Source organism: Pandoraea terrigena (assembly GCF_902459705.1).
In the GTDB taxonomy this organism is placed as follows: Bacteria; Pseudomonadota; Gammaproteobacteria; order Burkholderiales; family Burkholderiaceae; genus Pandoraea; species Pandoraea terrigena.
Genome location: NZ_CABPRU010000013.1, coordinates 1 through 115,343 on the forward strand (window position 1 = coordinate 1; position 115,343 = coordinate 115,343).

Sequence of the window (115,343 nt, forward strand, 5' to 3'; positions counted from 1 at the left end):
TTCACGTTCGCAATGTCGACGCCACTGCCGTCGCTCTTCACGCGAACCTTTACGTTGTAATCCACTACCCGTTTGACGGGGACAAGCACCTTCATGCGGAACTCCCTTGATTCGGAAAACCCGGGCGGCGGACCACGACGACCGCTCTCGCCCCCCGGCAAACGTACGACCTTACTCGATCTCTCGCCCTTTCGTTTCAGGCAGCAGGAGGGCGGTGATCAGCACGACAAGATAGGCACCGCCGGCAAACATGCCGATGGCCGCGCCAAGCCCGCTGGACTTGGCCAGATAACCGACCAGACTCGGGAACAGGGCACCGAAACCGCGCCCGAAGTTATACGTGAAGCCTTGTCCGTTGGCACGCACCGCCGACGGAAACAGCTCGGTCAGGTAAGCGCCCATGCCACTGAAAATGCCCGACGCCGCGAACCCCAGCGGGAAGCCGAGGATCAGCATCTGGTCATTGCTCAGTTGAAGCTGCGTATAGGCATAGATGGTCACCCCCGACAGCACGGCGAAAATCAGCAGGTTGGCACGCCGTCCCAGACGGTCGGTCAGATAGGCACCAGTCAGATAGCCGATGAACGACCCCAGAATGATCACCAGCAAATAGCCACCGGTACCGATGACCGACAGGTGACGCTCCGTCTTCAGGAACGTGGGCAGCCATGTCGTCACGGCGTAGTATCCGCCCTGCACGCCGGTACACAGCAGCGCGGCAAGCGCCGTGGTCTTGATGAGCGACGGCGAGAAAATCGCCCATGGCGAGGTGCGCTTGGCCGCGGAGGCCTCCTGTTTGCGTGTGCGCTCGAACAGCGCCGGCTCCGGCACGTTCTTCCGAATGAAGAGCACGAACAGCGCCGGGATCACGCCAATCCAGAACAGCACGCGCCAGGCATAGGCCTCGGGCAGCAGCGAGAACGACGCCGTGTAGCACAGCGCCGCCACCGCCCAGCCGATGGCCCAGCCGCTTTGCACAGTGCCGACGGCGCGTCCGCGATGCTCGGTGCGGACGATCTCGCCCATGAGCACCGACCCCACCGCCCACTCGCCGCCAAAGCCCAGCCCCTGCAACGCGCGCAGCACGAAGATCTGCTCGAAGCTCTGCGCAAAGCCGATCAGGACCGTGCAGACGGAGAACCACAGAATCGTCGCTTGCAGGATGCGCACGCGCCCGAAACGGTCGGCGAGCATGCCCGCCAGCCACCCGCCGATGGCCGAAAACAACAAGGTCACAGTGGCCAGCATGCCGGCCTGTGCCTTGTCGATATTGAAAAGGGTGATCAACGTCGTGATGACGAAGGTAAACACCATGAAGTCGAGCGCGTCGAGCGCCCAGCCGCCGAACGCGGCGACAAACGTGCGCCGCTCGGTCTTGTTCATCTGCCGATACCAGTCCATCTTGTCTCCTCTAGACGTTTTGAAGTGCGTTGAAGTGTTGTTCGTGCGACGGCGCGCGATACGCCCGCCAGTGACGGCAAGGTCAGTCCATCAGGCCGTTGCCGGAAAACCGTAAAGACGCGCCGGGTTGTCCACGAGAATCCGACGACGCGTGTCGGCGTCGGGCGCCCACAGCGGCAGCAGATTGCGCAACGCACCGGTGTTCGGCATGCGCGTAAGCGACACATGCGGCCAATCGCTACCCCAGACCATGCGATCGGGAGCGTCCTCGATCAGCGCTTGCGCGAACGGCGTGACGTCGTCGAACGTCGGGTAGCGCTCGCTGATGCGATAGGCGCCCGAGAGCTTGACCCAGTACCCGTGATCGCGCACAAGCGAGCGCAGCGCGGAAAAGCCAGGGGCATCGAGCCCCGGCGCCACCGGCGTGTGCCCCATGTGATCGACGATGCCCGGCACCGGTAACTTGGTCATGCGCGGCATCAGCTCGGGCAGCGCGTTCACGTCCATGAGGAACTGCATGTGCCAGCCAAGCGCCTTGATGCGATGCGCGAGCGTCTCCATCGCCATGAAGCCGATGCCGCCGCCGAACAGCACGTTGATGCGCAACCCGCGAACGCCCGCCGCGTGCATCGCTTCGAGTTCGGCGTCGGTCACCTCCGGCGAAACCACCGCGATACCGCGCAGACGGTCGGGATTCCGGCGCAACGTCTCGAGCAGGTAGCGGTTATCCGTGCCGTAGACGCTGATTTGCACAAGCACGCCGTACGTCATGCCGGTGGCATCGAGCATCGCGAGGTACTTGTCTTCGGGCGCGGGCGGCGGCGTATAGCTACGCTCGGGCACCATCGGGTACGCATCGCTCGCCGCAATCACATGCGCGTGCGTGTCGACGGCGCCGAACGGCACCGCGAACGACGGCGGATCGATCTCTGGCAGCGGGCCGAGGCACAGCGGCGCTCCGGCCGCGGGGGTGGCAATCATATCGACTCCTCAAGGGGGCGAGGGCGACGCCCGGAACATCGGGCGCAGGCTGGGGGAACAGATCGAGCACCCGGAACGCCGGCACTCGTAGAAAGCAGGCGCTTACAGCAGCTTGCCGGGATTCATGATGCCGGCCGGATCGAACACGGCCTTGATCTCGTGCATCAACCGTAACTCGAGCGGTGACTTGTACTTCGCGAAGGACGCACGCTTGAGCTGTCCGATACCATGCTCGGCACTGATGCTGCCGCCGTAACGCGCCACTTCGTCGAGCACTTCGGCGGTGATCGCCTCGCCGTGCTTCGCCATGAAGTCCGCCGTCTCGCCAGCAGGGCGCGACAGGTTGTAATGCAGATTACCGTCGCCGAAATGCCCGAAGATGAAGGGGCGCACCTGCGGGCACACGCGCCGCACGCGCGCTTCGGCGCTCGTCATGAAATCCGGAATCGCTTCGATGGGCAGCGAGACGTCATGCTTGAGGTGCGGACCGTCCGCACGCTGAGCCTCGGAGATCTCCTCACGCAGCTTCCACATCGCCTCGACCTGCCCGAGCGTGGACGACACCACCGCGTCGGCGCACAGATCACGCTCGATGGCCGTCTCGATCACACGCTCCAGCAAGGCGGCCAGCGCTTGCTCGTCCGCCGTGTCGGCCAGTTCGACCAGCACGTAACCCGGGTGCCGTTCGCCGAATGGCGCCCGCACGTCAGGCACATGCGCCATCACCAGGTCGACGCACTCGCCCGTGAAGAACTCGAACGCCTGCATACGCGCGCCACAGGCCGCAAACAGCCACTCATACAAGGCCAGCGCCTGGCGCGGCGACGTGACCGCAGCAATCACCACCTGGCGCACGGGGGTCGGCGCGTACAGCCGCAACGCCGCTGCGGTGATCACCCCGAGCGTGCCTTCCGAGCCGATGAGCAACTGCTTGAGGTCATAACCGGTGTTGTCCTTGCGCAGCGTTCGCAGGCCATGCAGGATCTCGCCGTTAGGCAGCACGGCTTCGACGCCGAGCACCAGTTCGCGCGTCATGCCGTAGCGCACGACATTCACGCCGCCGGCGTTGGTGGCGAGATTGCCGCCAAGTTGACACGAGCCCTCGGCCGCGAGACTGAGCGGCAGCAGGCGGTTCGCGTCACGCGCGGCGCGCTGCAGGTCTTCGAGAATGCAGCCGGCCTCGGCGACCAGCGTGTTGGCGATGGTGTCCAGACCGCGCACGGCGTTCATGCGATCGAGACTGAGCACCACGTTCTGCGTGGACGCGTCAGGCGTGGCGCCACCGCACAGCCCCGTGTTGCCGCCGCGCGGCACGACCGGCGTGCGCGTGCTCTGGCACAGCGAGAGAATCTTCGCGACGTCTTCCGTCGCGCGCGGACGCACGACTGCCTGGGCATTGCCGTGATACATGCCGCGCCAGTCGGTGAGCCACGGCGCGAGGTCGTCGGGCGAGGTGAAAACACAGTCGGCGCCGACGGCGTCGACAAGGCGTTGAGCGAAGGCAGTAAGGGGCATAGGTTCGCGCGTCGGGGGTTACGGTGCGGAAGACGGCATCTGACGACGGGTCAGGGACGGGTCGGCGCGATGGCGCCGGTGATGATGTCGCGCCCGGGCAGCGTCAGGCCGAGACGCGCGGAAGCGCGCAACAGGTGCGAGAGCGACGCCGCCCGCGCCAGCAGCGGATCGCGCGCCTTGATGGCGTTGAACACCGCCACGTGCTCCTGATGCACCTGGGCGGCGAGTCCCTCGTGGCGCAGCGTGTTCGAGCGCGCCGCTTGCACCACCTGCCGCATTTGCAGGTTCAGGTACTGCAGAAGATCGGCGTAGTAACGGTTGTGCGTGGCACGCGCAATCGCGGCATGAAACGCCGTGTCGTACTCGACGCCGTTGTCGGCGTGATACAGGTTCGCCTCGAGTTTTTCCAGGATGCCGGCAAGCCGGCGAATGTCCTCGTCGGTGTGACGAACGGCGGCGAGCGCGGCGGCCGTGCTTTCCAGATCGAGACGCAGCTCGTAGACACTCGCGAGATCGGCGGCGTCTTGCCCGGCCGGCACCTGGAAGCCGCTCGACGGCGTGCGTGCCTTCACCGTCACGCCTGCGCCCTGCCGACTGTCGATCAACCCTTGCGCGCGCAGACGCTCCGTCACTTCACGAATCACGGCCGGGCTCACGCCGTAAGTCTCGGCGAGTTGCTTTCCGGTCGGCAGCTTGGCACCGATCGGGTGGACGCCCTGCCGGATCGCATCCTGCAACTGCTGCGCGACCTGCTCGGTCAAGGTCCTGGGCTTCGTCGTCATCCTGTCATGTCGTCCGATATTTTTCTGGTTTGCATGTTATCTGAAAACTTTAGATTGTTTCCACCGAGTTAACCCTAGGTTCTCGTCACCTCTCCTCGTCGCATGAAAGACAAAGGCGGTGAGGGAAACGCGTTCCCTCACCGCCTGCATTGCCACGCTTGATGCGCTTGATCCGTGTCGCCCTTAGAAGCCGATCAGTGCTTCCGTGACGTGGCCCACGTTCGGCGGTGCCGCGAAGCAGTCGCTCACCAGCGCGCGCCATTGCTGGAACGCTTCCGAGTTGCGGAAGTGGACGGTGTGGTCTTCGAGCGTTTCCCACGTCACGACGAGGCTGTAGTGCGTCGGCTGCTCGATGGACTTGAGCAGCCGCATGCCGTGGCAGCCTTTCGAACCCTTGAACAACGACGCCGCCTTGGCGACACCTTGCTCGAACGCGGCTTCGGTGCCGGGCTTCACTTCGATCTGGGCAATTTCAAAGATCATTGGATTTCCTAAGTGATTGGCGCGTGATGGCGCTTATGTCGGTGGTGTTGTCATCGCATGATGGCGTGGCCGGCGGCCCGGTATGGTCGACACCGGGGAGTCGCATGGCCCCGCGAGACCGTCAGATTCTATACCGCAGGTACATGTGACGCATCGCATGAACGGTCGCACACCCTTTCCGAGTTTTTCGGTCGGCGCGACTCACGTCGATGCACGAACTTCGCTCATCGGCTCGCCTCACGGCACCATGAGCGTGCAACCCGCGACGGCAAATTCCACATCAATAGATAAAATATTACTGAAAATCAATGATGTAGGAAATCCTGGCATCACTCTTGCTTATCATCGTTCTTCTTCATGTTTGCACCAAAAGAGCACATTCATGCCCAATTCCAATACACCCGGCGACGTGCTGTTTCTTCTGCTCGGCGCGATCCTGGTGCTTGCCATGCACGCTGGCTTTGCGTTTCTCGAACTTGGCACCGTTCGAAAGAAGAACCAGGTCAATGCCCTCGTCAAGATCCTGACTGACTTCGCGGTCTCGGGTCTCGCTTATTTCTTCATCGGGTATCCGCTCGCGTATGGCGTCGATTTCTGGTCGAGTGCCACGGTGCTCTCCGAGCACAACGGCTACGCGCTCGTTCGCTTTTTCTTCCTGCTGACGTTCGCGGCGGCAATTCCGGCCATCGTGTCCGGCGGCATTGCCGAGCGCGCCAAGTTTCATCCGCAGTCGGTGGCGACGTTCTTCCTCGTCGGCGTGATTTATCCGTTCTTCGAGGGCATCGCCTGGAACGGCCATCTGGGGGTTCAGAACTGGTTCACGCACGCGCTCGGCGCACCGTTCCACGATTTCGCGGGCTCGGTGGTCGTGCACGCCGTCGGCGGCTGGATCGGGCTGGCCGCGGTGCTGCACCTCGGCGCACGCCGGGGACGCTATAACGGCCAGGGACAAGTGGCCGCGCATCCGCCGTCGTCGATTCCGTTCCTGGCGCTTGGCGCGTGGATCCTGATTGTCGGCTGGTTCGGCTTCAACGTCATGAGTGCACAGCGCGTGGGGGGCATCTCGGGGCTGGTTGCCGTGAACTCGCTCATGGCCATGGTGGGCGGCACGCTCGTCGCGATGTGGGTTGGCAAGGACGACCCCGGCTTCATCCACAACGGTCCGCTCGCGGGGCTCGTTGCGGTGTGTGCGGGATCGGACGTGATGCATCCGCTGGGCGCGCTCGTCGTCGGCGCGGTTGCGGGGGGTCTGTTCGTGTGGCTGTTCACGGTGACGCAGAACCGTCTGCGCATCGACGACGTGCTCGGCGTGTGGCCATTGCACGGCGTGTGCGGCGTGTGGGGCGGCGTGGCCGCCGGCATATTCGGACAGACGGCGCTCGGGGGCGTCGGGGGCGTGAGCTTCCTCGCGCAGCTCGCCGGGACCGCGATGGGCGTAGTGATCGCCTTCGCCGGCGGCTATGTCGTGTATGGGGTGATCAAACGCTGCGTGGGCCTGCGGCTCGACGACGAACAGGAGTACTACGGCGCCGACCTCTCCATCCACAAGATCACCGCGACGCCGGAGCGTGAGACGAATTGGTGAGTGAAGCCTGAAGCGGGACGATAAACGGCTTACCGCGCTCGACAAAGGAGAGATTGCACACTTCCCAGAACTTCCAGGTCATCAACCATGACGAGCGCCGGGCCCGCACGATAGGTTCGCCATTTTGCAGGCCTGGCCAAACAACGACGTGTCGTGCTGGCTGAGGCTATGCCATCGTCAAGTGAATGAAGTGAACTCCGCTTCGGGACGCTTCTGTACCAGGCGCAAAATGTGCCGTCGCAAAAAAAAGTCCCTCCGAAGAGGGACCGAATCACCCGGGGTTTTGGCGTTCCCGTGGTTAAAAAACCGTGCCTGTCGATATCTCACCCTCATCGTCTGCAGGCGACGATGAGGCACGCAAGCGCTCGTCTGCGCCAATGCGCGTTAAAGCCGTCTTTCCCAACCTCGTTGTCTTGACGGCTGTTGCGCCGAGTATAGGAATGCGCAATCCCATCGTAAAATCATATTTTCAGTGACCTGATATCTGATTTTAAGATGATGAAAAACATCACAATGAAGCAGCTTCGATACTTTGTCGCCACGGTCGAGTGCGGCCAGGTATCAAAAGCGGCATCGCAAGAGCACGTGTCCCAGTCCGCCGTGACCGCTGCCATCATTGCGCTTGAGGGGGCGCTTGGGACAAAGCTCTTCGAGCGACATCCGCACGGCGTCAACGTCACCCTCGATGGCAACGATTTCTACAATCACGCTCGTCACGTTCTGGATTCGCTGGAAGATGCCGTCTACAAGTCGCGAGCCCGCTCACGCGGGGTATCCGGCGTAGTTCGCGTTGCCGCGTCGTATGCCGTCATGGGGTACTGCCTTCCAGAGGTCCTGGCTCGATTCCGTGCAAGCTACCCGGACGTGAGCTTCGTGTTGCATGACATGGACCGCGAAGTCCTCGAGAAAGCCGTTCTCGGCGGCGATGTGGACGTCGGCGTAGGATTGCTCTCCAACGTGTCGGATCTCGGGCGTTTCGCTCATCGAAGCCTCATTCGCTCGCCGCGAAAGCTATGGGTCGCGCCGACGCATCCGCTCGCCGCGCTTGAGCGGCCAACGCTACGCGACGTCGCAGAACATCCTTACGTCATGATTACGCTGGACGAAGGCGAAGCCTCGTCCATGCGCTACTGGAGCCGCGAGAAGCTGCAACCCAACGTGATATTGCGCACCGGGTCAATGGAAGCCGTTCGCGCGTTCGTATCGCATGGTTTCGGCGTGACGATTTTGTCCGACATGGTCTTCAGACCCTGGTCACTGGAGGGCAAACGGATCGAAACACGAGAGTTGAAGAACGCCATTCCGCAGTTGGAAGTCGGCGTGCTGTGGTGCAAGGACCGCGAGTGCTCCGCGGCGAGTCGGGCGTTCATTGATTTTCTGGCCGATACACGCCAATCTTGAAACGATATCGATAGTCTTGGAGACTGACCGTGTGGCAACCCGATGCAACGACGCTTCGCCTGTTCATCTCCATATGTGAATCCGGGAGCATCTCGCGAGCGAGTGTCCGCGAGGGAATGGCGGCGGCAGCCGTCAGTAAGCGAATCGCCGATATGGAGCACGCGCTCGGAGCACCGTTGCTGACGCGTCGATCGCGCGGGGTAACCGTGACGCCCGCAGGCGAAATCCTCCTGCGCCACGCGAAGCTTTTGACCTCCGGCGTCGAGAATCTCCATGCTGACTTGAGCGAGTTTGCGAGCGGTGTTCGCGGCATCGTACGCGTCGCAGCCAATGTCTCGTCCATCATTGAATTTCTACCGGAACAGATCGCCGCGTTCTTGCGGCAGAACAGCCGCATTAACGTTGTGCTCGAGGAGCGCGTCAGCACCGAAGTGGTGAGAAACGTCGTTGATGGCATCGCCGACATCGGCATTTGTCGCGATTTCGTAGGCGTCGGAGAAGTCGAAATCGTCCCATACCGTTCGGACAACTTCGCGGTGGTGGTTCATCAAAGTCACCCGCTGGCCAACAGAGATTCGCTCGCCTTCTCCGATACGCTAGAGTACGAGCAGATCGGTCTTTCGGTAAGCGCCGCAGTGAGTTCGCTGACAAAACGCATCGCCGCAGAGAGCCATCGCCAGATTCGCTATCGCGCGAACGTGTCGACGTTTGATGCGGCGTTCAGGCTGATTCAACTGAATCTCGGACTCGCCGTGCTCCCCGCCGAAGCGATCCCGCGATATCGCGACCTGTATGAACTGCGAGAAATTCCCTTGACGGATGAATGGGCACGGCGTCAATTCATCATCTGCCACCAAGCGATGGACCAGATGTCAGTCTCCGCTCGTAAGTTTCTCGACCACCTCCTCGCCTCGCCGCGCGCCTGACCCTCAGTCGATACCCTGATAGGGATTCCCCCATACCGCTTTCAGCACGGCTGGACGCGGGCAGCAAGCCATCGCACACGGCGATGGCCGCCATCGCCGGCAGCTGATTGTCCTGGCGCGCCCAGCCCGGCAAGCTTGGGGTTCGACCGAAGAAAGGAATCAGGAAACCATGCGGGAGACCCAACACGTTATCGTTCAGGAAGTCGGATTCAGAGACGGTCTACAGAGCATCTGTCGCGTCATGTGCACGGAAGCCAAGAAAAAGTGGATCGCCGCGACATATGATGCCGGTGTGCGACACATGGAAGTTACGTCCTTCGTGCCGCCCAAACGACTGCCTCAACTGGCAGACGCCACTGAAATCGTCGATTTCGCCATTCGACATCCAGACCTCACCGTCACAGCCCTTGCACCTAACCTTCGAGGCGCAGAAAACGCACTGAAAGCGGGGGTTCATCGCATCGTCGCTCCGATTTCGGTCAGCGAGAAACATAGCCTGGCGAATGTACGCAAAACGCCGGACGAGATGATCGACGAGTTCCGGCGGATGCGCGAACTTCGCGACAGCGATCCGTCCTGGTCCGGCACGCGAGTCGTCGCGGGTCTGTCCACTGTCTTCGGGTGCACGTATCAAGGCTATATCCCCGAGCGCGACGTGCGCGACATCGTCGACAAAGTCATCCAGGCCGGCGCCGACGCAATTGCGCTCGGCGACACCACCGGCCACGCCACGCCAACTCACGTTCGCCGATTGCTGGAGATGCTCCTCCCGCGCGCAGAGGACAAGGTGCCCAGCCTTCACCTTCATGACACCCGAGGGTTAGCACTGGCCAATGCCGTTGTCGCGCTAGACCACGGCATTCGAGAATTCGACGCCTCGCTCGCCGGTCTGGGTGGCTGTCCACACGCGCCCGGCGCCACTGGCAACGTCGCGACCGAAGACCTCGTGTACCTGCTCCATAGCATGGGCTTTGAAACCGGCATCGACCTCGAAGCGATGCTCCGGGCGCGCGACGTTCTCGCCGAGCACCTTCCGGGCGAGCCCCTGTACGGCTATATTTCCCGCCCTGGCGTTCTTCATGACTCGCTACTGCCTCTCCATAGTTCACGAGGGCTTCCACAATGAACGCCGGCGCACAAGACGCGAACCAGCAACACCCAAAGCTCCCGCTTGACGGCATCCGCGTCGTCGAAATGTCACACATGGTCATGGGGCCGACATGCGGCATGATTCTCGGCGACCTTGGGGCCGAAGTCATCAAGATCGAGCCGCCAAAGGGCGACGCCACGCGCCGGCTCCTCGGTGCCGGTGCCGGCTTTTTCCGCACATTCAATCGAAACAAGAAGAGTGTCGCAATCGACCTCGACACCGAGGGGGGCCGCGGTGCGCTCTTGCGCCTTCTTGACACTGCGGACGTCTTCGTCGAGAACTTTCGACCAGGACGTATGACAGCGCTTGGGATCGACTACGAATCGCTGCGCGAGCGCAATCCTCGCATCGTTTACGTATCGCACAAGGGGTTCCTCGACGGACCCTATGACAAGCGCCTGGCATTGGACGAAGTCGTCCAGATGATGGCCGGACTGGCTTACATGACAGGCCCCGTCGGCCGTCCGCTTCGAGCGGGCAGCTCGGTCAACGACATCATGGGCGGAATGTTTGGCGCGATTGGAGCACTTGCCGCACTCATCGACCGCAAGCAGTCGGGATGCGGAAAGCAGGTGCAGTCAGCCCTTTTCGAGAACTGCGTACTGCTCGCCGCCCAGCATATGCAGCAATTCGTGGTGACGGGGAGAGCGGCCGCCCCAATGCCGGAGCGCATCAACGCATGGGCCGTCTATGACGTATTCGCGCTTGCGGACTCGCATCAAATGTTCGTCGCGGCCACCGGTGACGCGCAATGGAAATCGCTGTGCGAGATCCTGAAGCTGCCCGACCTGGTATCGGACGTGCGTCTCCAATCCAATAACGATCGCGTTCTCTCGCGAGACTGGATGATTCCCATTCTGGCCGACGCGCTGAGGCAGCGAAGCGCCGAAGAACTCGCGACAGCCCTTGAACTCGGCAGCGTGCCCTTCGCGGCGATCACGCGCCCGGAGCAACTTTTCGACGACCCTCACCTGAAGGCCAGTGGCGGACTCGTCAAGCTCCGCCTTGAGGACGGCACCGAAACCGACATGCCACTCCTGCCCATTTCCATTGATGGCGCGAGATTGCAGCCTCGCCGCCATATTCCGTCGATTGGGGAGGACACCCTGTCCGTTCTCAGTACGCTGGGATACGACGCCGAACAAATTGGACAACTCGAACGCGCCGGCGTTTTGACGTCGGGCGCCAAGCCGATCGGGCGTGACTAGACGATCCTAAATCCCACGGGACGACGCGCGGGGACTCCCTTCGCACCACTTGAGAGCGCCACATGAACCTATTGAAATTGGACGACCTTTGTCCCGACATTGACGAATCCGCGTACGTCGCGATTGGGGCGACCGTCATTGGAGACGTGCGGGTCGACTGCGGGTCGACGATCTGGAGCAACGCGGTATTGCGCGGCGATAACGAATCGATTCGAGTGGGCAAGAACGTCAACATCCAGGAGGGGGCCGTTCTACACACGGACCCCGGCTATCCCATCGTGATTGACGAGGGGGTGAGCATCGGGCATCAGGCAATGCTCCATGGTTGCAGAATCGGAGCGGGCAGTCTGATTGGCATCCAGGCAATCGTGCTCAATGGCGCCGTCATTGGCGAAAACTGCCTGGTTGCCGCGGGCGCGCTCGTGACCGAAGGAAAGTCCTTTCCCGACAATGCCCTCGTTGTCGGCACGCCCGCAAAAGTTGCCAGGATGTTGACCGACACAGAAATATCAAATCTGAAGGCCAACGCGTCGGACTACGCCGCCAAAGGCGCGCGATACAAGCGCTCCCTCACACCTGCCGGTTAGATTGCGCCACCCGGGAGCATTTTGGCGAACCGAAACACGTGCCACGGGCGCCACCACACTAAAAGCAGAGCCTGAACTATTCAGGCCAGGAGACGCGAATGAAATCACCAAGCACCTTGGAACTTGCCGCCGAAACCGATGGCATCGTTAGTAGTCCTGGAATCCACCTGTCACCGACAATGGCATCCGACGGTCTTGGCGTCGCAGAAATTTCCGCACGCCTGGATCGTCTACCCGCTACCAGAACCATCTGGAAAATGGTGTTGATGCTAAGCCTTGGGTATTTCTTCGAGATCTACGACTTGATGTACACGGGCTACATCGCCCCAGGCCTGGTCAAGCAGGGAATACTTACCACGGCAACGCATGGGTTATTCGGAACCACGGGAGTTGCTAGCTTTATCGCCGCGTTGTTCTGCGGCCTCTTCGTCGGCACGATCGCCTGCGGCTTCCTTGCCGACAAGTACGGGCGGCGAGCGATATTCACGTACGCCCTGCTGGGCTACGTCGCCTCGAACGCCATCATGGCATTCCAGACGACCGCCGTCGGCCTGAACACCTGGCGGTTTCTCGCCGGCATCGGGTTGGGCGTCGAGTTGGTGACAATCGGCGCCTATATGTCGGAAATCGTGCCGAAGCACATCCGGGGTCGCGCGTTTGCCGTAGGTCAAGCTATCGGATTCAGTGCGGTTCCCATCGTGGCCTTCATTTCCTTCGTGCTGGTTCCACGCACCCTTCTCGGCCTTGAAGGCTGGCGCTGGGTCGTGTTGCTCGGCGCGCACGGCGGCATTCTTATCTGGTGGGTGCGCCTCCATCTTCCCGAGAGTCCGAGATGGTTGGCGCAAAAAGGACGCATCGAAGAGGCCAACGCCATCCTTGGCAACATTGAGCAGAAGGTTTCGCAAGAGTATCGCGCGCCATTACCGAACCCCGTGGCGTCCGATACCATCGCGCACAAGGCGAGCTTCTCGGATATGTGGCGACCGCCCTATCGTCGACGCACGTTGATGATGATGGTGTTTCACATCTTCCAGACAGTGGGCTATTACGGATTTGCAAGCTGGGTGCCAACGCTTCTGATGAAGCAAGGTGTCACCGTCACACACAGTTTGCTGTATTCGAGCCTGATCGCCATCGCCGCCCCAATAGGTCCGCTGCTCGGACTCTTGATCGCGGATAAGTTCGAACGGAAGACCGTCATCGTCGCGCTCAGCGCCGCCAATGTCGTGTGCGGACTTCTCTTCAGTCAGCTCCGCGATCCCGCGCTTCTGATCATGATGGGCGTCTGCCTGACGCTCGCTGGCAACATGATTTCCTTCACTTACCATGCGTATCAGACGGAACTATTTCCGACCAGCATACGCGTTCGAGCCGTCGGCTTCGTGTACTCGTGGAGCCGACTTTCCGCCATATTCAGCGCATTTTTTATCGCGCGGATTCTTAATCAATTTGGCGTTGTCGGGGTTTTCACATTCATCGCGGGCGCGATGGTCGTCGTTATGGTTTCCATCGGAGTATTCGGACCTCGCACGAAGAATGTCGGACTGGATGATCTCTCCCAATAGCCAGACGCGCTTGCTGGACGCCGCCCTCGGAAGCGCCTTCAGGGCTGGCAGGTGAAGCCCGCTTCCGGCCCGCGCCAGGCGCTTGAAGCGTCGTTCGCTGACGCCGGACCGGCGACGCGAATATGAATCGCAACGTCGCGCGATTGTCGAGGCACTTCGGGACTGCGCAGCGCAAAAGATGCAATGGCTTGACGAGCCGTTTACCCCGGCGCCAACCGCTCCAGCAACATCGCCACAAACGTTTGCGTGACGGGGGGCAACGTCCTCCCGCGCTTCTTGATCAACGCGATGGGTCGCACAAACGCGTCGTGATCGATGGGGCGGACCCGCAATTCCGGTTCTGCCCTGACCTCTCTGGCCGACGCCGGCAGGATCGTCACCCCGAGTCCCGCGCGGACCATCGCAACGGCCGTCATCATATACGTCGGCTCGCAGGCAATTTCCGGCGTGCAACCGCCGCTCGAAAACGCACTGTCCACCACCGCTCGCACACTGGTGCCTTGTGCCGTCAGCACCAGTGGCACGCTCGCGAGATCCGTCAGCGATACGCGCTTGCGTCGCGCAAGCGCATGCCCCGCCGGCAGCACCGCCACCAGGTGATCGGCGCCCGCATACAGTACGTCCACCTCCGCGTCGCTCAACTCGCCGCCCGTCAGGCCGATATCGACCTCTTCGTTACGCACCAGCGTCTCGACCACCCCCGCGACGGCATCTCTCACATGAAAACCCGCGCACGGTACCGTCACCTTCACCTGCTGGATCAACTCCGGCAGCACGCTCGCGGCAAACGTCGGCAAACAGGCGATGCGCACCGTGCCGCTCGAGCCGTCGCCGAGCGCGCGGGCGTCAATCAGTACATGCTCCATGTCGTGCAGCGACTTTTGCAGCAACGGCAGTAGCTCGCGGCCCGTCGCCGTCAGCGCGACATTCCGGCTGTTGCGATCGAACAGCCGCACGCCGACCGTCTCCTCCAGCCGCCGAATTTGCACGGTCAATGCCGGTTGCGACAAATGCAATCGCGCCGCCGCGCGCGTAAAGCTGCCTGTCTGCGCCACCGCGATAAATGCCCGAATGTCTCGTAGATTCAAATCCATTATGTTTCTTGATTGCTGCGATCAAATCATTTCAATTGATTTATCAACGCCTCGAACTTACGCTCGATCGCATCAAAAAACAACAAGGAGACAAGCACATGCTGCCATTACTGGGGCTGGCTACCATCGTCGTGCTGCTCGGTGCGATTCTTTCGAAACGCATGTCGCCGCTCGTGGCGCTCATCATCGTGCCGATCGTGGCATCGTTGATCGGCGGGTTCGGCTTTCATACCAGCAAGTTCGTCATCGACGGCCTCAAGAGCCTCGCGCCGGTCGTCGGCATGTTCGTCTTTGCGATTCTCTACTTCGGCACCATCACCGACGCGGGTACGCTCGACCCGATCATCGATCGCATCCTGAAAGCCGTCGGCACCCGGCCCACGCGGATCGTCATGGGCACGACGCTGCTGGCCCTGCTGATCCACCTCGACGGTTCCGGCGCCGTGTGCTTCCTGGTAACGATTCCGGCCATGCTCCCGCTCTACGACCGTCTGGGCATGGACCGCCGCGTACTCGCGGCCGCCGTGTCGATGGCCGCCGGCATCAACTTCCTGCCCTGGACCGGACCGATGATCCGGGCGTCGGCATCGCTTCACCTGCCGGTGTCGAGCCTGTTCAATCCATTGATTCCGGTGCAGGCCATCGGGCTGGTCTTCGTGTTCGGCATGGCCTACTGGCTCGGCCGCCGGGAAGAAAAGCGGCTCGGCCTGTCCGCCACGAGCGGTTCGATCCCGATGCCCAAACGCGAACTCTCGCCCGAGCAGCAGGCGCTGCGCCGTCCGAAGCTCTTCTGGTTCAACATCATCCTCACGTTGATCGTGCTCGGCACGATGGTCGTGATGGGCGAGAAGCTGCCACCGGCGATCATGTTCATGGTCGGCCTGTGCGTCGCGTTGCTGGTCAATTACCCTGACGTCGACATGCAGCGCAAGCGCATCGACGCGCATGCACGCGCGGCGTTGATGATGGCCGGCATTTTGCTCGCCGCCGGGGTCTTCACCGGGGTGATGCAGGGCAGCGGCATGCTCAAGGCGATGGCGCAAGCGGCCGTCGGCTTCGTGCCACCGGGCATGGCCAGCCACATTCCGGTCGCGCTCGGCCTGCTGTCGATGCCGCTGAGCATGTTGTTCGATCCCGACTCGTTTTACTTCGGCGTACTGCCGGTCATCGCCGAGGTGGCCGGACAACTGGGGGTGCCCGCCGTGCACGTGGGTCAAGCGGCCCTGCTCGGCCAGATGACGACGGGGTTCCCGGTCAGTCCGCTCACGCCTGCCACATTCCTGGTGGTCGGCCTGTGCGGCATCGACTTGGCCGACCATCAGAAATTCACGTTTCCGCTGCTCTTCGGCGCATCCATCGTCATGACGATGGCATGCGTCGCGCTTGGCATCTTCACGCTTTGAGTTTTACTGAACGGACCTGACCCGCATGAACGGCACGCAACCTCCCCAGTCTTCGAGACGTATCCGGATCGGCGCAGGCGCCGGGTATTCCGGCGATCGCATCGAGCCAGCCGTTGAACTCGCGCAGCAAGGCGCGCTCGACTATCTCGTCTTCGAATGCCTGGCCGAGCGCACCATTGCCATGGCGCAACAGGCGCGCCGCCAAGACCCGCAATCGGGTTACGACCCGTTGCTCGAAGCGCGCATGACGGCGGTATTGCCGTCAGCGCTGCGCAACGGGGTGCGGATCATCTCGAACATGGGCGCGGCCAACCCCGTCGCGGCCGCTCGCAAGACGGCAGAGATCGTTCGCGCACTGGGTCTGGGCGACGTCAGGATCGCCGCCGTCACTGGCGACGACGTGCTCGACGTCGTACTGCAAAGCAGCGCCCACTTCGAAGAATCGGGCGAACGCGTGGCGTCGTACGGGAATCGTATCGTGTCGGCCAACGCGTATCTGGGCGCGACCGGCATCGTCGACGCCTTGGCGGCAGGCGCGCAGATTGTGTTGACGGGCCGGGTGGCCGACCCGTCGCTGTTTGCCGCACCGCTGATCCACGAATTCGGATGGCGCATGGACGACTGGGAAACGCTGGGCCAGGCCACCGTCGTCGGACACCTGCTGGAGTGCGCGGGACAGGTCACGGGCGGCTACTTCGCCGATCCCGGCTACAAGGACGTGCCCAACCTCGCGACGCTTGGGTTCCCGATTGGCGAGGTCGCGCCGGACGGATCGGTCGTCATCACCAAGGTTCCCTGCACCGGTGGACGCGTGACGCAAGCCACGTGCAAGGAGCAGTTGTTGTACGAGATTCATGATCCCCAGCGATATCTCCAGCCCGACGTCGTCGCCGACTTCTCACAAGTCAGCGTGGCGGAAGAAGCGCCCGACCGGATCAGGGTTGCAGGTGGACGCGGCACGCCCCGCACGGACACACTGAAGGTTTCCGTCGGCTATGTCGACGGATTCATTGGCGAAGGACAGATCTCGTACGGGGGCCCGGGCGCCGTTGCACGGGCAAGGCTCGCACTCGATATCGTTCGCGAACGACTGGCGCTGACGGGCGTACCGACGAGCGAATTGCGCTGCGATCTGATCGGCGTGAATTCGCTGCACGGCGACACGGCAGGTGCGCGCCACGCTGAGCCCTGCGAAGTCCGTGTGCGCGTGGCCGGACGCACGACATCAGCCGAACAGGCGCTGCGCATCGGCAACGAAGTCGAGACGTTGTACACCAACGGACCGGCGGGTGGTGGCGGCGTGACCAAGTCCGTACGCGAGGTGCTCGCGGTCCAGTCGGTGCTGCTGCCGCGCGAGCACGTCAAACCGGCATTTACCTTCGTGGAGATTTGAGATGAAGCTGCGTGAACTCGCGCATTCGCGCACGGGCGACAAGGGCAATACGCTGAATATCTCGCTCATCTGCTACGACGCACGACATTACGAGCGCCTGCGTGCCGAGGTCACGGCCGGGCGGGTGAAGGCGTTTCTTGGGGACGTCGTACTTGGCGACGTCGTGCGTTACGAACTGCCGCGCCTGGCCGCGTTCAACTTTGTCCTGGGCAAGGCGCTCGGGGGCGGTGTGACGCGCTCCCTGGCGCTCGACGCCCATGGCAAATCGCTCAGCTCGGCCTTGCTGGATCTTGAGGTTCCGAATAGGGATTGACGCGCGTCGCCATGCCGCCCCCTCACACCCGCGTCGACTCGATATCGAGATGCACCACCCCCGAGCGCGTACGCGTCACGCCTGGCGGGACATCGGGACGGTCATGCGGCGACGACTCGGTCGCTTGCGACACCGTTGCGCTGCACGACGACACGACTCGTTCCAGTAGCGCCGCGCTCCAGTGTTGATACAGCAACAGCAAACGATACGACGTTCGTACCGGCGTTGCGCCCCCACACTGCCACGCCCCTGCCTTCCACCGCTGTCCCCACGGACTCTCGGCCGGATCCCGGCTCAGATAGTGATGGTCGTCAACGCATGACGCGTGGCACGGCACGTTGAACGCCTCGCAAGCGGCGGCAATGTCGCTTACCGTCAGCGTCTCGCTGGATGCCAGCAAGCGCTCACGTAAAGCCCCCTGCGACGCGATGGTCGCCAGCAGCGGGGTATCGCAGTGCGTCGCGAGCTGCGTCACGCGATCGACGCGAGCGAGCACCATCGCCTGATCGTCGGCAGATACGATCGCGAGCCTCCCGCAAAGCGACTCCCACCGGTGCGTCAAGTCCTTCGCGTCGACGGTAAACGCCGTAGTGCGCGCCCAGGTGCCAAGCAGACTCGTCACCGCGCGACACGAGTCGAGCATGAGACCGGCCACGCGCAAGAGCCCCCGGTAGCCATCGGTCCCGCTCGCCCCGCTCGCGAACCACGTCGGCATCCAGAGCCCCAGCCGCGCGGGCGGCACGGCCGTGTTGGCAAACGTGAAGAGCGTGGCGACGTCGCGTGAACGCGTGAGCGCCGCGAGGGTACTTCGCCACGTCGAAGGCACCGCAGATGGCGGCATCGGCGGCATCAGACACGCTTCAAGCAGACGGCATCCCGCATCCATGCGCTTGAGCACCTCGTCAACGGCGTGATGGCGAATCAGCGTCGGAGAGCCGAGCGACTGCGTCATGACGCCCTTCGCTCCCTCGAACGCCAACAGCGTCCAGTCGGCCCACGGCACCCCGAACGGCGTGTTCGCGGCTGCAGCACCGCGTCCAGCATCCGGCCCCCCGTCATCCGCGCCCGCCACGGTGGCCCCCTCCTGATAAAAGCAAGCCGCAATGATCGCGAGTAACGACAGGTTGCCCACGAGCGACAAGGCATCGCGTGCCGCACGAAAATGCCATCCCCGGTCACCCGTCGCAGCCATTGCTTCAAGCCATCGCGTAATATCGCGGCACGCGGGATCGACACCGGCGTGAGTCGCGTCGCGTGTGTCCCCACGGGAAGTGGGCGCCAACATCGCGTCTGCCTGTGTCACGGTGTGCGCGAGACGCGCATCGCGCATATGCGCCAGACCAAACTCCTTGCGGTAGAAATGCTGGCAGGGCCCGGTCGTCACCCACAATCCTGCCCATGCCCCGACAAATGCCCGCGCAAGCACAGGATCGATGCGACTTGACGCCCCGCCCACATTGCCCCGTACGTTGCCGGCCACGTTAGCAGCCTGCGTAAAGCGCGCCTCAAGACCGGCTGGCTCGGCAAGGCGTTGCGTCGTCTCCCCCCACCCGCCTGCCGGGCGGGTACCCCTTACCGTGCCCCAACCGCCGGCGCCTGCACACTGCTGGTACCCCATCGCTGCCCTCCACATGGTCGTCGCCGGGCGCACCGGCAAACTGTCGACTATAGGCAGGCGGCATCGATTCCGCGGCGCCCCGTCGAGCGGGTACGCCCGCATGCCCGGCCCCGCCGGCGTCAAAGCCGATGAACGTCGCGTCCCGTATTCCCCCAGCAAGTGCCCACTTACGCACGTTGCGCAGGACAGCGCGTCATCTCCTCTCGCCAAGTGCCGACGCGTCGCGGTAGACTTTCGGACACCTGACGTCAGCGGCCACTCGTGCGCCCTGGCGAGCCCTCACTTCGCCGAGATTGCCGCGAAACCGGTGGGCCGATGCCACACCTGCCCGCCAGGCCCGCTGACGATCCACGACATTTCGATGCTAGAACGCGAGCGCGCCCGCCGCGCACACCCTGCCCCTATGGTCAATAGCCCGTCTCAGATGCTTGCCGCGCCACTCAACGCGCTCCCCCTTGTTCCGCTCGCGCCCGACCAGATCCCGCTGGGCGAAGCCCTCCCCTGGGCGATCGTCGATCGCAACGGGGAAGCGCTGCTCGCCGAAGGCGATATCGTTCCCACCCAGGCTGGGCGCGACTGGTTGTTCGCGTCGTTCGCGCCGCATCGCGCCGCCACGCTCGGTGACGACGACACCGCACCGCCCGACGTTGCGCCGCCTTTGGCATCGTCCCCGGACAATGCCGCCTCCGGCACAACGCAACCACAGTACGCACTCACCGACCTGAATCTGCGTCCCGGCGACTGGCTGCAGATCCAGTTGCCGCCCGGCGCCGGGTCGCAGCGGGTACGCACCCGCGTGATCGGTTACGCGCCGAATCAGATGCTGTTCATCACCGCCCCGTCGGGCCGCACCGCCCCCCCTGCCCTGCAGGCCAGCGAGCGGCTCGAACTCTGGACGTTTTCCGGCGAAGACATCTATCACTTCGTCTGTACGGTCGAGCGCGTCGAGCGACTGCCGTTCGACTACGTCGTGCTGTCGTCACCCGCGCAGATCCGCCGCAAGGTGCTGCGCCGTTCGCAGCGAGTCCCCGCCAAGCTGGTGGTATCGGTCAGTGCGGGGGAGGCTCGCCACCTTGCACTGCTGCAGGACGTCAGCGCCGAAGGTGTCTCCCTGGTGGCGGACACGTCGCTCGGTGCGCCCGGCGACAGCCTGCGTCTGGCGTTTCGCGTGCGCGTCGGCGACATCGACATGCCCATCGACGCCAACGGCACGATCCGCAGCGTGCAGCAGGGCGACGACGGCAGTCATCTGCACGGCATCGAATTGCCTGTGCTCGACCCTGCGCATTACGTCGCGCTCAAGTGCTATGTCTATGAGCGCCTGCTCGCGCTCGGGGGGGCCTGATGGCAAAGCCTCCCCCTCTCGAGGCGGAGCGTCCGCGCACGCTCGCCAGCCAGACGCTGTTCCGCGGTCTCGATATCGTGGAAGCCGTCGCCGCCGGCATCGACACCGTGCCCGCGCTCTCGGCACACACCGGCATCACGCCGTCGACCACGCACCGGATTGCGTCGGCGCTCGTGCACGCGGGGTATCTGCGTTTCGAACCGCGGCGCGGCTACCGCCTGGGCAACAAGCTCATCGAACTGGGATTTCTCGCCTATCGACAGATCGACCTGCCTCGACTCGCGCGGCCGACGCTCGAATCGCTCGCGAGCGAGACGAAGGACACCGTGCACCTGGCCGTCGCCGACGGCTGGGAAGTGATGTATCTCGACAAGCTGCCCGGACAACGCGCCGTTGAAATCAGCTCGCGCATCGGCGGACGCAAGCCGATCTGCGTCACCGGGGTGGGCAAGGCGCTGTTGCTCGATCAGGACGAAGCCGCATGGAAGGCACAGCTTGCGCACTACCAGTCGCAAGCGTCCTCGGCACCGATCGACAAGGCGACGTGGCTCGCGCGCATGCACGACTACGCGCGTCTCGGTTACGCGTTCGATCTGGAAGACGACACGCCGCAGATTCGCTGCGTGGCAGCACCGGTGTATGACGCCAGCCAACGCATCGTCGCCGCCATCAGCGTGTCGAGCACGACCAAGTACATGAGCCGCGAGCGCATGCAGGAACTCGTGCCGCGCGTGAAGCACGCCGCAGCGCAGATCAGCCACCAGCTCGGCTGGTCGGGTCACGGGGGATGAGGCTCGTCGACGGCTTCTCGTCGACGAAAAAACGGCCCTTGCGTGCAAGGGCCGTTAGCGGTACGGCACGGGAGACGCCGCTACCCGCGAGATGCCTTGGGCGATGCGCGTCTTTGCACTACGCTGCGCGGCGCTTGAGCAGATCGAGCGCGACGTCGACGATCATGTCTTCCTGACCGCCCACCATGCGACGCTGCCCCAGTTCGACCAGGATGTCGACGGTCTTGAGGTCGTAGCGCGCGGCGGCAGCTTCCGCGTGACGCAGGAAGCTCGAATACACGCCCGCGTAGCCAAGCGCCAGCGTTTCTCGATCGACGCGCACGGCGCGATCCTGCAGCGGGCGCACGATGTCGTCGGCGGCGTCCATCAACGTGTACAGATCGCAGCCGTGGTGCCAGCCCAAGCGCGACGCCGCGGCAATGAACACTTCCAGCGGCGCATTGCCCGCGCCCGCGCCCATGCCCGCCAGGCTGGCGTCGATGCGATCACAGCCCTCCTCCACCGCAACGATGGAATTCGCCACGCCCAGGCTCAGGTTGTGGTGCGCATGCATGCCGGTGAGCGTCTCGGGCTTGAGCACGTCCTTGAAGGCGCGGAATCGCTCGCGCACATCATTCATGCCCAGCGCGCCGCCCGAATCCACCACATAGATACACGTCGCGCCGTACGATTCCATCAACTTCGCCTGCTCGGCAAGACGCTGCGGCGTGATCATGTGACTCATCATCAGAAAGCCCACCGTGTCCATGCCCAGCTCGCGCGCGTAGGCGATGTGCTGGCGGGAGACGTCGGCTTCGGTGCAGTGCGTTGCAATACGCACCACGCGCGCGCCGGCGTCATAGGCTTCGCGCAGGTCGTGCACGGTGCCCACGCCCGGCAGCAGCAACGTGGCGACCTTGGCGTGCGTGACCGTCTCGGCCACGGCGGCAATCCACTCGAGATCGGTATGGGCGCCGAACCCGTAATTGAAGCTGGAGCCGGCAAGGCCGTCGCCGTGCGCGACTTCGATGGAGTCGACATGCGCGGCGTCGAGCGCGGCGGCAATCGCCTTCACATTGGCAATGCTGTACTGGTGACGAATCGCGTGGCTGCCGTCGCGCAGCGTCACGTCGGAGATATAGAGCTTTTTCTGCGTCATGATGAGGTGTGTCTCCTGAGAGCGCATGCGACCGTCAGGCCGCGAGCGCCAGGCGGGTGGCGGCGATACGGTCGGCGCAAGCCAGCGCGGCGCTGGTCATGATGTCAAGATTGCCCGCGTAGGCCGGCAGATAGTGCGCGGCCCCTTCCACTTCGAGGAAGACCGAGGTCTTCAAGCCGGTGAGCTTGCCCAATCCCGGCACATTGAGCGCGCGCGCCGCGTCGAACAACTCGAACTGCACCTGTTGCTTGAGCCGATAGCCCGGCACATAGGCATGCACTTTGTCGACCATCGCCTGAATGCTGGCCTCGATGGCGGCCTGATCGCCCGGCTCGGACAGCACGAACACCGTGTCGCGCATGATGAGCGGCGGCTCCGCCGGGTTGAGCACGATGATCGCCTTGCCGCGCGAAGCGCCACCCAGCACTTCGATCGCCTTCGAGGTCGTTTCGGTGAACTCGTCGATGTTCGCGCGCGTGCCCGGGCCGGCCGACCGGCTCGAGATCGAGGCGACAATCTCCGCGTAATGCACCTTCGCCACCTGCGAGATGGCCGCGACCATGGGAATGGTCGCCTGACCACCGCACGTCACCATGTTGATGTTTCGCGCGTCCAGATGGGCGTCGAGGTTGATCGACGGAATCACGTACGGGCCGATGGCAGCAGGCGTCAGATCGATCACCTGCACTCCGCGCGCTTGCAGCAGTGCGTTGTGATGCGCGTGCGCCTTCGCCGACGTGGCATCGAATGCGATGCGGATGTCTTCAAAGCCCGGCATCGCCAGCAAACCGTCGATGCCTTCGGATGTCACCGGCACGCCCAGGCGCTGGGCACGCGCCAGTCCGTCCGAGGCCGGATCGATCCCGACCATCGCCCCCATCTCCAGATGCTCGCTGTTGCGCATCACCTTGATCATCAGGTCGGTGCCGATGTTGCCCGAGCCAATGATCGCCACTTTCTGCTTGCGTCGTTCCGTCACTGTCGTCTCCTGAACGTGTTCGTCCACTGGTATGAGGCGCATCGTAATGGCGCGACAATTAAAATGTCAATATGTAAACATTGATCTCATATATTGAGATGAAAAAATCCGCAGCTTATCCACACTTTTTGTTCACAAGCCCGTTGATAACTTGCGGAAAAGCATGGCAAGTGACTGATTCGTCAGGGAAGAATGACCGCGCGCGAAAGTTGTGCCATGCGCCGGAAAACAAGGCCTGGCGAGGGTTTTGCACAAGTTCGTTATCCACAGAATCTGTTTGCAAGCCAGTGGACAACTCGCGGATAGCTGCCTCAAGTCCTTGATCCTATGGAGGAAAAAGCTGGCGCACATTGGATGTGCCCTGTCGGGATCGTCGGGATGCCCAGCGACGCGCGGCCGGCGTTGGCGGGCGGGGCATCGTGTTATCCACAGAAAATGTTCACAACCCGGTGAATAACAGGTCGATATCCGCGATAGGTCATTGATGCAAAACGACTTCTTCGCCGAGCGACAGGTTCGGTCACCGCGAGCTTCGACCGGAGGCAGTCATGCGACGAGACGGGGCGTCGAACTTTTGCATCGGCGACGCGGTCTAGAAAGACTGGAATGCCAGTCACAGGGCGCGCCAGGGCAATGTCCCAGGTTCGCGATGCGCCATTCGCCAGCACGACGCCGGCGATCGTGATCGACACGTTTCTTGCAACACGACACACGCCACCATGAATACGAACCCCCAACACACCGGGCGGCTCGCGCCATCGATTCAACTCGCACCGCTTGCCTCGCCCTCAAGTATTTCGCCGTTCTCTGTCCGCCACACGTTGGTCGCGCTGGGTGCGGCGTTGACGTTGCTGTCGCCGCTCGCGGCCCATGCCGATGGTGCGCCAAGCGGTATCTCCACCTGGACCGGCGCCATCGTGGATGAGGTTCGTGACGTCGCAACGCAAGGCGCGAGCGACCTTTACGTACCATTGCATACGCATCACCTACGCTTCGCCTACACGAGCGAAAAGATCGCCCAATACAACGAAAACCCGTGGGGCCTGGGCTACGGACGTGTGTTGTCCGACGGCAAGAACGGCTCGCGCATGCTGTATGCCATGGCGTTCAAGGACTCGCATAACGATTGGTCGCCGATGGCCGGATACGGTCGTATCTGGAACATCGCCAACGCGGGCCCCGTGCGCTTCGGTCTCGGCTATACGGTCTTTCTGATGTCGCGCTCGGACACGCTCGGCGGCGTGCCTTTCCCCGGCGCGCTGCCCCTCGCCGAAATCGGCGTGGGGCGCGCCTCGGTCTCGACCACCTACGTGCCCGGTGGCAAGGGCAACGGCAACGTCCTGTTCATCTTCGGTCGTTATACGTTCGGCAAGCCGGGTTGATCGCCCCGCGCTGACAGGCCACTCAGCGTCGCGGATTCGGGCGCGGTGCGTGCGCACCATGCCCCGAACCCCGCGATATAGCAGTACGCCAGGGCAGGCACGAGGAACGACAGCACGATCCCGATACCATCCGCCAGCGCCCCCTGCAGATACGGCAACACGGCGCCGCCGACGATTGCCATGCAGATGAGCCCACCGCCCTCGCTCACACGCGCACCGAGCCCGCCGACCGAGAGCGAGAAGATCGTCGGAAACATGATGGCGTTGCCGAGACCGCAAGCCAGCAGCGACCACATCGCAAACGACGCTGGCAGGGCAAACGACGCGAGAATCAGCACCACGTTGTAGAGCGCGCACACGCTCAGCAGCCGCCCGGGTGACACCTTGCGCAACAGCCACGCCCCCAGGAAGCGCCCCGCCATCGCCCCACCCCAATACAGCGCCAGATATCGGCTCGCGTGCGCGTGATCGACGATGCCCGTGCCCGCTTGCGTCAGATAGACGATCAGGAAACTGCCGATACTGACTTCCGCACCAACATAAAGAAACAGCGCCACGATGCCGTAGCGCAAGGGACGGTGTGCCAACAGACTGCGAACGTTGCCGAGCACGCTCGGGGGTGACGCGCGACTCGCGCGCTGCTCTGGCAGCGTCAGCCGCCAGAGCAGCACGCCACCGACGGCCAGCACCGCCGCCAGCAGGCCGTAGGGACCGCGCACGCTGTCCGCCGCATGACCGGTAGCGATCTGCGCCTGGGGCGCAAGTATCCAGAGCGCGGCGAGCGGCGGCCCGACGGTCGTGCCGAGCGAATTGAACGCTTGCACCAGCGTGAGGCGGCTTGCCGCAGCCCCGCGCGTGCCCAACGTCTCGACGTAGGCGTTCACCGCGACTTGCAGCAACGTGATGCCGCTCGCCAGCACGAAAAGCGCGGCGAGAAAGCAGGGATAGGACATGAGCGCCGCCGCGGGGAAGAACAGCGCGCACCCGACGCCGGCCAGCCACAGCGAACTGGCCAGCGCGCGACGGTAACCGACGCGCGCGGTGTACTGCCCCGCCGGGTACGACACCACGAAATATGCCGCGAAGAAACTCGATTGAATCAAGGCCGCGTCACGAAAGGTCAGGTCGAACGCGGCCTTGAAGTGAGGCACCAGAATGTCGTTCAGCGACGTGATGAGTCCCATGGCGAAAAAGAGCGTCGCGAGCATGGCAAGCACGCGCTTCGCGGAAGGCATGGGAGACGGGGGAAACGCGTTGGGTGAGGGAATATCACGCAGGCCAGGGGCATTCGTGCGATCGACAACCATGCTTGTCTCCAGTGGGCAACGAACTGTCTTCTCGTTGAGAGAGGGGGCCGGGCATTAGCAGTCTAGAACGCGCCATCGATGTCGGGATACGGGCGAATTCTCATAATTGCGCGACACCGGGGCGGCTGGCGCTGCGCCCGCCGATGACGCGTCCGATGGCGCGCTGGTCACGGGCAGCGTCGACGACGTCGAGTCGAACATTCACACCACGGTGCAGGACACATTGTCGGGCGACCGTCTGCGGCTCGCCGGCAGCGACGGCGCGACGCACGACATCGCGGTCGACGCGAGCGGCACCACGCTGACGGATGCCGGGTGCAACGGCGACGGCCGCTGCGAAGCGTGTGAAATGCTGCGTTTTTAAGGGTTTTCGAGCGATGGGCGTCGACGACGGCACACGGCAGACGCACAACAATCGCTTCAAAACGGCTGCCGAATGTTGCGCGAAGATCGAGCGTCCTGATAGCGATCGCGAGGACGAAATGCCACCTTGCCGACAAAACGCATTGAAATGCAGCGCGATCGCCGCTCAGCCTTGTGCGGCAGGCACGCAACATAATTCGCGCACGGCTCGCACAAAGCGATTTCTTAGGTAGAATCGTCGGCGCAGCAAGACGTATCATTCGGGTGGCCGTTCTACGACGGCACTTTCTTATTCTCATCGATTGGATCGTTATGGCAACGGCAAAGAAAGCAGCAGCAAAAAAGGCCCCTGTGGCAAAAAAGGCCCCGGCCGCGAAGAAGGCACCGGTAGCGAAAAAGGCCGCGCCGAAGGCCGCTCCCAAGGCAGCCCCGAAGACAGCCCCGAAGGCAGCCGCCAGCGGCAAGGTTTCGCCGATCAAGGACACACTCAACAAGACGCAACTCGCAGCGCACCTTGCCGAGCATTCGGCCGTCGCCGTGAAGGAAGTCAAGGCAGTGCTGGCCGCGCTCGAGAACACCATCATCAGCGCGCTGCACAAGAAGGGTGCCGGCGAATTCACGCTGCATGGTCTGTTCAAGGTCACGTCGCAACAAATCGCCGCCAAGGCGAAGCGTTTCGGCAAGGATCCGTTCACGGGTCAAGAGCGTTGGTTCCCGGCCAAGCCGGCGTCGGTGCGCGTGAAGGTTCGCCCGCTGAAGAAGGTCAAGGACGCTGCCCAGTAAGTCTGGCCGTCGCGCCGCCGTGGCATCCACGGCAGCGTGATTTGCCGGAACCCGGCAGGCAATGCCCGAATACGGTGCCGAAGTTCGGCACCGTTTTTTTTTCGTCCCGATTTCCCTTCACTGGTGTCCTCGAAGACTGATTTCGTCATCCTCATCACTTTCGCGACGCGGCGATGCGTGCCCGGAACTCAGGGTTTTCGCTGGGGTTTGTGCGGAGTGGACGCGTCTGGTAGCGCCCGCTACCATCGCTCGGGTTAACCGTGAGCCAGCGGCGAGCCCGTGCGCTTCGCACCCGACGTCGGCATTCTGGCAACGCCTTCGCAGCTTCAGGAGACCCAGCATGACTCGCAAGTTATCGCGTCACCCTGTGCAAGTTCGGCATTCGCCACCACATCCCGCCAGTCGGCAAAACGTGCCGGGCACCTTCGAGATCCGTTCGCGGCGCGGCTTTCTCGCCACCCTCGGCGTGGCCGCCATGCCGGCCGGTTTCGTCGGATCGCTCGGCGGCACACTCGGTGGTCTGCTCACAAGCACGCTGACGCTGTTCGCCACGCCAGCCCACGCGCAAACCGTCGCCGACATCAAGAAGAAAGGCACGCTCAACGTTGGCATGCTCATCGACTTTCCGCCTTATGGCACGACGAACGCGCAGATGCAGCCGGATGGCTACGACGCCGATGTGGCGAAACTGCTGGCGAAAGACCTGGGCGTGAAGGTCAACATCGTGCCGGTGACGGGGCCAAACCGAATTCCGTATCTGCTTAGCGGCAAGGTGGATGTGCTGGTCGCTTCGCTCGCCATTACGCCGGAGCGTGCCAAGCAAGTGCAGTTCTCCAAACCCTACGCCGCCGCGACCATTGTGCTGCTCGGCAAGACCGGCGCGCCCATCAAGTCCGCCGCCGATCTGAAGGGCGTGCGGGTAAGCGTCGCGCGTGCAAGCACTCAGGACATGGCCGTCACGAAGACGGCCCCCGAAGGCACCGAGATCCGTCGATTCGACGATGACGCGTCCGCCATGCAGGCGCTGCTCACCGGTCAGGTCGATGCCATCGGTTGCTCGGTGACGGTCGCCAACGCGATACGTCAGCGAGCGCCGGGCCAGTTCGAGCCGAAATTCAATCTGCTGCAACAGGCCATGGGCATCGCCTTGCGTCCCAACCAGCCCGAACTGCTCGCGGCAATCAACGACTTCGTCACGCGCAATACGGCCAACGGCGCGCTGAACCAGCGCTATCGCAAGTGGCTCGGCACTGATCTGCCGCGGATGCCGTAAGCGCCACCGCCCCGACGCCGAGCGCGCCGGGGCGCGCTTCCCTAGCCGTTGTCCGGTCACCGCCGTGCCGCACCCGGTGCGGCGGCAATGTATCGAAATGCTCATTTCGATATAGCCGTTGCGCCTCGCGAGACCCTCCGGCAACACCCCGCCATCCCCCACCATCCCCCACCTCGCAATCATCCGACGTCTCCAGACGCGATCCTCACAAAAAAATTTTGCTTTCGATTTAATTTAGATATATCGTAAACATGTCTTAACTACATCAAAAAGGAGTCGCATCATGCGTGGATCACGTGGCGATTTCATGGGCCGAGGCCCGCTGGACCTGGACAGCATGGATTTTGGCGACGACCGGCGCGGTGGGCGCCATGGTCGGCTCGGCGGTGGTGAGGGGCATGGTGACGCCCGCTTCGGACGCGGCGACGAAGGGCGTGGCGAACGCGGCGGCCGAGGCGGACGCGGTGGCGGCCGCCTCTTCAGTCACGGCGGCTTGCGGCTCGTGCTGCTGCATCTGATTGCACAGCAACCTCGCCATGGTTACGAACTCATCAAAGCCATCGAAGAGAGTGTGAACGGCACGTATAGCCCGAGCGCGGGCGTGGTCTACCCGACGCTCACACTGCTCGACGAAATGGGCTACCTCCGCGTGCAGGAAAACACCGGCGACAGCCAACGAAAGTCTTACGAAATCACCGACACCGGCCGCGGGTATCTGGCCGAGAACGAAGCGGCGGTCACGGAACTGCTCGCACGGCTCGCGACGCGCCGCGAGCGTTCGGAAGACATGCCGCCGCAGGTCATGCGCGCGCTGCACAATTTCAAATACGCCGTGCATTTGCGGCTGGGCGGCGAGCCGCTGTCCACCGAACAAGCCAACGCATTCGCTGCCATTCTCGACGCGGCCGCGCAACAACTGGAGCGACTCTGATGCAAGACAATGCCGCACCGACCCGCACCCCCGATCGCACACCGCAGCGCGTGCGTCATGAACTCCGTCTGCGCCTGCTGGAAGTCCGTCATGTCGAGTCGCTTACGCCGCACATGCTGCGCGTGACGCTCGGCGGCGACGACCTTGAAGGCTTCACCAGCCCCGGCTTCGACGATCACGTCAAACTGTTCTTCCCCGACCCCGCGACCGGCGAGCTGGCGCTGCCGGCAGTCGGCGCGCAGGGGGTCGCCCAGTCGGCCGCCAGCGAAGCGCCGCGCCTGATGCGCGATTACACGCCGCGCCAGTACGATGCGGCGTCGCAAACCCTGGTGATCGATTTTGCGATGCACGACTCCGGCCCCGCCACGCAGTGGGCCCGCTCAGCGCAACCGGGCGAGCGCATCGGCGTGGGCGGCCCACGCGGGTCGTTCGTCATTCCCATGACCTTCGACGGCTATGTCCTGATCGGCGACGATACGGCGCTGCCCGCGATTTCGCGGCGTCTGGCTGAACTGCCGGCAGGCGCGCTGGCGTTCGTCTTCGCGGAAATCGACAGTCCGGCCGACCGCCTGCGCTTTGCAAGCGAAGCCGACGTCGTGGTCGAATGGATCTATCGCGAAGGCAACCCCGCCGGTCAAAGCACCGCCCTGATCGACGCGGTGGCCGCGGCCACGCTGCCCCCTGGCGACGTGCATGCCTGGGTCGCGGCCGAGGCGGGCGTGGCGAAGGCCATTCGCCGCCATCTCGTCGACGCTCGCGGGCTGAACCCGAAATGGGTGAAGGCGGCCGCCTACTGGCGACGCGGCGACGCGGCCGTACACGAGACGTTGGACGACTGAGCCGGGGGGGGGCGGCGCGTGTATGCTTTCTATCCCTCGCTGAAGAGAGAACGCTCGATACGTATGGACACGCTTCCATTGCCCGACATGAATCTGTTTGCCGGTCTGCCCTCTTCCGCCGATCCGAACGCGGTCGAGCAGTTCACGACGTTACTTGCGCGCCCCGGGATGCGTGTCGAGCGCATCGTCTCGACCGGACAGGCATCTCCGCCAGGCTTCTGGTACGACCAGGCGCAGCACGAATGGGTGGTGCTGCTCACCGGCGGTGCGCGATTGGCCTTCGCCGACATGCCCGGCCAGACACTCGTACTGACGCCCGGCGACGCGGTCTCGATTGCGGCGCACCGGCAGCATCGCGTCGAGTGGACGACGCCGGGCGAACCCACCGTCTGGCTTGCGATTCACTACGATTGACGACGTCCGCCGCGTTCCCCTTTGGAGAAATTCCCTGCCGTCTTTCGGAATTGCCTGATAGAAATACCAGGAACAAATTCCGACTATGGAAACGCGCCCCGGGGATGTCGAATCTCGGCACCCGAAGGGCGGTTCACCCACAAGGGGGTACGACGACATGGAGCAACGCAAACGACACGACGGCTTCGAGCGTTGGGCAGCGGGCGCGACGGCGCGTCTGGCGGCACGGGACGACGCTCGCTGGCGCGTGTTTCGCGCACCGGAGCAGGCCGACTTTCACGGGTTCGTCGTCTGGTGTTACACGCAGGGTGTGTTTCTCGGTCAGGAATTCGACCGCCGCACCGACACCATCACGCACTGCTATGTGCGCAACGGCGCTTGGGCGGTGCAGTTCGATTCGTATGGGGAAGCGTGTGAGCGTGCCTTCGACATTCACGCGCCCACGCTGATCCTGTACGCACCGGAACGCAACGGCAGTGTCTTCATCACCAGTACCGAGCAGTAGCCCCCGGCGCGACAGCGCCGGCGGTAAAGGCATGGCACCGGCCGGCGAATCGCCAGCCGGTGCCATTTTTTGAGTTGAGAACCGAGCGTCAAGCGCGCAGGTATGCGGCGGCTCGCGCGAATCACGCGCAGTTCAGGCGTAGTGACGGATGTCGTCGATCTCGGTCTGACCGAAATCGTCCCGCTCGATCAGCGCCAGGATGCGCTGTGCCACCGCTTCCGGCGACGAGAGCTTGCCGCTTGCCTTGAGATCCTGGAAACGTGCCAGCGCCGGAAAACTCTCCACGCTGCTGCTGCGAATCGTCTCCTGCATGCCCGTATCGACCACACCGGGCGCGAGCGACACGGCCTGGACGCCATGCTCGCGGTGCTCCGCGTTGACCACCCGCGTGTACATATCCAGCGCGGCCTTGGTGGCGCAGTACACCGCCCAGCCGGCGGTCGGATTGCGACCGGCGCCCGACGATATGTTCACGATCTGCCGCTTGGCCCCCAGGCCCTGCGTGGCCGCGAGAAAGCGGGCCGTGAGCAGCATGACGGCGGTGACGTTGAGGGTGAAGGCGGCGCCGATGGCGGCCGGATCGGTAAGGGCCGCGGCATTGGCGACCGGATTGACGGTGCCCGCGTTATTGATCAGCAGATATCGCGTGGCATCGCGCGGCAGTGCCGCGAAGATGCGTTCGGCGACCTGCGCGGCGGCATCGGCATCGGCCAGGTCGACGGCCATTTGCTCCAGTTTGACGCCGCGTGCGCTGGCCAGTGCGGCGAGGTCGTCGTCCGGGCGACGCGCCAGCGTCACGAGATGGGTGCCGGGCGCGAGCAGGCCGCGCGCGAGCGTTGCGCCGAGACCACGGGACGCGCCGGTCAGGATGGCAATCGTTTGGGACATGGGGAAATGTGCGGTCGGATGACGCCGCAGAACGAGACGAACAGGACCGACATTATCCGCGCATCGGGCCGACGCCGCTATCCAGACCGCATGTCGATTTCCCGTCTAGCGGGGCGACGCCCAGCCAGAAGGCGAAATGGGGTATTGCGGAATATAATCGCAATGAAAACACGCGGATCATTTGAGGTATAAGCGCGCACTTGGCGAGACTGGCCAGAACGCTCGGCCCGCAGGCGCAGTGCGCGAATTGCCCGCGCGTCGATGGCAGGAAGCGCCGGGCTTGTCGCGGTCAGTGCAGTGCTTTGGCTGCGCTGCACGGTACCGCCTTATGGGTATATATTCCTCCCTCATGGAAACGATACCGAGAACTATTTCGGCGCCGGGTGTTGCGCCAGCCACAAGCCAAACCGCACGCCCAGTGCCACCGCGTCCGCGCCAATACGATGCACGGCTCGCGCGTTGGATGGTCACACCGCTGGCCGACACATGGGTCACGCCGAACCACCTCACGACGCTGCGCCTGATCGTCGGCCTCGCCTGCGCCTGGGCATTCGCACAGGGCGGCTATGTCATGGCCAACCTGGGGGCCGTGCTGCTGGTGCTGTCGAACTTCATCGATCATACGGACGGCGAACTGGCGCGCATCAGCGGCAAGACGAGCCGCCTCGGTCACTTCTATGATCTCGCCTCGGATGCCTTCGTCACCGTGCTGCTGTTTGGCGGCATCGGCTTGGGCGTAGCGGCCGTGACGCCGGGTCAATATGCGGTGCCTCTGCCGCTGACTGCCTCGGCGCTCGGCTGGATTGCCGGGATTGCGGTCGCGCTGATTTTCTTCCTGCGCATGCGCATCGAGGCACGTGTCGGCAAGGCCGGCACGGCGCAGGCGCGCTTCGGCGGGTTCGAAACGGAAGACGTGCTTTACCTGATGCCGCTCGTCACACTGCTCGGCGGCACGCGCGGCTTCCTGATCGCCGCGGCCATCGGCGCGCCCCTTTTCGCGCTGCTCGTGATCGTCGACTACGTGCGCGCGATGCGCCGCCCGCTACCGCTCGAAAACTACGAGACCCGCGAGACCCGCCCGCCCGTCGCAGCCCCAGCCTCTCCCGCAGTGCCGGCGGCTTTCGTGGCAGACGCCGAAATCGAACGAACCCTGGATGCCATCGACGTCGAGGCCGTCAGGCGCGAATACAAATCGCAGGACGCTTTCGTCTATCTGGAGAAATTCCTGCCCCAGACGATCACGCAATCGTTGATCGCCGCCGCCCGCGCGGTAACGCCGAACGTGAACCGTAACTACCTGCCCGGTCACAAGCAGGGGGGCAGCGTGAGCCGCCACACGCTCGACGAGCACGCCCCGTTCGTGGCCGAGTTGTACCGCTCGCCCGCCCTGATGCGCTTCCTGGAGCGTCTGGCCGGCGAGAGGCTGCTGCCGTCGCCGCAGGACGACCCGCACGCCTATGCGCTCTACTACTACACGCGCCCCGGCGATCACATCGGCTGGCACTACGACACGTCGTACTACAAGGGCCGTCGCTACACGCTGCTGCTGGGCGTCGTGGACGAATCGAGCTGCCTGCTCGAATACCGGCTTCACACGCGCAACCCCGGCGTGCCGCAAGTCGATGGCGCCGTCGCGTATCCGCCCGGCGCGCTGGTGTTCTTCGATGGGGACAAACTGCATCACCGCATCACGCCGCTCGGCGACAACGAGGAGCGCATCTCGCTCACGTTCGAGTATGTGACCGACCCGCGCATGGGCGCGGGGCAGCGCTTCATCTCGAACATGAAGGACGCCGTCGCCTATTTCGGTTTCCGGCAAGTGTTTCGTCAGATCCTCGGACGGACGAAACGCTAAATGCGCCGGACTGCCCTTGTCTCCCTCACCCTCGGTTTCGCCCTTTTCGTCGCCCTGCTGATCTGGCAGGGCGCGGGATCGGTGATGTCCACGCTGGCCGTGGCCGGCTGGGGACTCCTGCCCATCGCCGCATTCCACCTCGTGCCGCTGGTGCTCGACGCCGCCGCCATCCAGGTGCTGGTGGCGAAGTCGTGCTCGCTGCGCCGCGCCACGCTCACGCGCTGGGTCGGCGAGTCGGTCAACAGCCTGCTGCCGGCCGGGCAGATCGGCGGGCCGATCGCGATGGTGCGCCAGATGAAGCAACGCGGGATGGCGGGACGCGAAGCCGCCGCGGCCATCACTGTGAGTACGACGCTGCAAGCCGTGGCGCAGATCGTCTTTGCCCTGCTGGGACTGGCCGTGTTCGGCATCAGCGCCGCACACCGTCCCAATGACAGCCTGTGGCTGCCGATGCTGCTCGCCACCGCGCTCATCTCCGCCCTGCTCTATGCGTTCTACGTGGCGCAGCGACGCGGCCTCTTCGGCTGGGCGTTTCGCACGCTCTCGAAGCTGTCGTCCAAGCGCGACTGGTCGTCGCTGCTCGACCGGGCCGATGCCGTCGACGAGATCGTGCAACGCATGTACGGCCAGCGCCGTCCGGTGCTCGCCAGTTTCGCGCTCAGTCTCGTGGGCTGGATCGTCGGCACCGTGGAAGTCTGGCTGATCCTGCAATGCATCGGCCACCCGGTGAGCTGGGTCGACGCGCTGCTGCTCGAAAGCCTCGGACAAGCCATTCGCGGCGCGGCGTTCTTCGTGCCGGGCTCGCTCGGCGTGCAGGAAGGCGGGTACCTGCTGCTCGCCCCGCTCGTGGGCCTGCCCGCCGACGCCGGGCTGGCCCTCTCGCTGGCCAAGCGCACGCGCGAGCTGCTGCTCGGCGTGCCGGGCCTCGTCCATCTGCATTTCTCCGAACGTGGCTGGCGCCGCCAGCGGGCCTCGCAAGACAGCGCGCCGCTGTCCGCCGCCACGGATTCTGCACCGCTTTAAAGAAGGATATCGATCATGCGGGCTATCATTCTCGCTGCAGGCATGGGCCTGCGTTTGCTCCAGCCCGAAGACGAGCCGTCGCCCAAGTGCCTGCTCGCGTTCGACGGTATCTCGCTGCTGGAGCGTCACTTGCGCATGCTGGCCGCGGCCGGCATCACCGATGTGGTGCTCGCGCTCGGCTTCCACCACGAGCAAGTCAGCGAGGCCATCGAGCGGCTGAACTGGACGCCACGTCCGCAGATCCGCCTCAATCCCGAATTCCAACTGGGCAGCGTGCTGACGCTGCACACCGCCGCCGACGCCATGACCGCGGGCGGCGACGTGCTCGTCATGGATGCCGACGTGCTCTACGACCAGCGCATCTTCAACGCCCTGGTGGCCGGCAAGACCGCAAACCGCCTGCTCATCGACCGCGACTTCGAGGCCGGTGACGAGCCGGTCAAGCTGTGCCTGCGCAACGGGGTGCCCGTCGAGTTGCGCAAGCAGGTCATGGCCGGCCTCGAATACGACACCGTCGGCGAATCGGTCGGCTTCTTCCGGTTCAACGAAGCGACGGCGACGCGCCTGGCGGAAATCACGCGCGATTACGTCGAATCGGGCCGCGCCAACCTGCCCCACGAGGAAGCCGTGCGCGATCTGCTGCTCGAGCGCGGCGCGCAATTCGAAACGGCCGACGTCACGGGCTTCCCCTGGATCGAAATCGACTACCCTGAAGATGTGAAGCGCGCCGCCGACCAGGTGCTGCCGCAACTCGAACCCCTCACGATGGTGTCCGAATGAACGCTCCCGACGCATTCTCTCCCCCGCCGGCCGCGACGCGCGCGGCGCAGCTACGCGCCCTGCTGCGCAGCCCGCAGCTCGAATTCCTGATGGAAGCCCACAACGGCCTGTCCGCGCGCATCGTACGCGAGGCCGGCTTCAAGGGCATCTGGGCGTCTGGACTCGCTATTTCGGCGCAGTTCGGCGTGCGCGACAACAACGAGGCGAGCTGGACGCAGGTGGTCGACAACCTCGAATTCATGGCCGACGCCAGCCAGTTGCCGATCCTGCTCGACGGCGATACCGGCTACGGTAACTTCAACAACATGCGCCGCCTCGTGCGCAAGCTCGAGCAGCGCGGCGTGGCGGGCGTGTGCATCGAAGACAAGGTATTCCCGAAGACCAACAGCTTCATCGGCGGCGAGCGCCAGCCGCTCGCCGATATCGACGAGTTCTGCGGCAAGATCAAGGCCGGCAAGGATTCGCAGGCCGACGACGACTTTTCCATCGTGGCGCGCGTCGAAGCGCTGATCGCCGGCTGGGGCATGGAAGAAGCGCTGCGCCGCGCCGAGGCCTATCGTCAGGCCGGGGCGGATGCCATCCTGATCCACAGCAAGCTGAGCCGCGCCGACGAGATCGTGCAGTTTGCCCGGGAGTGGGACCGCCGCTGCCCGCTGGTGATCGTGCCGACCAAGTACTACAGCACGCCGACCGATGTGTTCCGCGAGGCGGGCATCAGCGTCGCGATCTGGGCCAATCACCTGATCCGCTCCGCCACGTCGGCCATGCAGGCCGTGGCGGCCGAGATCCACCGCAGCGAGACGCTCGTCAACGTCGAAGACCGCATCGCGACCGTCGACGAGATCTTCCGCCTGCAGGACGCCGACGAATATCGCGAAGCCGAAGACCGTTACCTGTCGGCCACGAACGCGCCGCGCGCGGCCATCGTACTCGCCGCCAGCCGCGGCAAGAACCTCGAGAGCGTCACGACCGAGCGTCCGAAGGTGATGCTTCCCGTGGCGGGCAAGCCGTTGCTGCGCTGGCTGGTCGACGGCTTCAAGAAGCAGAACGTGAACGACATCACGGTCGTAGGCGGCTATCGCGCCGACGTGATCGACACGGCGGGCATCACGCTCGCGATCAACGAGCGTCACGCCGAGACCGGCGAACTCGCCTCGCTCGCATGCGTGGCCAACGCGTTCGCGCATGACACGGTCGTCTCTTACGGCGACCTGCTGTTCCGCAGCTACATCGTGCGCGATCTGGTCGAGAGCGACGCCGACTTCACGGTTGTGGTCGACTCGACAGCCACCACGACCGCCCATGGGGCCAACGCCAGCGTGCGCGACTTCGCGTACTGTTCGGCTGGCGACGATCGCGGCCTGTTTGGCCAGCGGGTGCTGCTGGAGAAGGTCAGCGGTGACGCGAACGACGCCGGACGCGCGCCCAACGGCCGCTGGATCGGCTTGCTGGGCGTGCGTGGCGACGACGCTCGCGCGCAGTTGCAACGTGTCTTCGCGGCCTTGCAGGCGCGTGCAGACTTCGACCGGCTCGGCATGCCCGACCTGATCAACGCCCTCGCCGCCGACGGCGCGAAGATCGGGGTGCAATACGTGCACGGCCACTGGCGCGGGGTGAACGACATGGACGAATTCCGCCACGCGGCCGACTTCGCGCATGGCCAGACGCCGTTCAACGGCGCCGCGACGGAGACCCGCGATGATTGAAGCCGGACAGTTCGTCGAAGCCGCTCGCCAGCACGGCTTCACGTGGTACACCGGTGTGCCGTGCTCGTTCCTCACCCCGTTCATCAACTACGTGCTGCAGGATCCGGCGCTGCGCTACCTGTCGGCGGCCAACGAAGGCGACGCCGTCGCCATCGCAGCCGGGGCGACGCTCGGCGAAGGCCGTGGCGCTCGCGCGGTCACGATGATGCAGAACTCGGGCCTTGGCAACGCCGTGAGTCCGCTGACCTCGCTCACGTGGACTTTCCGTCTGCCGCAGTTGCTGATCGTGACGTGGCGCGGTCAACCCGGCATTACCGACGAGCCGCAACACGCGCTCATGGGCCCGATCACGCCCGCCATGCTCGACCTGATGGAAGTGCCCTGGGAGTTGTTCCCGACCGAGCCCGAGGCGATTGCGCCGGCCCTGGCGCGTGCCGTGCGCCACATGGACGAAACCGGCCGCCCCTATGCGCTCGTGATGCAAAAGGGCAGCGTGGCGCCCTTCCCCCTGCACCCGGCCGAGCGTCCTGCGCGTGTCGCGCAGCCCGCCTCGGTCTCGCACATACGGGGCGTGGCGCCATCCGCGTTACCCACGCGCCGCGACGCCCTGGCGCGCATCATCGCCCGCACGCCGCTCGCAGGCACCGTCGTGCTGGCGTCGACCGGGTTCTGCGGACGCGAACTCTACGCACTCGACGACCGCGCCAACCAGCTTTACATGGTCGGTTCGATGGGATGCGTGACGACGCTGGCGCTGGGTCTCGCGCTGTCGCGTCCCGACCTGCAAGTGGTCGCGCTCGACGGCGACGGCGCCGCGCTGATGCGCATGGGCGCATTCGCGACGCTGGGGGCTTACGGCCCCTCGAATCTCGTGCATTTGCTGCTCGACAACGCGTCGCACGACTCGACCGGCGCGCAGGCAACCGTCTCGCCGACGGTGTCGTTCGCAGGCGTTGCGGCGGCCAGCGGCTACTCGCTTGCGCTGGAAGGCGATACGCTGGACGTCGTCGAGGCCTTGTTCGACGCCAGCGCCGCCAGCCCGAACGACGGCCCGCGTTTCGCATGCCTGAGCACGCGTCTGGGAACACCTGACGGCCTGCCACGGCCGAAGATTACGCCGGAAGCGGTCAAGTCGCGCCTGATGGACCACATTGCACAACGCGCGCAGGCTTTGGCCTGAGCGTCCCCCTTTCCAGAAATCTGCCGAGGAATTTTCGCCATGCTGCTACTGAATCCGGGCCCCGTGACCCTCACCGAGCGTGTCCGCCAGAGCCTGCTGCAACCCGATCTGTGCCACCGCGAGCCCGAATTCTTCGACCTGCAGGATGAAGCGCGCGCGCGCCTGGGCGCCGTGTATGGCCTCGACCCGGCCGTGTGGACACCGGTGCTGATGACCGGCTCGGGTACCGCTGCCGTCGAGAGCATGACGGCAGGCCTCGTGCCGGAAGGCGGCCGCCTGCTGATCGTCGAGAACGGTGTGTACGGCGAGCGCATCTCGCAGATCGCGAAGCAGTACCGCATCGATCACGACGTCATCCACTTCGAGTGGATGCAGGCGCCCGACCTTGTGCAGATCGTCGGCAAGCTCGATGCGGCGGGTGATCGTCCGTATACCCACGTGGCGATCATTCACCACGAGACGACAACGGGCCGTCTGAACGATCTGTCGGGTCTCGCGCGCGCGTGCCGCGAGCGCGGCATCGGCCTGCTGGTCGACGGCGTGAGCAGCTTTGCCGCGGAAGCCATCGATTTCAACGACTCGGGCATCGTGGCCGTGGCCGCCACCGCGAACAAGTGCGTGCACGGCGTGCCGGGCGTCTCGTTCGTGATGGTGCGCAAGGACGCCCTGACCAAGGCTGCAAGCCGCACGTATTACCTCGACATCGCCCGCCTGGCCAAGCTCCAGGCCGAGCGCAACACGCCGTTTACGCCGTCCGTGCATGCCTACTACGCGCTGGTCGAAGCGCTGCGCGAACTCGACGATGCCGGGGGCTGGCAAGCCCGTCACACGCATTACAGCGCGCTCGCCGAGCAGGCCCGCGCTGGTCTGGCCGCGCTGGGCATCGACGGCGCGCTGCCGCCGGGCGAGTCGTCCGTGGTGCTGCGCGCCTACAAGCTGCCCGCCGGGGTCGACTATCCGCGCCTGCACGACTGGCTCAAGGCGGACGGCTTTGTGATCTACGCCGGTCAAGGCGGCTTGTCCAAGGCACTGTTCCGCATCTCGACGATGGGCAACCTCACGGCCGCCGACATCGACCGCCTGCTGGCATCGTTCGCCAGACTGGTGAAGTGAGCGCGGGAACGAACCGTCAACCATGACCGAACTGCTCGCCCGCCTCTCCTCCCCCGCCGACCTGCGCGCGCTCTCGCGCGCCGACTTGCGTCGCGTGGCCGACGAACTGCGCGCCTGCGTGCTCGATAACGTCTCGCGCACCGGCGGCCATCTGTCGTCGAACCTGGGCACGGTCGAACTGACGATTGCGCTGCACTACGTTTTCGACACGCCCAACGACCGCGTCGTGTGGGATGTGGGACATCAGACCTATCCGCACAAGATCCTCACGGGTCGCCGTGAGGCGATGCCGACGCTGCGGCAATGGCACGGACTGTCGGGCTTTCCGAAGCGCGACGAATCGCCTTATGACACGTTTGGCACGGCACACTCGAGCACGTCGATTTCGGCCGCGCTCGGCATGGCACTGGCCAGCCAGGTCAAGGGCGAGAAGCGGCACGCCATTGCCGTGATCGGCGACGGCGCGATGACGGCGGGCGAAGCGTTCGAGGCGCTGAACAATGCGGGCGTCTACGACGACCTGCCGTTGCTCGTCGTGCTCAACGACAACGACATGTCGATCTCGCCGCCGGTGGGAGCGCTCAATCAGTACCTCACGCGACTGATGTCCGGGCAGTTCTATTCGGCCGGCAAGGAAAGCGTGCGCCAGTTGCTGCGCAACGCGCCCGCGCCGATGCGCGAGTTGGCCCACAAGCTCGAAGAGCACGCCAAGGCCCTCGTGTCGCCCACGGGCACGATGTTCGAGGAGTTCGGTTTCAACTATCTGGGCCCCATCGACGGCCACGACCTGGACGCGCTGATTCCCGCGCTCGAGAACATCAAGGCTCTCAAGGGGCCGCAGTTCCTGCACGTCGTCACACGCAAGGGACGCGGCTACAAGCTCGCCGAGGCCGATCCGGTGCTCTATCACGGCCCCGGCAAGTTCAATCCGAGCGAAGGGATCCGGCCGGCAGCACCGGGCACCGTCTCGGCCAGGACGTATACGCAGGTCTTCGGCGAATGGCTGTGCGATGCGGCCGCCGCCGACAAGCGCGTCATCGGGATCACACCGGCCATGCGCGAAGGCTCCGGCCTGGTCGCGTTCGAACAGCGCTTTCCCGAGCGGTACTACGACGTCGGTATCGCCGAGCAGCATGCCGTGACGTTTGCAGGAGGGTTGGCAACCGAGGGACTCAAGCCCGTCGTGGCCATCTACTCGACGTTCCTGCAGCGCGCGTACGACCAGGTAATCCACGATGTGGCGTTGCAGAACCTGCCGGTCATCTTCGCGATCGATCGCGGCGGCCTGGTCGGCGCCGACGGCGCCACCCATGCGGGCGCCTACGACATCGCCTTCCTGCGCTGCATCCCGAACATGGTGGTGATGGCCCCAGCGGACGAAAACGAGTGTCGTCAGATGTTGCAAACGGCGCTCGGCATCGACGGCCCCAGCGCGGTGCGTTATCCGCGCGGCACCGGCCCGGGCGTGACGACCGGGCCGGGGTTGACGACACTGCCCGTGGGCCGTGCACAGACGCGTCGTCGAAGCGCAGCCCCGGCGGGTCGTCGCGTCGCGATACTGGCGTTCGGCTCAATGGTTGCGCCGGCCGAACAGGTCGCCAACGCGTTCGACGCAAGCCTGGTCAACATGCGCTTCGTCAAGCCGCTCGACGAGGCGACGCTGCTCGACATGGCGCGCACGCACGACCTTGTCGTCACGCTCGAGGAAGGCGCGGTGATGGGCGGTGCGGGGACGGCCTGCATCGAAGCGCTCAATGCCAATGGCGTGCAAGTCCCGGTGCTGCAACTGGGCCTGCCGGACACCTACGTCCATCAGGGCACGCCCGCGCAGCAACTGGCGTCGGTCGGGCTCGACGCCCCCGGCATCGCGGCATCGATTCGCCGGGCGCTGGCCGGGCGTCTCGGTGGCAAGGTCGAAGCGGTGCCAGCGACGACTTGAGCGCAGCGTTTTACCGCGCCTGATTGGCCCCTGGATCGCCCCCTGGATCGGCCACGCCCAGAACGCAAAACGGCACCTTTCGGTGCCGTTTTGCATGGCGTCGCTGCCGTCATGCCTGGCGCGGCGGCGCCGCCGTCTTGCGCGGCTTGCCCATGAGCACCGGCTGAAAGAACACGGCGCCGATCAGCGTGCAGACGAGCGAGAGCGCCAGCAGCTTGCCCATGCTCGACGTGCCCGGATGATGCGATAGCCAGAGACTGCCGAAGGCGATACCCGTGGTCGCGGCCGACAACACGATCGCCTGCGTCAGCCCCGATGCGAGCAGCCGCGTCTGCCCGTGACGCCACGCGATCACGTAATAGATCTTGAACGCCACGCCGACCCCCAGCAGCAATGGCAGCGCGATGATGTTCGCAAAGTTCAGCGGCAGACCGATCAGCACGCTGAGTTCGAGCGTGACGCCGGCCGAGACCAGCAGCGGCACCAGCGTGCGCAGCACGTCGCCAAAGTTGCGCAGTGCCAGCCATAACAACACAGTGATCGAGAGCAACGCCAACGCGCCCGCCTCGAAGAATGCGCGGATGATCGTGTCGGCCGAGCGCAGGATCGAGATCGGCCCGCCAACGGCGTCCGGCGTCGTCGCCAGCACGGCCGCGCTGAACTTGCGCAGCATGACGTCATCGCTCGGATCGGCGCCCTTGGCCACGTGCGGCGAGATGTTCACGAGCGCGCGCCCATCGGCCGCCACCCATTGCGACGCGATGTCCTTGGGCAGCGAGTCGCGCGTCACGGCATGCGGCTGCAGCGCGTCGCGCAACTGGCCGAGCGCGAGCTTCAACGGCTCGGCTATCGCCCGATCCGCACGGTCGCGCGTCGCCGCGTCGGCCGCGGCGAGCTTGCGTAACGCGGCGGCCAGACGCTGCGCCGGCTTCGCGCCGTCGCCCGGATGATCGAGCGCCGCATCCTCCAACTGACCGGCGGCCGTCTTGAGCGCCGACACGCGCGCCGCGTCGGCCACCGGCGCGAGCGGCGTTTGCGAAAGCACCGGCAGTAGCGATTCGGCGGCCGTGCCGATCAGTGCAAGCTTGGCGGGCTGGTCTGCCGGCAGGAATGTCGTAAGCGTGACCACGCGACCAATCTCCGGCACGGCGCGCAGCTTCGCCGCGTCCGCATCGGCAGCGGCGAGCGTCGGGGCGAGCAACTGCACGTCGTTCACACCGGCCTCCGGCGAATTGGCCAGGTCCATCAGCGTCGCCATCGACTCCGTCTTCGGATCCTTCAGATGCAATGGATTGAAGTCGAAGTGCAGGTGTCCAAGCAGCGGCAGGCCCGCGACGACGAGGGCGAGCGTGCCGTACAGCAGCGGCTTGCGGTGCTTTTCGGTGAAATCGTCGACTCGACCCAGGCTGCGAAAGCCCGGCGGACTCGGTTCGCCCTTCGGCTTGAACACACTGATGAGCGCCGGCAACAACGTGATGGCCGACGGGAAGGCCACGCACAGAATGCCCACGCCCGCGATCAGCCCCAGTTCGGATACGCCGCGATAATCGGTCGGCAGGAACGAGAAGAAACTCGCTGCCGTAGCGGCGGCCGCCAGTGACAGCGGCATGGCAATCACCCTGCCCGCTCGGGTGAGCGCGCCGTGGAGCGCCTCGTCGCCCGACGCCTCGGTGTCCCGCTCCAGACGATGGCGCTCCTCGCGATAGCGCACGCCGAACTGGATGCCGAAGTCCACCCCGATGCCGACGAAGAGCACCGCGAACGCGACCGAAATCATGTTGAGCGCGCCGACCATCATCAGCCCGAGCGCAAACGTGACGACCAGCCCGGCCAGCAGCGTGATGAACACCGCAAGAATCATCTTGCCCGAGCGCACCGCCAGCCACAGCACGACCAGCACGGCCAGCAGCGTGACGACCGCGTTCGCCCCGGCGTCCTGACGCACGGAGGCGAACTCTTCATCGGACAGCGGACGTGCGCCGGTCAAACGGACCGTCGCGCCATAGCGCTCACCAAGCTTCAGCTCGGCTACCGCCGCGCGAATGCGCGTCGCGGCGTTCGCCCCCGCCTCGAGCGCCGCGTAGTCCAGCACGGGCTGCACCTGGACATAGCTGCGCGCGACGGTGTCCGGCGCGACGAGCGCACGCCACGACATGGCCGCCGGACGCCCTGCGAGCACCGCCTCGGTCGTGTCGGCCGCGTCCCCGAGCAGACGCGCCATGTCCGGCAGCTTGACCTGCCCCGTGAGGAGAGGCGTTTGCAGCGTGACCGACAGCAGGTTCGACAAGCCGGCCAGGCTCGGATCCTGCGCCAGGCGGTTGAGCAGCGGCTTGGCGTCGTCCAGCTTGCCCGTGAGCGACGTTACGTCGTCGAGCGGTGCGAAGAGCAGTGCGTTGTGGGCGAAGAACGCGCCGGCGCCCGGACGGCTCACCGCCCGGAACACATCCGTCTCGGTGGCAAGTCTCGCGGCCAGCTCGGCGGCGGCGCGGTCGGCGAACTCCGCCGCCGGGGCCTGCACCACGGCCAAGGTGAGGTCCGATTTCTGTGGGAAAGCACGCTCGATAGCGCGACCGCGCTCGGCGGCAGGCGTGTTCAGATCGATCAGGCCCGAGATATCGGTGTTGATCGCGAAGTGCTTGGCGACGTACACGCCACTCGCTATCACGAGCAGGAGCGAAGCGACGATGACCGGGTACGCGTGCTTCGCCGAAAAACGGACGATGCGCACGACGAGCGAAGTCAGCATGTAGCGGTTCCGGAAGAGAGTAGAGGTGTCCTCGCCCCGGCCGCCGCGCTCCAAGCGCTCGCGAAACGTCATGTATCAGGCGATACCGGGGAACCAATCGCGGACGACGGCCGTCGATCCATTCATGGAAGACAAGGAAACGGTGAATTTACGAAATCGCAGCAGTATACAAGGCCCGGTGCACTACACTACGGCCAACCCGATTGAAACCCACGAAGACGGTATGAACAAATTTCTGGTGACGGCGCTCTCGGCCGTCGCATTCAGCGGCATCGGCGTCGCATCCAGCGCCTGGGCACAGGCGAGCAGCAACAATCCGAATGACCTGGTGAAGACGGCGGTCGAGACGGTCGTCAAGGCGGCCAAGGCCGACGCGGCAGCCCGCGACGGCGATGTCGCCGCCACCGCCCGTGTCGTGGCCCGCGACTTCCTGCCCTATACCGATTTCCATCGGACCACGCGCTACGCCGTCGGCCCAAAGGCGTTCGACGCGGCCACCCCGGCCCAGCAGCAGCAGGTCTTCGAACAATTTCAGCAGTTGCTCGTGAACACCTTCGCGCTGCAACTCTCTCAGGTGCGCGGCACCCAGATCGCGTTCAAGTTCACGCCGGCGAAATTGACCGCGAGCAGCAGCGACGTGGTGGTGGGCGCCTCGGTCAGTGGCACAGGCGACAACCTGTCGGTAGCCTATCGACTGGTGAAGACCAACAAGGGCTGGAAGATCTACGACATCAACATGATGGGCGAGAACGTGGCGAACGCGTGGCTCATCCAGTTGTACCAGCCGCAATTCAAGGCGCGCATCGCCCAGGGCGGCATCGACGGCCTGGTGACTTACCTGCGCGACAAGAACGCACGTTTCGGCAAGTAAAATCAACGGCTTGACGACGCCCGCCGTGCCCGGCGCCGCCGGGCCGGGGGGCGTCAGCGGCAACTGGGTGGCACCTTCGGCGCAAATCCGAGCCCGATGCGCGCCGATTCGTCAACTTTCAAGCAACATGCGCTGGTCTCTCCCTACCGGGGGTGATCAGCACCATTTGGCGACGGCGGTTACAATCGTCGCTTGTCAAACGACCGGACGGCGGTCCCCCCAAGGGTGCGCGCGAATTGCCATCGACACTGGCGCCGCGTGCCCCACGAGACCATGGCGATCAAGACATGGACACTCGATCGGAACCGCCATCCCGGCCGACCTGAGCCGGAGAGCTGAATGCAAGTCTTCCTTGCCCAACCCCGCGGTTTTTGTGCGGGTGTCATACGTGCCATCGAGATCGTGGAACGCGCCCTGGAAAAATATGGCGCCCCGGTCTACGTGCGCCATGAGATCGTCCACAACAAGCACGTGGTCGATTCGCTCAAGGCCAAGGGTGCGCGCTTCATCGACGAATTGTCCGAAGCCCCGGCGGGCGCGGTCACCATTTTCAGTGCGCATGGCGTGGCACGCGTCGTCGAACAGGAAGCGCAGGCGCGCGGCCTGCGGGTACTCAATGCCACCTGCCCGCTCGTCACCAAAGTGCACCTGCAAGGCAAGAATTACGTGTCGGCCGGGCGCAACGTCATCCTGATCGGACACGCCGGCCATCCGGAAGTCGAGGGCACGATGGGCCAGATCGATGGTCCCGTGCATCTCGTCCAGACCGAGCGCGACGTCGGCGCGCTGCCGCTGGCCGTCGACACCCCGGTCTCGTACGTGACGCAGACCACGCTGTCGGTCGACGAGACTCGCGGTATCATTGCTGCGCTGCACGGTCGCTTTACCGATATCGTCGGCCCGGACACCAAGGACATCTGCTACGCCACGCAAAACCGCCAGACCGCCGTGCGCGAGCTGTGCGAGCGCGTGGACGTGCTGATCGTGGTGGGCGCGACGAACAGCTCGAACTCGAACCGCCTGCGTGAAATCGGCGCCGAAATGGGGTTGCCGAGCTATCTCGTGGCCGACGGCACCGGGGTCGATCCGGCATGGGTGCGCGGCCAGGCCCGCATTGGCATCACCGCCGGGGCGTCCGCGCCCGAGCGCATGGTCGAAGACGTGATCGACGCGCTGCGTCGCATCGACACCGTCGAAGTGACTCTCATGGACGGCATCGAGGAAACCATCCAGTTTCGCCTGCCGTCGGAACTGACCAAAGACGAGCCGGTCGCCGCGCCACAAGCGGTCGCCGGCTAACGCATTACGAACAGGAGCCGAACTTGGCCATCCCCTTCCTGCAACAGGCGTATGTTGGCGCCTACCTGATGAAACAACGCTTCAAGGGCAACAAGCGCTACCCGCTGGTGCTGATGCTCGAACCGTTGTTCCGCTGCAATCTCGCCTGCTCGGGCTGTGGCAAGATCGACTATCCGGATCCCATCCTGAACCAGCGCGTCTCGCTCAAGGACTCGCTCGATGCCGTGGACGAATGCGGTGCGCCGGTGGTCTCGATTGCCGGCGGCGAGCCGTTGCTGCACAAGGAAATGCCCGAAATCGTCAAGGGCATCATCGCGCGCAAGAAGTTCGTCTATCTGTGCACGAACGCGCTGCTGCTCGAGAAGAAGATCGACGACTACGAGCCAAGTCCGTTCTTCGTGTGGTCGATTCACCTCGACGGCGACCGTGAAATGCACGACGCCGCCGTGTCGCAAGACGGCGTGTACGAGCGTGCCGTGGCCGCCATCAAGCTGGCCAAGTCGCGCGGCTTCCGCGTGAACATCAACTGCACGCTGTTCAACAATGCCGATCCGGAAAAGGTCGCCAGGTTCTTCGATTCGACGAAGGACATGGGCCTCGACGGGATTACCGTGTCGCCGGGCTACGCCTACGAGCGCGCCCCGGACCAGCAGCACTTCCTGAACCGCTCGAAGACCAAGCAACTGTTCCGCGACATTCTCAAGCGCGGCAACGGCGGCAAGAACTGGACCTTCAGCCAGTCGAGCCTGTTCCTCGACTTCCTCGCCGGCAACCGTTCATACCACTGCACGCCGTGGGGCAACCCGACGCGCACCGTGTTCGGCTGGCAGCGTCCGTGCTACCTGCTTGGCGAAGGCTATGCCAAGACGTACACGGAACTGATGAACACCACCGACTGGGACAAGTACGGCGTGGGCAACTACGAGAAGTGTGCCGACTGCATGGTGCACAGCGGTTTCGAAGCCACGGCGGTAAACGAGACGATGTCGCATCCGCTGCGCGCGCTGGGCGTGGCCCTCAAGGGGGTGCGCACCGACGGCGCGATGGCCGACGACATCTCCTTCGCCAAGCAACGCCCGGCCGAATACGTGTTCTCCAAGCACGTCGAGATCAAGCTCGACGAACTGCGCCGGGCCAAGGCGTAAATGCCATCGCGTGTCCTGGTCACCGGCGCCTCCGGGTTTGTCGGTTCCGCCGTCGCACGCACGGCGCTCGCGCGCGGCCATGAGGTTCGCCTGCTGGTGCGCGGCACCAGTCCGCGCGCGAACCTCGCCGACCTGCCCGTCGAGGTCGTGGAAGGCGATATGCGCGACGCGGCGTCAATGCAGCGCGCACTCGCCGGCGTGGACGCGCTGCTCCACGTGGCCGCCGACTACCGTCTTTGGGCGAAAGACCCCAACGACATCATGCGGGCCAATATCGAAGGCACGCGCACGGTGATGGAAGCCGCGCTGCGCGCAGGCGTCGGGCGCGTGGTCTACACCAGCAGTGTTGCCACGCTGCGGGTGCACGACGCCGTCGGCCCGGTCGACGAAACCTCCCCCAACGACGAAGCCACGACCATCGGCGTCTACAAGCGCAGCAAGGTCGCGGCCGAGCGTCTGGTCGAGCGGATGATCGCAAACGACGGCCTGCCCGCCGTGATCGTCAATCCGTCCACGCCCATCGGGCCGCGTGACATCAAGCCCACGCCGACGGGACGCATCATCGTCGAGGCCGCGCAGGGCAAGATCCCCGCGTTCGTCGATACGGGCCTGAACCTCGTGCACGTCGACGACTGCGCCGAAGGCCATCTGCTCGCCCTTGAGCACGGCCGCATCGGCGAGCGCTACATCCTTGGCGGCGACGACGTACCGCTGCGCGACATGCTCGCCAGCATCGCGGACATGGTGGGGCGCCGCGCCCCGAAGATCGCCCTGCCGCGCTGGCCGCTCTATCCGCTCGCCATGGCGGCGCAGGGCGTCGCACGCTTCACCGGCAAAGAACCGTTCGTCACGGTCGATGGCTTGAAGATGTCGCGGTACCAGATGTACTTCTCGTCCGCGAAGGCGAAGCGCGACCTCGGCTACGCCGCCCGTCCCTACGCCACAGGCCTGCAAGACGCGCTCGCCTGGTTTGGCAATGCCGGATATCTGACATGACGGTTCTGGCCTGGATCGCCGCGCTGTCGCTGGGCATCTGGATCTACCTGCTGAGTTCCCAGGGCGGCTTCTGGCGCGCGCGCGAGCGCGACGATAGCGATGAAGACCGTCTGCCCGTGCCCGACGTCTGGCCTGCGGTGGCAGTGATCATTCCCGCGCGCAACGAGGCGGAATCGATTGGCCAGGTCGTGGCGTCGCTGTGTCGCCAGGACTATGCCGGACGGCTGCGCATCGTGGTCGTCGACGACCAGAGCAACGACGGCACGGCCGATCTCGCGCGCGAAGCGGCCACGCAGGCGGCCGCCGACGGCTTCACGCGCCGCGTGGACGTGCTCGGCGGCCAGCCCCTGCCCGCCGGCTGGACCGGCAAGCTGTGGGCGGTGCGCCAGGGGGTCGCGTTCGCGAGCGACCCCGCTACGAACGACGATGGGACCGCCCCCGATTACCTCCTGCATACCGACGCCGACATCGCGCATTCGCCGGAGAACGTGCGTCGTCTGGTCACGCGTGCCGAAGGCGATGGCCGCGTGCTCGTCTCGCTCATGGCGAAGCTGCGCTGCACCGCCTGGTTCGAGCGCACGCTGATTCCCGCGTTTGTGCTGTTCTTCCAGATGCTCTACCCGTTCGCGTGGGTCAACGATCCGAAGAAACGCATGGCGGCGGCCGCAGGCGGATGCATGCTGATCCATCGCGCGTCGCTCGAAGCCGGTGGCGGTATCGAAGCCATTCGCGACGAGATCATCGACGACTGCGCCATGGGACGCCTGCTCAAGCAGCAAGGCGCGATCTGGCTGGGGCTGACGGAGCGCGCCGTGAGCGTGCGTCCCTACGACAACCTTGGCGAGATTCGCAAGATGGTGTCGCGCACGGCCTACGCGCAGTTGCAATACTCGCCCGTGCTGCTTGCGGGCACGCTCGCCTCGCTGCTGCTCACGTTCATCGTGCCGCCCGTCATGACGATCTTCGCAACGGGCATTGCCCAGTGGCTGGGCCTGTTCGCCTGGATGGCGATGACGCTGGCCTACCTGCCGATGTTGCGCTTCTACCGTCAGCCGTCGGGCTTCGGACCGTTGCTGCCGCTCGTCGCCGCGCTCTACACCGTCTTCACATTCGACTCGGCGCTGCAGCACTGGCGCGGACGTGGCGGCATGTGGAAGGGGCGCGCCCAGGCGCGCGGGCAACAATCGTCGGACGCTTGAACCGGGATACCCACCGCAGCGGTCCGCAACAAAAAGCCAGCCCGTCGGCAACGACGCGCTGGCTTTTTGATGACCGCCGGCGGGCAGAGAATGGCGCGGAACGACGCTGTGATCAAATGCCTGCGGCCACCGCGCCAAATCCGTCGCCCAGTTCGAGGGTGACGATCCGGCGTCCGTGACGCATGGCCTGTCTGGCGCGGCTGGCGTCTTTCCCGACGCGCAACAGCGCCGGCAACTGCCGCGGATTGACGGCGAGCGAGCGCAGCACGCCGAGGATATCGGTGGAGCCATCGCTGCGAAGCCCGGCCAGCGCCGCGGGAGGGAGCGAGCGTTCTGCCGGATCGATCACCACGCGGGCGGCCACGAACGGCAGTCCATGCGCGTGTGCCACGCGTGCCACGATGTGGGACTCCATGTCGGCCGCCGCCGCCCCGCTCTCGCGCCACAGCGCGGCCTTGTCATCGGCCGTCACGACAGGTGCGGTCACACCGGCCAGATCGGCACGCAAGGCGTCGGGCATGGCGCGACGCAGTGCATTGGCCCAGGCCGCGCAGGACAGATATGCGTGCGCCTGCTGGGGCATATCGAGCACGTTGTGCGCAATCACCCACTGCCCGGGCGTCACGCCGGGCCTCAACCCGCCCGCCGTGCCGAAACTCACCAGCCCACGCGCGCCGTCAGGCGCCATCGCGGCCTCCAGGTCGGACGCAAGCGTGTGGTTCTGCGCGCAGACCACGACCACCCCGTCACCGCGCGCGATGCGGGCTTCGAAGGGCATGCCGGTCACCACGATGATGGGCGGGGTCATGGGGGACGGAGTCATGGGGGCGCGTCACATGCCGCAGGGCACTGGACAGTGGTTGCGCACCGTCAGGTTCCGGTAGCGCGCGAGTGCCCACAGCGGGAAAAACTTGCGATAACCGTGATAACGCAGATAGAACACCCGCGGGAAACCCGTCGCCGTGTAAAGGGCTTCGTCCCACAGCCCTTCTTCATTCTGCGTGTTCAGCAGATAGTCGATGCCGCGCTTGACCGCCGGGTCGTCGGCTTGACCTGCCGCCATCAGGCCGAGTAGCGCCCACGCCGTTTGCGACGACGTGCTCGGTGCCGGCGCGTAGCCCCGATAGTCGAGCTTGTAGCTCTCGCCGTCCTCGCCCCAGCCGCCGTCGGCATTCTGGATCGAGAGAAGCCACTGCGCCGCGCGCGCCATTGCCGGATGCGACGGCGACACCCCCGCCGCCTGCAAGCCGCACATCGCCGACCACGTGCCGTACACGAAATTCATGCCCCAGCGGCCGTACCAACTGCCGTCGGCTTCCTGATCGTCGAGGATGTATTTCAACGCCAGGTCGGCCGACGCCTTGCGCTGTGGCGATGGCGGCAACTGCGCGAGCATCGACAGGCATCGCGCGGAGACGTCCACCGTCGGCGGATCGAGCAAGGCCCCGTGGTCCGAGAACGGGATGCTGTTCAAATACAGATGGGTGTTTTCGGGCTCGAATGCCCCCCAGCCGCCGTTACTGCTCTGCATGCCGATGACCCACTCCGTGCCGCGATCGATGGCATGACGCATCGGCCGCGAGCTCGCGTCGACCGTGTCGCTCTCGAAAGTGCCGGCCAGCTTCTCGTAACGATCCATCGCCATGGCAACCACGGCGGTGTCGTCCACATCCGGGTAGTGCGGGTTCGCGAACTGGAAGGCCCAGCCACCCGGCCGCACGTTCGGCCGGCGCGAGATCCAGTCGCCGCGCACGTCGAGGATCTGCAGCGGAATGAGCCACTTCAGCCCCTTGCCCGCCATGTCGATGGCACGTTTGTCGCCGGTTTCCAGCAGCGCGTGAGCGGTCAGCGCGGTGTCCCACACCGGCGACAGACACGGCTGCACATAGGTCTCGTCATCGGCGGGCGTCACCAGCTTCTCGAGCGACTGACGGGCAATCGCGCGGCTCGGATGATCTTCCGGATAGCCGAGCACGTCGTACATCATGACGGCGTTGGCCATCGCGGGATAAATCGCACCGAGGCCGTCTTCGCCGTTCAGGCGTTCCTCCACGAACGCGACAGCACGCTGGATCGACGTCTCGCGCAGTTTTTTCGGAAAGAACGGATCCAGTGCCCGCAGCACATGATCGACACCCGAGAAGCACGTGAACCAGAAGCGGCTCTGGTGCGGTGCCCGCTTGGGCGGACCAACGTCCTTGGGACTGCCGATGAACAGCTCGTCGATGCCGACACCCTTGGGATTACGCGCGCGCGGACGCTTGGCCTGCAGCACGAGCAGCGGCACGATCACGGTGCGTGCCCAGTACGACACCTTCGACAGATGGAAGGGGAACCACTGCGGCAACAACATGATCTCGACGGGCATCATTGGCACGGCCTTCCATTCCAGTACGCCGTAGAGCGCCAGCAAGATCCGCGTGAAGACGTTCGACCGCTGCGCACCGCCGCGCGAGAGAATGGCTTCGCGGGCACGCACCATGTGCGGGGCATCGACGGGATCGCCGATCATCTTGAGCGCGAAGTACGCCTTCACGCTCGCGCTCATGTCGAACTTGCCCTGATGGAACAGCGGCCAGCCGCCGTGCTCGCCCTGGATGCGGCGCAGATAGACGGCGATCTTCGCTTCGAGTTCGGCGTCGACCGGCTCGGCCAGATGGTGACGCAGCAACACGTATTCGGCCGGAATCGTCGCGTCGGCTTCCAGTTCGAAGAGCCAGTGACCGTCGTCCTGTTGCAGGTCGAGCAATGCCGTGATCGAGCGGTCGATGCCCGTCTCGAGCGTCTGCGTCGCCATTGCCGTGCTCACCTTCTGGGCAAGCTCGGTATGCAGTTTGAGGTCCACGGCCGTGGCAGTGGCCGTGCGTCGCGCTTCCTTTTCAGAAGCATCGCGTATCGTGTCCATGGCGTTCTTGCCTACTCAAAGGCGTGTGATCGGCGCGGGGTGCGCACCGGTTAAACAGTGTCATTACAATGCGTGCCGGGTTCTGCCGCCCGGCGCGTGCGCGAGACGATTCGACAAGTCTCAGGCGGGGCGCAACACCTCGGCCGCCCGGTTGCCGCTGCGCAGCGCGCCTTCGATGGTCGCGGGCAGGCCGGTGGCCGTCCAGTCGCCCGCGAGCGCGAGATTGCGCCAGCGTGTGCGCGCGCCGGGGCGACGCTTGTCCTGCGCCGGCGTTGCCGCAAACGTGGCGCGCTTCTCGCGCACCAATTGCCATACCGGCATCGGCGTGGCGGGTACCTGACAGGCGTGCGCCACCTCTTCCCAGATGCGCAACGCGAGTGATTCGCGCGATTCGTCGAGCAAATGGTCGGCGCCGCTGATCGTCACCGACAACCGGCCGTCGAAAGCGAATATCCAGTCGCTCACGCCGTTCACCACGCCGATCATCGGCGGGCAGCCCGGCGGCGGCGGCACCTGGAAATGCGCGTTGACAATGGCCCGGTATTCGTCGGGCGTCGTCAGGTCCGGCACCAACGCCGCCGCCACGTTCGGCGGCACGGCCAGCACCACGGCATCGTCTGCCGCCAGCGCTTGCGGCCCGTCACCGAAATCGATCGATTCGACGCGGCTGCCGTCTGGCGCAAAGCCCAACGTCCGCACGCGGTGCTGCATCATCACACGCGCCCCCTTCGCTTCCAGGAACGCCAGCGCGGGCGTGACGAACGACGCGTCCAGACCGTCGCTCGCAATCAGCGGATGACAGGCCTTGCCGCCCGCCGCGAGCGTCTCGCGAATGACGGCGGCCGCCATCTGCGCCGAGCCTTCGGCCGGATCGGCGTTGAGCACCGCGAGGAACAGCGGGTGAATCAAACGCTGGTAGAGCGCGGGCGGGCAACGCATCGCGTCGGTCATGGTCGCGTCGGGCCCGGCGCGCAGCAACGGCGCGAGCGACAGATAGTCAGACCACTTCGTGCCCGGCACGCGGGCGTTGTGATCGAAGATCCACCACGGCAACCGCCCTTCCGAGAGGCGCACCGTCCAGCGCTCGTCACTCGCGAGATCGACGAACGCGAACTCCGCGCGATCGGGACCGGTCAGCGTGTGCTCGGCGCCGATGGCGCGCGTAAACTCGCGCATCGTCGTGTTGCCCGAGAGCACCAGGTGATTGCCGTTGTCGATCACGGCGTTCAACTGCGGGTCAAAGTAAGAGCGGCAGCGCCCGCCCGCCTGCGGTGCCGCCTCGTGCAGCACGACCGGCACGCCACGCGTCACAAGCCTGACCGAGGCCGCCAGGCCTGCCAGACCGGCGCCGATAACGTGAACCGTACCCGACATCAGAAGGCCATCTGCCGAAGCAGCATCAGGATGAGGCGCCAACGCGGCACACGCACGCGCTCGCGAGGCACGGCAAAGCCGCGCGCAATGAGCTTGTCGAGAATCGCGCCATACGCCTTGGCCATCACGGCGGGCGCAATGACCACGCGACGCGGATACGGCGCCATGATCGCGCGCGCCTTCGCGTAGTGTTCATGGGCTTGCGCCACGAGCGGCGCGCAGGCACGGTCGAGCTGGGCGGCGGCGACGCTTTGCGGCGTTGCGTCCACGACGCCCGCTTCGGCCAGCGTTTCGCGCGGCAGATAGACGCGGCCGATGCCGGCGTCCTCGTCGATGTCGCGCAGGATGTTCGTGAGTTGCAGTGCGCGGCCGAGGTGATGGGACAGCGCGATACCGTCCGCTTCGGGCATGCCGAACACCTTGACCGACAGACGGCCCACCGCGCTCGCCACGCGATCGCAATACAGATCGAGCGTGGGCAGATCGGGCGCGACGATGGGGCCGCAGGCATCCATTTCCATGCCGTCGATCACGGCGAGAAAGTCATCGTGCTTCAGGTCGAACTGCTTGACCACGCGGGCAAGGTTCGCGAGTGACGGCGCCGGGCGTCCGGCGTACAGATCGGCCAGATCGCGCCGCCACGCGGCCAGACGCGCCATGCGGCTCGCCGACGTGTCTTCGCCGTCGTCGGCAATGTCGTCAACGGCGCGGCAAAAGGCGTAGATCTCAAACATGCCTTCGCGCTGCGCAGACGGCAGAATGCGCATGGCAGCGTAAAAACTGCTGCCCGACGCCACACGTGCGCTGCTTGGCTCAGGCGACATTTCGATGGGTTCGGCGACGCTCACGAGGCTCCTCGTCGTGCAGGGGAACGGGGTGACACCACGGAAAAAACTCAGGGGATTCTTGCAAGGAGGGAAGTATACCGGGGATTGGCGCGACTTTCCCGCCAGGATTCGGAACGATAGCATAGAATCTCGGGGCCCTCAGCGCAGCCGCGCTGCCCTATTTGCCCCATCCGCCCGATGACTTCCGACGCCAAGATCGAGCATTACGAGAACTTCCCGGTCGCCAGTATCCTGCTGCCGCGCGAGATGCGCGCGCCGGTGGGCGTGATCTACAACTTCGCACGCACGGCCGACGACATTGCCGACGAGGGCGATGCCTCCGACGCCGAGCGTCACGCCGGCCTCGCGGCCTACCAGGCGGAACTCGACAAGATCGCCGCCGGCCAGCCCACCTCACCCGACAGACCGCTGTTCGCGGTCCTTGCACGTGTCATTGCCGAGCATCGGCTCGCGGTCCAGCCGTTCTCCGACCTGCTGAGCGCGTTCGATCAGGATATCGAGGTCAAGCGTTACGCGACATTCGCCGATCTGCGCGACTACACGCGCCGTTCGGCCGACCCGGTCGGGCGCATCATGCTCGGCCTGTTCAAGCTCGACACTCCCGAGAACATTGCCTGCTCGGACGACATCTGCTCGGCCCTGCAACTCATCAACTTCTGGCAGGACGTGGAAGTCGACTGGCGCAAGGCGCGCGTGTATCTGCCGCAGGACGATATGGCCCGCTTCGGGGTGAGCGATGCCGACATCGGCGCGCAGACGTTCGACGACCGCTGGCGCGCGCTCATGCGTTACGAAGTCGACTTCGCCCGGCGGATGATGCTGCGCGGTGCGCCGCTCGCCAACCGAGTGCCGGGCCGCTTCGGCCTGGAACTGTGTTGCGTGGTGCATGGCGGGCTGCGCATCCTCGACAGGATCGAAGCTGTCAACTACGACGTCTTCCGTCATCGGCCGCAGTTGGGGAAGGCCGACGGACTGCGCGTATTCCTGCGAGGCCTCGGCATGAAGCTGGGCGGCAAGCCGCCCAAAGCCCGCGCCGGCTGACGTCGGCCTACAGTCCGCTCGGTGCAAGGGCCAGCGCCTGCGGCGTCATGCCGCAGGCATCGCGTGGCATGAGCACGCTCGCGCTTGACCCATCGCAAGACCCGTTCGCGGGGCAGGTGCCAGACTGCCGTTTTCGGGTGCGCACGCCGACACACGGCGTTCTCGCCCGCGAAACCTCGACGAACGGAACTGACATGAACGAGCAATGGTTGACGCTGGCCGGCCACCGGCTGGTGCCGGTGGTCCAGGGCGGCATGGGTATCGGCATCTCTGCCCACCGGCTGGCTGGGACAGTAGCGCGGCACAATGGCATGGGGACGATCGCGAGCATCGATCTGCGCCACCATCACCCCGACCTGCTCGCCGAAGTCGACGGTGTCCGCTCGCCAGCGGGCAAGAAAGCGACCATCGAGGCGGCCAACCTGGTCGCGCTGGACCGCGAGATCCGCGCCGCCAAGGCGATTGCCGACGGCAACGGCCTCGTGGCGGTCAACGTCATGAAGGCGGTGAGCGCGCATGCGTCACTGGTACGGCAGGCGTGCGAGAGCGGCGCCGACGCCATCGTCATGGGTGCCGGACTGCCGCTCGACCTGCCGGAACTCACGGCGTCGCATCCTGGCGTGGCGCTCATCCCGATTCTGTCGGACTCGCGCGGGGTGAGTCTCGTGCTGCGCAAGTGGATGAAAAAGGGTCGCCTGCCGGACGCGATCGTCATCGAACATCCGGCACATGCGGGCGGGCATCTCGGCGCGTCGCGCATCGAGGATCTCGGCGACGCGCGCTTCTCGTTCGATCGCGTGCTCGCGGAGTGCCGCGAGATCTACGCGACGCTCGGCATCGAGTGGACCCGCGTGCCGCTGATCGTGGCCGGCGGAATCCACCGTCACGAGCAGGTTCGGCATTGGCTTGAACAAGGCGCCGCGGGCGTGCAGTTGGGCACGGCGTTTGCCGTGACCGAAGAATCGGATGCGCACCCGGCGTTCAAGGCTGTGCTGGCGAGCGCACGACCGGAAGACATTGCCGAGTTCACCAGCGTGGCGGGGCTACCTGCACGCGCGGTGCTGACCCCATGGCTGAGGAAATACCTCTCGCGTGAGACCGCCCTGCGGGCGAAGGCGAAGGTGCGGCAATGTCTGGAGGGATTCGATTGCCTGCAAGCCTGCGGGCTGCGCGACGGCGTGGCGCGCATCGGGCAGTTCTGCATCGATCTGAAACTCGCCCAGGCCGTGCGTGGCGATGTGGCGCGCGGACTCTTCTTCCGAGGGCGCGACCCGTTGCCCTTCGGTGAGCAGATTCGCCCCGTGGCCGATCTCATGCGTTACCTGCTGACGGGGGAGCGGCCAAAAGATGGCGACACGGCGACGGCCGCGTAGCCGCGATCACTTGGCCGGCGCTGCGGGTGCGGATGGCGCGCTGGCTCCATCATCCTGCGCCGCGTTCGGCGGGCTAACACCACCGGCATCGTGCCCGCTCACGGAGGCAGCACGTGCCGCAATACGCCGGTCGAAGAAAGCGGCGAGCGCCGGGTCGTTCACCTTGAGATCGAACTGACGTTCGTCGACCGCCAAGAAATAGCCGTCGCACAGATCTGCCTTCGCGCTCTCGGTCGGCTGATCGTCGATGCTGCGGGAATAGACGACGAACTGGCGCTCGACAAGCATCGGCAATTGGTTGCGCAGCAAGTCCTCGAAGCGCGCGCGGGCGTCGGGTTCGGTATAGGCGGACTGCAATTCGGCACGCACGCGTCGACCCTCGGCGAGATAGTCGCGATGCCGCGTCTGCCACGCGCGCAATGCCGCATTCCCGTGCGCTCGGGTCGCGGCGCCGTAGAGCCCGCATTTCTGCACGAGCCGCTCCAGCACCTCGCCGACACCTTCGGGCGACGCCATCGCCGCGCCCATCAACTCGGCATCGTTCTTGTATTGCGGCGGCTGCGCCAGCGCCACTGCGGCGGACAAGCCTGCCGCGCCCAGGGTCACGCGCGCGAACAGGTGTCGCCAACCATTGCCAAATGGCTTCATTGCCGGATTGTCGGGATGGCGGGCTCAGTCGGCCCCGCTCTCGGAGATATCGCATCGGCCACGACGTCGATGGTTGCATCTTAGCCGAAGTGGCGTCCCGAGGCGCCCGCCTGCGACGTCCGCCGCCAGGCTCCCCACTCGACTGGCCGCGGCGGCAGCGTCCCACCGGCGTCTGAGATCACCATGGCACCGTTCGTCCGAGATAGTCGACGTAGTGCAATCCGGCGCGCCCCTCGTGCGCCGCAATGGTATCGATCAGGTGGGGGATGCTCTCGTCGATACTCAGACGCGCATCTACCCCGCCCATGTCCGTGCGGACCCAACCGGGGGCTGTCAGCAGCAACGTGCGCGCGTCGTCGCCATGGCGCGCCGCGAAGCTGCGCATCAACATATTGAGCGCCGCCTTGCTGGCCCGGTAGACCTCATAGTTGCCGTTCGTGTTGTTCGTGACGCTGCCCTGCCCGGACGACATCACACCCAGCGTGCCGCCGGGGGGTACGAGCGGCTCGAACGTCTCGATCACGCGCATCGGACTGAGCGCGTTCGTGACCATGACGCGCACGAATTCCTCGGTCGACACGTCGGCAATCGTCTCACGGTCGTCGTTCTTTACCCCGGCGTTCACAAAGAGCAAATCAACGCGGCGCCCCCCCAATCGCGCTCGCAGTGCGGCGACTTCCGTCGGTATCGTGATATCGACCGTTTCGACCTCCAGCGCACCGTCAGCGGTCGCGCCCAGCGCGTCGAGCGCGCTCGACGATCCTTGCCGAGCCGTGGCGATGACATGCCAGCCGCGCCCGAGATACGCCTGGGCCATTGCGAAGCCCAGACCGCGCGACGCGCCGATCAGCAGGAGGGTCTTTTGCGGCGAAGCCTGGGAAATTGTGGTGTTCTGCATGCGTCATGCCTCGTGTCAAACGCCGCTCGCCCGTCGCCGGCGGAATGCCGGGAGGCGGTGGGACGCGATCCGTGAAGGACTATAGGGCGATGCAAGACGTGGCGGAAGACGCACGCGATGCACTGATAACATGCACGTAACGCCATATCTCACTCGGTCGCCCCCCATGACTGCCCCCGATCTGAACCTGCTCATTGCGCTGGACGCCCTGCTCGCCGAAGTCAGCGTGGCGCGTGCTGCACGCCGGTTGGGCCTGAGCGCGTCGGCGATGAGCCGGACGCTGAGTCGCCTGCGCGACACCACGGGCGATCCGCTGCTGGTTCGCGCCGGTCGCCGCATGGTGCTCACGCCGCACGCCGAGCAACTGCGTGCACGCAGCCAGGACGCGCTCGACGAGGCCCGCACTCTGCTCACGCCCGCCACCGCCTCACCGGACTTCGCTACGTTGCGCCGCACGTTCACACTTCGCGCCAACGATGGCTTCGTGGAGGCCTTCGGCGCGTCGTTGATTGCCGCGCTCACCCAGGTGGCCCCGTTCGCAAGCCTGCGTTTCCTGCCCAAGACGGAAAAGACGGCCGCGCCGTTGCGCAACGCTCAGGTCGATCTGGAGATCGGCGTGCTGGGAGACGTTGGAGAGGCCAGCAACATGGGTCCGGAGATTCGCGTGCAGACGTTGTTCCGCGATCGCTTCGTGGGGGCGGTACGTTCGGGCCATCCACTCGAAGCCCACGGCGCGCCGGACGCCGAGCGATACGTCGCGTTCGGGCACGTCGTGGCGTCACGGCACGGCACCGGCGAAGGGCCGATCGACGCCGCGCTTGACGCGTTGGGCCTGCGCCGCGACATCGTCGCGGTGGTGCCCAGCTTTCCGGCAGCGTTATCCGTGGCGCAGGCGTCCGATCTGATTGCGCTGGTGCCGGCGTCGCTCATGACACAACGCGCGGCACGGCGTGCCTCGACCGCATCCGCGTCGTTCCACGTGTTCGATCTGCCCGTGGCGACCGAACAGATCGCCGTATCGTTGATGTGGCATCCCCGCATGGAGGCGGACCCCGTTCATCGCTGGCTGCGGCAACACGTGCTGTCGGTGTGCCGCGCCGCCGATGCGACGTTGCGCTAATCGCCAGCGGCAGAACTGCGCTTATCGCGATGTCGCCGCCCCGCACTGCACCTGTCCCGACACCGGGTCTCGCTTGCAGGCGGTGGGACCTTGCTCGCCGAAGTAGATCGCACCCTGCGCGTTCGTGGATGCGCCCGGATAACGACCTTGTGGCGCCCGTTGCGGATCCGTCAAGGACTTCATCTGCATATCGTTCATCGCGGACGACTCACGCTGGCGTTGCGCCTGCCGCTCGCCCTGCGCCATGCCGTGCTTGAACTGCGCGCCGACGCCGCCGGCACTGTCCTGCCGAGGCGCAGTCGGCGTAAGTTCCACGCCAGGCTGACGACCCGGCCCGGCCTGACTCGATTGGCGGATGCTGTTCAGATCGCCGCTGCCCAAGTACGACTGAGCGGCCGCGCCACCGGCCATCGATATTCCGATGGTGGCCAGGCAGGCGATCAACAACGTTCTGGCTGACATGTTTCGTTTCCCCGTGAAGTGCGACATGGATCACTTTTTCGGGGCACAGTGTAGCGTCATTCTCAATCCGCTTCGTCTTCCGAAGTTCGGGAAACGAAGCGGCGCCTCACGGCATGACAGGCGGATGATAGGTCAGCGTCTGGGCAAGCAGCCACAGCATGAGGATCACCACGGGGAAGTGCACCAGCAATTGCGTAAACGTGTACCCGACGACGTCACGTGCGCGCAGACCGAGCACCCCCAGCAGCGGAAGCATCCAGAACGGATTGATCAGGTTCGGCAGCGCTTCGGCCGCGTTGTACACCGTCACCGCCCATCCCAGGTGCACATGCAGGTCATTGGCCGCCTGCATCACGTACGGGGCCTCGATGATCCACTTGCCGCCGCCCGACGGCACGAAGAAGCCCAGCACCGCCGAATACAGGCCCATCACGCCAGGGAACGACGTCTGCGACGAGATCGTCACGAAGAAGCTCGACAGATGGTGGGAGAGCGTCGCGCCATCGATACCCGGCGCCTTGGTGAGCAGGTAGGCGATGCCACCGTACAACGGGAACTGGATCAGCACGCCCGCCACCGACGGTACCGACTTCGCGATCGCATCGAGGAAGCGGCGCGGACGCCAGTTCAGCAGCATGCCCAGCATCAGGAACACGAAGTTGTATGTGTTCAGATTCGAGATCGCCAGCAACGGATCCTTCGTCGTGAACTCATGGCCGATCCAGAGCACGCCCAACGCCACGATCAGCACCGTCACGAATGGGCTGTATTCGAGCCAATCCCCGGGACGTTGCGCACGCACGTAGGGCTTCGCCGTATCGTCGAGCGACACGGCAAGGTCGGCGGCCACTATCGCGCGGTCGTCGCGCGGCGCCGAGTAGTACGCCAGCACCACCGACACCACCGTCAGCACGGCGGCAATCGCCATCGATTGCGGCAGGAAGATCGTTTCGGAAAACGGAATGACGCCCGTGATCTCCACCAGCGCCTTTGGCAAGCTCGCCGGATTGGCCTGCAACTGCGCGGCCGATGAACTCAGACCCAGCGCCCACGTCGCCCCCATGCCCAGATAGGCCGCCGCGCCCCCGGCACGGTAGTCCATCCGAATGTCGTCGCGGCGCGCAATCGCCCGCACCAGCAAGCCCGCGAACACCAGGCTGATGGCCCAGTTGAACAGCGAAAGCACAATGCTCACGAACGCCACATAGGCCACCGCGCTGCGACCGCTGCGCGGCAGGGTTGCCATCTTTCCGATGAGCATTGCGGCGGGCGGCGAGACCGCCACCACATATCCCGAAATGGCCACGATGGCCATCTGCATCGTGAACGGAATCAGGCTCCAGAAGCCATCGCCGAACGCCACCCCCACTTTGACGGCCGGCACGCCGATGGCCAGCGCTCCCCCCGCGCACACGATGACGGCGAGTGCCGCGAAAAGATAGGCGTCTGGAAACCAGCGTTCGGACCAACGCGTGACCGCGGCCGCCAGACGTTCCAGAAGACCGCCGTCTTGCGGCGCCTCCGACATGCTCGAGAGTGAAGTTCCCGGTTTCATTTCCTGTGTTCCCATAGGTGTGTAGTGATCGGCACCGCTGCACCACGCGATGCTCGCCCCGTGCCCTGCCCTGCGATGGCGACACTGCGCCACCACCGTCTTCCACCGCCCGTTGCCCCCGGTGTCGCGTCAGCCGTGCTGCGTCGCCCGCCAGACCAGCGTGGCCGCCGCAAGATCCTCCAGCGCCGTCCCCACGGCCTTAAATACCGTGCGCTCGCCATCGCCGCGGCGGCCGCCATGTCCTGCGCGACACAGGTCGGCCAGTGTGCCGCGCACGTCCCGCGCGCTGAACACGCCTCGCGACATCGGGCCAAGCAGCTCCCCGGATTTCGCCAGCGCTTCGTCGGTGTCGACGTACAACGACGCGCCCGCAAAGCAGGTATCGTCGGCCTCGCGCATCTGCGGCGTGAAGCTGCCGATCAAATCCAGATGAACGCCCGGCGCCAGCCAGTCGCCTTGCACCACAGGCTCAGTCGCCAGCGTTGCGCACGTGATGACATCCGCGCCCTCGACGGCCGCCCTGGCGGTGTCGTACACGACCGCGTCGAGACCCTGTGCGTGCAGTCGATCGACCAGACGCCCGGCCGCCTGCGCGTCGCGATCCCACACACTCACGCGCGTGATCGGGCGCACCGCGCGATACGCCAGCGGCACCAGCGAGCCCACGCGGCCCGCGCCGAGCAGCGCGAGGTGCGACGCGTCGTCGCGCGCCAGATACGATGCGGCGAGCGCCGAGGCCGCGGCCGTGCGTCGCGACGTGATCTCGTTGCCGTCCATCTGCGCGAGCGGCACGCCCGTCGCGGCGTCGTAGAGCAGATAGGTCGAATGCAGCCCCGGCACGCCGCGCCGCGCATTGGCCGGGGCGATGTTGACGGTCTTGATGCCAAGGTAACCGCCCGGCTGCCACGCCGGCATGACGAGCACGGTCATGGCGTTGTCCGAGTCCGGTTCAGGGATGACGTGCGTGTGGCGCAGCGGCACGTCGCATCCACTCACGAACAGACTGCGCAGCGCGTCGAGCAACGGGCCAAAAGCCAATGCCTCGCGAGTGGCGTCAGCGTCGATGAATTTCATGGGTACAGGTCCTCGTCGATGTGGGATTGAGACGTCAGGCGTCGATCACGATGGCTTCGCGTGGCACCGCCTGACAGGCCAGACACATGCCGGGCTCGTCGAGCGCCACCTCACCCAGATGCTCGACCTCGCCAGCCAATACGCGCACCGCGCAACTTTCGCATTGCCCGACACGGCAACCGCTCGGCATTGCCAGGCCCAGCGATTCGGCGAACGACAACAGACTGCCGTGCGAGGGCGTCCATACCGCCTCGCGGCCCGAGCGGGCAAACGTGACCGGCCACGCGGCCGCGGCATCGACGCGGGGCGCGCTCGGCGAGCGAAATGCCTCCTTGAACATGTCGAACGCGGGCACGCCGCGCGCCGTCAGCCCCGCCATCACGGCAGCCATCATGGGTGCCGGACCGCAGAGGTAGAAGCGCGCGCGGCGCTCGATCAGGTCGTCGGACACGACGCCGTCAGACAGCCGCGCCGCCGACACATAGTCGCGCCCGAGAATGTCAGCGTCGCGCGGCGCGTCGTAGTAGTTGATCACCCGCACGTTGGGCAGGCGCTGCGCGAGCGCCGCCAGACGGTCCCGAAAGGCGTGCGTGGCGCCATTGCGGTTCGCGTAATGCAGCCAGACGTCGGGCAGCGGCATGCGCGTGCCGTCCGCCGTCTCTGCCAGCGATTCCAGGTGGCAGAGAAACGGCGTGATCCCAATGCCGCCGGCGAAGCACACCACCGGCTGGCGGCTCTGCAGCGGCATGACGAAGCGCCCCGACGGTGCGCCGAGTTCGATCACGTCGCCCACGCGCGCAGCAGTGTTCAGCCAGCTCGAGACCACACCGTCACACGGCGCGCCCTCCGGGGTGCGCCCCTGCTGATGACGCACCGCAATGCGATAGCCGCGACGCGCGCGCTCGCTGGACGGCCCGGTGAGCGAGTAAGCGCGTGTCACGGGCTGGGCTTGCCCGGGAATCGATGCGCGAACGGTGACGTGCTGCCCGGGCAAATAGTCGGGCAACCCCACCTCGTCGAGCGGATCGAGCGCGATGGCACACACCCCGTCGGCCGCGGCCTCGAGTGCGGCAATGCGAAAGCGCGCCATGCCGGCCCACGGGCGGCGGACCGGATCGCTTGCCGGATCGCGCGCAATGTCGCATCGAAACGAGCGTAACGGCGACGATCCGCTGATCGGATCGATGTCCTGCGCAGTCACCAGTGCGTTGAAGTTGCTCGACGCCTCGCCCGCCGTCGCGAAACCATGACGGCCCACGCTCTCGCAAGCCTGCCACCAACCGTACTCGGCGAGCAGCACATCGGCGCCCATCCCCGTATCGAACGCCGCGCGAAAGCGCGCGACCCCGGCCGGCGTCGTCACGCGCACCCAATCGCCTTCGACGATGTGCTTTCGCGCCGCCAGCGTCGGATGCAGATGCACCACGGGATCGGGCGCGCGCATGCGCAAGCTCGCGAGGCCGCGATGCTGACTGTGGCAGTAGTAGCCGTTCTTGGCCGACCCGAGCAGCAGCGGAAAGCGCTGTGTCTCGTCGTTGGTCAAGGTGCGCGACGCCACGTGTGCCGGTACCGGCGGATAACCGTGACGCAGCAGACGCTCGGAATACAGCTCGACGCGGCGGGTTTCGGTGCCGAACCCGCATACGCCGCCGGCCTCGGCGCGAGCGTATTTACGCTCGTATTGCGGCTGTGGACGCGAAATGCCCTCGGGGTGCGCGCGCAGCGTCTGCACGTCGAGCCCGATCGGGGCCAACTGATGATTCCAGCCGGCGTCGAGACTGCCACCGAAGAAGGCGTCGCCCATGCCCAGGCGCACGGCGAGATCGAACACGATGTCGTTGTCGCTGCGCGATTCGCCGCGCGGCGATACCATGCGCTGGCGAAGTTGAATCAATGCGTCGGCGCGATCATCGATCTCGAACCCCGCGCGCAAGCCTTCACGCTCCCACGGCGTATTGACCGGCAGCACGATATCGGCGTAACGGGCCGACGGCGTCTCGAACAGATCGCAATGGACGTGAAACTCGAGCGCTTCGAGCGCCTCGCACGCCATCGCGTAATCCGCCTGCGACGCGAGCACGTTGGTGCCAAAGCAGAACAGTGCCCGCACGCGGTAAGGCGCGCCATCGAGAATCGCGCGGTAGGTATCGCGCGCCGTCACCCAGCCGAGCGCAGGCGGCCCCAGCGGACGCTCGTCGATGCCCAACGCCTTCGCCTGCTGCTCGGGACTCAACAGGTCATGCTGACTGACGGCGTTCACCGGTTGACGCGTCATCACACGATTGCCCCCACGCCTGTCGAAGCTGCCCGTCAGGGCATAGAGGACGGCGATAGCGCGCTCGATTTGCGTCGCGTTCACGTGCTGCGCTACCCCCGACCACGCGTGATAGGCAACGCGCTGCGCGCCGGTGAAGAGATCGGCGGCGGTGTCGAGCTGCGCTGGGGAAACGCCGCAGAGTGCGCTCACGGTTGCCGCATCGTAAGCGGCCAGCCCCGCGCAAAGATGATCGAACGCCGGCCGGCAGACAATTCGCGACCCCGCGCGGGTCATCACCGCAAACTCGCCGCGCAGGGCGGCATCGTTTGCCGCGTCGCGGCCCAGCGCGTAAGTCGTATCGTAAGGTTGCGGTGACGAGGCCACTTCGTTCCAGATAACGAACGCCTCGGGCGGCGCGTCGGTGGCCGCCGCAGCCAGATCGCGCACGCGCAGGAAGCGGCCGTTGTCGTTGCGCACGAGCAGCGGCGCGTTGGTCCACCGGCGCACGAACGTCTCGTCATAGCGCCCAGTGTCGATCAGACGGCGGGCGAGGCCGAGCGCCAGTGCCGCATCGGTGCCCGGACGCACGGGCAGCCAGGCATCGGCATCGGCGGCAAGTGGTGTCTTGCGCGGGTCGACAACGAGCAACTTGGCCCCTTGTGCCCGTCCCCGGCCGATGGCGTTGGCCTGACTCAACCACGTACTCGTCGGGTTGTGCCCCCAGAGCATGATGACGTCTGCCTGCGCGTAATCGGCGGTCGGCATGCCGCACCCGAACGTGAACGCGTGTGCAAAATCCTTGTGCCAGTTGCAGATTTCCGTCGCATAGACCGTGTTCGGACTGCCGAACACCCGGATGAAGCGCTCGATCCAGTCGATGCTGTCGGACAGCGGCGTGCCGCTCGGCGTGGTCACGCCAAACGCCACGGCATGTGCGCCACTCTCGCGCCGGATGTCGCCCAGGCGCGCAGCGATCTCGGTGAGCGCGTCGTCCCACGAGATGCGCTCCCAACCGGGGTCGTCCGCCCCCTTCGGGGTCGTGCGGCGCAGCGGTGTGGTCAACCGGTCGGGGTGATGCACCAGCTCCGGTGCGGCTTTTCCCTTGCGGCACATGGCGGCGCCATTCGGATGCGACGGATCCGGTTCGACCGCGATCACCGCATCGTTTTCCACTCGCGTCAGCGTGCCGCAGCGGGACCGGCACAATGTGCAGAACCCAGGCTTGACCTCCTGAACCATGTCTCGTACGTCTCTATAGGAATCGATGTTCCGATGCTATACAGCCGTCACTTTTATTACTAATATAAAAAATATAGTTTGCAATATTGATTTTTTAAATGAAACCAACCCTGCGTCAGATCGAGTATTTCGTGGCCGTGGCCGAGACGGGACAGGTGATGCGAGCGGCCGAGCGGTGCAGCGCGTCGCAGTCGTCGCTGACGATCGCGTTGCAAAATCTGGAGGTGATCGTCGGCACGCCGCTGTTCGTCCGGCATGCGAAGGGACTGCGGCCGACCGATGCTGGCGAGCGATTTCTGCGTCACGCGTACCGCATCCTGAACGCCACCGACGATGCCCTGCAGGAAGCGCGCACGCTGCCGGACGATGCGGGTGGCCGCCTGCGGCTCGCCGTTACGGAGACGATTTCGGCGTATCTGTTGCCCTCGGTGGCCAGCACACTCTCCAAGCGATTCCCGAACGTCGAACTCACGTTGATCGAGGGCGACCGTCGCGAACTGGAAGCGGCGGTACTGGCGGGCAAGGTCGACCTGGCCTTGTTGCTGGTATCGAACGTCGTGGCCGACGGACTCGTCTCGCACACATTGCTGCGCTCGACGCGCAGGCTGTGGACCAGCCCCGGGCATCCGCTGCTCGACAAACCGAGCGTTACGCTCGACGACGTGCGCGGGCAGCGTTTCTTGCTGCTCGATATGGATGAGCATGTGCAGACGGTCGAGCGCTACTGGCACGCCGCGCAGGTCGAACCGGTTGTGCATTTCCGCACGCGCTCGATCGAGGCGATTCGCAGCCTCGTGGCGCAGGGTTATGGCGTATCGATCCTCTCGGATCTCGTCTATCGCCCATGGTCGATCGATGGGGGACGCATCCTGCGACGGGATTTGAGCACAGGCGTGCCGTCAATGGATGTGGGACTCGTGTGGGCGGAGCGGCGTCCGCCGGAGGGGTTGACCGAGCGCATCGTCAGCGCGCTGCGCTCGCTCATCCGCGAAATCAATGATCGCGGACACATGGGGGTGGAGTGATCGACTGACGACGGCACGCGGCACGTCGTCATCGGCATCGCTCAGGCGCGGCGCGTGGCCAGTTCGGCCCCTTGGCGCAGCGCTTCGAGCAGGCTGCGTTCGTCGGCAATGCCCTTGCCTGCAATGTCGAACGCCGTGCCGTGATCGACCGACGTGCGCACCACCTGCAAGCCGACCGTCACGTTTACGCCCGCCTCCAGGCCCAGCACCTTGACCGGGCCGTGACCCTGGTCGTGATACATCGCGACCACGAGATCAAAGTCGCCCCGGCCCGCTCTGAAGAACAGCGTGTCAGCGGGTAACGGGCCTTCGATGTCCCACCCGCGTTCACGCAGGGTTTGCACGGCCGGCACGATTTTCTCTTCCTCTTCACCGTAGCCGAACAGGCCATTTTCCCCCGCGTGCGGGTTGATGCCGCACACGGCAATACGGGGATTGGCGATGCCCGCCTTGACCAGCGTGGCGTGACCACGCTCGATCGTACGCTGGACCAGACCCGGCTCGATCTTGCGGATCGCATCGATGATGCCGATGTGGGTCGTGACGTGAATCACGCGCAGGTTCGGCGCGACGAGCATCATCGACACTTCGTCGATACCCGTCAGGTGAGCGAGCATCTCCGTGTGACCGGGGAACTTGTGCCCCCCGGCGTGCAGCGCTTCCTTGTTCAGCGGTGCCGTGCAGATCGCGTCGATTTCCCCGGCTTCGGCCAGCTTCGCCGCGTGCGCGATGTACCGGTAGGCGGCATCGCCTGCGATCGCGGACAGTTGGCCAAACGGCAGATCTTCCGGAATCAGGCCCAGATCGATGCACTCGATCACCCCTGGCGCAAAGCTCGCTTGCGCGACGGTCTCGATGCGACGCACGCTCAGCGGTGTATTGACGAGGGCGACGGCCTGTTCGAGACGTCGCGCGTCGCCGATCACGACCGGGCGGCATTGCTGGTAGACGCTGTCGTGCGCCAGGCTCTTGACGATGATTTCCGGGCCGACGCCAGCCGCGTCCCCCATGGTGATGCCAATGACGGGGAGATAGTGATTCATGGCGTTTGCGTTGATATCCATTTCGTTGGGGGACGTCCGGAATGTCTTCCGGGCGGAGGTTCCGTTCTACTGTGCTGCTGTCGGCCAGCGTCGCCTCAACGGCGATCGCGCGCCTCGGGGGCCGCGCGCAAATACCGGTAAGCACTATGCAGGGCCGCTTCGCCACCGAACGCGCCGGCTTTCGTGACGATGCGCGTCGGCATGCCGTTGGCGGGTCGCCCGACAGCGACCCCAGGCTCGATTTCCGCGATCAATTCGAGCGCCCCGATGCCCACCGCGCTCAACATCGCGCGCGCTGTTTCGCCACCCGTGACGACCAGTCCCGACAAACGCGCGAAGTGCGGCGCGATCAGGGCCGCCAACGCGGCCGACAATTGGGCGCCCTCCGCCGGGTCAAACGCATCGTCGCGCCCGATTCGCACCAGGACGTCGTTGCCCTTCTCGATCGCACCGCCGATACACGTGCGCCAGCCCGCGATGTCGGGATGCGACGCACCGGCGCGCAGTACGGCCGGTGGCACGGTCCACTCGAGCACCGCATTCTCCGCGCACAGTCGCGCGCACTGCTGATGCGACACGGCGGACAAGCTGCCAACCAGCGTCAGCAAGGGACCGGGGGTCGCGGCGCCAGTCGTCACGTGCGCATTTTCTCGTACGTCCCGCGTATCGTCGCTCGGCGCGAACAAGGCCGATTGTTCGGCCAGCGCGCGAGCGAGACCGCCCGAGCCCACCCAGAAGATGTCCGTCAGCCCGACGCTCGCTCGCGCCAACATGATGAGATCGTCATCTGCCTGGGCATCGACAATCAGCGCCGACACGCCATCGGCGCGCGCGTGCGCAACGACGTCGTTCAACGCCGCATGCGCCGCCGCAAAATCCTTGCGCAGCAACGCCGAGGATACGGTCTGCGTCCTCAGTCCTGCCGCCGCCAACATCGGCGCGAGTCGCGCCTCCCGATCCGCATGCTCCAGTCGCCAGGTGTCGGTCTCGGCCAACGGCACGCCTCGCACGAACACTTCGCCGTCCTGCACGACGCGGCCCGTGGCAGGGAACGCCGGGGCCACGATAGCCAGGCCCGCAAGCGGTTGCAGCGCCGCAACTTCCGCGACCCAGTTGCCACGCAGCGTCGAATCGATTTTCTTGTAGAGGCGTCGTCCGGGCGCGGCAAGCCGCTGCCACGCCGCGACCGCGCGCGCGGCGGCCTCCTGCGCAGACAGACGGCGCGTGTCGGTGTCGATCGCCACCACTTGCGCGGCCGCATTGAAGCCTTCGACATCGAGCGACACGACGCTGCGACGGCCGGCATTGGTAAAGCCGATCGCACAGTCGGCCGCGCCGGACAAGTCGTCGGCGACAATGAGAATGCTCACTGCGCCGCTCCCCTGGCCGCTGCCCCCAGGCCACGCGCCGCAACACGCTTCGCAACGGCAGCCGTCAGGATCGGCGAGACGATGGCCGTCACCACCACACAGGCCGCCACCAGCAACGTCGCGCTTTTGGCCGCTGCCTCATAGACCGGGTTGGCGGCAGCGATCAGCGCCGGCACAGCGGCGGCATTACCCGCCGTGTTGGCAGCCGCCGTACCGGCCACGCCCGTCCCGCCCGTCAAGCGGTCAACGATATACAGCGGAATACCCGTCACCACAACGACCGCGAAGCCAAGCAGGATGCCCAGCAGGCCGGCCTGCCAAACCTTGTGCAGATCGAGCCCCGCGCCCAGCGCCAATGCGAAGAACGGAATCATCACCGGCACGGCGCGCCCCAGGAAATCACGCATTTCACGATCGAGGTTGCCAAGCAGCATCCCCACGGCCAGCGGCAGGATGCTGCCCACCAGCGTCGGCCACGGAAACGCGGACAACCCGGCAACGCCGAGCGTGACCATCGTCAGGAACGGCCCCGACTCCAGCGACATGATCGTGTAGGCGCCCACGTCTTCCGAGCGGCCGTACTGGCCCATCAACGCCATGTACAAGCCGCCATTGGTGTCGTTCATCGCTGCCACCACGGCCAGCGTGGAAATCCCGGCGAACATGCCCGACGCCACCGGCGCCTCGCCCAGGAAGTGCCCCAGCACGATGCCCACCACAATCGCCGCGCCGATCTTGGCGGCGAACAGCGCACCGCCCTTCTTGATCAGGTACGGCGTGGCCTTGACATCGATGCTCGCGCCCATGCAGACGTAGAACACCGCAAGGATCGGCAGCGCGCCCGTGAACAACGCGCTGGTAAACGAGCCGAAGAACTTCGGCATCCCCGGCATGAATGTGGCAACCAGGGAACCGATCAGCAGGGGAACGATCATCATCCCGCCCGGCACACGCTCGACGGCGCGCTTGATACGAATTTGAGCCATTGTTGTCTCCCGACCAATGTGAATATAAACCAATCAATCATTATTTTGATCGATTTGATCAGACGGAAGTCTAATCTCTGCCAGAAAAATGTGCAAACGTTGTGAAAACGGGGGAATCCCTAGGTAAAATCCGGTCATCAAGGGGGCAGGAGCGTCTGAATCACCCACACAATGATCGAATCAGTCATTTTGCAATGTCGATCGTGAATGGATCATGCGCAGTCGGCGCGACGTGTCGGACGCGCGCCGCCCGCGGGAAGCTACACTATGCGCGCCGCGCGGTGAACACGTCGTTCGCTTGCATCCCCCTCGTTCTGCTCAGCATCGACCCATCCATGAAAGTTGCGAACCGCCGTGAGGCGATTTTCAAAGCCGTCCTGTCAGGCATGACTGATGTCGCTGCCTTGTGCGCCCATTTCGGCATGTCGGAGGCGACGGTGCGCCGTGACCTGCGCGCCCTGGCGCAGGAGCGTCGCGTCGTGCGCACTTATGGTGGTGCGGCCGCCCCCGTGCGCATGCACGAACCCGAGGAATCGCTGGAGCTGCGTCGCGAGAGCTTCCGGGAACAGAAAGATGCCATCGCCCGCGCCGCCGTGGCACACGTCGACGACGGCGACACCGTCTTTCTCGATGGGGGGACGACAACCGAGGCGATGGCTCGCTTTCTTGCCGGACGGGAAGATGTGCACGTCGTCACGAACAATTTGCTCGTCGTCGGCGCACTGGCGGCCAACAAGGTGCCCGTGACGCTGATCGGCGGCGACGTGCGACCGTCGAGCATGAGCGTGCTCGGGCCATTGGCGCAACTGACACTCTCGCGCGTGTCGGTCGACAAGGCATTCCTGGGTGCCGACGGCGTTGTCGCTGGACGCGGTCTCTGCGAAGCCTCCGCCGAACAGGCGTGGCTCAAGGAGTGCATCATTCGTCAGTCGGCCGACGTGTATGTGCTGGTTACCGCCAACAAGCTCGACCGAGCGAGTCAGCAGCACTGGACCCCGCTCGAACGGGGCTGGACACTCATCACCGAAGCGCGTGCTGACGATGACAAGCTTGCGCAATTCCGTACGCATCCCGAGATCACGATCGAGTCCGTAGCCTGACGCACGGCTGCCTCATGGGGCAGCCGTGCCGGTTCGCGCCGTTACCCTGCGGGGTTAAGCTCGGCCCGGCTCACCTTCCAACGCCAGGTCGAACCCGTCCGGTTCACGCGGATCCTGTACGCCGTGCCGTTCGACGAGCGGTGAAAGCGCCGCTTCGTCTTGTGTCGATGGCGCGAGCACCCCTTCCCATTTGGCCACGGCCGCCGAGGCTACGGCATTGCCCAGCACATTGGTCGCCGTGCGTCCCATGTCAAGGAAGTGATCCACGCCCATCACCAGCAGCAGTCCCGCCTCCGGAATATTGAACTGGCTCAACGTCGTTGCAATCACCACCAGCGAAGCACGCGGCACCGCCGCCATGCCTTTGCTCGTCAGCATCAGAATCGCCAGCATCGACAACTGTTCGGCGAACGAGAGGGGTACGCCATACGCCTGGGCGATAAACAGCGTGGCGAACGTGCAGTACATCATCGTGCCATCGAGATTGAACGAATAACCGACCGGCAGCACGAAACTCGCGATGCGTGTCGGCACACCGAACCGCTCAAGTTGTTCGAGCGTCTTCGGATAGGCCGATTCGCTGCTCGCAGTACTGAACCCCAATAGCATCGGCACGCGCATAGCACTCACCAGCGAGAATACACGTCGACCGAACATGACACCGCCCGCCAGGACGATCATCAGCCAAAGCAGCAGCAATCCGCCATAGAACTCGCCCATGAAGCGACCGTAGGTCGCGAGGATCGAGAGCCCGCGCGTCGCGACGACATTCGCCAGCGCGCCGAAAACGGCGAACGGCGCGGCCGCCATCACGTAAGACGTGACACGCAACATCACGTAAGACGTCTGGTCGAGCAAGCGCACAATGCTCTCCCCCTTCTCGCCCAACGCCAACAGGCCGGCACTGAAGAATGCGGCGAATACGACGATCTGCAGAATCTCATTGCCCGACATCGCCGCCACGATGCTGCTGGGCACGAGATGCACGACGAATTGATTGAGCGACAACCCGCCGGCATGCAAACCGGTTGTCACGTTGGCGGCCGGCAACGGCAGGCCCAGGGCGGCGCCCGGCTTCAGCCAGTTCGCCAGACAGGCACCCAGTACCAGCGAAAGCAAGCCCGCCGAGAGAAACCACGTCAGTGTGCGCAGACCAATGCGCCCAGCGGCACGCACATTCCCGATCTTCGTCACGCCGATTACCAGCGTGGAAAAAACCAATGGCGCGATGATCATCTTGATGAGGCGAAGGAATAGCTCCGCCAGCAGGGAGAAATAGCCACCGGCACGCGCAGCGTCGTCCGCGGACAACCACGTATGACAGGCGTAGCCGACGGCGATACCGAGCAGCATCCCGATCAGGATGCGAATCGTGAGGGGGAACTTCATGATGGACTCCTTGACGCCCGCCGGCATTGCCGGCGAAACGGTGCCTTACGCCATGAGGCGTGTGTAGGCGAGATAAGCGACGGCGGCATCCTGCAAGGCGATGCCGACGGCTTTGTAGATCACGATGTCCGTGGCGTCGGCACGACGGCGCTCGCCAGCGGCAATCACGGTTGAGAGATCGATGAGGGCCGACGACGCGAGCCATGTCTGCACCGGCCCCCACAGGTCGCCGGTTTCGTGCGGCGTCTGCCCGGTCCAGTCGACGACAATGCGAGACGCGCGTCGCAACGAGGCATCGTCCAGCTCGCGTTGATCCTGGCGCGTCGCGCCGATGCTCGCCACGAATGCCCCTTCCCGTAACCACTCCCCACAGATCACTGGATCCGACGCACGCGTCGCAAGGACGACGAGATCGGAATCGGCAGCCAAGCGGGCGTCGACGACCTCGGCGGCCAGGCCATGGTCCCGTTCGATTTCGGCGGCGAGCGCCTGGGCGCTGGACGTGTCGTGACTATGAATTCGGACCTCACGCAGGTTCGGACGGCTCGCAAACGCCAACGCATGCGCCCGCGCCTGAATGCCACTGCCGAAGATTCCCAGCGACCGACTCTCGGGACGCGCCAGATGGGCAGCCGCGAGCCGCGTCGTTGCAGAGGTGCGGAATCCGGTGATCGCATCGCCTTCCAGCAGCGCCATCAACGCGCCATCGTCCAACGAGAACAGCGCGATGTAGAAGCGAAATCGGCCTTCGATCGTCGTATAGAGCTTGCTCGCCGCGATGCGCTGCGTGCCGAGCATCGCACTCATTACGCTGAACTTGACGTTGTCGAGACCGATGCGCGCACGCGGCTGCACCGCTGCAGCATCGCTCGCCATGTCGAGATAGGCGGTACGAATGGCATCGACCACCGACGGCACATCGAGAACACTGGCCACTTGTGCGTTGCAGAAGGTCTTCATCGCGTCGGCTCCAGCATGGCGAATTCCACGGCGCCACTGATCCAGCACCCCGCATCGATATGATCGGCATCACGTAACGCCACGCGAATACACGACGGACGCCCCATCGCGAAGCCCTGATAGACGCGCATCGACGATTCGCCTTCGGCAAGCAGGCCATAGTGAAGCGCACCGTACAGCGTCGCGGCCGCGGCAATACCGGTAGCCGCGTCTTCCGGATAACCGGACAAACGCGGAAACTGCCGTGCGTGCAGCTCGAGTGGCCGTGCTCGCTCGAGCGCGAACGGATAAAGTCCGGTCGAGTCGAGTGCGTCGCACAGGGCGCGCACGTCGTCCAGGACGGGCGACAACGCGTTGAGCACTGACATCGAACGGACCGGGATGAGTGTCTTCGTGCGACTCGTTCGGGCATTGACGATGCCCAGGGGATCGAGGTCGCCCGGATCGAGTCGCAGCACCTGACACAGGGCGCCCACCAGCGACAGATCGTCGACGGGCTCGACAACGCCACGCGGCTGGCCGACATCGATACGGCGCGACGTCTCGTCATATCGCACGTCGACGAGGCCGCTCAGTGTCTCGACAGTGGCATGGCACGTCGTCCACCGGCCGGCTTGGCGCAACAACCACATCGCGCCAAGCGTGGCATGACCGCACATCTCCATCTCGTGCGCCGGTACAAAAAAACGGAGCCGAACGGTGTGGCGCGGATCGCTGGCTTTGCAGACGAAAGCGCTTTCGTGGCCGTAGCACGCCGCGATCGCCATCATCTCATCGGATGACAAGCCATCCGCGTTGAACACGACGGGGGCAGGATTACCGCCGCCAGCGCCAGCAGAAAACACGCTGACGAAACGCAAGTCCGGCGCGTCATGGCCGCGCACGGGGAAGCCGGTTGGGGGAGAAGTGTTTTCCAAGGTCATCGGAGCGCTCCGGGAGTCAAGTGCGGCAAGCATGCCGAAACCCTGGGAAACCGTCGCGCTCAATCCGGCCACTCGGGCCGCCCGATCCGGCCAAAGGCGGGTAAAGCCCGTATTTGCGCCTGCGAGACACTGCGGCCGATTCGGTCAGGGCGCCGCCCCCTCGTCCATTGTTGTCGCGTGGAAACGAGATGCCGCAAGCGTCATTCATCGCCCTTTGGCAAGCGCTATACTGAATGCCGACAGCCGCCACGCCACCGGCCCGGTGCCTTCACGGCCGTCCGCGCGGGTCGCGAATGGCCCGTCACGCAAAGGAAATGCCTGGTGAAGCCTTATCCGACCGCCCCTCGTCATCTCCATGGCGACCGCGTCGCCGATGTCCGGCATGTCTCGGTCGGCGAATACCGCACACGGCCGCATCGACACGACGACGAGTTCATGTTCCTGCTCCCCAGGACGGGACAACTCGTGCTTAACGTCGAATCGAATGTCGCACCGGTACGCGTTGCACCGAAATCGTTCGTCGTCGTGCCGCCCGAACGCATGCACGACACCCGGGGCTACCGCCCCGAACAGGCCCACGTGGCCGTCTACGTTGCCAGCGATTTCGTGACCTTTTGCGAACGCAAAGCCCGACGCAAGCTATCGTGCGCGCGCATCTCGATATGGTCGGCACCCTTGCTGTTGCTCGATGCGGTGCGTGTTGCCACGGGCACCGCGCGCTCGGGCGAGGGGCCACCAAGCGAGCTATGGGCATTGCGCGCGGACCTTGCGGCCCGTACGTTGGCGGCGAGTTGCGTGGAGGCCGGATTGACGGCAGCGGCGTTGACGCCGAATCGGGCCGATGCACGTGCCGAGATCGTGCGCGACATTTGTGCATTTCTCGACGAAACGCTCGATCAGCCGATCCCGCTCGAGCGCGTCGCGTACGAGTTCGGGCTGTCGCAACGATCATTGACGCGCGTCTTTCGTGAGGCCACCGGTGAGTCTATCGTCGATTATCAGTCCCGGCGGCGCGTGGAGATCGCGGCAACGCTACTGACCTCACCCGGCATGACCGTGCTCGCGGCCGCGGCCGCCGTCGGCCTCGAGTCGCCGTCGTATCTCGCACGGCTGTTCAGAAAATACGGCTATGGGCCGCCGAAAGGTTACAAGGGGGATGCCGTGACGACGTCGTGACGACGGCCACGGCAAGCCTTGTCAGGCCGGGCGATAGATTGCGTATACCTTTGCCACGTTGCCCCGACTTTCCCAACTGCACTGCGCGTTCTGCTCGACAAGAAAGATGTCGCCGCGCGAGAACGTGCCGCTACGTCCCGTTTCGTCCATGAAGGTCACACTGCCATCGAGCAGATGCATGAGTTCGTAATGGGCGTAACGCATCGCGACGCGATGATAAGGCGTCGAGTCCCACGTGCCACAAGTGAACGTCTCGTCCGCTGCGCGAAAGTCCGTGAAATTGCGACACGCCGGGGCCGGTGTGAGAAGCAGTTCAGCAGCCGGCCCGGCCGAAGGTGCCAACGACGGCACCTGATCAATCGGCACAATGTTGCCGTCGCCGACTTTCCCGCCCTCGCAGCGCATGAAGATGATCGATGTGGAGCCTTGCGTCGACCATGAAAATGCCGAACCGCGAGGGAGCACCGCGCTATGTCCCGGTCCGAGGGCCAGCCCTCGCTCGCCCTGCTGAAACGTGATCGCGCCTTCGGAAACGATGATGAACTCATCTGCCGGGTGCGACGCCACCGCACCGCGCCCCGCTTCGAGGGCAACGACACCGGCGGTCACGGGTCCCGGCAGCAGGTCCGCCAGACGGCGGCTCGCGAGAAAGTGGTCGTCGCCAGGCGAAGTCACCGGGGTGATGCCCTGGCGCTTGTCCGACACAAAGGTCTTGAGATCCAGGAAGGATCGGGGGCGCTCACATGGCGTCACGGCGCGTTGCAGTTCGGACATCTTGTCTCCAAGTATGGGGTGTTGAGTGCGAGCGGCGGCCGCCCCGCGACTTGGGGACGGCACCGCAGATCATCGTGACGGCGTACTTCGTCAGCCCAAATTGCCCTGACAGAGATACTTGATGACGAGATAGTCGTCCAACCCGTATTTCGATCCCTCCCGGCCGTACCCCGATTCCTTGACACCGCCGAACGGCGCCGCCTCGCTCGCGAGTGCGCCCTCGTTGATGCCGACGATGCCGGCTTCGAGCCCAGTCGCCACGCGCTCGATGCGACGCAAGTTCTCGCTGTAGAAATAGGCGGCAAGGCCGAACGGCGTGTCGTTGGCGCGTTGAATGGCTTCGTCCTCCGTCTCGAACCGGAACAGCGCCGCCACCGGCCCAAAGGTTTCCTCGCACGACAGCGCCATGTCTTCATGCGCATCACACAACACGGTGGGCGCATAGTAGTTCGGCCCCAGCGCCGCAAGACGCTGTCCGCCGGTGAGCACACGCGCGCCCTGAGCGAGTGCATCATCCACGTGTCGCGCAATCTTCTCGACCGCGCGCGCGTTGATCATCGGCCCGATCTTCGCGAGCGAATCCGTCGCGGGCGCCACCTTGAGCGACGCCACGGCGTCAGTCAACAACCCCGCGAAGCGCTCGTAGACGCCTGCCTGGACGTAGATCCGGTTCGGGCTCACGCACGTCTGACCGCCATTGCGGAACTTGGCCGCCATCAGCCCGGCGACCGCCGCGGGAAGATCCGCGTCGTCAAACACAATGAAGGGTGCATTGCCGCCCAACTCCAGCGACAACTTCTTGAGCGTCCCCGCCGACTCTCGCGCCAGGTGTTTGCCGACTGGCGTCGATCCGGTGAATGTGACCTTGCGCACACGCGAATCGGCAAGCCACTGCGCAACGGCACTCACGCCCTGGTCTCGCGACGCGGCAATCATATTCAGCACGCCGGCCGGCAAACCTGCCTCCTGCGCGAGATAAGCCAGCGCCAGCGCAGTGAGCGGCGTGTCCTCGGCAGGCTTGGCGACCACGGTGCAACCAACGGCAAGCGCCGGGGCGATCTTTCTTGCAATCATCGCGAGCGGGAAATTCCATGGCGTGATGGCCGCGACGATACCGATCGGCGCTTTCACCGCGCTCATGCGTTTCCCGCGCGCCTGGGTCGGGATGATGTCGCCATAAACGCGTGTCGCTTCATCGGCAAACCACGCGACATACGATGCGCCGTAGTTGACCTCGCCCAGCGCTTCGGCCAGCGGCTTGCCCTGTTCGCGTGAAATGAGGCGAGCGAGATCGTCGCGATGGGCCACGATCGCTGCATGCCAGCGCCGCAAGAACGCCGCGCGCTCGGCGGGTAGCGTCGCGCGCCACGCCGGCAGTGCGCGCTCGGCGGCGTCCACCGCGTCTCGCGCATCGGCCGGTTGGGCATCGGACACCATCGCCACGGTTTCGCCCGTCGCTGGGTCGACGACCGCGAAACGCTGCGCCGAGGCGGCGTCACGCCATTCGCCAGCGATCCATTGTTGCGTGCGCAGCAAATCGCCACGCGTGAGTTCAAGCGTCATGTTGCGGTTCTCCGGTTTGCGCAATACGGTCGCACGCCAGCCGCCCCGCCATCGGGGGGCAGAAGCATGCGTTAGCCGACGGTGTCAGCCCTGCGGCGGGAATAGGGTTTCGAGCGGGTAGTGCGTTTTGACGAAGGGTGACTTGATGATCACGAAACTGAAGTACTTCTCGATGCCGATATCGCGTTCGAGCAACCCCTCGATGATGCTTTGATAGTGACTCACGCTGCGCGTGACAAACTTGAGCAGGTAATCGTAGCCACCACTGGCGAGATGGCATTCGACAATCTCGTCGACGTCTCGGATGGCGTCGACAAAGCGAATGAAGTCCTCGCGCCGATGATCGGCGAGCGTGACCTCGGTAAACACAATCTGAATATCGCCAAGCTTTTCGAGCTGAATGCGTGCCCCGTAGCCGACGATATAACCCGCCTTCTCCAGGCGCTTGACGCGGATCAGGCAGGGGCTTGGCGACAAGCCCACGGCGTCGGCGAGTTCCACGTTCGTGATACGCCCGCGCTTCTGCAGTTGGCAAAGAATGCGCAGATCGATGCGGTCGAGTTTGCTGTCCGTGCCCATCGTAATTTCGAAGCGCCAACAGGGGCGCGGCCAATCGTGAATCGTGAACGATCTTAACACAGCGGATTCGCCTTACAGGCTTGATCCTTACCGCACCGGCTATCACGTCGACCCCCTGTTTACGCGGCTTTCCGGGCACCGAGTGCAGCACGTCGAGCAGCGCTGACCGCATCATCCGCCAGCACCTCGTCGAGCGTCGTGCGCACACGCTCGACCATGAGTGCCACCTCCCGGTCGGTGAAGCAAAGCGCCGGCGCGAATCCCAGAATGTTGTCGGCAAATGCTCGGAAGATCACGCCGTTCCGGTAAGCCGCTGCCGCGATCTTGTCGGCGAGTCGCAGCGACGGATCGAAGCGCGCCTTGCTTGCCTTGTCCGCGACGAGTTCCAGGGCGCCCAGCAAACCGCGATGACGCGAGTCGCCGACCAGCGGATGGTCGAGCAGCGAATCCAGACCGGCCCCGAACGTGTTGGCCACGGCCTGTCCGTTGGCAATCAAGCCATCTTCGTACAGGCGAATCACCTCGAGCGCCACGGCGGCACTCACGGGATGCGCAGAATACGTCTGGCCGTGCCCGACCACCTGCCCCTGCTCGCCGTCGGCGATCGCCTGATAAATGGCGTCGCTCATGAGGACTGCGCCCATCGGCGCGTAGCCCGAGGTCAACCCTTTCGCGACCGTCATCATGTCGGGCTCGACGTTCTCCGCCTCGCACGCAAACATCGGTCCGGTGCGACCAAAGCCAGTAATGACTTCGTCGGCGACGAACAGAATATCCAGGCGACGGCAGGCATCGCGCATGGCCTTGAGCCACCCCGTCGGGGGTACGATCACGCCGCCGGATCCCTGCACCGGCTCACAGAAGAATGCGGCAACGTGGTCGCTGCCCCCCAGTTCGGCAACCTTCGCCTCGAGCGCGGCCACACTTGCCGCGATGAGCGCCTGCCCGTCACGCCCGAGCGGGTCGCGATAGGCATAGGGCGACGGAAGATAGTGTTGCGTCGGCAACGGCACGTCGAAGCCGCGATGAAACGACGCGAGCGCCGTCAGACCGGCGCCGATCGATGACGATCCATGGTATCCGCGTTCAAGCGAGATGAAATGCTTCTTCTCCGGGCGGCCCGTCACATTGCAATAGTGCGTGATGAAGCGCAGGGCTGCGTCCACGGCGTCCGAACCACCAAGCGAAAAATACACGTGCTGCAGCGAGCGCGGCGCAATCGACACCAGCTTCTCGGCGAGTCGTGCCGCCGGCGCGCTGCCAAAGTGGAAATAAGCGGTTGCGTAGGGCAACGCCGCCATTTGCGCGGCTGCGGCGTCGACCACACTCTGCTGTCCATACCCCACGTTGACACACCACAACCCGGCAAAGGCATCGAGCAACTCGTTGCCGTCGATGTCGCGTAGATAAGCACCGTGCCCGGACTCGAGCATCGTCGCTCCCTGCCGCTCGTGGGCGCGATAGCTGACGACGGGATGGATGAGATGCCGGCGGTCGGCATCGAGGAGTGCTTGCTTGGACATGGGATCTCTCGGCTTGTCGGATGGGACGGGGGATGAACCTGTATCCATACTAAAGAGCCGGCGGCGCATATGCGTCGCCAAATAAAGCCGCAAAAAAAGCGCGCGCCGCAAATTTACGGCGCGCGCAGCATTTTGTGCTGCCGGGGTGGGCGCCCTGGCGGGCTCAATACCCCTGCGTGCGATCGATCTGCCCGATCATCGTCAGGCCGGCGCGATGTCTGCGCAGGTTTTCCAGCACTACCTCCACCGCCGTCTCCGGTCGCGTGGCGCTGGCGATATGCGGGGTGATGCGCACCTTCGGATGCGCCCACAGCGGGTGCGACGGCGGCAACGGCTCGGGGTCGGTGACATCGAGAATCGCACCCGACAGATGCCCGCTGTCGAGCAACGCCATGAGCGCGTACTGATTGAGATGCGGGCCACGTCCCACATTGATCAACCACGCGCCGCGCGGCAAGCCGCCCAGCAAACGTTTGTCGAGAATGCCGCGGGTGGCCGACGTAAGCGGCAACAGGCAGACCAGCACGTCGGTACGGGCAAGGAACGCGTCAAGCGACTCGTATCCCGCATAGCCAGCGACCCCATCCACATGCCGCGGCGTTCGACTCCATCCTGCGCAATCGAACCCGAAAGCCTTCAGGCGCGACAGGACCGCCTGCCCGAGCATGCCGAGACCCAGCACGCCAACGCGGCGCTCGCTTGCCGGCATCACGGCCAGTTCCGTCCACTGGCGCATCGTTTGCTGATGGGCGTATGCAAAGATGTCGCGGTGAATCGAGAGGACCGCCTGCGTCACGTACTCGACCATGCCCTCGACGATGCCGGGCTCGACCATGCGAACGACGGGAATATGATCCGGCACCCGTGACAGGTCGAACTGGTCGATACCGGCGCCCGTCGAGAACACGACTTCCACGTTCGGCAGCAACGCATTCAGATCTTCTGGCGGCTTCCACGCCGCGAGGTAACGCACCTCGCGCGCGTCGCCGACATCCGGCCACAGTCGGAATTCCGTCTCCGGCGCCCGCTGGGCGAACAAACGCGCCCACACGGCGCCGCGTGCCGGATCGGCCTTGTAAAGAAACGACATCTGCGCCCCCGCGTCAGCCGATGGCTTGATTAATGATGGCGAATTGCCGAACTTCGTCGTCGACGACCGGCATGCCGTTACGGGCCATCTTCACGACCGTGTCGACGCGCTCGAGTCCAAGCGCCTCGAGCCAATCCGTCAGCCCGCTGTCGGCGGGCGTGTCAATGCGCACAAAACGGCCTTCATGCAGCGTCAGCCAATGGGCGATCATGGCCTCGGCGCGCTGCCGCGCGAGCGACTCAGTGCCCGCGTCACTGACGACGACCACCGGACCGATCGCAAAGCCGCGGCCGAATCGCCTGAACAGTGAGAAGCCAAGCAATTCGCCGTCGCGCTCGATGGCAATGCCGTCGGCGACATCGAGAAGCGCGGGCAGAATACGCCCCCTGTCGAGTCCGCTGGCGCGGCTGGCGAGGGTGACGAGTCGGTCGGGATCGTTGGCGCTCAACGGCCGCAAACGTTCGCCGGGCGGCAACGCCATGAGCGGTGGACGACGCGCCGTCCCCTGATGCTGATCGATGCTGCCCACCGCATCGAACCCGAGCTTCTCATACAGCGGCTGTCCGGCCGGGGTGGCATGCAACAGCGTCATGCGGGTTCCCAGCTTGTCGAGCATGCGCTCCATCAACGCGCGCCCGATGCCGCGCCCTTGCTGTTCTGGCGAAACGATGACCATACCGAGCGAACCGCCCGACTCACCATACTGCCAATAAAGTGCGGTACCCACGACATCATCGCCGTCCAGCGCGACGAAGCCCTGTCCCTGGTGCGCCAGAAATCGCCAGTCATCGGGTTTGTGCGGCCAGCGCACGGCGCTGGACAGGCGATGGCCAGCCGCCACGTCCGTGGCGGCAAATGGCCGATAGACGAGATGAGAAGATGCATGGAATTCGGACACGCCGAGCCTCCTTGGGGTATTGCCGGATACGAAACCGTGGGCCACGCCCACCACGACTTCACTATGGCGACCCGAACGGACGCTGCATAGGACGATTCTATTGTTCCCCCGCAGGATCGAACGCCACGGCGAAAACGCGGCATTCGTGCCGCCGTCGTGCGCAAAACCGTTGCCGCATGCGGTCCGCGGAGTTGTTTCGATGCAATCTGCCACTCCGCCGCCCGTACCATGAATAGCGTCGCCATGCTCTGGCGGCCACGAATTCCCGTGCCCCCCTTTTGTCGCTTGCCAACCCCGGCGCACGCGCCGTAACGGCCCAGGAGAATCATCATGGACAGTTTCGATCCCGCGCAGGTGGACATCCCCACCGGGCATTTCATCGACGGCAAGCTAGTGGAAGCCGGTGACACCCCACTGGATGTCATCTGCCCGTCGAGCGGTCGCCCCTACGCCGAACTCGCGTTAGCCTCGCCCGACACGGTTGCCCGCGCAGCAGACGGTGCGTGGCACGCCTTTCGCCACAGCGGTTGGGCCACGTGTGCGCCGCGTGAACGCGCGCGCGTGCTGCGCCGCCTTGCCGATCTGGTCGAGTCCGACGTGCGTACGCTCGCGCCGCTGGAGGCCATTGGCTCGACACGCCCGGTACGCGAGACCGCCGACTGGGACGTGCCCTACACCGCCGAGTGCCTGCGCTTCTACGCGGAGCACGCCGACAAGCATGGGGGCGAGTTGGCGGCAACCGATCCGTCGCACCTCGGCATGACCATCACGGAACCGATCGGCGTCGTCGCGGCCATTGCCCCGTGGAACTTCCCGCTCGTCATGGCCATATGGAAAATCGCCCCGGCGTTGGCGGCGGGGAATGCCGTCGTGCTCAAGCCGTCGGAGTTGACGCCGTTCTCGGTTTTGCGTCTTGCTGAACTTGCCATACAGGCGGGCGTCCCCGCCAATCTCCTCAACGTCGTTCAAGGCGATGGCAGGACGACCGGCGACGCGCTCGTGCGCCACCCACGCGTCGGGAAAGTTACGTTTACCGGGTCCACGCGGACCGGGGCGGCCATCATGGAAGCCTGTGCGCAATCGGGGACCAAGCCCGTGACGCTGGAACTCGGCGGCAAGAGTCCGCAGGTGGTCTTTGCCGATGTGCCGGATCTGGATGCGGTTGCGCGTCGCATTGCCATGGGCATCACCGGCAATGCGGGCCAGGTGTGCAACGCGGGCTCGCGGCTCGTGGTCGAAGCGAGCATCGCCGAAGCGCTGCTCGACAAGCTGCGCGCCATTTTCGCGTCACTGCACCCGGGCGCCACGTGGTCGGCGGGCACAACGCTATCCCCCATCATCAGCGAAGCTCAGGTGCAGCGAATCGACGCACTTGTCTCGCGGGCGCGCGAGGCGGGCGCCAATGTGTACTGCGGCGCCGAGCGCGCGAATGCCTATCAGGATGGCGCTTGGTATGCCCCCACCCTCTTGACCGGCGTTCAGCCGCACGCCGAGATTGTGCGCGAGGAGGTATTCGGCCCCGTGCTCACAGTGCAGACATTCACTTCGGAAGCAGAAGCGTTGCAACTGGCGCAGCACGACGACTACGGGCTAGCGGCGGGTGTTCACACGGCCAACCTGGGGCGCGCCTTGCGCATGGTGCGCGGCATTGACGCGGGCAACATCTGGGTCAACCGCTATGGCCGCTCGTCGGACTTCGTGCTGCCCACCGGCGGCTTCAAGCGCTCGGGCCTGGGCAAGGATCTCGGCCGCCAGGCATTCGAAGCCAATCTGCGAAGCAAAGCCGTCCTCATCGACCTGAACGGATGAGCGTCTGTGGTTCGCGTTTGCCGCAGCGTCTTGTCTTTCAACGTTGATGCGGGTTAACACGGTCTCGAAAAAGCGCGAAGCATTTCGTGCTGTTCCTGCCCCCCAAAACGCATCGAATTCTATTTTTGCCTCGGATATTTCAACGCCAAGCCGAGATTTTGACCTGATTTAATTTTCCATAGGGATGTCGCACATCGCGCACCGGGCCGCAAGCCCGCTTCGCCTTTGACGACCACCGCCAGACCGCTTCGATGCCAACCCTTTTCGCCAAAGAATCCCTCGGGATTCGCCCTACACTGAGGACAGAGATCATGATCGACTTCGAGCCGAAATTCATTACCTTCGATTGCTACGGCACGCTGGTCAAATTCCGCATGGCCGACATGGCCCGCGAAATCTACGGCAACCGTCTGCAGGGCGAGGCGCTCGAGAATTTCGTCAAGCTGTTTGCCGCCTATCGTCGCGATGAAGTCCTTGGGGCATGGAAGCCTTACCGCGACGTCGTCGTCGATTCGGTGCGCCGCACCTGCGAACGCACCGGCGTGGTGTTCAACGTCGACGAAGCCGAGCAATTCTATCTGGCCGTGCCGACCTGGGGTCCGCACCCGGACGTGCCGGAAGGTCTCTCGCGCCTGGCCAAGAAGTACAAGCTGGTAGGCCTGACGAATGCCGCCAACGAGCAGATCATGAGCAATATCGAAAAGCTGGGCGCTCCTTTCCACGCGGTCATCACCGCGGAAGAGGCCGGCGCTTACAAGCCGCGCATGCAGGGCTTCGAGTACATGTTCAAGAAGCTCGGCGTGCAACCGCACGAGATTCTGCACGTCTCGTCGAGCCCGCGTTACGACCTGATGACAGCCCATGACCTTGGCATCAAGCACAAGGCCATGGTGCTGCGCGGCCACGAGCCGGAGGCGCCGTTCTACGAATACACGCCGGTCAAGGACATCATCGATCTTGCCGTGCAGCTCGGCCTGTAATCAACACTTCCGTTGCCCCTCCCTGCGGCCTTCGACCCTCGCCCCGACATGAAACTCGAATCGTACTGGCTCGACACCGTTGCACGATTTGCCGGCACCCAGGAGGGCCCGGTGGAGGGCCGTGCCGACGTCGCCGTGATCGGCGCGGGCTTCACCGGACTCTCCGCTGCGCTGGCGTTGAGCAAGCGCGGCGCAACGGTGACCGTGATCGATGCGGGTGCTGTCGGCGCGGGGGCATCGGGCCGCAACGGTGGCCACTGCAACACCGGCGTGGCGCAGGATTACGTCGCGCTCACGGCGCAACTCGGGGCCGAGCGTGCGCGGGCCTGCTATCGCGCCTACGCAGCGGCTGTCGACACCGTGGAACGTGTGATCCGTGAGGAAGGCATCGACTGCGACTACAGCCGTCGCGGCAAACTGAAGCTTGCCGCCAAGCCTCACCACATGGCGCATCTGGCCGCGACCGCCGAGTTGATCGCGCGCGACGTCGATCCCGACGTTCAACTGATCGACCGCGCCGGCATCGGCGCCGAAATCGCCTCGGACGCGTTCCATGGCGGCCTGCTGCAACGCCATGGCGGACAGATGCACATGGGCAAGTTTGCTGCAGGCCTGGCATCGGCTGCGGTACGCCACGGCGCCCGCCTGTATGAGCATGCGCCTGTGACGCAGATTGTGCGTCAGGGCGACGGTACGTATCGGGTGAAATCGGATCGCGGCGAGGTCGTCGCCACACAAGTCCTCGTCGCCACCGGCCCGTCCCGCCACGGCCCGTTCGGATGGTATCGCCGGCGCATGGCACCGGTCGGTTCGTTCATCATCGTGACCGAGCCGCTTGGCGCCGGAACGCTCGACGCGCTCCTGCCGAACCGCCGCGCCTACGTCACCAGCCGATTGATGCACCACTACTTCCGCACCACCCCGGATCACCGGCTCGTCTTCGGCGGACGCGCCCGCTTCACGGCGTCGGAGCAACCTTCGGACGAGCGCAGCGGGCGCATTTTGCGTGCGAATCTTGCCACGCTGTTCCCGCCGCTCGCCCAGGCTCGCATTGACTACTGCTGGGGCGGACTGGTCGACATTACCGCCGACAGGCTGCCTCGCGCCGGACAGCACGACGGCATCTATTTCTCCATGGGCTACAGCGGCCACGGCACGCAGATGGCTACCCACATGGGGCAAATCATGGCCGACGTGATGAACGGCCGCATCGAGGCCAACCCGTGGCGTGATTTCGACTGGCCCGCCATCCCGGGACACACCGGCAAACCGTGGTTCCTGCCGCTCGTCGGCGCGTATTTCCGCATCAAAGACATTTTCTATTGATTTATCCGGCGCTTAACCGCCGATGAAGGCTGGCAATCCTGATCCCTCGGCAACCCCACAAGTGGAGATGTGCAATGAATTCAGAAAAATCGGTCAACGGTGTCGACCTGTGCGCAGCACCGGATGAGAGCCTGAGTCAGCGCGGCGCCCAGCGCCGGGACCTGCTGCGCGCGATGGCCGCCAGCGGGTTGCTGACCCTGACCGGCACGGGCCTGCTGAGCGTGAGCGGTCAGGCCTTTGCCCAGACGCCGAAGCGCGGCGGCAAGATTCGCGTGGCCACGCAATCGGCGTCGGCGGCCGATACGCTCGATCCGGCCAAGGGCGCGCTCGCTACCGACTACGTGCGGGCCAACATGATCTACAACGGCCTGACGGAACTCGATTCGAAGCTCGGCGCCAAGCTGGCGCTCGCCGCGTCGATCGATACCAAGGACGCCAAGGTCTGGGTGATCAAACTGCGCAGCGGCGTGCAATTCCACGACGGCAAGCCCCTGACGCCGGCCGACGTCACGTATTCGATCCTGCGTCACAAGGACCCCGCGACCGCCTCCAAGGCGAAGACGCTGGCCGACCAGATCAAGGAAGCGAAGGCAACCGGACCCAACGAGGTGACCATCACGCTCGAAGGGCCGAACGCCGACCTGCCGGTGATTCTCGCCACCTCGCACTTCCTCATCATCAAGGACGGCACCAAGGACTTCACGACGGCCGTGGGTACGGGGCCGTTCAAGGTGAAGGAATTCTCGCCGGGGGTGCGCACCGTCGGTGTGCGCAACGAGAAGTACTGGAAGCCCGGACAGCCCTATCTCGACGAAATCGAGCTGATTGGCATCGGCGACGAATCCGCCCGCGTGAATGCCCTGCTCTCCGGCGACGTTCAACTGATCAACGCCGTGAGTGCGCGCTCGACCGAGCGCATCAAGACCACGCCGGGATACGCGGTGCTCGAAACCAAGACGGGGCAATACACCGACCTCATCATGCGCGACGAAGGCGGCATCACCGGCAACACGGATTTCCGCCGGGGCATGATGCATCTGTTCGACCGTGAGCAGATCCGAAAGACCGTATTCCGCGGCTTTGGTGCGATCGGCAACGACCAGCCCATCGACCCGAGCAACAAGTACTACATGGCCGGACTGCCGCAACGTCCCTTCGACCCCGAGAAGGCCGCCTGGTATTTCAAGAAGGCCAACCTGCCCACGGCGCCGCTACAAGTCTACGCCACGCCCGCCGCCGAAGGGTCTGTCGAAATGGCGATGATGCTTCAGCAAATCGCCCCGAAGGCCGGTCTGAACCTTCAGATTACCCGCGTGCCTGCCGACGGCTACTGGTCAAACCATTGGATGAAGCACCCCCTCACTTTCGGTTCCGTGAATGCACGCCCGAGCGCCGATGTGCTGCTCACACAGTTCTTCCGCTCGGATGCCCCGTGGAACGAAGCGAACTGGAAGAACCCCAAGTTCGATCAGTTGCTCGTTGCCGCGCGTGGCGAACCCGACGACGCAAAACGCAAGGCGCTCTATGGCGACATTCAGACGTTGATTCACCAGGACGGCGGCATCGGCATCCCCATGTTCCTCTCATCACTCGATGCCCACACCGCCAAGCTCAAGGGATTGGGCTCGATCCCGCTGGCGGGTCTCATGGGCTTCGCCTTCGCGGAGCACGTCTGGCTTGACGCCTGAGATTGACCGCGCGTTGCAGCAGTAAGAGGGCGATGCGCGCCACCTGGCACGGCGCGCATCGGTCTGACACCGTCGTTTCCCACGCGCGGCGTCGTATTAACGGGAGAGGTTTCCGATGAAATCCCAGGTGCAACGACTTATCGCCGCGCGCTTCGGCCTGGCCTTGCTGACATTGGTGCTGGTGTCGGCAATCGTGTTCACGATCACGGCCCTGCTGCCGGGCGACGCCGCCCAGATGGCGCTGGGGCAGGCCGCCACCCCCGACGCCGTCACCGCACTGCGTCACCAACTTGGCCTCGACCAGCCAGCGCTCACCCGCTACTTCCAGTGGCTCGTTCACATGAGTGCGGGCAACTTCGGCGAATCGATGTCGAACAATCTGCCCGTCGCGCAACTCATCGCCAGCCGTCTGCCCAACTCGCTCGTGCTCGCGGGCCTCACCACGCTCGTATCGGTGCCGCTGGCGCTGGCCATCGGCATTGCCGCCGCCATGTGGCGCGGCTCGCTGCTCGATCGCGTGCTCAACATCCTGACGCTCTCGGCGGTGGCGGTCCCTGAGTTCCTGGTCGCGACCATCGCCGTGCTGATCTTCGCCGTCAAGCTGCGCTGGCTTCCGGCACTGTCGTATCTGTCGTCCGTCAACTCGTTCGACGACCTGGTGCGGATCTACGCCATGCCGGTCATGACATTGTGCTGCGTGATCGTCGCCCAGATGGCGCGGATGACACGCGCCGCGGTGATCGATCAATTGAGCTCGTCGTACGTGGAAATGGCCATCCTCAAGGGTGCGTCGCCCATGCGCATCGTCTGGCGACACGTGCTCCCGAACGCCATCGGCCCGATCGCCAACGTGGTCGCGCTGAGCCTGTCGTATCTGTTCGGTGGCGTGGTGATCGTCGAGACGATCTTCAATTACCCGGGCCTCGCCAGCTTGCTTGTCGACGCGGTCACCAACCGCGATCTGCCGCTCGTACAAGGCTGTGTCATGGTGTTCTGCGCGGCTTATCTCCTGCTCGTGTTAATCGCCGATCTGTGTGCGGTCGTCTCCAATCCGAGGCTGCGTCAACGATGAATCCGATTTCCCGCCCCCCTGTCGGCACCGCCGAGACCGTGCCGCCCGCCCTGCCCGTCATGCCCATCACGCCAGCGCCCGACTCCGTCACTTCGCCAGCGGCCAGCCACGCCGGCCGCTTTGCCGGTCTGCGCGAACGCGTCTCGTGGCTCGGCATGATCGGCGCCGCGCTGGTGCTGTTCTGGCTGGTCATCGCCTGCATCGGCCCGTTGATCGCGCCGCATCCGGGCGGCGCCTTCACGTCAGCCGACGTTTTCGCGAGCTATAGCGCAGCCTACCCACTCGGCACCGACTACCTCGGGCGCGACATCCTCAGCCGAATTCTCATCGGTACGCGTTTTACCGTCGGCATCGCCCTGGCGGCCGCAGTACTCGCCAGCGCGGCGGGCACGTGCTTCGGCTTGCTGGCGGCGGTCGCGCCGCGCTGGGTCGACGAGGTGCTCTCGCGCGTGTTCGATGCGCTGGTGTCCATCCCGAGCAAAGTGCTGGCCCTCGTCGTCATCGCGGCGTTCGGCTCCGGCAATACGCTCCTGATCCTGGTGACGGCGTTTGCCTATATTCCGGGCGCATTCCGCATCTCACGTTCGTTGGCGGTCAATCTCATGACACTCGAATACGTGCAGGTCGCCCGCGCGCGCGGTGAAAAGCTCCTCTACATCGCCCGCGTGGAAGTCCTGCCGAACATGATCCATCCGATGCTCGCCGACTTCGGGCTGCGCTTCGTGTTCATCGTGCTGCTGCTCTCCGGCCTTTCCTTCCTTGGCCTCGGCGTGCAGCCGCCAAACGCCGATTGGGGCTCGCTTGTCCGAGAAAACATCGGCGGCTTGGCCGAAGGCTCTCCTGCGGTCCTCATGCCGGCACTGGCCATCGCCTCGCTGACGATCGGCGTGAATCTGCTGATTGACAACCTGCGCCGGCGTGGCGCGTTCGGTACCGGAGGCGCGAAATGACAATGCAGACCCCAGCAGGCATGCCGTGCGCCCCGGTGATGATCGACGTGCGTGGCTTGCGCGTCGTGGCGCGCAGCCGCGGCATAACCTCCGAGATCGTGCGCGGTGTCGACTTTTCGGTGCGGCGCGGCGAAGTCCTCGCGCTCATCGGTGAATCCGGGTCCGGCAAGACGACCATCGCGCTGTCCTTGCTAGGGTACGCGCGCAACGGCTGCGAAATCGCGGGAGGGCAAGTCCGTATCGGCGACATCGACGTTCTCTCGCTCGATGACCGCGGCCGGCGCGCGCTTCGCGCACGCACGGTCGCCTACGTGGCGCAAAGCGCTTCGGCCGGATTCAACCCAGCGCGCACGATCATGGATCAGGTGATCGAGCCCGCACTGCTGCACAAGACCGCCTCCGCCACGCAAGCGCGCGTGAAGGCGATCGAATTGTTCAGGGCGTTGGCGCTGCCGTCGCCGGACAGCATCGGCGAGCGCTATCCGCACCAGGTCTCGGGCGGGCAGTTGCAGCGCTTGATGGCCGCCATGGCGCTCATCACCGATCCGGCCGTGGTCGTGTTCGACGAGCCGACCACCGCGCTCGACGTCACTACCCAGATCGAGGTCCTCGCCGCGTTCAAGAAGGTGATTCGCGAACTGGGGACCACGGCGGTGTACGTCTCGCACGATCTCGCCGTGGTGGCGCAGATGGCCGATCAGATCGTCGTGCTCAACGGCGGCACGGTCCGTGAGATCGGCGCGACAGCGAAAATACTGCGTAGCCCCGACGATGCCTACACCCGCGAGTTGCTCGCCGCGCGCCGTCATGACGACCTGCCGATCGCAGGCGCGGCACGCAGTGACACGCCTGCCCCGCCGCTGCTCGAAATTCGCGGCCTGCACGCGGGATACGGCAATCGCGACCGGCATGGCCTGCCGGCGACACGCGTGCTCGACGATGTCAGTCTTCGCATCGCCAAAGGCAGTGCGCTGGGCGTGATCGGCGAATCTGGCTCGGGGAAAACAACGTTGGCGCGCGTGGTGGCGGGCCTGGTACCGCGCGCGCGCGGCGAGGTCTGGTTCGACGGCCAACCGCTTCCCGATTCGCTGAACGAGCGCAACGCCGAGCACTATCGCCGCATCCAGATCGTGTTCCAGAACGCCGATACAGCGCTGAATCCGAGTCACACCATCGCCGATATTCTCGCGCGTCCACTCAAGCTCTACCACGGCTTGCGCGGCGATGCCGCAAAGCATCGAACGTTGGCTTTGCTCGACCGCGTCCGGCTACCTTCCACACTGCTCGATCGCACGCCAGGCGGCCTGTCTGGCGGGCAGAAGCAACGCGTGAACCTGGCGCGTGCGCTGGCGGCGGAACCGTCGCTGATCCTGTGCGACGAGGTCACCTCTGCGCTCGACACGGTCGTGGGCGCCGCGATCATCGATCTGCTGGCGGAGCTGCGTCGGGAACTGGGCCTGTCGTATCTGTTCATCAGTCACGATATTTCGACGGTGCGTGCCATCTGCGACGAAGTGATGGTGCTGTATGCGGGCCAGCGAGTGGAATCCGGGGCACGCGAAGTCCTCAGTTCGCCGCCCTGGCATCCGTATACCCGGATGCTCGTCGAGTCCGTGCCGGCCTTGCGCCAGGGTTGGCTCGATGAGCGACGCGCCTGTGTCACGAAGACACTCCCGCCCTTGGCGGCCAGCGCCGACGTGGCGGAGTTGTGCGCCTTTCGCGATCGCTGCCCGGTGCGCATCGACGGCAAGTGCAACGTCACGCCGCCGTCGCTCAAGACGCTCCAGAACGGTGCCGCCATTCTTTGCCACCATGCGAGCGGCGACCTCGATGCGTTGCAGGCCGCTCAGCGCATGCCGCGCGAACCGGAGTTGAGCGCATGACCACCACGCGCGACAAGCCGCAACATCCCCCGCACGCACGCTTCGTGCGCGTGGCTGAAACCGGGCGCGCACCGGTATCCTTGCGCGTCGATGCGCGCCCCGTGCAAGCCTTCGAAGGCGATACCGTCATGGTCGCCATCCTGACCGCCCAGGGCGCCCTTCGCGATGCCGAATTCGGTCCGGAGCGCCGTGCGGGCTTCTGTGTCATGGGGGCTTGCCAGGACTGTTGGGTCTGGACACGCACCGGGCAACGGCTACGGGCGTGCACTACCCCCGCGGCGGCTGGCATGGACATCGTCACGCGACTCGTGCGCAGTAACGACGACGCGACGGCCCCCATGCGGGCATCGACCGGTGGCGAGGAGGCACTATGGCCGCTCGCGTGATCGTCATCGGCGCCGGTCCGGCCGGGGTGCGCGCGGCCGAAGCGCTGGTCGAGGCGGGTGTGCGACCGCTCGTGATCGACGAGGGACGCCGCGACGGTGGCCAGATCTACCGCCGCCAGCCCGACGGCTTTCGCCGCCCCTACTCCGCCCTTTACGGAACGGAAGCCACACGCGCCCAGCGCCTGCACAGCCGTTTCGACGCACTGCGGCCTCACATCGACTATCTGCCGGAAACGCTGGTATGGAATATCCGAGATGGCGTCGTCCATCTGTCCAATGCGCAAGGCGCGAGCCGGGCCCCCTTCGAGGCACTGCTGGTGTGTACGGGCGCCACCGACCGGCTCATGCCGGTACCGGGTTGGCAGTACGCCGGCACGTACAGCCTCGGTGGCGCCCAGGTCGCCCTCAAGTCGCAGGGCTGTGCCATTGGCGAGCAAACGGTCATGCTCGGCACCGGGCCGCTGTTGTACCTGCTCGCCGCTCAGTATGTGAAGGCCGGCGTGAAGCCCGCCGCCGTGCTGGACACCTCCCCCGCGCCTGCGCGCTTTCGCGCCTTGCCGCAATTGCTGGTCAAGCCGGCCGTTCTGCTCAAGGGCGCCGCGCTGCTGCGCACGCTGCGCGCGGCCGGCGTCCCGATACATCGCGGCGTCACGCCGGTGCGTATCGAAGGGGATGACGAACTGGGCGTGCGCAGCGTGCACGTGGCACTGGCCAACGGCACACCGCTCGACGTCCCCGCCAACGCCGTCGCCATGGGCTTTCACCTGCGCCCCGAAACGCAGATCGCCGATCTGGCCGGTTGCGCATTCGCGTTCGATGCTGCGGCCGGACAGTGGCTTCCCGAAATCGACGAAGATGGCCGCAGCAGTGTCCCGGGCGTCTACCTCGCAGGCGATGGTGCCCGCGTGCGCGGCGCCGAAGCCGCCGAGTGTGCCGGGCGGCTTGCCGCACTGGCGGCGTTGCGCGCGTTGGGCCTCGAATCGAAGCACGATGACACCGACCATCTGCGCAAGGCATTGACGCGCTTTTCGCGCTTTGCGGCCGGCTTGCGCACCGCGTTTCCCTGGCCGGCGCATCTTGCGAGGCAATTGCCCGACACGACCGTGGTCTGCCGCTGCGAGGGCATCACGGCGGGCGAGTTGCGCCGCGTTTGCACGCGGGAAGGCGCCGTGGAGGCCAATCGGGCGAAAGCATTCTCGCGCGTTGGCATGGGTCGATGCCAGGGCCGATTCTGTGCGCACGCCGGGGCCGAGGTAATGGCCGCGGCGCTGGCGGTCCCACTCGCCGACGTCGGCCGTCTGCGCGCCCAGGCACCGGTCAAGCCGCTGGCCGTCGCGCTGGACCCCGTACCGCAGGCATACGGCAGCGATACCCCCCACGACAACGCGGCAAGCACAACGCCAAACGTCACGGAGCTTTCATGAGCCTGCATGCTTCGCACACGCCCCATGCGGATGTCATCGTCATCGGTGGCGGCATCATGGGTTGCAGCACGGCATTCTTCCTGCGCCGCCACGGGCTATCCGTGGTGCTGCTGGAGCGCAACATGACCGGACAGCAGGCCAGCGGCACCAACTTCGGCGGCGTGCGCCGGCAAGGCCGGGCGCTGCCACAGTTGGCCATGTCTCATCGCGCGTTACGGATCTGGCAGGCTTCACGTGAACTGCTCGGCAGCGACATCGAATTTCTGCCGTCCGGACACACGCGCGTGGCTTACCACGCGCACGACGCCGAGTATTTCGACGACTACGCCCGGCAGGCGCACGACTACGGACTGGAACTCGAGGTATTGCACGGTGCGGCGATGCGCCGCCGCTTTCCGTTTCTCGGACCGGACGTACTCGCCGCCTCGGTCTCGCCGCTCGACGGACACGCCAACCCACGCCTGGCCGCTCCCGCCTTCGCGCGCGCGGCGAGCGCACTGGGGGCCGACATTCGTGAGAACGCGCCCGTGCGTCAGATCGAGCGAACCGCAGCGGGATTTCGTGTCGAGACCCTCGCTGGCGAGCATTTCCTGGCCGAACGCATCGTCATTTGCGCGGGTGCGTGGACCAATGCATTGGCATCGCAATTTGGCGAATCCGCGCCGTTGACGGTGCGCGGTCCGCAGATGGCCGTCACCGAACCGGTGCCCTACGTGTTTCGCTCGTCGATGGGCGTCTACACGTCGATCAAGGAAGAAAGCATCTATTTCCGGCAGATTCCCCGTGGCAATCTCATTCTGGGTGGTGGTCCGCCGGGTCCTGCCGATGCGACGACATCGCGCGCCGCCGTGCTGCCCGAAAACACGCTCGGTCAACTGCGGCAGTTCAGGCGACTGGTGCCCGGTGTGACACCGCTGAATATCATTCGCGTCTGGAGCGGCGTCGAGAGTTATCTGCCCGATGGCGAGCCCGTCATCGGCAAGAGCGGCACAACCGACGGACTCTATTACGCATTCGGGTTCAGCGGTGCCGGCTTTCAGATCGGCCCAGGTGTCGGCGAGACGCTGGCCGAGCTGATCGCCACCGGCCGCTCGGAGATCGATCTGCAACCGTTCCGGATCCAGCGTTTCGACGCCCGCGGGCCAAGTGCGCAGGCCTCCACACCAACCATGGCGCAAGGCCGTCCTCCCTTCCCCACGGTAACCCCCACATGAACGCGACCTCACCTGCCTGCTTGTTGTCCGCAAGGGCCGTGGCATGTTGCAAGGCCCCACCGACGGGCACGCTCGACGACGCACGCACGTTCATGGAAGCGCACTTCGACGAAGCGCTCACCGTACCGCAACTGGCCGAGATGTGCGCCCTGTCGGTATCGCGTTTCGCTACGGCGTTTCGGCTACGATTCGGCGAGGCGCCCCATCGATATCTGTGCAGCGTGCGCGTGGCCGCCGCGCAGCGACTTCTGCTCGCCGGCGTTCCAGGCTCGCACGTCGCCACCGAAGTCGGATTCTTCGACCAGAGTCATCTGGCACGCCACTTCAAGCGCATCTGCGGCGAGACCCCCAGCGAGTTCGTTCAGCGGCATCTGCGACATGAGCGACACCGCCCACTTGCCAGGTGGGCGGGCACGTCTTTGCCTTTACGCTAACGCTAACGCTAACGCCAGCGTCAACGTCAACGTCAACGTCGGCAGGGTTACCTGCGCCACCGCAACGGCCGGCGCAGCGGATGTCGCTGCGGCCCGACGGCGGCCCAGACCGGTGCGCCATCGGCCTCTGCGGTGCTGGCTGCGCGCAGGGCCGCCTCCTCATCCTTCTCGACCGTCTTGCTCGTGTCGATGAACAGCGCGGCAATCACTCCCACCCCGAGCAACGCCGCCGAAATCGCGAATGGCACGTTGTAGCTGCCCGTCTTCTCGATGAGATATCCGAACGCGACCGGCGAAATCATGCCGGCAAGGCCAAAGCCGGTATTCATCATCCCGCCCGCCGTGCCCGCATACTTGCCTGCAATGTCGAGCGGCAGCGTCCAGAGCACCGGATTGGTAATTTCGAGGAAGAAGAACGACGACGACAACAGCAGCACCGCCATCATCGGATCGGACACCCTCGTCATCGGCAGCAGAAACGCCAGCGAGCCGCCCAGCCCGACCACCATCACCGACACGCGCGCGAAGCGCAACCGGCCGGTCATCTTGTAGAGCTTGTCCGAGACCACGCCCCCCAGGGTGTCACCGATGACGCCCGCGAGCAGCGGCAGCGATGTGAACAACGCGAGTTGCTTGAGATCGAAGCCTTGCGATTCGCGCAGATAGGACGGCATCCACGTCAGGTACACCCACAGCAGCCAGCCGTAGCAGAAGTCCACGAACGTCACCAGCCACATACGGCGAATGAGCTTGCGCCACGGCGTCGCCGCACGCTTCGCCCGCTCGCAATCGCCCGAGCGGTAACCGATCTCGGCCGTCTCCTCGGGCGTGATGCGACGATGCTGCTCCGGCGTGTTGGTAAACACCTTCATGTACAGAAGCGTCCAGGCGAGGCTCACCACCCCGAGCACGATGAACGCCTCGCGCCAGCCGAACGCCACGACGATCGCCAGCACCACTGGCGGGGTAATCGCCCCCCCCAGGCGCGCGAAGCTGTGCGTGACGCCCTGCGCGAAGCCGCGTTCGCTGACCGGCATCCAGTAAGTGAAGGCGCGCGTGGCCGTCGGGAACGCTCCGCCCTCGCCCACCCCCAGCACGAAACGCAGCGCCACCAGCGCGGCGATGCTGCCGGCAAACCCGGTGGCCAGCGTGGCCGCGCCCCAGATGAGCGAGAGCACGGTCAGCACCAGCTTCGGCCCGAAGCGATCGGCGAGCCATCCGCCGAAGATTTGCATCGCCGCATACGGATACGCAAACGCGGAAAACACAAGTCCGAGTTGCACCGTCGTCAGCCCCATCTCCTGTCGGATGAACGGGCCGGCGACGGCAATGTTGACACGATCGATGTACGAGATGAAATACATCAGGCACATGACCGCCAGGATGATGTGGCGCGTCTTCACGCGACCGGTGCGCTTGTCCATGTTGTCTCCTATGTATTTACGTCACACGCGTCTTGCGCATGCGATCGTGTCCTGCACGGTGAAGCGGGTTGCCCTCGCGGGCCTTGGGTTGGGTCTTTGTCCTTGCGCGTTCGTTCTTTTGCTGCCTTCCGCTAGCCTTTCAGCAGCTTGAGGCGTTGCACCTTGCCCGACGGGCCACGGGGCAAATCCGTCACGAAGCGAAATTCCTTCGGCGTCTTGTAGCGCCCCAACGTCTGCAGGCAGTGTTCGCGCAGCGCCGCGGCATCGGGCGGCGCGCCATCGCCACCGGTGGCGTCGCTGCCTTGGTCACGGACGACGACGAACGCCACGATCTCTTGTCCATAGGCGGGATCGGGCACGCCCACCGCCGCGGCCTCCAGCACACCCGGATGGCGCATCAGGGCCTCGTCGATCTCGCGCGGCGCGATGTTCTCGCCGCCCTTGATGATCAGCTCCTTGGCCCGCCCGGTAATGTAGAAATACCCGTCGCTGTCGCAGAAGCCAAGATCGCCGGTACGCAGCCAACCGTCGGCGGTGAACGTGGCTGATGTCTCGTCCGGGCGCTTGTAGTAGCCGCACATGACCTGGGCGCCGCGCAACACCAGTTCGCCGATCTCGCCGGGGGCCGTCTGCGCGCCGTCGCGACGAACGACCTTCGCCTCGCCGCCCGACGGCAGGCCGATGCTGCCCACGCGTCGCCGGGTCGCATCGAGCGGGTTGCTGAACACCGGGGCCGCCGTCTCCGTCATGCCCATCGTCTCGATGATGCCGATGCCGAAGCGCGCTTCGAAGGCACGATGGTGATCCGCCGGCAGCGCCGCCGACGCGCTTCGGCAGAAGCGCAGCGCCGCCAGGGCGGATCGGTCCGGCACCTCGCCGTCGAGCAGATACGCCACGATGGTCGGTACCACATTGATCCACGAGCATTGCGTGGCCATCACGTCGCGCCAGAACGTGCGCGCCGAAAAGCGTGGCGTCATCGCGACCGAGCCGCCATGAAACAGCGGCGCGAGCAGCGTGACCACGAGTCCGTTGATGTGATAGAGCGGCAGCGACGCCAGCACGCGGTCGTCTGGCGTCAGGCGGTGCTCCGCGCTGATGAATCCCGCGTTGGCCAGCAAGTTCCCGTGCGTAAGCATCACCCCTTTGGGCACGCCAGTCGTCCCCGACGTGTACATGAGCAGCGCGACATCACACATCTCCGGCGCGACAGGCGCGGCGGATCCCACCAGCGGCGCGAGCTCGGGCAACATCGTCGCCTCCGCGGAGGTGCAGACGCACGCCACCGGCCGCATCGTGCCTTGCGCGCGCAACGCGTCCACCGCCTGCGTCATTGCGGGCTGCATCGCCTCGGACACGAAGATCAGCCGCGTATCCGAGTGCGCCACGATGTACTGCAACTGCGTCGGCTGGCACAGCAGGTTGATCGGATTGACGATCAGGCCGCTGTACATCGCCGCGAGAATCAGGCGCGCCGTCTGCAAGCCGTTGCCCATGCAGACCGACACGATGTCCCCCTGGCGCAGTCCGGCATCGGCGAATCGCCGGGCGAGTTCGCGGCAATCGTCGCGCAAGCCGGTAAAGGTGAGCGTGCCGGTGTCCGATCCCGCCTCACTGGTGGTCAACAGGTAAGGCTTATCGCCAAACGCCGCCGCCTGAGCATCGATCAGGTCGCGCAGCGTGCGCGGCGGTGTCATCTGGCTTTCGTGTGCCGTGACGTCAGCGACCGAAGCCCGATTCATGGGCGCGTTCATCGTCCGACCCTCCCAAAATAGTCCCCCAGCAATTCGTCGACCTCGGGCACGGCCGCCGCGATGGGGAAGGCCACGCGCGTCACGTTCAGATATTGGCGAAAGCCGAGGTTGTCGGTGAAGTTGTTCTTGCCCCATGTCCCGCAACCCATCGACAACGAGAACGGCAGGCCGTTATCGAAATTCCCGCCGGTGGCGAAGCAATGCGCCTGGTTGACGATCACGCGAGCGACCGGCAATGTCTCGGCCAACGTCACGGCCTGCGCCGGGTCCGCCCCGTGCAATCCGACGGAATGGCCCGCGCCCATGTACGCATAGATCTGGTCGACGAGCGCCGCCGCATCCGCAAAGTCCCTGGCGCGATAGACCGTGAGCACCGGTGAGAGCTTCTCGCCCGAGAACGGATGATCGGCGCCTATGCCCGACTCCTCGACCATCAGGAACGCCGACTGCTGGGCTGCTACGTCGTCAAGCCCGGCCAATTGCGCGATCGTCGGTGCGGCTTTCGCCGTACAACGGCTCGCCAGCTTGCCGTCCACCCACATGACGTCCTGAAGCGCCCGCTTCTGGCTCGCGTCCAGCAGCACGCCGCCGGCGGCACGCAGCGCATCGATCATGGCGTCGTAGACGACGCTTTCGATGACGACGCTGTTCTCTGACGAACAACTCGTCGCGTTGTCGAACGTCTTGGAGCGCGCGATCTTGGCCGCGGCATCGCGCAGATCGGCGCTCGCCGTGACGATGGAGGCCACGTTGCCGGCCCCGACGCCGAACGCCGGGGTGCCGCTCGTGTAGGCCATGCGCACGTTCGACTGTGAACCGGTGGCGACAACCAGGTCGGCCTGGCGCATCAGCGCCGCCGTCGCTGCCTTGGTGATGGGGGTAGGCAACATCTGCACGAGATCCGGCGACAACCCGGCCTTGACGAGTTCCGCGTGAATGAAGTCGAGCAACAGCGCGCACGCGGAATGCCCCTTGGGCGACGGCGCGACGATCACGGCGTTGCCGCACTTGAGCGCGTTGATGATCTTGTTCGCGGGGGTCGCTGCGGGATTCGTGGAGGGTGTGATGGCTGCAACCACGCCCACCGGACGGGCGATTTCCACGACGCCTTTCTGCGTGTCCTGCGCAATCACGCCATGCGTCTTGCGTCCGTGCAGATCGCGCAGCAGCCCGAGTGTCTTGCGAAAGTTCTTCTGGAACTTGTCGTCGACGTTCCCGAGCCCGGTGTCGCGCACCGCGAGTTCGGCCAGTTGCCGGTTGCGCAGCGGTTCCATAATCGCCCATGCCGCCGCGCTGGCCGCCATGTCCAGCGTCTGTTGCCCCGCGCTTGCAAAATCACGCTGCGCCGCCCGGGCGCGGGCGACGAGCGCCGCGACCTGGGCGTCGACGTCCTGCGCGAGCGCGTCGGCGTGCCTGTCGGCAGGGGGGACGATGGCTCCGAAAGCCCTTGAATTCATGTGATGTCTCCTGAGGCGCAAGGCGCCGGTTGTCGCTTGGTTCGCGTAATCAATCTAGCCAACCGGGCTGCGTCACGGGTCTCAAATTCCCGGACAAACCGGACACGTAGCGCGTGTGTACCGGTCGTCTCGATATTCGGGACCGATAGGGTCCGCAAAAGTGATGAATCCGATGCAGAATCGGGGGAAACAGCGCAGGTGAAAGGAAGCGATCGTGCGTGCGACGTGTCGAAGCCGTCGCATCGACAGGCAAGGACTGCGCGGGGCATTGCATCAGGAGACGACATGACGGCATCGAATCAATCGAACGCAGCCGCAGTGCGAGCATTTCGCGTGCTCGAGACGCTGGCGACGGCAGGCGGGCCGCTCTCGATGATGGATCTGGTCAACGCGCTGGGGCTGCCGAAGCAGACGGTGCATCGCATCCTCACCCAGCTCAAGGACGCCTGGCTCATCACGCGCAGCGCCAACGACCGCCGCTACGAATGCTCGCCGCGCGTTCGTGCGCTGGCCATCAACGTGCTGATGCAGACGGGCGCCGCCGCCGCGCGGCATGGCTTGCTGGAACAACTGGTCACACGCATCGGCGAGACGTGCAACCTCACGATGCTCTCGGGCAACGATGTGATTTACGTGGATCGTGTCGAGACGGAATGGCCACTGCGCATGCACCTGCAGCCGGGGTCGCACGTGCCAATGCATTGCTCGGCAAGCGGCAAGCTGCTACTGAGCTTTCTGCCGAAGGAGCGGCGTGAACGGCTGATCGAAACCCTGCCGTTGCGCAAATTCGCGGAACACACGTTTACCGATCGCGATGAATTTCGTGCCGAACTCGAACGCACGCGCCGGCGCAAGATGGCGATCAACAATCAGGAACACTTGCAGGGATTGATTGCCATTGCGGTGCCGGTCATGCTCAACCGCAATCGCGCCTGCGCGGCCATCGCGGTTCAGGCGCCCATCGGACGGCTGACGCTCGACGATCTGCTCGCCTTCGAGCCGGCGCTGAGGTTCGCCGCCGAAGAGACGGCGAAAACCTTCAAGAACTGAGTGGCGCGGCGCGTGACGATGTGCCGTGCACCAGACGCTCGAACACGTCGACGCCGCCCATCTGTCCGCCCTTGAGCAGGATCTCCATGCCGTCGAGCGCGGGTGCATCGCTACGAAGCCGGCACAACGGAGCGCCCGGCGAGACCATGCCAGCGTACGCCAGCCCCCAGGCATCGAGCGCGCGCACACCGTGGCTCGATGTGTCGCCGCCGGCAATGGCCATGCGGGAGACCGGCATCTCGTCCAGCACCCGCCTGAGCAGACGCCCCCCCGCCTGCGCCAATACCAATGCAGGCACTCCCCGATCCTGCGTCGATGCTTCGGTCGAAAGCGCACTGGATGGCACCGTGCAGGCGAGCGTATGGCGTCCGGCGCGAAGGTGCCCGGCCAGTTGCCCCGCGGCCTCGCGACAGTAGCGCCCGTCCGGCTCGATCAGTCGCGCGGCGTCCAGGCGTACGACCTCGAACGACACGGCCGCCGCCACCTGGGCCGCTGTTACCGGCGACAGACTCCCCGCCAGCGCCAGCACCGGCCCCTTCGCGGCCGGGACATCGTCGCCCGACACGCCGCCACCGTGCGCCATCGCGCTCGCCAGCGCCTGCGTCACGCTGCTCGGCCCCACGGCCAGCAACGGCGCGCGGCGCGCCGCGTCCCAGAGTTGCGCGCCGATCTGCGGCAAATCGCCCGGTCTGGCCACGTCCCACAGAATATTGACCATCCCCTCGGCGCGCAACGCTTCGACCCGCACCGACACGGCGTTCGGCGCAGCCGTCTCGCCCCCCCCTTCCGCCGGTGGCATCGCGTAGCACGTCCACGGGACGAGACCGATATCGCTCAGGCCCTGCTGCGCCAGATGCCGTCGCAGATCGGCTTCGTGCATCGGCGTCACGGGATGCCGGCGCATCGTCGGATGCCGGTCGATGCGCACGACCTCGCCGCCGGCACCCGCCGTAGCGAAGAGATTGCCAAACAGGCAGTAGCGGCCCAGATTGGGCTGTCCACCGACGATCGCGACCCAGGGACTCGGCATCGACGGCGACAACGTGCGAACCGCCTCGCCGATGCTCCCCACCTCCGGCGCACTGTCGAACGTCGAGCAGGTCTTGTAGTGCAACACCGTTGGCCGCAATTCCCGGGCCAGTTCCGCGATCGGCGCCAGCTCCTCCCGCATGCGGGCGGGCGCGAGCGAACGCGACACCCCCGCGATCCCCAGGCAATCGAGTGCCCCGAGCGTGGCGAGACGCGCCGCGTCCGGGGGCGCGAACAGCAGGATGCTGCGCAAGCCGGCACGTGCCGCGCTCGCCAGGGTATCGGTCGCCCCGGTGAAGTCGTCGCCGTAATACAGCAGTTGCGGGCGGTGCGTCATCGCCGCCAGAGATTCGATAGGCATGGCGGCACCGGTCAATGGCCGAAGTATCGCAACGCGGCTGCCAGCGCGGGCGCATCGCGAGACGCGTCCTCAAGCGACCGGCCAGCTCGCACCGCCCCCCACGCGTCGCGTAGACTCTGCACCCCCGCGGCCGGGCCGTCGGGATGTGCCAGAATCCCGCCGCCCGCCATGAAGAGCAGATCGTCGCGGCCCACGGCGCGCCAGGTCGCCGGTACCGTGCCAGCCCACTGCCCCGATGAGAACGCCGGCATCACCTGGTCCCGTTCGATGTCGTGCCCCGTTGCGTCGACCGCCAGCGGCATATAGCAGTCGTGCGCCGATTCGATCACCTCCGCGTCGGCCTGCGCGAACTTGCCTTGCAAGCCATGCACATGCATGTGATCGACGCCGGCCAGTCGCCAGAGCGTTTGATAGGCCTGAAAGCCGATGCCCAGCATCGGATCGCGTGACATCGCACCGTAGCCGTTGCGATGGGCGTGGATCGCCAGATCGGTGTGCCGGCGCAGCGTCTGCACGGCCGAGAAGCCGCACCAGTTCAGGCTCACCATGACGCAATTTCCACCTTCGCGCGCCACGAGATCGGCATGGCGTCGCATCGCGTCCGTTTCGTCGGTGATGTTGAACGCCACCATCACCGGCTTGCCGGTGCGCGCGCGATGCTCGCGCACGGCCGCCATCACCGCCGGCACGCGCTGTGCGAGCGGCGCATGCACCGGGTTCGCGCACACTTCATCGTCCTTGATGAAATCGACGCCCGCCGCACACAGCCGCCCGACGAGCGCCGCCGTCTCCTCGGCGCTCATGCCGACGTTCGGCTTGAGGATCGTGCCGACCAGCGCACCTTCGCGCACGCCCGTCGATTGGCGCGTCCCGGCGATGCCGTAGTGCGGAAAGTCGAACTGTTGGCGGTAGCTCGCCGGCAACGCGATGCGCTCCAGCCGCATTCCCGTCACCTCGCCCAGGTCGTACAGATTGCCGGCAAGCGTGGCCGCGAGCGTCGGCAGGTTCACGCCGACGTTCTCATATGGAAACGCGATCCGGACACGGGCGCGATGCCACGGGCCACGGATGCCCTTGCGCTCGAGAAACGCGTTCGGCAACGACGGCTGCGTCACGTCGCCCACGAGATCGACCGCTTCGACCACGGCGCGCGCGCGCTCTCGCAGTGCATCCGTCTCCCCGGCCACGCGGGTAAACGTGCCGCAAGACTGCTCGCCGGCCATGACCTCGGCGACCTTGCGCGGATCGAGCGGCGTCTCGATCAGATAGGTGGCGGACAGGTGCGCGCTCATAGCGTCGTGAGATCCGGGAATTCGCGAACGGGGTCGGTGCCGTCCCATTTGGCAGCGGCCTCTCGAATCATCGTGAAGAGCTTGCCCTTGGGGCCGGCGACTTCGGACAGTTCGATGGTCGTACCGGGATGACAGCCGGGGTCGGCGCTGCGGTCTTCGAAATAGACGAAGCGACCGTTCTCGCCGACCTCGCCGCTCATGCAGACGTCAAAGCCGGCAGCACGCGCGCGCGCCAGATCGGCGTCGAAGCTCTCGGTCCAGTAGGCCACGTGCTGCGCCCCGCTACGCCCGGCGTTGAGGAAGTCCCGGTACATCGACGGTACGTCGTTGCGAATCTGCAGCAACTCGATCTGCAACCCGCCCGCGTTCGCCAGCGCGACGGCGTTGTGCGGTTCGAAGTGCTCGCCGCGATACATGTAGTTGCGGATCGGTACCTTGGGGTTGTAGTACCACGGCCCGACACCGAGCACGTTCGACCAATACGTCATTGCCGCCTCGATGTCCGGCACGAGGTATGCCACCTGGCGAATCTCGCCGAAGAATCTGCTCATGGGTCTTCCCTGTTGTCGTCTGTTGCGTGGCGTCCGGATGTGCGGCGCCACGCGAAGCAGCGTCCGCCTCGCTCGCCGCCATCGTCGAATGGTTGTTGGATGCCCTTGTATCGGGGCGCTTGCCGCGTCGTGGGTGTCGTGTGCCGGGTGGGTTTCGTCAGTGCAGGAAGCCGATGGAGATCCAGGGAATCGCCGCCACACAGATCAGCCCGACGATGAGCGCCGCAAGATAGCCCCAGATCGCGCGCATGCCGTGCGCGGGATCGACCTTGCCGATGGCACACGCGGCGTAGTACCCCACGCCGAACGGCGGTGCGAACAGGCCCAGCCCCATCGACAGCACCACGATCATCGCGTAATGCACCTCGTGCACGCCGACCGCACGGGCGATCGGGAACATCAGCGGCCCGAACAGCACGATGGCCGGAATGCCCTCGAGCACGCTGCCCAGCACGATGAACGCGACGATGGACACCACGATGAAGCCAGCGCTGCCGCCGGGCACACGCTCCATCGCGGCAGCGAAGTCCTGCGCGAAGCCCGATTGCGTGAGCCCCCACGCCATGCCGGTCGCCGCACCGATGATGAAGATGATCGCGCCCGACAAGGCGGCCGTCTCGATCAGCATCGGCAGCAGGCGCCGCGTATCGAACTTGCGGTAGAGCAACAAGCCCGCCACGACCGAATATGCAATGCCGATGGTCGACACCTCGGTTGCCGTGGCAATGCCTTCGACGACCGCCGCACGAATCACGAACGGCAGCGCCACCGCCGGCAACGCGTAGACGAAGGCGCGCCACACCTCGCCTGTCTTCGCCTTCTCGACGCCGGACAGATCCTCGCCACGATAACGCCACCACACCACGCTGCACAGCGCGATGCCCAGCACCACGCCGGGCAGCAAGCCCCCGGTAAACAGCGCCGAAATCGACACTCCCGTCACCGACCCGATGGTGATCAGCACGATCGAGGGCGGAATGGTCTCGGTCTGCGCGCCCGTCGTCGAGAGCAACGCCACGAGATCGCCGGGATCGGCCCCGCGCTTTTTCATTTCGGGGAACAACACGGGGGCGATGGCCGCCATGTCCGCCGCCTTGGAGCCCGAGATGCCCGAGACGAGGTACATCCCGCCGATGAGCACGTAACTCAATCCGCCACGCACGTGACCGAGCAGGCTCGCGAGAAACTGCACCATTGCGCGCGCCATGCCCGTCATCTCGATCAACAGTCCGAGGAAAACGAACAGCGGCACCGCCAGCAGGATCAGATGCGACATCCCTTCGTCCATTCGGCCAACGAGCACGACCATCGGCGTGCGGGTCGTCAGCGCGAGGAAGCCGAAGGTCGCCAGGGCGAACGAGAATGCGATCGGCACGCCCGCGAACACGCACGCGCCGACGACGCCTGCGAAAAAGATGACCAGGTTCCAGCGTCCGAGCGGCTCCAGCACCGGCCCGAGCAGCCAGAAGCCAACGCACACCAGCCCCACCAGCGCCACCGCCTGGAGCACCCGCGACGCCGGCGCGGTGCGCGCGAGGCGCAACACGCTCACCACGAGCATCAGGGCCATGCCGACCGGCAACGCCGCCGCCCGCCAGGCGTTGCTGATCTCCATCGCGGGCGTGATCACGAACGCTTCCTCCGACGCATATTCATACGCCGGATGCACGATGAGCAACAGGAACGCGAGTGCGGCGGCGATCGCCAGCACGTCGAGGAATGCCCGCGTGGATGGCGACGCCTTGCCGACGAAAGCCGTCATGCGCATATGCTCGCCGCGCCGCAACGCGACCACGGCGCCAAGCATCGACATCCAGAGAAACAGGATGCCGGCGAGTTCGTCCCCCCAGACCAGCGGGGCATGGAACACGTAGCGGGCGACCACCCCGGCAAGCATGACGAGGATGTCAGCGAGCACCAGCAACGCGGCGGGAATCTCCGTGAGCCAGCCGATGGCACGGTCGAGGCCGCCGACGAACGCTCGCCAGCCATGCAACGGCAGGTCGGCGGCACCGCTCACCGGCAACGCGTCCCCGGCGGGCACGCTGTGCGGGGAATGCGCAGGACGAGGGGTCATCTCAGGCCACCTTGCCGGCCGTCGCTTCGAGAAGCGCCCACGCTTGTGGGCCGAATTTCTTCTTCCATTCGGCGTAGTAGCCCGAACGCTGCAACTGGGCTCGGAAGGTCTCCGGCACTGCGGCATTGAACGCGAGTCCCTTGCTCGAGAGCGCGCTCTGCAGGCCCGTATTGAGCTTGTAGACGTCCTCGCGCTGCTGGAGCGCCGCCTCGTTGAACGCGCGCGCTGTGATGACCTTGAGGTCATCCGGCAGCGCACGCCACGCGCGGCCGTTGACGACGAGGTGATAACCGTCCCAGCTATGGTTCGTGATCGAGCAGAACTTCTGCACTTCATAGAGCTTCGCCGTCTCCACGATGGCGAGCGGGTTCTCCTGCGCATCGACGACATGCGTCTGCAACGCCGAGTAGACCTCGCTGAACTGGAGGCTCGTCGGCGAGGCCTGCAGCGACTTGAACAGCGAAATGCCCATCGGGCTGACCGGCACGCGAATCTTCATGCCAGCGAGGTCGGTTGCCTTCGTGATGGGCTTGTTGCCGCTCGTGATCTGGCGAAAGCCGTTGTCCCACATCTTTTCGAAGGTATAGAGCCCCGTCTTCGCAAAGGTTTCGCGAATGCTGTTGCCGAGCTGGCCGTCGACGGCGTGCCACACCTGGTCATAGTTGGAGAACGCAAAACCGACCGCCGTGATGGCGCTGATCGGCGCGAGCGTCGCGATCACCATCGTGCCGGCGTTGAAGATGTCGATGCCCCCGTTGCGCACCTGCGCGAGCATGTCGGTGTCGCCGCCGAGCTGATTGTTCGGGAAGATCCGCAGCTCCATGCGCCCCTTGCTCTCTGACGCAATGCGCGCCGCGACCTCCTGCGCCCGCACGTTCAGCGGGTGACTGACCGGCAGGTTGTTGCCGTACTTGAACACATACGCCGGCGCCGCGGCGCGCGCCATGCGCGGCAGCGATGCCGTGACACCGGCAACACCCGCGACACCCAGTGCGGGCAAGGCTGAAAGCGCGCGCAGCAGGTTACGTCGACCTTGAGAAGTTGAGTGGCTCATCCGCATGTCTCCTGATTTATGGTTTTTGCACAAGCGTCGGCGCGGCGGTAAGCGCGACGGCGCGAAATGTCGACACCCCGGCCGCCGGACGGTCCGCCCGGCGGCGTGGCGTCAATTGCAGCGTACGTGCATGCCGCCGTCGACGAGCAGTTCCACGCCATTGATGTAGCGTGCCTCGTCCGACGCCAGAAACACGGCCGCATTCGCCACATCCCAACCATCCCCCATGCGACCGGTCGGGGACAGCCGGTTGCGCGCGTCCACCATCTCCTGCGCGCTCGGGTAAAAGCCGGAAATCTGTTGATAGATGTGCGGCGTGTCCATCACGCCCGGCAGGATACAGTTCGCCCGGATGCCCTTGGACGCGTACTGCAGGGCCACGCTCTGCGTGAGCGAATTCACCGCGCCCTTCGACGCCGCGTAGGCGCAATAGGCGTAGCCGGTCCAGCGCACGCCGCCGAGCGCACCGATGTTCACGATCGCGCCGCGACCCTGGGCCTCCATGATCGGCAGCACGGCCTTGCACGTGAGGAACATGCTCTTGACGTTGACCGCCATCACGCGATCCCAGACGTCCTCGGTGGTTTCCACCGGACCGCCCTGTGAGGTAATGCCGACGTTGTTGTGCAGGATGTCGACGCAACCGTACGTCTCGATGGCGGCCGCCACAGCACGCTGCACGTCGTCCCAGCGGGTGACGTCGGCGGCCAGCGCGACGGCGTCGTTGCCTTCCTCGACGATGAAACGGCAGGTGACGTCGGCTGCGTCCTGCGCGCGGTCCACGGCTACCACTTTGGCACCGTTGCGGGCATAGGCCACGGCGGCGGCCTTGCCGTTGCCCCACCCGTCGCCGACCGATCCCGCGCCGAACACCAACGCCACCCGTCCCGCCAACCGACGCGGTGCCGACTCACCGACTGCTGCCATCACGATGTCTCCTGTGCATTCGCGCACCGGCCTGGCGGTACGTTCATGGATGTCTTGAAGACGTACGATAGGTGGCAACACGGTGATTGACCAACGTAAAAACGTGATGTGATTTGATGCGTTTTGATGAAGTATGCTGTGAGCATCGACGCGAGGGTGCCTGAGGCCGACCCGTCGCCGCACAACGCATCAAGGGGAAGCGAATGAGACGAAGCATGCCCAACCTGGCCGACATCGCGCGTCTGGCGGGCGTTTCCACCGCCACGGTCGACCGCGTGCTGCACCGGCGCGAGGGGGTTCGGCAAACGACCGTGCAGCGGGTACTGCATGCGGCCGGCGAACTGCAATACCTGCCCGAACCGGCGCTGGAAGCCGTTCGGGCCGCGCCCCCGACACAGGTGCTGTTCGTCCTGCCCGGTCGCAGCAGCAAGTTCCTTCGCATGCTGGGCGAATGGGTACAGTGCTCGCAGAACCAGTGGGCGCCCTACCACGTGAACTGTCGCGTCCAGTTCATCGAGGGGTTCGATCCGGATGCGTTGTCAGCCGCGCTGCTGCGCCGTGGGCGCGGATGCAACGGGGTGGCGTTCATGCCGCTGGAGCATCCCACGGTGCGCGAAGCCGTGGACACGCTGGCCGACGAGGGCGTGGCGGCCGTAACGCTGGTGTCCGACCTGTCGCACTCGCGGCGCATTGCCTACGTGGGGCTGGACAACGGGTCGGCCGGACGAACGGCAGCCTATCTGATCGCGCGCTTCGTCGGAGCGAAGCGGCACGCGAAGGTGGCGTTGATCGCAGGCTCGCTCAGCTACAAGGCACACGTCGAACGTGAGGCGGGTTTTCTGCAGTTGTTCTCCGAGCAGTATCCGCAGATGCGGGTCGTGGGGCTGCGCGAAGGCTATGACGACGAAGCGGTCAACTACCGGCAGACACGCGCGCTGCTCGAACAGCACCCGGACCTCGCGGCGATCTACAACATCGGCGGCGGATCGGAAGGCGTCGGCCAGGCGCTCAAGGAAGCGGGCATGCAACACAAGGTGGTCTTTATCGGGCATGGACTGACGCCCGATACGCGCGCGCTGCTGATCGACGGATCGATGGATGCCGTCATCACCCAAAGCCCACAAAGCGCGATCATGAACTGCGTACGCATCTTCGCGAACCTGCGCGAGAAACGGGACCTGTCCGCCGGCATCGAGGCGAACCGCAGTCAGGTGATTTTTCGGGAGAACTTGCCGTAGGCGAACTCACGGCAGTCAGGCGTTTCCCGTCGCGTCCGCGCGTTCGCCTGAAGCGTACCGGCGTGTCGAACACGGCGCCTCCCGCGTGCTCGACACGCCCACCGATGAAGCGAGCGCGCCGATTTACCGATAGCCGTCCGGGTTCTGCATCTGCCAGCGCCAGTGATCGGCGCACATGCGCTCGATGCCATATTCGGCTTCCCAGCCGATGAGATCGCGCGCCAAGGCCGTCGCCGCATAACAGCTCCCGATATCACCGGCGCGCCGCTCGACGATCTCGTACGGTACCGGCCGGCCGCTCGCGGCTTCGAACGCCTTCACGACCTGCAGCACGGTGTAACCGCGTCCGGTGCCCAGATTGACCGTGAAGCCGCCATCGCGCTGCTTGAGCGCATCGAGTGCGGCCAGGTGTCCGCGAGCGAGATCGACCACATGGATGTAGTCGCGCACGCCCGTGCCGTCCGACGTATTCCAGTCGCCGCCAAACACGCGCAGCCGTTGGAGCTTGCCGACCGCCACTTGCGCGACGAACGGCATCAGGTTGTTCGGCACGCCGGCCGGATCCTCGCCGATGCGGCCGCTCTCGTGCGCGCCCACCGGATTGAAGTAGCGCAACAGCGCGATGCGCCAAGTCGGGTCCGCCTTGGCGACGTCATTCAGGATCGTCTCGGCCATGAGCTTGGTCTGGCCGTAGGGATTCGTCGCCGACAGCGGGAACGACTCGTCGATGGGTACCGTCGTCGGATTGCCGTACACGGTGGCCGAGGAGCTGAACACAAGGTCCTTGACGCCATGCGACTGCATCGTTTCGACCAGTGTCAGCAGGCTGTCGATGTTGTTGCGATAGTAGGAGAGCGGCATTTCGACCGACTCGCCCACCGCCTTGAGCGCCGCGAAGTGAATCGCGCCGGTAATGCCGAAGCGAGTGAACAAGTCGTCGAGTACGGGCTTCGAGCAGGCGTCGCCCTCGATGAAAACCGGGGCACGCCCGGCAATTTCACCGATGCGCCGCACCGCCTCGCGATGACTGTTGACCAGGTTGTCGAGAATGACCACGTCATAGCCGTGGGCGAGCAGTTCGACGCAGGTATGCGAGCCGATGTAGCCGGCGCCGCCGGTGACGAGAATGGTTCCGAGTGTATTCATGCTTTGCCCTTCAGGCCTATCATCCGTTGGCTATTCGACCGTGACCGATTTCGCCAGGTTGCGGGGCTTGTCGACATCGGCACCCCGTGCACACGCCGTATGATAAGCCAACAGTTGGAGCGGCACGACGTGCAGTACGGGGGACAGTTCACCGTAATGCTCGGGCATGCGGATGACACGAATGCCGTCGGCGCTGGCAATGCGCATATCGCCGTCGGCCAAGACGTAGAGTTCGCCACCACGCGCACGCACTTCCTGCATGTTCGACTTCAGCTTCTCCACCAGCACGTCGTTCGGGGCGACCGTCACCACCGGCATCTGTTCGCTGACCAGCGCGAGCGGGCCATGCTTGAGTTCGCCGGCGGGATACGCCTCGGCGTGGATGTAAGAAATTTCCTTGAGCTTCAGTGCCCCTTCGAGAGCGATCGGGTAGTGCAGCCCGCGCCCGAGGAACAGCGCGCTCGGCACGTCGGCAAATTGCGACGCCCAGGCCATGAGCTGGGGCTCGAGTGCGAGCACGCTGGTGAGTGCCGCCGGCAAATGACGCAACTGCGCAAGGTGGCGTGCCGCTTCCGTCGCATCGATGCGCTTGCGCTCGACACCGAGCGTGACGGCCAGCATGAACAGCGACACGAGCTGCGTGGTAAACGCCTTGGTCGATGCCACGCCGATTTCGGTGCCCGCGCGCGTAATGAACGACATCGCCGTCTGACGCACGAGCGCGCTGGTCGCCACATTGCAGATCGCCAGCGTACGATCGTGTCCAAGGCCCTGGGCATGCTTGAGCGCCGCAAGCGTGTCGGCAGTCTCCCCCGACTGCGAGATTGTCACGACGAGCGCTTGCGGATTGGGCACTGACTCGCGATAGCGGTACTCGCTCGCGATCTCGACTTGCGTAGGAATGCCGGCAAGCGCTTCAAGCCAGTATTTGGCCGTGAGCCCCGCGTAGTAACTGGTGCCGCAAGCGAGAATCAGCACACCGCTAACCTGCGGCAGGACATCGGCGGCCCCTTCGCCGAACAAGGCCGGAGAAAACTCGGTGACATCGGCAATCGTGTCCGCAATCGCCCGTGGCTGCTCGAAGATCTCCTTCTGCATGTAATGCTGATACGGCCCCAGCGACACTTCGGATTGATACGCGGCCATCGCACGTATCGCGCGCTCGACCTCGTCGCCCTGCGCGTCGAACACCGTCACGCGCGCCGGCGTGAGCAACGCCACGTCGCCTTCCTCGAGATACATGAACCGGTCACAGTGACCGGCCAGCGCCAGCGCGTCGGAGGCGAGGAAATGCCCGTCCGCTGCAAAGCCGATCACGAGCGGCGAGCCCTGGCGCGCGCACACCATGCGCTCCGGTTCGTCCTTGCTGATGACGGCGATGGCATAGGCCCCGCGCAATTGCGCAATGGCCGAGCGCACGGCGTGCACGAGCGTGCCGCCCTCGTTTGCCGCGAAATGCGCGTCCACCAGATGGGCGATGACTTCCGTATCGGTCTGGCTCGTGAATTCGTAGCCTTTGGCACGTAGCGCCTCGCGCAGCGCCTCGTGGTTCTCGATAATGCCGTTATGCACCAGCCCGATCCGCTCACGCGAGAAGATTGGATGCGCGTTCTCGGTCGCCGGTGCGCCGTGAGTGGCCCACCGCGTGTGGGCAATGCCCAGTCCAGCGCCCATGGCCGCTTCCGCCAGTTGCGCCTGCAGTTGAGCCACGCGCGACACACTACGCACGCGCGCGAGCTGGCGCGCGGCGTCGAGGATGGCGACACCGCACGAATCATAGCCACGATATTCAAGACGGCGCAGCCCTTCGACCAGCACCGGTACCACGTCACGGCGTGCCACGCCGCCCACGATTCCACACATGACTTCCCCTCAACGATCGATTGGATAAGCGCAGCACGAGGCGTGCCGCCCGAATGGCCGGCAACGCTCGACTACGTGTTGACCTGTCTGATGGCCGGCGTTGTTCTGAATGCGCGCCGGAATTGTCTTCTGCCTGCTTCGTTGTCTCGCCCGATGCGAGGCGTCAGTCCTGCGCCGCGGCGGGATTGACATGCATGAGGTGACCGTCCCCCACGTAAGGAATGAGGCCCTGCGCACGAATCTGCGCGACGGTTTGCCTGGCACACGCGGTATCGGCCAGCGCACAGTAATCGATCGCGATTACCGGCAGGTCGTAACGCTCGCGCACCTCGCGCGCCCGAGCGAGCAGCCAGGCGCGATCGGCGTCCGGCACCGCCACGTATCGCTGGCTGCCCTCGTCCCAACCGCGATAGAGCGATTCGAACGCCACGGCCGCCACGTCGCGGTGCACCTCGGGCATCAGCACGAAGCCGCGATTCAGAATCAGTTCGGCGCGCGGGAAGCGGTGGTGAATGCGCTTGATGACTGCGACCAGCCCGGCTTGCTGACGTGCGCGCTCGGCATCGGTCTTGGCGACCAGTTCATACGAGTCGAGCGTGTCGAGGAAGAAACCGCGATAGCCCTTGGCCCATAAGGGCGCGATGACCCTCTCCACGAAAAACCGGGGCCATCCCGGCGCGGCCTGGTCGATCACTTCCGATTTCCAGTCGCCATTTCGCCCGATGCGCCAGGCGGCGGGGATCGCGCCATAGTAGTCGCGTGAAGGCAGCACTTCGCCCACGCTGACATAAGCAATCCAGCGACGTCCCTGGGGTTGCGCCGCGGGATCGGCCGCCTTCGGCACAAAGCCGTTGTCGGGCTCGATCACCACCTGATCGTAACCCGCGAGCGCCTGCGGATCGAGCGCCGCGCCATAGAAGAACGCAATGCGCCCGAACGCAGTCGGTTGCGCCGAGGCGGTATTGAGGAAGACGCCGGCAAAGATCCCCACCACGCCGCCCATGAAGCGAGCCAGTGGACAGCGCCACCAGGCGCGGTGAGGTTGTGTCGTGTGCTCAGACATGGTGATCGGCAGCGGTGGTGTCAGCGCTGCTGTTGCAGCATATAGGTTTCATATTCGAGCGCGTCGAGCCGGCGATCGAGCAACTGCATTGCCACCATCACGACGACCAGCAGCGCCAGTGCGAAGCCGTAGCCGTAGCTATTCGGTCCGATCATCAGCGTGCCCCACGTGAACAGGCCATTGGCGACGACCATCGCGGCCGTGAGCGCGAGCACCGTGCCACGCCGGTCCAAGTAAAAGAAGATGTTCAGAATGCCGAGGAACAGCACCTGCAGACTCGCTGAAATCACGTCGATATGCAGCAGCGGCAGGTACAGCACCGAAATGCCGATCAGGCGCAACAGCTTGTCGCCGAACGCGAAGATCAGCAGCGTGACGACGGCCTGGATCTTCAGGATTTCGTACAAGCCGGTGCGCACCGATCGCACCATCATGTCGCGCGATTCCTCGATGTACTTGAGCGTGCCACCGGTACGCACGGCGTTGAAGAACTGATCGTAGTA

General features: G+C 65.1%; 98 protein-coding genes and 2 pseudogenes (1 of these 100 running past the window's edge). 52 read left to right on the forward strand and 48 right to left on the reverse strand.

All coding sequences use genetic code 11. The annotated features are described in order from the left end of the window. From PTE31013_RS20655 to PTE31013_RS20680, 6 genes and pseudogenes are all read right to left on the reverse strand, one after another. A pseudogene (locus tag PTE31013_RS20655) lies at window positions 1-95 on the reverse strand (electron transfer flavoprotein subunit beta/FixA family protein); the annotation flags it as partial. Between the two features lie 76 nt (window positions 96-171). Further along, the gene (locus PTE31013_RS20660) at window positions 172-1,401 is read right to left on the reverse strand and encodes an MFS transporter (RefSeq protein ID WP_150614520.1); all 1,230 of its coding nucleotides are present in this window, start codon (window positions 1,399-1,401) and stop codon (window positions 172-174) included. Between the two features lie 90 nt (window positions 1,402-1,491). Next, the gene (locus tag PTE31013_RS20665; RefSeq protein ID WP_150614521.1) at window positions 1,492-2,382 is read right to left on the reverse strand and encodes an amidohydrolase family protein; all 891 of its coding nucleotides are present in this window, start codon (window positions 2,380-2,382) and stop codon (window positions 1,492-1,494) included. A gap of 102 nt (window positions 2,383-2,484) precedes the next feature. After that, window positions 2,485-3,897 carry an FAD-binding oxidoreductase gene (locus tag PTE31013_RS20670; protein ID WP_150614522.1) on the reverse strand — a complete coding sequence of 471 codons (1,413 nt, stop codon included), beginning with the start codon at window positions 3,895-3,897 and terminating at the stop codon, window positions 2,485-2,487. A gap of 50 nt (window positions 3,898-3,947) precedes the next feature. Continuing rightward, window positions 3,948-4,679: a FadR/GntR family transcriptional regulator gene (locus PTE31013_RS20675; protein WP_150614523.1), complete on the reverse strand. Its 732-nt coding sequence runs from the start codon at window positions 4,677-4,679 to the stop codon at window positions 3,948-3,950. A gap of 183 nt (window positions 4,680-4,862) precedes the next feature. Further along, window positions 4,863-5,162 carry an antibiotic biosynthesis monooxygenase family protein gene (locus PTE31013_RS20680; protein ID WP_150614524.1) on the reverse strand — a complete coding sequence of 100 codons (300 nt, stop codon included), beginning with the start codon at window positions 5,160-5,162 and terminating at the stop codon, window positions 4,863-4,865. Between the two features lie 382 nt (window positions 5,163-5,544). Between PTE31013_RS20680 and PTE31013_RS20685 the strand changes: the two genes are divergently transcribed. From PTE31013_RS20685 to PTE31013_RS20715, 7 genes are all read left to right on the forward strand, one after another. After that, window positions 5,545-6,747: an ammonium transporter gene (locus PTE31013_RS20685; protein ID WP_150614525.1), complete on the forward strand. Its 1,203-nt coding sequence runs from the start codon at window positions 5,545-5,547 to the stop codon at window positions 6,745-6,747. A gap of 495 nt (window positions 6,748-7,242) precedes the next feature. After that, a complete protein-coding gene (locus PTE31013_RS20690; RefSeq protein ID WP_150614526.1) occupies window positions 7,243-8,148 on the forward strand; it encodes a LysR family transcriptional regulator in 906 nt (301 codons plus the stop codon). Between the two features lie 29 nt (window positions 8,149-8,177). Beyond that, complete coding sequence (locus PTE31013_RS20695; protein ID WP_150614527.1) at window positions 8,178-9,074, forward strand: LysR family transcriptional regulator; 897 nt, start codon at window positions 8,178-8,180, stop codon at window positions 9,072-9,074. 169 nt (window positions 9,075-9,243) lie between these two features. After that, on the forward strand, window positions 9,244-10,200 hold the full coding sequence (locus PTE31013_RS20700; RefSeq protein ID WP_150614528.1) for a hydroxymethylglutaryl-CoA lyase: 957 nt from the start codon (window positions 9,244-9,246) through the stop codon (window positions 10,198-10,200). Then, complete coding sequence (locus PTE31013_RS20705) at window positions 10,197-11,432, forward strand: CaiB/BaiF CoA transferase family protein (RefSeq protein WP_150614529.1); 1,236 nt, start codon at window positions 10,197-10,199, stop codon at window positions 11,430-11,432. Before PTE31013_RS20700 ends, PTE31013_RS20705 begins: the two co-directional genes overlap by 4 nt. Window positions 11,433-11,494: 62 nt before the next feature. After that, window positions 11,495-12,019, forward strand: coding sequence for a gamma carbonic anhydrase family protein (locus PTE31013_RS20710; RefSeq protein ID WP_150614530.1), 525 nt, complete (start codon window positions 11,495-11,497; stop codon window positions 12,017-12,019). Between the two features lie 98 nt (window positions 12,020-12,117). Next, window positions 12,118-13,584: an MFS transporter gene (locus PTE31013_RS20715; RefSeq protein ID WP_150614531.1), complete on the forward strand. Its 1,467-nt coding sequence runs from the start codon at window positions 12,118-12,120 to the stop codon at window positions 13,582-13,584. A 200-nt stretch (window positions 13,585-13,784) separates the two neighbouring features. On the opposite strand, the gene PTE31013_RS20725 is transcribed toward PTE31013_RS20715, so the two are convergent. After that, complete coding sequence (locus tag PTE31013_RS20725; protein ID WP_150614532.1) at window positions 13,785-14,678, reverse strand: LysR family transcriptional regulator; 894 nt, start codon at window positions 14,676-14,678, stop codon at window positions 13,785-13,787. Window positions 14,679-14,776: 98 nt separating this feature from the next. Between PTE31013_RS20725 and PTE31013_RS20730 the strand changes: the two genes are divergently transcribed. From PTE31013_RS20730 to PTE31013_RS20740, 3 genes are read left to right on the forward strand one after another with little or no spacing between them, the layout of a single operon-like run. Next, complete coding sequence (locus PTE31013_RS20730; RefSeq protein ID WP_150614533.1) at window positions 14,777-16,081, forward strand: CitMHS family transporter; 1,305 nt, start codon at window positions 14,777-14,779, stop codon at window positions 16,079-16,081. 25 nt (window positions 16,082-16,106) lie between these two features. After that, on the forward strand, window positions 16,107-17,474 hold the full coding sequence (locus PTE31013_RS20735; protein WP_150614534.1) for an acyclic terpene utilization AtuA family protein: 1,368 nt from the start codon (window positions 16,107-16,109) through the stop codon (window positions 17,472-17,474). 1 nt (window position 17,475) lies between these two features. Continuing rightward, window positions 17,476-17,787 carry an AtuA-related protein gene (locus tag PTE31013_RS20740; protein WP_150614535.1) on the forward strand — a complete coding sequence of 104 codons (312 nt, stop codon included), beginning with the start codon at window positions 17,476-17,478 and terminating at the stop codon, window positions 17,785-17,787. Between the two features lie 22 nt (window positions 17,788-17,809). Here the strand turns inward: PTE31013_RS20740 and PTE31013_RS20745 are convergent, their stop codons facing one another. Next, window positions 17,810-19,405, reverse strand: a complete 1,596-nt coding sequence (locus PTE31013_RS20745) for a hypothetical protein (RefSeq protein ID WP_174978654.1) — start codon at window positions 19,403-19,405, stop codon at window positions 17,810-17,812. 361 nt (window positions 19,406-19,766) lie between these two features. On the opposite strand from PTE31013_RS20745, the gene PTE31013_RS24920 reads away from it, so the two are divergent. Both PTE31013_RS24920 and PTE31013_RS20755 read left to right on the forward strand, forming a co-directional pair. After that, window positions 19,767-20,750 carry a flagellar brake protein gene (locus PTE31013_RS24920; RefSeq protein ID WP_174978655.1) on the forward strand — a complete coding sequence of 328 codons (984 nt, stop codon included), beginning with the start codon at window positions 19,767-19,769 and terminating at the stop codon, window positions 20,748-20,750. Further along, a complete protein-coding gene (locus PTE31013_RS20755; RefSeq protein WP_246174774.1) occupies window positions 20,750-21,541 on the forward strand; it encodes an IclR family transcriptional regulator in 792 nt (263 codons plus the stop codon). Before PTE31013_RS24920 ends, PTE31013_RS20755 begins: the two co-directional genes overlap by 1 nt. A gap of 118 nt (window positions 21,542-21,659) precedes the next feature. Here PTE31013_RS20755 and dmpG read toward each other — a convergent pair whose 3' ends face one another. After that, window positions 21,660-22,679: a 4-hydroxy-2-oxovalerate aldolase gene (gene dmpG, locus PTE31013_RS20760; RefSeq protein WP_150614538.1), complete on the reverse strand. Its 1,020-nt coding sequence runs from the start codon at window positions 22,677-22,679 to the stop codon at window positions 21,660-21,662. A 34-nt stretch (window positions 22,680-22,713) separates the two neighbouring features. Next, window positions 22,714-23,658 (reverse strand): acetaldehyde dehydrogenase (acetylating), encoded by a 945-nt coding sequence (locus tag PTE31013_RS20765; protein WP_150614539.1) that lies wholly within the window; start codon window positions 23,656-23,658, stop codon window positions 22,714-22,716. A 719-nt stretch (window positions 23,659-24,377) separates the two neighbouring features. Here PTE31013_RS20765 and pagP point away from each other — a divergent pair. Further along, a complete protein-coding gene (gene pagP / locus PTE31013_RS20770) occupies window positions 24,378-25,040 on the forward strand; it encodes a lipid IV(A) palmitoyltransferase PagP (protein ID WP_150614540.1) in 663 nt (220 codons plus the stop codon). Here the strand turns inward: pagP and PTE31013_RS20775 are convergent. Further along, a complete protein-coding gene (locus tag PTE31013_RS20775) occupies window positions 25,016-26,347 on the reverse strand; it encodes a sugar MFS transporter (RefSeq protein ID WP_246174778.1) in 1,332 nt (443 codons plus the stop codon). The two genes, pagP and PTE31013_RS20775, sit on opposite strands and share 25 nt — an antisense overlap. Window positions 26,348-26,453: 106 nt before the next feature. On the opposite strand from PTE31013_RS20775, the gene PTE31013_RS20780 reads away from it, so the two are divergent. The 7 genes from PTE31013_RS20780 to PTE31013_RS20810 all read left to right on the forward strand — a co-directional run bounded on the left by PTE31013_RS20780 (window position 26,454) and on the right by PTE31013_RS20810 (window position 31,455). Further along, the gene (locus tag PTE31013_RS20780; protein ID WP_150614541.1) at window positions 26,454-26,711 is read left to right on the forward strand and encodes a hypothetical protein; all 258 of its coding nucleotides are present in this window, start codon (window positions 26,454-26,456) and stop codon (window positions 26,709-26,711) included. A 311-nt stretch (window positions 26,712-27,022) separates the two neighbouring features. Then, window positions 27,023-27,493 carry an HU family DNA-binding protein gene (locus PTE31013_RS20785; RefSeq protein ID WP_150614542.1) on the forward strand — a complete coding sequence of 157 codons (471 nt, stop codon included), beginning with the start codon at window positions 27,023-27,025 and terminating at the stop codon, window positions 27,491-27,493. A gap of 475 nt (window positions 27,494-27,968) precedes the next feature. Next, complete coding sequence (locus PTE31013_RS20790) at window positions 27,969-28,766, forward strand: transporter substrate-binding domain-containing protein (protein ID WP_150614638.1); 798 nt, start codon at window positions 27,969-27,971, stop codon at window positions 28,764-28,766. A gap of 283 nt (window positions 28,767-29,049) precedes the next feature. Next, window positions 29,050-29,697, forward strand: coding sequence for a PadR family transcriptional regulator (locus PTE31013_RS20795; RefSeq protein ID WP_150614543.1), 648 nt, complete (start codon window positions 29,050-29,052; stop codon window positions 29,695-29,697). After that, window positions 29,697-30,536: a siderophore-interacting protein gene (locus PTE31013_RS20800; RefSeq protein WP_150614544.1), complete on the forward strand. Its 840-nt coding sequence runs from the start codon at window positions 29,697-29,699 to the stop codon at window positions 30,534-30,536. The genes PTE31013_RS20795 and PTE31013_RS20800 overlap by 1 nt, the downstream gene beginning before the upstream one ends. 63 nt (window positions 30,537-30,599) lie before the next feature. Continuing rightward, window positions 30,600-30,950 (forward strand): cupin domain-containing protein, encoded by a 351-nt coding sequence (locus PTE31013_RS20805; protein WP_150614545.1) that lies wholly within the window; start codon window positions 30,600-30,602, stop codon window positions 30,948-30,950. A 157-nt stretch (window positions 30,951-31,107) separates the two neighbouring features. Then, the gene (locus PTE31013_RS20810) at window positions 31,108-31,455 is read left to right on the forward strand and encodes a hypothetical protein (RefSeq protein WP_150614546.1); all 348 of its coding nucleotides are present in this window, start codon (window positions 31,108-31,110) and stop codon (window positions 31,453-31,455) included. A 132-nt stretch (window positions 31,456-31,587) separates the two neighbouring features. Here the strand turns inward: PTE31013_RS20810 and PTE31013_RS20815 are convergent, their stop codons facing one another. Further along, entirely contained in the window at window positions 31,588-32,343 is a 756-nt protein-coding gene (locus tag PTE31013_RS20815; RefSeq protein ID WP_150614547.1) for an SDR family oxidoreductase, read from the reverse strand. A 463-nt stretch (window positions 32,344-32,806) separates the two neighbouring features. Between PTE31013_RS20815 and PTE31013_RS25325 the strand changes: the two are divergent. From PTE31013_RS25325 to dxs, 8 genes and pseudogenes are all read left to right on the forward strand, one after another. After that, window positions 32,807-33,394 (forward strand): annotated as a pseudogene (locus tag PTE31013_RS25325) (CDP-alcohol phosphatidyltransferase family protein); the annotation flags it as partial. After that, on the forward strand, window positions 33,374-34,198 hold the full coding sequence (locus tag PTE31013_RS25025) for an alpha-ketoglutarate-dependent dioxygenase AlkB (RefSeq protein ID WP_217426253.1): 825 nt from the start codon (window positions 33,374-33,376) through the stop codon (window positions 34,196-34,198). The pseudogene PTE31013_RS25325 and the gene PTE31013_RS25025, both read left to right, overlap by 21 nt. After that, window positions 34,199-35,221 (forward strand): flippase-like domain-containing protein, encoded by a 1,023-nt coding sequence (locus tag PTE31013_RS20830; protein ID WP_150614548.1) that lies wholly within the window; start codon window positions 34,199-34,201, stop codon window positions 35,219-35,221. A gap of 15 nt (window positions 35,222-35,236) precedes the next feature. After that, window positions 35,237-36,001, forward strand: a complete 765-nt coding sequence (locus PTE31013_RS20835) for a phosphocholine cytidylyltransferase family protein (protein WP_150614549.1) — start codon at window positions 35,237-35,239, stop codon at window positions 35,999-36,001. Then, complete coding sequence (gene aepX / locus PTE31013_RS20840; protein ID WP_150614550.1) at window positions 35,998-37,707, forward strand: phosphoenolpyruvate mutase; 1,710 nt, start codon at window positions 35,998-36,000, stop codon at window positions 37,705-37,707. The genes PTE31013_RS20835 and aepX overlap by 4 nt, the downstream gene beginning before the upstream one ends. Then, entirely contained in the window at window positions 37,700-38,887 is a 1,188-nt protein-coding gene (gene aepY / locus PTE31013_RS20845; protein ID WP_150614551.1) for a phosphonopyruvate decarboxylase, read from the forward strand. The genes aepX and aepY overlap by 8 nt, the downstream gene beginning before the upstream one ends. 39 nt (window positions 38,888-38,926) lie before the next feature. Beyond that, window positions 38,927-40,000 (forward strand): 2-aminoethylphosphonate aminotransferase, encoded by a 1,074-nt coding sequence (locus tag PTE31013_RS20850; protein WP_150614552.1) that lies wholly within the window; start codon window positions 38,927-38,929, stop codon window positions 39,998-40,000. 22 nt (window positions 40,001-40,022) lie between these two features. Beyond that, complete coding sequence (gene dxs, locus PTE31013_RS20855) at window positions 40,023-41,939, forward strand: 1-deoxy-D-xylulose-5-phosphate synthase (RefSeq protein WP_150614553.1); 1,917 nt, start codon at window positions 40,023-40,025, stop codon at window positions 41,937-41,939. Between the two features lie 109 nt (window positions 41,940-42,048). Here the strand turns inward: dxs and hpnN are convergent, their stop codons facing one another. Continuing rightward, on the reverse strand, window positions 42,049-44,685 hold the full coding sequence (hpnN, locus tag PTE31013_RS20860) for a hopanoid transporter HpnN (protein ID WP_150614554.1): 2,637 nt from the start codon (window positions 44,683-44,685) through the stop codon (window positions 42,049-42,051). Between the two features lie 223 nt (window positions 44,686-44,908). Here hpnN and PTE31013_RS20865 point away from each other — a divergent pair, with 223 nt between their 5' ends. From PTE31013_RS20865 to PTE31013_RS20885, 5 genes are all read left to right on the forward strand, one after another. Beyond that, entirely contained in the window at window positions 44,909-45,556 is a 648-nt protein-coding gene (locus PTE31013_RS20865; protein WP_150614555.1) for an MlaC/ttg2D family ABC transporter substrate-binding protein, read from the forward strand. A 339-nt stretch (window positions 45,557-45,895) separates the two neighbouring features. Continuing rightward, window positions 45,896-46,855 (forward strand): 4-hydroxy-3-methylbut-2-enyl diphosphate reductase, encoded by a 960-nt coding sequence (gene ispH / locus PTE31013_RS20870; protein WP_150614556.1) that lies wholly within the window; start codon window positions 45,896-45,898, stop codon window positions 46,853-46,855. Between the two features lie 23 nt (window positions 46,856-46,878). Then, the gene (hpnH, locus tag PTE31013_RS20875) at window positions 46,879-48,000 is read left to right on the forward strand and encodes an adenosyl-hopene transferase HpnH (protein WP_150614557.1); all 1,122 of its coding nucleotides are present in this window, start codon (window positions 46,879-46,881) and stop codon (window positions 47,998-48,000) included. Continuing rightward, complete coding sequence (hpnA, locus tag PTE31013_RS20880) at window positions 48,001-48,996, forward strand: hopanoid-associated sugar epimerase (RefSeq protein WP_150614558.1); 996 nt, start codon at window positions 48,001-48,003, stop codon at window positions 48,994-48,996. After that, window positions 48,993-50,195, forward strand: coding sequence for a glycosyltransferase (locus tag PTE31013_RS20885; protein ID WP_150614559.1), 1,203 nt, complete (start codon window positions 48,993-48,995; stop codon window positions 50,193-50,195). Before hpnA ends, PTE31013_RS20885 begins: the two co-directional genes overlap by 4 nt. Before the next feature lie 112 nt (window positions 50,196-50,307). Here the strand turns inward: PTE31013_RS20885 and PTE31013_RS20890 are convergent, their stop codons facing one another. The 4 genes from PTE31013_RS20890 to hpnD form a co-directional block, all read right to left on the reverse strand. After that, window positions 50,308-51,003 (reverse strand): phosphorylase, encoded by a 696-nt coding sequence (locus PTE31013_RS20890; protein ID WP_246174780.1) that lies wholly within the window; start codon window positions 51,001-51,003, stop codon window positions 50,308-50,310. A gap of 24 nt (window positions 51,004-51,027) precedes the next feature. Further along, window positions 51,028-52,992, reverse strand: a complete 1,965-nt coding sequence (shc, locus tag PTE31013_RS20895; protein ID WP_150614640.1) for a squalene--hopene cyclase — start codon at window positions 52,990-52,992, stop codon at window positions 51,028-51,030. 228 nt (window positions 52,993-53,220) lie between these two features. Then, window positions 53,221-54,474: a hydroxysqualene dehydroxylase HpnE gene (gene hpnE / locus PTE31013_RS20900; RefSeq protein WP_150614561.1), complete on the reverse strand. Its 1,254-nt coding sequence runs from the start codon at window positions 54,472-54,474 to the stop codon at window positions 53,221-53,223. Beyond that, on the reverse strand, window positions 54,474-55,322 hold the full coding sequence (hpnD, locus tag PTE31013_RS20905; protein WP_150614562.1) for a presqualene diphosphate synthase HpnD: 849 nt from the start codon (window positions 55,320-55,322) through the stop codon (window positions 54,474-54,476). The genes hpnE and hpnD overlap by 1 nt, the downstream gene beginning before the upstream one ends. A gap of 177 nt (window positions 55,323-55,499) precedes the next feature. Between hpnD and hpnC the strand changes: the two genes are divergently transcribed. Then, entirely contained in the window at window positions 55,500-56,363 is an 864-nt protein-coding gene (hpnC, locus tag PTE31013_RS20910) for a squalene synthase HpnC (RefSeq protein WP_150614563.1), read from the forward strand. 194 nt (window positions 56,364-56,557) lie between these two features. Continuing rightward, window positions 56,558-57,736, forward strand: a complete 1,179-nt coding sequence (locus tag PTE31013_RS20915) for an NAD(P)H-dependent flavin oxidoreductase (RefSeq protein WP_150614564.1) — start codon at window positions 56,558-56,560, stop codon at window positions 57,734-57,736. 6 nt (window positions 57,737-57,742) lie between these two features. Here PTE31013_RS20915 and PTE31013_RS20920 read toward each other — a convergent pair whose 3' ends face one another. Further along, window positions 57,743-58,384, reverse strand: a complete 642-nt coding sequence (locus PTE31013_RS20920) for a hypothetical protein (protein ID WP_150614565.1) — start codon at window positions 58,382-58,384, stop codon at window positions 57,743-57,745. Window positions 58,385-58,562: 178 nt separating this feature from the next. After that, window positions 58,563-59,282 carry an SDR family oxidoreductase gene (locus PTE31013_RS20925; RefSeq protein WP_150614566.1) on the reverse strand — a complete coding sequence of 240 codons (720 nt, stop codon included), beginning with the start codon at window positions 59,280-59,282 and terminating at the stop codon, window positions 58,563-58,565. Window positions 59,283-59,448: 166 nt separating this feature from the next. On the opposite strand from PTE31013_RS20925, the gene PTE31013_RS20930 reads away from it, so the two are divergent. Then, on the forward strand, window positions 59,449-60,402 hold the full coding sequence (locus tag PTE31013_RS20930; RefSeq protein ID WP_150614567.1) for a LysR family transcriptional regulator: 954 nt from the start codon (window positions 59,449-59,451) through the stop codon (window positions 60,400-60,402). Between the two features lie 21 nt (window positions 60,403-60,423). Here the strand turns inward: PTE31013_RS20930 and PTE31013_RS20935 are convergent, their stop codons facing one another. The 4 genes from PTE31013_RS20935 to PTE31013_RS20950 all read right to left on the reverse strand — a co-directional run bounded on the left by PTE31013_RS20935 (window position 60,424) and on the right by PTE31013_RS20950 (window position 66,989). Beyond that, window positions 60,424-60,864 carry a hypothetical protein gene (locus PTE31013_RS20935; RefSeq protein WP_150614568.1) on the reverse strand — a complete coding sequence of 147 codons (441 nt, stop codon included), beginning with the start codon at window positions 60,862-60,864 and terminating at the stop codon, window positions 60,424-60,426. A 106-nt stretch (window positions 60,865-60,970) separates the two neighbouring features. Further along, window positions 60,971-62,419: a short-chain fatty acid transporter gene (locus PTE31013_RS20940; RefSeq protein WP_246174782.1), complete on the reverse strand. Its 1,449-nt coding sequence runs from the start codon at window positions 62,417-62,419 to the stop codon at window positions 60,971-60,973. Window positions 62,420-62,548: 129 nt separating this feature from the next. Then, a complete protein-coding gene (gene lhpI, locus PTE31013_RS20945) occupies window positions 62,549-63,493 on the reverse strand; it encodes a bifunctional Delta(1)-pyrroline-2-carboxylate/Delta(1)-piperideine-2-carboxylate reductase (protein WP_150614569.1) in 945 nt (314 codons plus the stop codon). A 34-nt stretch (window positions 63,494-63,527) separates the two neighbouring features. Next, a complete protein-coding gene (locus tag PTE31013_RS20950; RefSeq protein WP_150614570.1) occupies window positions 63,528-66,989 on the reverse strand; it encodes a molybdopterin-dependent oxidoreductase in 3,462 nt (1,153 codons plus the stop codon). Between the two features lie 98 nt (window positions 66,990-67,087). Between PTE31013_RS20950 and PTE31013_RS20955 the strand changes: the two genes are divergently transcribed. Beyond that, on the forward strand, window positions 67,088-68,014 hold the full coding sequence (locus PTE31013_RS20955) for a LysR family transcriptional regulator (RefSeq protein WP_150614571.1): 927 nt from the start codon (window positions 67,088-67,090) through the stop codon (window positions 68,012-68,014). 41 nt (window positions 68,015-68,055) lie between these two features. Here the strand turns inward: PTE31013_RS20955 and pdxA are convergent, their stop codons facing one another. The 3 genes from pdxA to PTE31013_RS20970 form a co-directional block, all read right to left on the reverse strand. Next, the gene (gene pdxA / locus PTE31013_RS20960; RefSeq protein ID WP_150614572.1) at window positions 68,056-69,057 is read right to left on the reverse strand and encodes a 4-hydroxythreonine-4-phosphate dehydrogenase PdxA; all 1,002 of its coding nucleotides are present in this window, start codon (window positions 69,055-69,057) and stop codon (window positions 68,056-68,058) included. A gap of 95 nt (window positions 69,058-69,152) precedes the next feature. Further along, window positions 69,153-70,427, reverse strand: a complete 1,275-nt coding sequence (locus PTE31013_RS20965) for a four-carbon acid sugar kinase family protein (protein WP_150614573.1) — start codon at window positions 70,425-70,427, stop codon at window positions 69,153-69,155. Further along, entirely contained in the window at window positions 70,424-71,413 is a 990-nt protein-coding gene (locus PTE31013_RS20970; protein ID WP_150614574.1) for a 2-keto-3-deoxygluconate permease, read from the reverse strand. Before PTE31013_RS20970 ends, PTE31013_RS20965 begins: the two co-directional genes overlap by 4 nt. A 335-nt stretch (window positions 71,414-71,748) precedes the next feature. On the opposite strand from PTE31013_RS20970, the gene PTE31013_RS20975 reads away from it, so the two are divergent. Further along, on the forward strand, window positions 71,749-72,513 hold the full coding sequence (locus PTE31013_RS20975) for a DeoR/GlpR family DNA-binding transcription regulator (RefSeq protein ID WP_150614575.1): 765 nt from the start codon (window positions 71,749-71,751) through the stop codon (window positions 72,511-72,513). 54 nt (window positions 72,514-72,567) lie between these two features. On the opposite strand, the gene PTE31013_RS20980 is transcribed toward PTE31013_RS20975, so the two are convergent. Genes PTE31013_RS20980 through PTE31013_RS20990 form a run of 3 tightly spaced genes read right to left on the reverse strand, consistent with a single transcriptional unit; the run spans window position 72,568 to window position 75,785 of the window. Then, a complete protein-coding gene (locus PTE31013_RS20980) occupies window positions 72,568-73,902 on the reverse strand; it encodes a dicarboxylate/amino acid:cation symporter (protein ID WP_150614576.1) in 1,335 nt (444 codons plus the stop codon). A 45-nt stretch (window positions 73,903-73,947) separates the two neighbouring features. Further along, window positions 73,948-74,862: an ornithine cyclodeaminase family protein gene (locus PTE31013_RS20985; protein ID WP_150614577.1), complete on the reverse strand. Its 915-nt coding sequence runs from the start codon at window positions 74,860-74,862 to the stop codon at window positions 73,948-73,950. Then, a complete protein-coding gene (locus PTE31013_RS20990) occupies window positions 74,859-75,785 on the reverse strand; it encodes a PhzF family phenazine biosynthesis protein (protein ID WP_150614578.1) in 927 nt (308 codons plus the stop codon). Before PTE31013_RS20990 ends, PTE31013_RS20985 begins: the two co-directional genes overlap by 4 nt. 321 nt (window positions 75,786-76,106) lie before the next feature. On the opposite strand from PTE31013_RS20990, the gene PTE31013_RS20995 reads away from it, so the two are divergent. Further along, window positions 76,107-76,961, forward strand: coding sequence for a helix-turn-helix domain-containing protein (locus tag PTE31013_RS20995; RefSeq protein ID WP_150614579.1), 855 nt, complete (start codon window positions 76,107-76,109; stop codon window positions 76,959-76,961). A gap of 21 nt (window positions 76,962-76,982) precedes the next feature. Here the strand turns inward: PTE31013_RS20995 and PTE31013_RS21000 are convergent, their stop codons facing one another. The 6 genes from PTE31013_RS21000 to PTE31013_RS21025 all read right to left on the reverse strand — a co-directional run bounded on the left by PTE31013_RS21000 (window position 76,983) and on the right by PTE31013_RS21025 (window position 83,388). Next, a complete protein-coding gene (locus PTE31013_RS21000; protein ID WP_150614580.1) occupies window positions 76,983-77,735 on the reverse strand; it encodes a cupin domain-containing protein in 753 nt (250 codons plus the stop codon). 90 nt (window positions 77,736-77,825) lie between these two features. After that, window positions 77,826-79,298: an NAD-dependent succinate-semialdehyde dehydrogenase gene (locus tag PTE31013_RS21005; RefSeq protein WP_150614581.1), complete on the reverse strand. Its 1,473-nt coding sequence runs from the start codon at window positions 79,296-79,298 to the stop codon at window positions 77,826-77,828. 84 nt (window positions 79,299-79,382) lie between these two features. Beyond that, window positions 79,383-79,877, reverse strand: a complete 495-nt coding sequence (locus PTE31013_RS21010) for an Lrp/AsnC family transcriptional regulator (RefSeq protein WP_130025303.1) — start codon at window positions 79,875-79,877, stop codon at window positions 79,383-79,385. Between the two features lie 119 nt (window positions 79,878-79,996). Next, window positions 79,997-81,400, reverse strand: a complete 1,404-nt coding sequence (locus PTE31013_RS21015; protein ID WP_150614582.1) for an aminotransferase class III-fold pyridoxal phosphate-dependent enzyme — start codon at window positions 81,398-81,400, stop codon at window positions 79,997-79,999. Window positions 81,401-81,563: 163 nt separating this feature from the next. After that, complete coding sequence (locus tag PTE31013_RS21020; protein ID WP_150614583.1) at window positions 81,564-82,490, reverse strand: 2-hydroxyacid dehydrogenase; 927 nt, start codon at window positions 82,488-82,490, stop codon at window positions 81,564-81,566. Window positions 82,491-82,503: 13 nt separating this feature from the next. Further along, entirely contained in the window at window positions 82,504-83,388 is an 885-nt protein-coding gene (locus tag PTE31013_RS21025; RefSeq protein ID WP_174978658.1) for a GNAT family N-acetyltransferase, read from the reverse strand. A 330-nt stretch (window positions 83,389-83,718) separates the two neighbouring features. On the opposite strand from PTE31013_RS21025, the gene PTE31013_RS21030 reads away from it, so the two are divergent. From PTE31013_RS21030 to PTE31013_RS21080, 11 genes are all read left to right on the forward strand, one after another. Further along, window positions 83,719-85,197, forward strand: coding sequence for an aldehyde dehydrogenase family protein (locus PTE31013_RS21030; protein ID WP_150614585.1), 1,479 nt, complete (start codon window positions 83,719-83,721; stop codon window positions 85,195-85,197). 311 nt (window positions 85,198-85,508) lie between these two features. After that, the gene (locus PTE31013_RS21035; RefSeq protein WP_150614586.1) at window positions 85,509-86,177 is read left to right on the forward strand and encodes a haloacid dehalogenase type II; all 669 of its coding nucleotides are present in this window, start codon (window positions 85,509-85,511) and stop codon (window positions 86,175-86,177) included. Window positions 86,178-86,225: 48 nt separating this feature from the next. Then, entirely contained in the window at window positions 86,226-87,503 is a 1,278-nt protein-coding gene (locus PTE31013_RS21040; protein WP_150614587.1) for an NAD(P)/FAD-dependent oxidoreductase, read from the forward strand. A 74-nt stretch (window positions 87,504-87,577) separates the two neighbouring features. After that, the gene (locus PTE31013_RS21045) at window positions 87,578-89,191 is read left to right on the forward strand and encodes an ABC transporter substrate-binding protein (protein ID WP_150614588.1); all 1,614 of its coding nucleotides are present in this window, start codon (window positions 87,578-87,580) and stop codon (window positions 89,189-89,191) included. Between the two features lie 115 nt (window positions 89,192-89,306). Next, window positions 89,307-90,263, forward strand: a complete 957-nt coding sequence (locus PTE31013_RS21050) for an ABC transporter permease (RefSeq protein WP_150614589.1) — start codon at window positions 89,307-89,309, stop codon at window positions 90,261-90,263. A 155-nt stretch (window positions 90,264-90,418) separates the two neighbouring features. Next, a complete protein-coding gene (locus PTE31013_RS21055) occupies window positions 90,419-91,213 on the forward strand; it encodes an ABC transporter permease (RefSeq protein ID WP_246174792.1) in 795 nt (264 codons plus the stop codon). Then, complete coding sequence (locus tag PTE31013_RS21060; RefSeq protein WP_246174784.1) at window positions 91,210-93,096, forward strand: ABC transporter ATP-binding protein; 1,887 nt, start codon at window positions 91,210-91,212, stop codon at window positions 93,094-93,096. Before PTE31013_RS21055 ends, PTE31013_RS21060 begins: the two co-directional genes overlap by 4 nt. Next, the gene (locus PTE31013_RS21065; RefSeq protein ID WP_150614590.1) at window positions 93,093-93,482 is read left to right on the forward strand and encodes a (2Fe-2S)-binding protein; all 390 of its coding nucleotides are present in this window, start codon (window positions 93,093-93,095) and stop codon (window positions 93,480-93,482) included. The genes PTE31013_RS21060 and PTE31013_RS21065 overlap by 4 nt, the downstream gene beginning before the upstream one ends. Further along, window positions 93,467-94,906, forward strand: coding sequence for an FAD/NAD(P)-dependent oxidoreductase (locus PTE31013_RS21070; RefSeq protein ID WP_150614591.1), 1,440 nt, complete (start codon window positions 93,467-93,469; stop codon window positions 94,904-94,906). The genes PTE31013_RS21065 and PTE31013_RS21070 overlap by 16 nt, the downstream gene beginning before the upstream one ends. Then, a complete protein-coding gene (locus PTE31013_RS21075; RefSeq protein WP_150614592.1) occupies window positions 94,903-96,120 on the forward strand; it encodes an NAD(P)/FAD-dependent oxidoreductase in 1,218 nt (405 codons plus the stop codon). Before PTE31013_RS21070 ends, PTE31013_RS21075 begins: the two co-directional genes overlap by 4 nt. A gap of 38 nt (window positions 96,121-96,158) precedes the next feature. Continuing rightward, a complete protein-coding gene (locus PTE31013_RS21080; RefSeq protein WP_425495581.1) occupies window positions 96,159-96,554 on the forward strand; it encodes a helix-turn-helix domain-containing protein in 396 nt (131 codons plus the stop codon). A 47-nt stretch (window positions 96,555-96,601) separates the two neighbouring features. On the opposite strand, the gene PTE31013_RS21085 is transcribed toward PTE31013_RS21080, so the two are convergent. From PTE31013_RS21085 to sauS, 3 genes are all read right to left on the reverse strand, one after another. Continuing rightward, window positions 96,602-97,978, reverse strand: a complete 1,377-nt coding sequence (locus PTE31013_RS21085) for an MFS transporter (RefSeq protein WP_150614594.1) — start codon at window positions 97,976-97,978, stop codon at window positions 96,602-96,604. A gap of 131 nt (window positions 97,979-98,109) precedes the next feature. Beyond that, complete coding sequence (locus PTE31013_RS21090; RefSeq protein ID WP_425495582.1) at window positions 98,110-99,720, reverse strand: AMP-binding protein; 1,611 nt, start codon at window positions 99,718-99,720, stop codon at window positions 98,110-98,112. Window positions 99,721-99,728: 8 nt separating this feature from the next. Next, the gene (gene sauS, locus PTE31013_RS21095; RefSeq protein WP_150614595.1) at window positions 99,729-101,189 is read right to left on the reverse strand and encodes an acylating sulfoacetaldehyde dehydrogenase; all 1,461 of its coding nucleotides are present in this window, start codon (window positions 101,187-101,189) and stop codon (window positions 99,729-99,731) included. Window positions 101,190-101,474: 285 nt separating this feature from the next. Here sauS and PTE31013_RS21100 point away from each other — a divergent pair, with 285 nt between their 5' ends. After that, complete coding sequence (locus tag PTE31013_RS21100; protein WP_150614596.1) at window positions 101,475-102,239, forward strand: IclR family transcriptional regulator; 765 nt, start codon at window positions 101,475-101,477, stop codon at window positions 102,237-102,239. Here the strand turns inward: PTE31013_RS21100 and PTE31013_RS21105 are convergent. The 6 genes from PTE31013_RS21105 to PTE31013_RS21130 form a co-directional block, all read right to left on the reverse strand. Continuing rightward, on the reverse strand, window positions 102,229-103,629 hold the full coding sequence (locus PTE31013_RS21105; RefSeq protein ID WP_246174786.1) for a four-carbon acid sugar kinase family protein: 1,401 nt from the start codon (window positions 103,627-103,629) through the stop codon (window positions 102,229-102,231). The genes PTE31013_RS21100 and PTE31013_RS21105 overlap by 11 nt on opposite strands. An 11-nt stretch (window positions 103,630-103,640) precedes the next feature. After that, on the reverse strand, window positions 103,641-104,921 hold the full coding sequence (locus PTE31013_RS21110) for a ribulose-bisphosphate carboxylase large subunit family protein (RefSeq protein ID WP_150614597.1): 1,281 nt from the start codon (window positions 104,919-104,921) through the stop codon (window positions 103,641-103,643). Next, complete coding sequence (locus tag PTE31013_RS21115) at window positions 104,918-105,472, reverse strand: VOC family protein (RefSeq protein ID WP_150614598.1); 555 nt, start codon at window positions 105,470-105,472, stop codon at window positions 104,918-104,920. The genes PTE31013_RS21110 and PTE31013_RS21115 overlap by 4 nt, the downstream gene beginning before the upstream one ends. A gap of 157 nt (window positions 105,473-105,629) precedes the next feature. Then, the gene (locus tag PTE31013_RS21120) at window positions 105,630-107,549 is read right to left on the reverse strand and encodes a TRAP transporter large permease (protein ID WP_150614599.1); all 1,920 of its coding nucleotides are present in this window, start codon (window positions 107,547-107,549) and stop codon (window positions 105,630-105,632) included. Window position 107,550: 1 nt separating this feature from the next. Beyond that, entirely contained in the window at window positions 107,551-108,603 is a 1,053-nt protein-coding gene (locus PTE31013_RS21125; protein ID WP_150614600.1) for a TRAP transporter substrate-binding protein, read from the reverse strand. Between the two features lie 111 nt (window positions 108,604-108,714). Continuing rightward, window positions 108,715-109,530 carry an SDR family NAD(P)-dependent oxidoreductase gene (locus PTE31013_RS21130; RefSeq protein ID WP_150614601.1) on the reverse strand — a complete coding sequence of 272 codons (816 nt, stop codon included), beginning with the start codon at window positions 109,528-109,530 and terminating at the stop codon, window positions 108,715-108,717. A gap of 215 nt (window positions 109,531-109,745) precedes the next feature. On the opposite strand from PTE31013_RS21130, the gene PTE31013_RS21135 reads away from it, so the two are divergent. Beyond that, window positions 109,746-110,768: a LacI family DNA-binding transcriptional regulator gene (locus tag PTE31013_RS21135; RefSeq protein ID WP_150614602.1), complete on the forward strand. Its 1,023-nt coding sequence runs from the start codon at window positions 109,746-109,748 to the stop codon at window positions 110,766-110,768. A gap of 123 nt (window positions 110,769-110,891) precedes the next feature. Here PTE31013_RS21135 and galE read toward each other — a convergent pair whose 3' ends face one another. The 4 genes from galE to pelG all read right to left on the reverse strand — a co-directional run. Then, window positions 110,892-111,914, reverse strand: coding sequence for a UDP-glucose 4-epimerase GalE (gene galE / locus PTE31013_RS21140; protein WP_150614603.1), 1,023 nt, complete (start codon window positions 111,912-111,914; stop codon window positions 110,892-110,894). 30 nt (window positions 111,915-111,944) lie between these two features. Then, window positions 111,945-113,777, reverse strand: a complete 1,833-nt coding sequence (gene glmS, locus PTE31013_RS21145; protein WP_150614604.1) for a glutamine--fructose-6-phosphate transaminase (isomerizing) — start codon at window positions 113,775-113,777, stop codon at window positions 111,945-111,947. 163 nt (window positions 113,778-113,940) lie between these two features. Next, a complete protein-coding gene (locus tag PTE31013_RS21150; RefSeq protein ID WP_246174788.1) occupies window positions 113,941-114,840 on the reverse strand; it encodes an endo alpha-1,4 polygalactosaminidase in 900 nt (299 codons plus the stop codon). A gap of 20 nt (window positions 114,841-114,860) precedes the next feature. Continuing rightward, window positions 114,861-115,343, reverse strand: the 3' portion of a protein-coding gene (gene pelG / locus PTE31013_RS21155; RefSeq protein ID WP_150614605.1) for an exopolysaccharide Pel transporter PelG. The gene runs 897 nt beyond the window's last position; 483 of the gene's 1,380 nt are visible here — the last part of the coding sequence; the start codon falls outside the window, past its right edge; it ends in the stop codon at window positions 114,861-114,863.

Coding starts and splice junctions, on each gene's coding strand:
- PTE31013_RS20725 (WP_150614532.1), bottom strand. CDS start 14,678: ATGGATTTGAATCTACGAGACATTCGGGCATTTATCGCGGTGGCGCAG.
- PTE31013_RS20660 (WP_150614520.1), bottom strand. CDS start 1,401: ATGGACTGGTATCGGCAGATGAACAAGACCGAGCGGCGCACGTTTGTC.
- PTE31013_RS21115 (WP_150614598.1), bottom strand. CDS start 105,472: ATGAGCAGATTCTTCGGCGAGATTCGCCAGGTGGCATACCTCGTGCCG.
- lhpI (WP_150614569.1), bottom strand. CDS start 63,493: ATGAAATTCATCGACGCTGACGCCACTCGCGAGGCATTGGCTTTTGGC.
- PTE31013_RS21150 (WP_246174788.1), bottom strand. CDS start 114,840: ATGTCTGAGCACACGACACAACCTCACCGCGCCTGGTGGCGCTGTCCA.
- PTE31013_RS20670 (WP_150614522.1), bottom strand. CDS start 3,897: ATGCCCCTTACTGCCTTCGCTCAACGCCTTGTCGACGCCGTCGGCGCC.
- aepY (WP_150614551.1), top strand. CDS start 37,700: ATGATTGAAGCCGGACAGTTCGTCGAAGCCGCTCGCCAGCACGGCTTC.
- PTE31013_RS20915 (WP_150614564.1), top strand. CDS start 56,558: ATGAACGAGCAATGGTTGACGCTGGCCGGCCACCGGCTGGTGCCGGTG.
- PTE31013_RS20740 (WP_150614535.1), top strand. CDS start 17,476: ATGAAGCTGCGTGAACTCGCGCATTCGCGCACGGGCGACAAGGGCAAT.
- PTE31013_RS20715 (WP_150614531.1), top strand. CDS start 12,118: ATGAAATCACCAAGCACCTTGGAACTTGCCGCCGAAACCGATGGCATC.
- PTE31013_RS20955 (WP_150614571.1), top strand. CDS start 67,088: ATGAAACCAACCCTGCGTCAGATCGAGTATTTCGTGGCCGTGGCCGAG.
- shc (WP_150614640.1), bottom strand. CDS start 52,992: ATGGCGACGCAGACGCTCGAGACGGGCATCGACCGCTCGATCACGGCA.
- PTE31013_RS20675 (WP_150614523.1), bottom strand. CDS start 4,679: ATGACGACGAAGCCCAGGACCTTGACCGAGCAGGTCGCGCAGCAGTTG.
- PTE31013_RS21135 (WP_150614602.1), top strand. CDS start 109,746: ATGCCCAACCTGGCCGACATCGCGCGTCTGGCGGGCGTTTCCACCGCC.
- PTE31013_RS20775 (WP_246174778.1), bottom strand. CDS start 26,347: ATGGTTGTCGATCGCACGAATGCCCCTGGCCTGCGTGATATTCCCTCA.
- PTE31013_RS20925 (WP_150614566.1), bottom strand. CDS start 59,282: ATGCAGAACACCACAATTTCCCAGGCTTCGCCGCAAAAGACCCTCCTG.
- galE (WP_150614603.1), bottom strand. CDS start 111,914: ATGAATACACTCGGAACCATTCTCGTCACCGGCGGCGCCGGCTACATC.
- PTE31013_RS20835 (WP_150614549.1), top strand. CDS start 35,237: ATGCGGGCTATCATTCTCGCTGCAGGCATGGGCCTGCGTTTGCTCCAG.
- hpnA (WP_150614558.1), top strand. CDS start 48,001: ATGCCATCGCGTGTCCTGGTCACCGGCGCCTCCGGGTTTGTCGGTTCC.
- aepX (WP_150614550.1), top strand. CDS start 35,998: ATGAACGCTCCCGACGCATTCTCTCCCCCGCCGGCCGCGACGCGCGCG.
- hpnC (WP_150614563.1), top strand. CDS start 55,500: ATGACTTCCGACGCCAAGATCGAGCATTACGAGAACTTCCCGGTCGCC.
- PTE31013_RS25025 (WP_217426253.1), top strand. CDS start 33,374: ATGCGCCGCCCGCTACCGCTCGAAAACTACGAGACCCGCGAGACCCGC.
- glmS (WP_150614604.1), bottom strand. CDS start 113,777: ATGTGTGGAATCGTGGGCGGCGTGGCACGCCGTGACGTGGTACCGGTG.
- PTE31013_RS20730 (WP_150614533.1), top strand. CDS start 14,777: ATGCTGCCATTACTGGGGCTGGCTACCATCGTCGTGCTGCTCGGTGCG.
- pdxA (WP_150614572.1), bottom strand. CDS start 69,057: ATGAATCACTATCTCCCCGTCATTGGCATCACCATGGGGGACGCGGCT.
- PTE31013_RS20940 (WP_246174782.1), bottom strand. CDS start 62,419: ATGAAACCGGGAACTTCACTCTCGAGCATGTCGGAGGCGCCGCAAGAC.
- PTE31013_RS20685 (WP_150614525.1), top strand. CDS start 5,545: ATGCCCAATTCCAATACACCCGGCGACGTGCTGTTTCTTCTGCTCGGC.
- PTE31013_RS20735 (WP_150614534.1), top strand. CDS start 16,107: ATGAACGGCACGCAACCTCCCCAGTCTTCGAGACGTATCCGGATCGGC.
- PTE31013_RS21055 (WP_246174792.1), top strand. CDS start 90,419: ATGATCGGCGCCGCGCTGGTGCTGTTCTGGCTGGTCATCGCCTGCATC.
- PTE31013_RS20920 (WP_150614565.1), bottom strand. CDS start 58,384: ATGAAGCCATTTGGCAATGGTTGGCGACACCTGTTCGCGCGCGTGACC.
- PTE31013_RS20745 (WP_174978654.1), bottom strand. CDS start 19,405: ATGGGGTACCAGCAGTGTGCAGGCGCCGGCGGTTGGGGCACGGTAAGG.
- hpnE (WP_150614561.1), bottom strand. CDS start 54,474: ATGTCGGGTACGGTTCACGTTATCGGCGCCGGTCTGGCAGGCCTGGCG.
- PTE31013_RS20790 (WP_150614638.1), top strand. CDS start 27,969: ATGCCGGCCGGTTTCGTCGGATCGCTCGGCGGCACACTCGGTGGTCTG.
- PTE31013_RS21085 (WP_150614594.1), bottom strand. CDS start 97,978: ATGGACAAGCGCACCGGTCGCGTGAAGACGCGCCACATCATCCTGGCG.
- PTE31013_RS20990 (WP_150614578.1), bottom strand. CDS start 75,785: ATGACCTTGGAAAACACTTCTCCCCCAACCGGCTTCCCCGTGCGCGGC.
- dxs (WP_150614553.1), top strand. CDS start 40,023: ATGACCGAACTGCTCGCCCGCCTCTCCTCCCCCGCCGACCTGCGCGCG.
- PTE31013_RS21125 (WP_150614600.1), bottom strand. CDS start 108,603: ATGAGCCACTCAACTTCTCAAGGTCGACGTAACCTGCTGCGCGCGCTT.
- PTE31013_RS20890 (WP_246174780.1), bottom strand. CDS start 51,003: ATGACCCCGCCCATCATCGTGGTGACCGGCATGCCCTTCGAAGCCCGC.
- ispH (WP_150614556.1), top strand. CDS start 45,896: ATGCAAGTCTTCCTTGCCCAACCCCGCGGTTTTTGTGCGGGTGTCATA.
- PTE31013_RS21050 (WP_150614589.1), top strand. CDS start 89,307: ATGAAATCCCAGGTGCAACGACTTATCGCCGCGCGCTTCGGCCTGGCC.
- PTE31013_RS20785 (WP_150614542.1), top strand. CDS start 27,023: ATGGCAACGGCAAAGAAAGCAGCAGCAAAAAAGGCCCCTGTGGCAAAA.
- PTE31013_RS20700 (WP_150614528.1), top strand. CDS start 9,244: ATGCGGGAGACCCAACACGTTATCGTTCAGGAAGTCGGATTCAGAGAC.
- PTE31013_RS21040 (WP_150614587.1), top strand. CDS start 86,226: ATGAAACTCGAATCGTACTGGCTCGACACCGTTGCACGATTTGCCGGC.
- PTE31013_RS20690 (WP_150614526.1), top strand. CDS start 7,243: ATGATGAAAAACATCACAATGAAGCAGCTTCGATACTTTGTCGCCACG.
- PTE31013_RS21105 (WP_246174786.1), bottom strand. CDS start 103,629: ATGCCTATCGAATCTCTGGCGGCGATGACGCACCGCCCGCAACTGCTG.
- PTE31013_RS21010 (WP_130025303.1), bottom strand. CDS start 79,877: ATGGGCACGGACAGCAAACTCGACCGCATCGATCTGCGCATTCTTTGC.
- pagP (WP_150614540.1), top strand. CDS start 24,378: ATGAATACGAACCCCCAACACACCGGGCGGCTCGCGCCATCGATTCAA.
- PTE31013_RS20830 (WP_150614548.1), top strand. CDS start 34,199: ATGCGCCGGACTGCCCTTGTCTCCCTCACCCTCGGTTTCGCCCTTTTC.
- PTE31013_RS20885 (WP_150614559.1), top strand. CDS start 48,993: ATGACGGTTCTGGCCTGGATCGCCGCGCTGTCGCTGGGCATCTGGATC.
- PTE31013_RS21130 (WP_150614601.1), bottom strand. CDS start 109,530: ATGGCAGCAGTCGGTGAGTCGGCACCGCGTCGGTTGGCGGGACGGGTG.
- PTE31013_RS20985 (WP_150614577.1), bottom strand. CDS start 74,862: ATGAAGACCTTCTGCAACGCACAAGTGGCCAGTGTTCTCGATGTGCCG.
- PTE31013_RS20665 (WP_150614521.1), bottom strand. CDS start 2,382: ATGATTGCCACCCCCGCGGCCGGAGCGCCGCTGTGCCTCGGCCCGCTG.
- PTE31013_RS20970 (WP_150614574.1), bottom strand. CDS start 71,413: ATGGCTCAAATTCGTATCAAGCGCGCCGTCGAGCGTGTGCCGGGCGGG.
- PTE31013_RS20975 (WP_150614575.1), top strand. CDS start 71,749: ATGAAAGTTGCGAACCGCCGTGAGGCGATTTTCAAAGCCGTCCTGTCA.
- dmpG (WP_150614538.1), bottom strand. CDS start 22,679: ATGACGCAGAAAAAGCTCTATATCTCCGACGTGACGCTGCGCGACGGC.
- PTE31013_RS20950 (WP_150614570.1), bottom strand. CDS start 66,989: ATGGTTCAGGAGGTCAAGCCTGGGTTCTGCACATTGTGCCGGTCCCGC.
- PTE31013_RS20930 (WP_150614567.1), top strand. CDS start 59,449: ATGACTGCCCCCGATCTGAACCTGCTCATTGCGCTGGACGCCCTGCTC.
- PTE31013_RS21005 (WP_150614581.1), bottom strand. CDS start 79,298: ATGACGCTTGAACTCACGCGTGGCGATTTGCTGCGCACGCAACAATGG.
- PTE31013_RS20755 (WP_246174774.1), top strand. CDS start 20,750: ATGGCAAAGCCTCCCCCTCTCGAGGCGGAGCGTCCGCGCACGCTCGCC.
- PTE31013_RS20850 (WP_150614552.1), top strand. CDS start 38,927: ATGCTGCTACTGAATCCGGGCCCCGTGACCCTCACCGAGCGTGTCCGC.
- PTE31013_RS20980 (WP_150614576.1), bottom strand. CDS start 73,902: ATGAAGTTCCCCCTCACGATTCGCATCCTGATCGGGATGCTGCTCGGT.
- PTE31013_RS21015 (WP_150614582.1), bottom strand. CDS start 81,400: ATGTCCAAGCAAGCACTCCTCGATGCCGACCGCCGGCATCTCATCCAT.
- PTE31013_RS21075 (WP_150614592.1), top strand. CDS start 94,903: ATGAGCCTGCATGCTTCGCACACGCCCCATGCGGATGTCATCGTCATC.
- PTE31013_RS21035 (WP_150614586.1), top strand. CDS start 85,509: ATGATCGACTTCGAGCCGAAATTCATTACCTTCGATTGCTACGGCACG.
- PTE31013_RS21060 (WP_246174784.1), top strand. CDS start 91,210: ATGACAATGCAGACCCCAGCAGGCATGCCGTGCGCCCCGGTGATGATC.
- PTE31013_RS20800 (WP_150614544.1), top strand. CDS start 29,697: ATGCAAGACAATGCCGCACCGACCCGCACCCCCGATCGCACACCGCAG.
- PTE31013_RS21000 (WP_150614580.1), bottom strand. CDS start 77,735: ATGTCCGAACTGCAACGCGCCGTGACGCCATGTGAGCGCCCCCGATCC.
- PTE31013_RS20810 (WP_150614546.1), top strand. CDS start 31,108: ATGGAGCAACGCAAACGACACGACGGCTTCGAGCGTTGGGCAGCGGGC.
- PTE31013_RS21070 (WP_150614591.1), top strand. CDS start 93,467: ATGGCCGCTCGCGTGATCGTCATCGGCGCCGGTCCGGCCGGGGTGCGC.
- PTE31013_RS21020 (WP_150614583.1), bottom strand. CDS start 82,490: ATGTCGTTTCTTTACAAGGCCGATCCGGCACGCGGCGCCGTGTGGGCG.
- PTE31013_RS21120 (WP_150614599.1), bottom strand. CDS start 107,549: ATGACCCCTCGTCCTGCGCATTCCCCGCACAGCGTGCCCGCCGGGGAC.
- PTE31013_RS20795 (WP_150614543.1), top strand. CDS start 29,050: ATGCGTGGATCACGTGGCGATTTCATGGGCCGAGGCCCGCTGGACCTG.
- PTE31013_RS20680 (WP_150614524.1), bottom strand. CDS start 5,162: ATGATCTTTGAAATTGCCCAGATCGAAGTGAAGCCCGGCACCGAAGCC.
- PTE31013_RS21090 (WP_425495582.1), bottom strand. CDS start 99,720: ATGAATCGGGCTTCGGTCGCTGACGTCACGGCACACGAAAGCCAGATG.
- hpnN (WP_150614554.1), bottom strand. CDS start 44,685: ATGCTGACTTCGCTCGTCGTGCGCATCGTCCGTTTTTCGGCGAAGCAC.
- sauS (WP_150614595.1), bottom strand. CDS start 101,189: ATGAATTCAAGGGCTTTCGGAGCCATCGTCCCCCCTGCCGACAGGCAC.
- PTE31013_RS21110 (WP_150614597.1), bottom strand. CDS start 104,921: ATGAGCGCGCACCTGTCCGCCACCTATCTGATCGAGACGCCGCTCGAT.
- PTE31013_RS20935 (WP_150614568.1), bottom strand. CDS start 60,864: ATGTCAGCCAGAACGTTGTTGATCGCCTGCCTGGCCACCATCGGAATA.
- PTE31013_RS20865 (WP_150614555.1), top strand. CDS start 44,909: ATGAACAAATTTCTGGTGACGGCGCTCTCGGCCGTCGCATTCAGCGGC.
- PTE31013_RS24920 (WP_174978655.1), top strand. CDS start 19,767: ATGCTAGAACGCGAGCGCGCCCGCCGCGCACACCCTGCCCCTATGGTC.
- PTE31013_RS21100 (WP_150614596.1), top strand. CDS start 101,475: ATGACGGCATCGAATCAATCGAACGCAGCCGCAGTGCGAGCATTTCGC.
- PTE31013_RS20710 (WP_150614530.1), top strand. CDS start 11,495: ATGAACCTATTGAAATTGGACGACCTTTGTCCCGACATTGACGAATCC.
- PTE31013_RS21065 (WP_150614590.1), top strand. CDS start 93,093: ATGACCACCACGCGCGACAAGCCGCAACATCCCCCGCACGCACGCTTC.
- PTE31013_RS20805 (WP_150614545.1), top strand. CDS start 30,600: ATGGACACGCTTCCATTGCCCGACATGAATCTGTTTGCCGGTCTGCCC.
- PTE31013_RS21030 (WP_150614585.1), top strand. CDS start 83,719: ATGGACAGTTTCGATCCCGCGCAGGTGGACATCCCCACCGGGCATTTC.
- PTE31013_RS20705 (WP_150614529.1), top strand. CDS start 10,197: ATGAACGCCGGCGCACAAGACGCGAACCAGCAACACCCAAAGCTCCCG.
- PTE31013_RS21045 (WP_150614588.1), top strand. CDS start 87,578: ATGAATTCAGAAAAATCGGTCAACGGTGTCGACCTGTGCGCAGCACCG.
- PTE31013_RS20815 (WP_150614547.1), bottom strand. CDS start 32,343: ATGTCCCAAACGATTGCCATCCTGACCGGCGCGTCCCGTGGTCTCGGC.